This is a genomic window from Pseudomonas sp. H26/SER47-MNA-CIBAN-0231, assembly GCF_040310465.1.
GTDB classification, from domain to species: domain Bacteria; phylum Pseudomonadota; class Gammaproteobacteria; order Pseudomonadales; family Pseudomonadaceae; genus Aquipseudomonas; species Aquipseudomonas atacamensis.
On the sequence record NZ_JBEOPW010000001.1, the window covers coordinates 1 to 115343 of the forward strand.

A 115343-nucleotide genomic window follows, 5' to 3' on the forward strand; every position below is an offset into this window, starting at 1 on the left:
GGCGTAGCTCAGTTGGTAGAGCACGGGATTGTGACTCCCGTTGTCGTGGGTTCGATCCCCATCGTCCACCCCATATTTCGAAAGGCGCCAGATTTAACGGTCTGGCGCCTTTGCTTTAAAAGCTTCATCCGCGGATGTGGTGGAATTGGTAGACACACTGGATTTAGGTTCCAGCGCCGCGAGGCGTAAGAGTTCGAGTCTCTTCATCCGCACCAAATAAAGCTTCATCTGTGCCTTGGGCCTGATGCAGTTTCGACAAAGAAGTTGTTTGGCTTTTTTGTTACGCAATATGGTGGGCGTAGCTCAGTTGGTAGAGCACGGGATTGTGACTCCCGTTGTCGTGGGTTCGATCCCCATCGTCCACCCCATATTCCGAAAGGCGCCAGATTTAACAGTCTGGCGCCTTTTTTGTTTTAGCGGTTTCGAAATCCGGCCATGGCCGATTTCGAAGCGCAGGGCAGGGCACTTCATCGCTTTTAAAGGATCGGATGACGCTGAACTGCTCGTCGTTCCGGTTTTACCGGAACGCCTGTCGGGGCGGATTTGATAGTTGCTTCTATATATAGAAGCGTTGCTGCAGAGCCCTGACGTGATCGCTTGTATTCGCCAGTGGAGTGCACGGCATTCGTGCGGCGCTCCCTATAAATTGCCTGCTGTTTTTTTACCCGTTTCCAGTAGGGTGACTTCTTGAGTTTGACCCACTAGAATGCATGCCCTTGATTCTGGGGTCGGAAACGGCCGGCTAACGTCTGTGCAACGAGGAATATCCATGCAAGTTTCTGTTGAAAATACTACTGCTCTCGAGCGCCGCATGAGCGTCACCGTGCCGGCAGAGCGCATCGAGACTCAGGTCAACAAGCGTCTGCAGCAGACTGCCCAAAAGGCCAAAATTGCTGGCTTCCGTCCAGGCAAAGTGCCAATGAGCGAAATCAAGCGCCGTTTCGGTGCTGATGCGCGTCAGGAAGCGGTAGGCGACGTCATCCAGTCTTCCTTCTACGAAGCTGTGGTCGAGCAGAAGCTCAACCCTGCCGGTTCGCCTTCGATCGAGCCTAAGTCGCTCGAAGCGGGCAAGGATCTGGAATACGTTGCTGTATTCGAAGTCTTCCCTGAGTTCACCGTTGCTGGCTTCGAAGGCATCACCGTTGAGCGTCTGAGCGCTGAAGTGGCTGACGCTGACCTGGACAAGATGCTCGACATCCTGCGCAAGCAGAACACCCGTTTCGAAGTGGCCGACCGTGCTGCGCAGAACGAAGACCAGTTGAACATCGATTTCGTTGGCAAGGTTGACGGCGAAGTATTCGCTGGCGGCTCCGCCAAGGGCACTCAGCTGGTGCTGGGTTCCGGCCGCATGATCCCGGGCTTCGAAGAAGGCCTGGTTGGCGCTAAAGCCGGCGAAGAACGCGTTCTGAACCTGACCTTCCCTGAGGACTATCAGAACCTGGACCTGGCTGGCAAAACCGCCGAGTTCACCGTGACCGTCAACACTGTGTCCGAGCCTAAGCTGCCTGAGCTGAACGAAGAGTTCTTCGCTCAATTCGGCATCAAGGAAAGCGGCATCGACGGTTTCCGCACCGAGGTTCGCAAGAACATGGAGCGTGAACTGCGTCAGGCGATCAAATCCAAGGTCAAGAATCAGGTAATGGACGGTCTGCTGGCCACCAACCCGATCGAAGTGCCAAAGGCTCTGCTGTCCAACGAAGTTGACCGTCTGCGCGTGCAGGCTGTTCAGCAGTTCGGCGGCAACATCAAGCCAGACCAACTGCCGGCCGAGCTGTTCGAAGAGCAAGCCAAGCGCCGCGTCGTGCTGGGCCTGATCGTTGCTGAAGTGGTCAAGCAGTTCGACCTCAAGCCTGACGAAGCTCGCGTTCGCGAAATGATTCAGGAAATGGCTTCCGCTTACCAGGAGCCTGAGCAGGTCGTGTCGTGGTACTACAAAAACGAGCAGCAACTGAACGAAGTGCGTTCGGTTGTGCTGGAAGAACAAGTTGTGGATACTGTTCTGCAGAAAGCTAGTGTGACCGACAAATCGGTCTCCTACGAAGAAGCAGTCAAGCCGGTAGAAGCTCCAGCAGCCGACTGATTGATTTTGCGTTAGAAGTGCACACCATAAGCCAGCTCTCGAGCTGGCTTATGCGTATTCAAGACATAACTATTTGGGAGCGACTGCAGAGCATGTTCCGTAATTCTTATATTCAGCAGAACTCTGATATCCAGGCCGCCGGCGGCCTGGTCCCGATGGTTGTCGAGCAGTCCGCTCGTGGCGAACGCGCCTACGACATCTACTCGCGCCTGCTCAAGGAGCGAGTGATCTTTCTGGTGGGCCCGGTAGAGGACTACATGGCCAACCTGATCTGTGCGCAACTGCTGTTCCTTGAAGCGGAAAACCCGGACAAGGACATCCATCTGTACATCAACTCGCCGGGCGGTTCGGTGACTGCCGGCATGTCGATCTACGACACCATGCAGTTCATCAAGCCGAACGTATCGACCACCTGCATCGGTCAGGCCTGCAGCATGGGCGCATTCCTGCTCACCGCAGGTGCACCGGGCAAGCGTTTCTGCCTGCCGAACTCGCGCGTGATGATTCACCAGCCACTGGGCGGTTTCCAGGGCCAGGCGTCGGACATCGAAATCCACGCCAAGGAAATCCTCTTCATCCGCGAGCGTCTGAACATGCTGATGGCCAAGCACAGCGGCCGTACTCTGGAAGAAATCGAGCGCGATACCAATCGCGACAACTTCATGAGTGCCGAAGCTGCGAAGGAATACGGCCTGATCGACGAAGTGATCAACCAGCGTCCAGCTTAATATAAGCAGCGCAAAACAGGCCTGATCGGCATGTCCGATCAGCGGCGGGCTTGAAAAAGCCCGCAATAGCCTTCATCTTGTGTTGCAAGCCTATCGGATTTGGATCGAACGAATGACTGACACCCGCAACGGCGAGGACAACGGCAAGCTGCTCTATTGCTCCTTCTGTGGCAAAAGCCAGCATGAAGTGCGCAAATTGATTGCCGGCCCCTCGGTCTTTATCTGCGACGAGTGCGTCGACCTGTGCAATGACATCATCCGCGAGGAGGTGCAGGAAGCACAGGCCGAAAGCAGCGCGCATAAATTGCCTTCGCCTAAAGAAATCAGCGGCATCCTTGACCAGTACGTCATTGGTCAGGAGCGTGCGAAAAAGGTTTTGGCCGTAGCGGTGTACAACCACTACAAGCGCCTGAACCAGCGTGACAAAAAGGCTGACGACGTCGAACTCGGCAAGAGCAACATCCTGCTGATCGGCCCGACAGGCTCCGGTAAAACCCTGCTGGCCGAAACACTGGCCCGCTTGCTGAACGTTCCGTTCACCATCGCCGACGCAACCACCCTCACCGAGGCCGGTTACGTGGGTGAAGATGTCGAGAACATCATTCAGAAGCTGCTGCAGAAGTGCGATTACGACGTAGAGAAAGCCCAGATGGGCATTGTCTACATCGATGAAATCGACAAGATTTCCCGCAAGTCCGACAATCCGTCGATCACCCGTGATGTTTCCGGTGAAGGCGTGCAGCAGGCCTTGCTCAAGTTGATCGAAGGCACGGTCGCTTCGGTACCGCCGCAAGGTGGCCGCAAGCATCCGCAGCAGGAATTCCTGCAGGTCGACACCCGTAACATCCTGTTCATCTGCGGTGGTGCGTTCTCCGGCCTGGAAAAGGTCATTCAGAACCGTTCCACCAAAGGCGGCATTGGCTTCAACGCCGAAGTGCGCAGCAAGGAAGAGGGCAAGAAGGTTGGTGAATCCCTGCGTGAAGTCGAGCCTGACGATCTGGTCAAGTTCGGTCTGATCCCGGAATTCGTCGGTCGTCTGCCGGTCCTGGCGACACTGGACGAGCTCGACGAGGCTGCGCTGATGCAAATCCTCACAGAGCCGAAAAATGCTCTGACCAAACAGTATGCCAAGCTGTTCGAGATGGAAGGCGTGGATCTGGAATTCCGTTCCGACGCGCTGAAATCGGTCGCCAAGCGTGCTCTGGAACGTAAAACCGGTGCCCGTGGCCTGCGTTCGATTCTCGAAGGTGTATTGCTCGACACGATGTATGAGATCCCCTCGCAGTCCGAGGTGAGCAAAGTCGTGATCGATGAAAGCGTGATCGAAGGCAAGTCCAAGCCACTGTATATCTACGAAAACAGTGAGCCGACGGCCAAGGCAGCGCCGGACGCGTAAGCGTTCACAGCGCCGCAACAAAGAAGGGGCCTTCGGGCCTCTTTTTTTTTAAGTCGTTTTTTACCTCCGCTTTACGCTTGTTTTTTTTCGAGGCAGCCCCCATCTTGGTTTCAAGCTTAATTCCATCTGATTACGGCCATACGGCCGCCGTAGAGGCGAAATCATGAAGACAACCATCGAATTGCCTCTCCTGCCATTGCGTGATGTCGTGGTTTATCCGCACATGGTTATCCCGCTGTTCGTGGGGCGCGAGAAATCCATCGAAGCCCTCGAGGCCGCGATGACGGGTGACAAGCAGATTCTGCTGCTCGCCCAGAGAAACCCGGCTGACGATGATCCCGGTGAAGACGCTCTCTATCGCGTAGGTACGATTGCCACGGTTCTGCAACTGCTGAAGCTGCCTGACGGCACCGTCAAGGTTCTGGTCGAAGGCGAGCAGCGTGGTACTGTCGAGCGCTTCAGCGAAGTCGATGGCCACTGCCGCGCCGAAGTGTCTCTGATCGAAGAAGTCGACGCCGCCGAGCGCGAGTCGGAAGTCTTCGTGCGCACGCTGCTTTCGCAGTTCGAACAATACGTTCAGCTGGGCAAGAAGGTCCCGGCTGAAGTCCTGTCGTCGCTCAACAGCATCGATGAGCCCGGTCGTCTGGTCGACACCATGGCCGCGCACATGGCGCTGAAAATCGAGCAGAAGCAGGAAATCCTCGAGATCATCGATCTGTCGGCCCGTGTCGAGCACGTGCTGGCACTGCTGGATGCCGAAATCGACCTGCTGCAGGTTGAAAAACGCATTCGCGGTCGCGTCAAAAAGCAAATGGAGCGCAGCCAGCGCGAGTACTACCTGAATGAGCAGATGAAGGCCATTCAGAAAGAACTCGGTGACGGCGACGAAGGCCACAACGAAATCGAAGAGCTGAAAAAGCGCATCGATGCTGCCGGCCTGCCGAAAGACGCGCTGGCCAAGGCGACTGCCGAGCTGAACAAGCTCAAGCAGATGTCGCCGATGTCGGCTGAGGCCACCGTGGTGCGTTCCTACATCGACTGGCTGGTGCAGGTGCCGTGGAAGGCGCAGAGCAAAGTACGCCTCGACCTGGCCCGTGCAGAAGACATTCTCGACGCCGATCACTACGGCCTCGAAGAGGTCAAGGAGCGCATCCTTGAATACCTCGCCGTGCAGAAGCGCGTGAAGAAAATCCGTGGCCCGGTGTTGTGCCTGGTCGGTCCTCCAGGCGTGGGTAAAACCTCGCTGGCGGAATCGATTGCCCATGCCACCAACCGTAAATTCGTACGTATGGCCTTGGGCGGCGTGCGTGACGAAGCGGAAATTCGTGGTCACCGCCGGACTTACATCGGTTCGATGCCGGGTAGATTGATTCAAAAGATGACAAAAGTGGGCGTACGCAACCCGCTGTTCCTGCTCGATGAAATCGACAAGATGGGCAGCGACATGCGTGGCGACCCGGCGTCGGCGTTGCTGGAAGTGCTCGATCCCGAGCAAAACCACAACTTCAACGATCACTATCTGGAAGTCGATTACGACCTGTCCGATGTGATGTTCCTGTGCACCTCGAACTCGATGAACATCCCGCCAGCGCTGCTGGACCGGATGGAAGTCATCCGTCTGCCGGGTTACACCGAAGACGAGAAGATCAACATCGCCGTGAAATACCTCTCGCCGAAACAGATCGCCGCTAACGGTCTGAAGAAGGGCGAGCTGGAGTTCGACGAGGAAGCCATCCGCGACATCATCCGTTATTACACCCGTGAAGCGGGTGTGCGGGGCCTCGAGCGGCAGATCGCCAAGGTCTGCCGCAAGGCAGTGAAAGAGCATGCGCTGGAAAAACGCTTTTCGGTAAAAGTGACAGCGGACTTGCTCGAGCATTTCCTTGGTGTGCGCAAGTTCCGCTACGGCCTGGCCGAGCAACAGGATCAGGTGGGGCAGGTGACTGGCCTGGCGTGGACTCAGGTTGGCGGCGAGTTGCTGACCATCGAAGCCGCAGTGATTCCGGGTAAAGGGCAACTGATCAAGACCGGTTCGCTCGGTGATGTGATGGTCGAATCGATCACCGCCGCACAGACCGTTGTGCGCAGCCGGGCGAAAAGCCTGGGCATTCCGCTGGACTTCCACGAGAAGCGCGACACCCACATTCACATGCCGGAAGGTGCTACGCCGAAAGACGGCCCTAGCGCTGGCGTGGGCATGTGCACCGCGTTGGTCTCGGCATTGACCGGCATTCCGGTGCGCGCCGATGTCGCCATGACCGGTGAGATCACTCTGCGTGGGCAAGTGCTGGCAATTGGCGGTTTGAAAGAAAAACTGCTGGCGGCACATCGCGGCGGAATCAAGATTGTGATTATTCCGGAAGAAAACGTCCGCGATCTGAAGGAGATTCCTGACAATATCAAGCAGGATCTGCAGATCAAACCGGTTAAATGGATTGACGAGGTCCTGCAAATTGCGCTGCAATACGCGCCGGAGCCCTTGCCGGATGTGGCTCCGGAGATAGTTGCCAAGGACGAAAAACGCGAGTCTGATGCCAAGGAAAGAATTAGCACGCATTAATACGTTTTAGCCTGGGGGGCTTTCCTTGACAGCATTTTAGAGCCCTTGTTATAAAGCGGCTCTTAAGTGTCTGTAGGCCATTCAGCACTCGTTTTTGCTTTCACCAAAAAACTTAGAAACATCTCAAAATAGATATAAGGGGACTTAGAGTGAACAAGTCGGAACTGATTGATGCTATCGCTGCATCCGCTGATATCCCGAAAGCTGCTGCTGGCCGTGCGCTGGACGCTGTAATCGAATCCGTCACTGGCGCTCTGAAGGCTGGCGACTCCGTTGTTCTGGTTGGTTTCGGTACTTTCTCCGTGACTGACCGTCCGGCTCGTACCGGTCGCAACCCGCAAACCGGCAAGTCTCTGGAAATCCCGGCTGCCAAGAAGCCAGGTTTCAAAGCCGGTAAAGCGCTGAAAGAAGCTGTTAACTGAGTTTCCAGGTTTTTACCCATCCGGGTCGGGGTCAAGCCTGACTTGGCAGCGGAGCGGTAGAGCAGGTGGCTGAAAGAGCCACCTGTAACGCCGGGATCGAGGGTTCGAGCCCTGTCCGCTCCGCCAGTTACGAGAAGGCGCATCCTCGGATGCGCCTTTCTTCTATCCGGATTCTACCCACGCTCCACGGTTGCCTAAATTGAAGTTCAACCGTTTCTGGGGGACGCATGCTGCAGAATATCAGGGACAATTCACAAGGCTGGATTGCCAAGACCATTATCGGGGTCATCGTTGCACTGATGGCCCTGACCGGTTTCGATGCCATTTTCCAGGCCACGACTCACAAGAACGAGGCGGCCAAGGTCAACGGTGACGAAATCAGCCAGAACGAGCTGAGCCAGGCCGTTGATATGCAACGCCGTCAGCTGATGCAACAGCTGGGCAAGGACTTCGATGCTTCCTTGCTCGACGAAAAGATGCTGCGCGAATCGGCGCTCAAAGGCCTGATCGACCGCAAGTTGCTGCTGCAAGGCGCCGAACAGGCGAAGTTCTCATTCTCCGAAGCCGCGCTGGATCAAGTGATCCTGCAGACGCCTGAATTCCAGGTCGACGGCAAGTTCAGCTCGGAGCGTTTCGACCAGGTGATCCGTCAACTGGGCTACAGCCGCATGCAGTTCCGCCAGATGCTGGCTCAGGAAATGCTCATCGGCCAGTTGCGCGCAGGCGTTGCCGGCAGCGGTTTCGTCACCGACGCCGAAGTGCTGGCATTCGCCCGTCTCGAAAAACAGACCCGTGATTTCGCCACTCTGAACGTCAAGGCCAACCCGGCTGCGGTCAAGCTGACCGATGACGAGGTCAAGGCTTACTACGACGAGCACGCCAAGGAATTCATGACGCCGGACCAGGTGATCATCGATTACGTCGAGCTGAAGAAGTCGTCGTTCTTTGATCAGGTCGCAGTCAAGGATGAAGACCTTGAGGCGGCGTACCAGAAAGAGATCGCCAACCTGGCGGAACAGCGTCGTGCCGCGCACATCCTTATCGAAGTGAACGACAAGACTACCGAAGCGCAGGCCAAGGCGAAGATCGAAGAAGTTCAGGCGCGTCTGGCCAAGGGCGAGAAGTTCGAAGCGCTGGCCAAGGAGTTCTCGCAGGACCCGGGTTCCGCCAACAATGGCGGTGACCTCGGTTACGCGGGTCCTGGCGTTTACGATCCGGCCTTCGAAAAGGCTCTGTACTCGCTGTCGAAAGACCAGGTGTCCGAGCCGATTCGTACCGACTTCGGTTATCACCTGATCAAGCTGTTGGGCGTGGAAGCGCCTGAAGTGCCGACCCTGGCCAGCCTGAAAGACAAGCTGACCCGCGAGCTGAAAGCCGCTCAGGTCGAGCAGCGTTTTGTTGAGGCGACCAAGCAACTGGAAGACTCGGCGTTCGAAGCCTCTGACCTGGCGCAGCCAGCAGCGGATCTGAAACTGACCGTGCACACTTCCAAACCGTTCGGCCGTGAAGGTGGCGAAGGTGTTGCAGCCAACCGTGCCGTGGTCACTGCTGCGTTCAGCCCGGAAGTGATTGATGAAGGTGCCAACAGCACCGCCATCGAGCTGGACCCGGAAACCGTGATCGTGCTGCGTTCCAAGGAGCACCTGAAGCCTGCGCAACTGCCGCTGGAAAGTGTGAGCGCGGCGATCCGTACTCAACTGACCAAGGAGCACGCCAGTGCCGAGGCCAAGACCCGTGCCGAGAAGCTGATCGCTGATCTGCGCGACGGCAAGGCGCCGCTGGACAAGGCCATTGACGGTCAGAACTGGAAGATCACCGAAGCGGCCACCCGTGGTCAGGAAGGGGTTGATCCGGCTGTGCTGCAGGCACTGTTCCGGATGCCGAAGCCGGCTGCCAAGGACAAGCCGACGTTCTCCAGCGTTACCTTGCCGGATGGCAGCCTGATGGTTGTGCGACTCAACGGTGTTAACGAAGCTGCTGCACCGACTGATGAAGAGAAGGCGCAATATCGTCGCTTCCTGGCTTCCCGTGAAGGGCAGCAGGACTTTGCGGCGTATCGCAAGCAGTTGGAAGCTGAGGCGGAGATCGAGCGGTTCTGATCTTTTGACTGACGTTTGAAGGAGCCCCGGCCTGATGGTCGGGGCTTTTTTGTTTTTGGTGGCGTGGCGGCCTTTGGGCCGGCCATGCTCTGGGTGGTTTGGGTGAATATCCGTTTCTTCGGGTGCGGCAGCTGGCGGTTTCGCCCTTACGGCGAGGCACTTTTTCCAGACGCCGAAAAAGTACCCAAAAAGGCTTGCTCCTACGTTCGGCCCTCGCAGGCTCGGGTTCCTTCGCTGCGGGATCGATCCGGGCGCAGCGGCTCCGGTTTGCTTCGCTGCACCTCCTTGCGCTGTGTCTGGCTGCGCCAGACGGTCGCTACGCTCCCACACCCGATCGATCCCTCCACTCAGCCTTCCGACGTCGCCGGTGGATCAAGATCAAGAGCACTCGAGCTTGCGCTCATTGTGTAGGAGCTGCCGAAGGCTGCGATCTTTTGCTTTTGCCTTTCTGTGGGAGCGAGCCTGCTCGCGAAGGCGGCCTGACAGCCGACCTGATTCTTGGATGTACACTGTCCCTTGGCGTTTAGAACACGTCGGGCGGCTAGGGTGTTATGGCCGTCGAGCCGACAAGCCACGGCGAAATTGCGCGCGTTGATCGATCATTTGTCCACGCGGCTTTTTCCTGGCGGTCATGATAGGTAAAGTTGTAACCGATTCTTGACACTATTCCATGCGCCATGGGGCGGCGATCTGTTGCACAATACGCCCCGGACTGTTTTCCCTCAGGATGTTCAATGTTGATTTCCACTCCCATGCGTGTTGTCGGGCTGGCGCTTTTGTTGACTGCGGTGGCCGGTTGTTCGAAGGACAAGCCGATCTATGAGCATGAGAACTTCGATGACTCCGGCACCTTTTCGCGCAATTACCCGGTAACCGACACCGCCAGTTGCGAAGCGGCCCGGCGCGCGTTGCTCAGTCAGGGCTACATCATTACCAGCAGTGATCCGAAACTGGTCAGCGGGCACAAGAGCTTCCAGCAGACCGGCGAGACCCATCTCGAGATCAGCTTCAACGTGGTCTGTGCCGAAGACGGCAGCGCCGGGCATCATGCGACGGTGTTCGCCAACGCCCTGCAGGACCGTTATGCGTTGAAGAAGACCAACAATTCCGCCAGCCTCGGGGTTGGTGTATTGGGCTCGGTGTCGATGCCGATCGGCTCCTCGGACGACTCGATGGTCAAGGTCGCCAGTGAGACGGTCATTGCGCAGAAGTTCTACGAGCGTTTCTTCACACTGGTGGAGCAGTTCCTGCCCGCCGATGCGAAGAAAGCTGCACACATCGAAGAAAAGCCGAAAACCGATCTTGGTGTGCCAGAACCAAAAGCGGCACCTGCACCTGCGCCTCTGGCGCCGACACCTGCAGCGGAACCGGCCCCCGCGCCGGCTGCAGAACCTGCACCAGCCCCGGCTGAAACCGCACCAGTGAGCTCCGAGCCGGTAGTACCGCCAGCGGAATCGACGCCGATTACGCCTGCCCCAGCGCCCTTGGAAGAGCCCACGCCCGCCAGCGAAACCATCACGCCACCGACCAACCCGGATATCCCGCCACCGTCAGAGCCGATTCCGGCGATGCCTGCGTCGGGCCAATAAGAAACCAAGCGAAACCCTGTGGGAGCGAGCCTGCTCGCGAAGCGGTGTATCAGTCGACAGATGATTAGACTGTCACACCGCTATCGCGAGCAGGCTCGCTCCCACACTGTTTTCCAGGTTGGCTTAAGATCTGGTTACACACCTGCGACATCAGCGCCGCGATAAATCCCCAACCACCTGCTACGTTTTATTCATGAAGGCAGCGTTTCACTTTTCCTTCATACGGGCACTTTATGCTCGGGGCACAGGTCGATTGATCAGGCCATTTTCATAGCGAGCAGTTGGGGGATTTATACGATGGATGAGTATCAGGAAGAACTGCTCGAATACCAGGCATTTGAACTGGATCAACCAGAGCCGGCTGACGACGCCACGGAGCTCTGAGCTTCAGGCTCCCGAGCGGTAATTTCGTCGGGATTCGCCGGGCGTCTGCCCGCTCCAGCGTTTGAATGCACGCTGGAAGGCTTCAGCTGAGGCGAAGCCCAGCAGGTAGGCGATCTCGCCGAACGCCAGTTCGGTGTCGCGGATGTAGGTCATTGCCAGGTCGCGGCGTGTGTCATTGAGGATCGCGCGAAATTGCGTGCCTTCCTCTGCTAGTTTGCGCCGCAGGGTCCAGGTTGGCAGTTTCAGGCGTGCCGCGACTTCCTCGAGATCCGGCTCGCGGCCGCCATTGAGCAGCGGGCCGAGCAACTGAGTGATGCGCTCGCGCAGGCTGCGGGTGCGGGTCAGTTGTTCCAGCTCCCGCTCGCACAATTGCAGCAGATGTCGCCAGGTGCTCGGGCAATGTTCTGGGTTGCGCAGGGCAAGGCTGTTCAGGCTCAGGCGCAGCTGATTGCGTTCGGCGCTGAACTGGATCGGGCAGTCGCCAAGCATTGTGTAGGCGTCGCGGTAATCCGGCGCTTCGAATTCGATTTCGATTCTCTCGGCGCGCAACGTTTCGCCGCACAGGCTCGACAACTGATGCAGCCAGCCGGCGAGGATCGAGTCGACCACGAAGCGGTTATAGGCGTTGTACGGGCTGATCGAGTAGAAGCGCAGCCACGCACCGTTGGCGTCTTCGTGGAAACTGGACTGCCCGCGATAGTTGGAACCGTACAGCGGCTCGAAGCGCGTCAGGCAGCGGGCCGCTTCACGCACGGTGGGCGCTTGCGCCGCAGTGATGCCGGCCAGCCCAGCCTGATTCAAGCGGATCATTCGGCCCATGCGCAGGCCCAGGGCCGGGTCGCCGGTGAGTTGAATCGCCGCATGGCCCAGGCGCATGTATCGCGGGATCGACAAGCGCGCCCCGGCCTCGGCCAGTCGCGCGGCATCGAGGCCATATTGTTCAAGCAGAGGCAGCGGATCGGCGTCGTGGCTGCGCACGGCGTCGACCAGACTGTGGACGAAGCCCACCGACAGATCCCCGAGGCGCATCGGCTGCGGCTTCATGGTCTACAGCCAGACATTCAGCAAGCGCGCACCACGGGCCTCGCCATCGGCGAACTGCTGGCCGTTGCTGCTGAGGAAGCTTGTGCCGGTACTCGACTTGTCCCAGAACTGCCCGCGCATGAACACACTGACGCCGGCAATCGCGCGGCTGCTCGGTGGTTGTGCGGTGAGGGTCAGTCGGTGCCAGGCCTGACCTTCATTGAGGTCGCCGGGCTTGAGGCTGACCGAGCCCGGCGTGCTCGAACCCTTGTAGCCACGCCATGGCTTGTCCCAGGCGCCTTGGCCGATAACCTGCGCCGGCACCGCCACCAGTTGCGCGCCTTGTTCATCGAGGGTGCGGTAGTTGGCGGGGTACCAGCTGTCACTGCCGATAAGGATGCCCAAGCGTCCGGCCGGTGTGTCGACGACCTGTATGGCGTGTTTGTCTTCGGCCTGAATCACACCTTGCTGATCAAAGATCGGATGCATCTGCCGTTGCGGCTGGCCCAACGGTACGCCGTCGCGACCAAACACCACGCTGCTGTTGAACAGGGCGCCGCTGCCGGGCTTGAGCCGGCCGTCGCGGATGCTTGGCTCCGGCAGCACGATGGAGCCGGCCACCAGGGTGACCTGGAACTCCTTGGCCAGACCGCCGAACAGCGCCTGGTAATCCTTGGCCATGGACTTCGCTTTCATCCGCAGATAAGCATCGTTCAGCCGTTGCTCGCCCTTGGCCCGCAGCCACGCTCGGGCAAACAACAGCGGATTGCTCGCCGCCAGCCAGTTCATTGCCTCCGCCAGGGTCGGCGCCTGATACAACTCGTCTTTCTCGCCGCTGATCATCAGCCAGGTGCCGACGTGCTCGGGCAATACCACCACGGTTTTTTCGTTGAGCAAGCCTTGATCGCGGGCCTGCTGAAGGTACGCCGCAAGCTTGCGGTGCAGGCGTGCGGAGCTTTGGTAATCGGTGGGGAACAGTTCGGGCTGAATGCCGAGCAGATTGCCACGGTCGCCGGGCGTGCCCTGATTGACGGCGAGCTTGATGCGCAGGTCCGACAGGTAATGTCCCGCCGGCCGGTCTGCCGCCCACATGGCGTAGGTGGTCAGGGCGGCAACGAGGGCCATGGAGAAAAACAGATACAGAAGTTTGCGCATGAAAACCAACAACAGCCGGGTACAGGATGTGCCGACTAGGGTAGGGCCCATGGCTCGGGTTGCCAAGGGGCGCTGCGCATTTGGATCAATAACTTGTCAGTTACGGTCATTGAGTGACAGCGGTGCGACTCTTAGTCTGTCGAACATGACTGACGGGGGACGCAGAGCTCCCGCAACTTTCCGTGATCGCTCGTTGTGGAGTTACCGATGACCGCCGCTCATTACCCGCATTTGCTGGCCCCGCTGGACCTGGGATTCACCACGCTGCGCAACCGTACCCTGATGGGCTCGATGCACACCGGCCTGGAAGAAAAGCCCGGTGGCTTCGAGCGCATGGCGGCGTACTTCGCCGAACGTGCCCGTGGCGGTGTCGGCCTGATGGTCACCGGCGGCATCGGCCCGAATGATGAGGGCGGCGTGTATTCCGGCGCGGCCAAGCTCACTACCGAGGAAGAGGCGCTCAAGCACCGCATCGTCACTCGCGCGGTGCACGAGGCGGGCGGCAAGATCTGCATGCAGATTCTTCATGCCGGGCGTTACGCCTACAGCCCGAAACAAGTAGCACCGAGCGCGATTCAGGCGCCGATCAACCCGTTCAAGCCCAAAGAGCTGGACGAAGAGGGCATCGAAAAGCAGATCAGCGATTTCGTCACCTGCTCGGTATTGGCGCAAACCGCCGAATACGACGGCGTCGAAATCATGGGCTCGGAAGGTTACTTCATTAACCAGTTCCTCGCCGCGCACACCAACCACCGCACCGACCGCTGGGGTGGCAGCTACGAAAACCGCATGCGCCTGCCGGTAGAAATTGTCCGTCGTGTGCGCGAAGCGGTCGGGCCGAATTTCATCATCATCTTCCGCCTGTCGATGCTCGATCTGGTCGAAGGTGGCAGCACCTGGGATGAAATCGTCATGCTGGCCAAAGCCATCGAACAGGCCGGCGCGACTATCATCAACACCGGTATCGGCTGGCACGAAGCGCGGATTCCGACCATCGCCACCAAGGTTCCGCGTGCAGCGTTCAGCAAGGTCACGGCCAAGTTGCGCGGCTTGGTGAGCATTCCGCTGATCACCACCAACCGCATCAATACCCCGGAAATTGCCGAGCAGATTCTTGCTGAAGGCGATGCCGACATGGTCTCCATGGCCCGACCATTCCTCGCCGATCCGGACTTCGTCAACAAGGCCGCCGCAGGCCGTGCCGACGAAATCAACACCTGCATCGGCTGCAACCAGGCGTGCCTCGACCACACCTTTGGCGGCAAGCTCACCAGTTGCCTGGTCAACCCGCGTGCCTGCCACGAAACCGAACTCAATTACCTGCCGGTGCAGCAGATCAAGAAAATCGCCGTGGTCGGTGCCGGCCCTGCCGGTTTGTCCGCCGCCACCGTGGCCGCCGAGCGCGGTCATCAGGTGACGTTGTTCGATTCGGCCAGCGAGATCGGTGGCCAGTTCAACATCGCCAAGCGCGTACCGGGCAAGGAAGAGTTTTTCGAAACCCTGCGCTACTTCAACCGCAAGCTGCAAACGACGAATGTCGAGGTGTGCCTGAACACCCGCGTTGACGTGGCCAAGTTGGTTGACGGCGGTTACGACGAAATCATCCTCGCCACCGGTATCGCCCCGCGCGTGCCGGCGATTCCGGGCGTCGAGAATGCCAAGGTCCTGAGTTATCTGGACGTGATCCTCGAGCGCAAACCGGTCGGCAAGCGTGTCGCGGTGATCGGTGCGGGCGGGATCGGTTTCGATGTCTCGGAATTTCTCGTTCATCAAGGCGTGGCCACCAGTCTGGATCGCGCGGCGTTCTGGAAAGAGTGGGGCATCGACACGCAATTGGAGGCCCGTGGTGGTGTGGCGGGCATCAAAGCGGCACCGCATGCGCCGGCCCGTGAGGTGTTCCTGTTGCAGCGCAAGAAGACCAAGGTCGGCGACGGTCTTGGCAAAACCACCGGCTGGATTCATCGCACCGGTCTGAAGAACAAGCAGGTGCAGATGCTCAACAGCGTCGAATACCTGAGCATCGATGACCAAGGCTTGCACATTCGCATCGGCGAAAGCGGTGAGCCGCAACTGCTGGCGGTGGACAACATCGTGATCTGCGCGGGGCAGGATCCGTTGCGTGAATTGCACGATGGTCTGGTTGAAGCCGGGCAGAACGTGCACTTGATCGGCGGCGCGGATGTCGCGGCGGAGCTGGATGCCAAGCGCGCGATCAATCAGGGTTCGCGGCTGGCGGCTGAGTTGTAAGCACAACGCATCACCTGTGGGAGCGAGCCTGCTCGCGAAAGCGGAGCGTCAGCTACGAAGATTTCGCCTGACACGACGCCTTCGCGAGCAGGTTCGCTTGCAAACAGCAGGTTTTTTGCGACTGCTGTTAAGATGCCGGCTCTGCAAACAGAGCCGGCATTTATGCTTTTGCCTCCCCCCAACTGGCTAGCCCAAGCCCCCCTCGAACCGCTCCGTCTAGGCTGGCTGGCAGACGCCGGCATCGAGGTCGCGATCCTGCGCCTGGACCGCATCGACCCGCTGATCAGCGGCAATAAGTGGTTCAAACTCGTTGAACATCTTAAAGCCGCCGAGCGTGCCGGCGCCGAGGGCATCATCAGCCTTGGCGGTGCGCATTCCAATCACCTGCACGCGCTGGCGGCGGCGGGCAAGCGGCTGGGATTCAAAACCGTGGGGCTGCTGCGCGGGCACCCGCAGGACACGCCGACAGTGCGGGATCTGCAAACGTTCGGCATGCAGTTGCATTGGCTCGGTTACGCCGGCTACCGCGCGCGGCACGAAGCGGGATTCTGGGTGCCATGGCAAGCGCAATTTCCTACGCTGCATGCGGTGCCCGAGGGCGGTGGTGGACTGGCCGGCGCCTTGGGTTGCGCAGCGATCTGGCAGCAGGCCGAAGAGCAATTGGCCAAGCTGGGCTGGAATGATTTCGACGCCTGGTGGCTGGCCTGTGGCACCGGCACGACACTGGCCGGACTGGCGCTCGCCGAGCAAGGCAAGCGCGTGGTGTACGGTGCTCTGGCAGTGCCGGATGATCACGGCGTAGCGCCGAACATCGAGTCGATCCTCGCGCACACCACCGAGCCTGCGGCGGACTATCAACTGATCGATGCCAGCCGTGGTGGTTTCGCCAAAGTTGACCAGGCGTTGCTGACCTTCATCGATCAGACCGAGCAAACCAGCGGCATCCCTTTGGAACCGCTGTACACCGGTAAGGCCTTGCTGGCGCTCAAGCAGCATGTCGAGTCAGGCGAATTCGCGGTCGGCACGCGTCTGGTCTTTGCCCACACGGGTGGCCTGCAGGGACGGCGCGGATTTGCAGCGATGTAGCCGATGGTCGCGATCAATACATGCCAACCTGCGGCGTGATGATATTTGCAATCAATCGAAGTGCAAGTTTTACGGTTTATGACTTCTGTTTATTGAAAGTTATTGTTGTACGTTGGTCTGCGCAGCGTAACTCTATGTTGTTTATATCTTGTGGTTTCTTTTGGTTTGAATAGTTGGTTGTGCGTGATTATTGTCGGCTCGGCTCTTTAGTATGTTATTAAAGATCAAAACTATATTTATCAATTTGAGTGTGAATATGAAAAGTCCGATCTCGAAGCCTCGCCCTACTACCACGACGTCAAAGCCGGTAACACCAACAAAGCCAGTTGCGCCAACCAAGCCAGTTGTCCCAACCAGACCAGTTGCGCCAACCAAGCCAGTAATTCCAACCAAACCAGTGGCGCCGACCAAGCCGGTAGCGCCGACCAAGCCAGTGGCGCCGACCAAGCCAGTTGCGCCAACCAAGCCAGTGGCGCCGACCAAGCCGGTAGCGCCAACCAAGCCAGTGGCGCCGACCAAGCCAGTAGCGCCAACCAAGCCAGTAGCGCCAACCAAACCAGTGGCCCCGGTTGACACCAAGCGTCCGCCAATGCCATGGCCGACCCTTAACATCAACATCGATCCTGTGGCCTTGATAACGCTGATTCAAACAATTGGTGCGAAAGTCAATGTCGATGGCTCCACCACACTGCCTGACGGCAGCGTAGTCGCTGTAGATAAAACTTCGATCAAGCGTCCCGACGGCATCATTCAATATGAAGACGGCCGGGTAGAGTATCCGGACGGGCGAATCGTCTGGCCGGATAATACCGTTGAATATCCGGATGGCCGTATTGTCTGGGAAGATGGAACTGAACAATTGCCGGACGGAAGTGTTAAACATCCCGATGGTCTTGCGTACGATGCGCAAGGTAACCTTATTTCCGAATAAGTCATATCCAAGCGATGTCTTTACTCAAGACAGTGCAAAAAAAACACCGCTGATTGCAATCAGCGGTGTTTTAGTTTTCCAGCCTCAAGCGTTTTGCGGCATCTCCCCGTTGGCCAGACGCTTGTTGATGTCGGCGATCACTTCCGGCAGATCGCTGATGGTGTCGATCATGTAATGCGGCCGCGAACTTGCGAACAGCGCGTGGATGCGCTTGCGCTCGCTGGCCAGTTCATCGCTGCCCAACGCGCGGAAACCTTCATAGTCCAGACCCAGCGCGTTGCCCGAGCAAATCAGCGCAACCGTCCACATGCCGGCCCGGCGACCTTCGAGAATGCCCGGCACGGTGTCGTCGATCTTCACGCACGCTGCAACATCGTCGATGCCCAGAGCGATGACATTGGCCAACGCTTGCGCCGGCCATGGACGACCGTTTGGCACTTCGTCGGTGGCGACCACGTGGTCGGCGACGTAGCCGTTGCTGGCGGCGAGTTCGACGACTTTGTCCATGACCGCTTTCGGGTAACCGGAGCAGGAACCGATCTTGATCCCTTGCGCGCGCAGTTGGGCGATGGCGTCCAGCGCGCCGGGAATCAGTGCCGAGTGCTCGGCGATTTTCTCGATCTGCAACGGCATGAAGCGGTTGTAGATAGCGGTGACGTCATCGTCGGTCGGCGTGCGACCGAATACCTTGCGATAACGCTCGGCCACTTGCGGCTGATCACAGAGGGTGCGGATGTGGTCCCACTTGCCCATGCCCATCGGCCCACGGGCTTCTTCGATCGATACCTGGACATCGAACTCGGCGAAGGCTTCGACGAAGATCTGCGTCGGCGCGAACGAGCCGAAATCGACCACGGTACCGGCCCAGTCGAGGATCGCGGCTTGCAGCTTGCTTGGATTGGTGTAGTTCATGGCGTGAATTCCTGATTTGAATATGAGATCAAAATGTGGGAGCGAGCCTGCTCGCGAAAGCGGTCTGACATCAGCCTATGTGTCGCCTAAGACGACGCTTTCGCGAGCAGGCTCGCTCCCACAGGGGATTTATGGTGAGGCTCAGATATCGAGCACTTCCATCTCGCGCAGCACTTCACCCACTGCTGCCACGGCCTGGCGCATTTCGTCCGGGGTGACGTGGCCGATGCAGCCGACGCGGAAAGTTTCGACCTGGGTCAGCTTGCCGGGGTAGAGGATGTAACCCTTGGCCTTGACCCGCTCGTAGAACTCCTTGAACTGGTAGCGCGGATCCTGTGGGGCATGGAACGTGGCGATGATCGGCGCCTGAATCGCCGCCGGCAGGAAGCTGCGCAAGCCGAGCTTGTTCATCTCTTCCATCAGCGCCTGACAGTTGGCCGCATAACGCGCATGCCGCGCCGGCAGGCCGCCTTCTTCGCTGTATTGCAGTAGCGCTTCGTGCAGCGCCGCGACCACATGGGTGGGCGGGGTGAAGCGCCATTGCCCGGTTTTCATCATGTAGGCGTGCTGGTCGTACAGGTCCATCGCCAGCGAGTGCGAGTTACCGGCAGATGCGGCCAGTGATTCCTTGCGGGCGAAGACAAAACCCATCCCCGGTACGCCTTCCAGGCACTTGCCGGAGGCGGCGATCAGCGCGTCGAACGGTACGTTTTGCGCATCCACGGGCAATGCGCCGAATGAGCTCATGGCGTCGATGATCAGGCGTTTGCCGTGTTGCGCAACGACCTCGGCGATCTCGGCCAGCGGATTGAGAATGCCGGTGCTGGTTTCGCAGTGGATCAGCGCCACGTGGGTGATGTCAGCGTCGGCGCGGAGCAAGCGGTCGACGTCGGCGGCGGTGGTCGGTTCGTCTTCGGCGGTTTCGAAGGTGCTGAACGAGCGGCCGAGCACTTCGCAGATTTTCGCCAGGCGCTTGCCGTACGCGCCATTGATCAGCACGAGGATTTTGCCGTCGCGCGGCACCAGCGTGCCGATCGCCGCTTCGACGGCAAAGGTGCCGCTGCCCTGTAACGGTACGCAATGGTGGCTGGCGGCGCCGTTGAGGATGGCCAGCAATTGCTCGCACAGGCTGGCGGTCAGCTGGTTGAAGCGGTCATCCCACGAACCCCAATCGACCATCATGGCCTGACGGGTGCGGGCCGAAGTGGTCAACGGGCCGGGAGTGAGCAGAATCGGTGCGGCGGTACTCATTCGTGTGTCCTCGCGAAAACGCTGTGGGATGAAGCTACGGGGCCTACGTTGCAATTCGCCGTTGCATCAATCAAATTGTTTGTTGTTATGCCAGCCATCAGTGAGGGTTATCCATGAATCTGTTTCAGCTGCGCGCCTTCGATGCCGTGGCCCGCGAAGGCAGCTTCACCCGCGCGGCTGCGCGGTTGTTCATCAGCCAGCCGGCAGTCACCGGACACATCAAGGCACTGGAAGAGCATTACCAGATCACCTTGCTGCGGCGCACCGCGCGACGGGTGGAATTGACCGAGGAGGGCACCAAACTGGCAGCGATCACCCGCGCCATGTTCGGCCTGGCGGAAGAAGCGCAGATGCTGCTCGAGGCCAATCGGCAGTTACTGACCGGGCGTCTGGAGGTGGCGGCGGATGGGCCGCACATGGTCATGCCGATGCTGGCGAGCCTGCGCGCACGCTATCCGGGCATCACCGTGAATCTGCGTCTGGGCAACGCGCAGGAAACCCTGGCGGCGCTGTTGTCGGAACACGCCGATGTCGCGGTGCTGACCGAGGTCGAGCCGCGCAAGGGCCTGCATCTGCAAGCGCTGAGCGAATCGCGGATCTGCGCGCTGGTGCCGGCGGGGCATCGCTGGGCAAATCGCTCCGGGGAAATGACACTCAAGGAGCTGGACCAAGTGATCATGGTCCTGCGCGAGCCAAGTTCGATTACCCGGCGCACGTTTGACCAGGCGTGTGCACATGCGTCGATTCAGCCGCGGGTGTTGCTGGAGCTGGACAGTCGCGAGGCGGTGACCGAAGCGGTCGCGGCCGAGTTGGGGGTCGGTGTGGTGTCATCGGTGGAGGTCAGTCATGACCCGCGCGTGGTGGCGATCCCGATTGCCGGGGAAGGGCTGATGAACCGGCACATGATTGGCTGCATGGAGCGCCGGCGCGAGTTGCGCTTGATTCAGGCGTTTTTTGATCTGGCGCTAGCCGCACCGTGATCGTTCCCCACGCTCTGCGTGGGAACGCAGCCCGGGACGCTCTGCGTCCCATCCAATAGCCGAACGCGGAGCGTCCGTTGAGGCATTCCCACGCAGAGCGTGGGACCGATCAGGACAGGGAGTGAGTCAGGTCAGGCTCTCGCGAACCATATCGAGAAACGTCGCCACCACCCGCCGCGAACTCTGTTCGCGCAAGCACACCAGGGTTTCGGTCAGGCGCCTCGTGCAGTCGGTGATCGGCAACGCGCAGACCCGTGAGTCGGCGCCGAACTCCGCCGCTGAAACCACACCAACCCCGATCCCCACTACCACGGCTTCGCGCGCCGCTTCCCGACCTTCAACCTGAATTGCCGGGCGAATGCGCAAGCCCGCTCGAGCCATTTCCTCTTCCAGGGTCTGCCGGGTTACTGAGCCGATCTCACGCAGCACCAGTGGCGTGTCATCCAGATCGGCCAGACAGATCGATTCGCGCTCGGCCCACGGATGATTGCGCGAAACGAACGCCACCATCGGATCGTTGCGCAACGGCACGCACAGCAAGCGTTCATCGGTCACGTCGCGGCCGAGCAGCGCCAGATCGGCCTGATAGTTGAACAGGCGAAACAGCGATTCATCGGTATTGCCGGTTTCGATTTTCACGCTGATGCCCGGGTAGCGTTCGCAGAACCGCGCGATCTGCGGCAACACGTGCATCGGCGCGTCCACCGCGAGAATCAGGCTGCCGGTCTGCAGGGCCTGGGATTCCTGCAGCAATTCCTGCGCTTCGGCTTCGATCACGAACAGGCGCTGGGTGATCGCCAGCAGGCGCTCGCCAAGGTCGGTCAGGCGTACGGAACGTTTATTGCGGTGAAACAGCAGCACGCCGAAGCGTTCTTCGAGTTTGCGTACCTGGTCGGAAATCGCTGGTTGCGTCAGATAAAGCCGCTCGGCGGCGCGGGTGAAGCTGCCATGGACGGCCACCGCGTGGAACGCTTTGAGTTGGGCGTGAGAGACGGACATGGTGGCTCCAGTAACAAGCTCAGCTTATGTGTGAAATACGATAAATCGATTTTATTTATTAAACAGTAATTGCTTTGATCGGCTCACGCCATCGCTGGCTGCTCGGTCGAGCAGCGGCGCCGGCCCATGAGCCTGTGCGTGCAACAGCAGACTCATCTGACCGGTATCGCCGAAGGGAAGGGCGGTAACGCAGTGCTCAACAATAAAAAACACAGGCGTTTTTCTTAATCGATTCTGCCGGCACACTCACACCTTGAGGTCAGAACCACCATGAACAAGCACATCGGCACCCTGGCGCGTTGGCGCGTGCAGATCTTCGCTATTACCTGGCTCGCGTACGCCGCGTTCTACTTCACCCGCAAAGCATTTTCGGTAGCCAAACTGGGCATCGCCGAAGACCCTGATTTCACCCTCGACAAAATGGCCATGGCCAACCTCGACGCGATCTATCTGGCGGCGTATGCCCTCGGACAGTTCACCTGGGGCATGCTCGCCGATCGCTTTGGCCCGCGAGTGGTGGTGCTTGGCGGTTTGCTGATATCCGCCGCTGCGGCGCTGGTGATGGGCAGTTTCGCTACATTGCCGATCTTCGCCACGTGCATGTTGATTCAAGGTCTGGCGCAGTCCACTGGCTGGTCCGGGCTGTGTAAAAACCTTGGCAGCTTCTTCCCGTCAGAGCAGCGCGGGCGCGTGCTCGGCTTGTGGAGTTCCTGTTACGCGTTTGGTGGTCTGGTCGCCTCGCCGTTCGCCGGCTGGTGGGCCTACACGCTGGTCGGCACCTGGCACGCGGCATTCATTTCCAGCGCGGCGGTGGTCGCGGTGGTGGCCGTGCTGTTCTTTGTCTTCCAGCGCAACAAACCGGAAGACGTCGGCTTGCCGGCGGTGGAGCCCGAGCCGGAACTGACCGCCGAAGAAACCGCAGCCAACAGCAAACTCAGCGTGTGGGAGCCGTTGAAGGAAATCCTGCGCAACCGCACGGTGCTGGTGCTGGGCCTGGCGTATTTCCTGTTGAAACCGGCGCGCTACGCGATTCTGTTGTGGGGCCCGGTGATTGTTTTCGAGCAGATGCCCAGTGTCGGCAAGGTCGGCGCGGCGATCATTCCCACCGCGTTTGAACTGGCCGGATTGCTCGGGCCGATCATGATCGGCCTGGCCTCGGACAAACTCTTCGGCGCCCGACGCATGCCGGCCTGCGTGCTGAGTCTGCTGGCGCTGACCGTGACGCTGGCGTTGTTCATGGCCGCGCTGAACACCGGCAGCGTGTTGTTGGTCGTCGCGTTGCTGTTCGTCATGGGCCTGACGTTGTACGGCCCGGACTCGATGATCAGCGGTGCGGCGGCCATCGATTTCGGCAAGGCCAAGGCCGGTGCCACCGCCGCCGGTTTCGTCAACGGCTGCGGCTCCGTTGGCGCGGTGCTCGGCGGTTTGCTGCCGGGCTACTTCGACTCGGTGACGGTGTTTATCGTCTTCGCCGGATGCGCGCTGTTCTCGGCGCTGGTGCTGATTCCGCACTGGAACAGTCGGCCGGTCGGCGTGATGGAGCCGCGCGCGGCGATCCCCAACTGCCCGCTGAGCGTCAAACCGCTGCGTTCCTGAAACCCTTCGCCCCGTGGCCTGCTGCGCGGTGCGCGGCAGGCTGCGTCGTGGCTATCTGACTGGAGATTTCCCATGCGACCGTTCTGGCTCGAGCAAGCCTTGCAGGCCGACCCATCCGAGCAGTGTCTACCGCTGCAAGGCGAGGTGCGCACGGATGTGTGCATCGTTGGCGGCGGCTACACCGGATTGTGGACGGCGATCATGCTCAAGGAGCAAAACCCGGAGCTGGAGGTGCTGCTGATCGAAGCAGACATCTGCGGTGCCGGCGCCAGTGGCCGTAACGGTGGTTGCGCTCTGTCATGGTCGGCCAAGTATTTCACCCTGGAGCGCTTGTTCGGCGTCGAAGAAGCAGTGCGTCTGGTCAGGGAATCGGAGCGCAGCATCCATGCGATCGGCGAGTTCTGCGAGCAGTACGGCGTCGATGCCGACTACCGCCTCGACGGCACGCTGTACACCGCGACCAATCGCGCCCAGGTCGGCGCAACTGACGCGGTGATCGCGGCGCTGGAGCGTAACGGCATCAACTCGTTCAGCCAGCGCCCGCTCGCCGATGTGCAGCGCATGGCTGGCTCAGCAAAACATCTGGAGGGCTGGTTTTCCCCGGCGGCCGCCAGCGTGCAACCGGGCAAACTGGTGCGCGGTCTGCGCCGGGTGGCGCTGCAATTGGGCGTGAAGATACATGAAGGCACGGCGATGACCGGACTGGAAGAGGGCCGCCCGGCACGTATTCATACGCCCTGCGGCAAGGTCATCGCCGACCGTGTGGTGCTGGCGATGAACGCGTGGATGGCCCGCGCGTTTCCTCAATTCGAGCGCAGTGTGGCGATTGTTTCCAGTGACATGCTGATCACCGAACCGCGTCCGGAGCTGCTGCAGCAAATCGGTTTGACCAGCGGCGTCAGCGTCCTCGATTCGCGGATTTTCGTGCATTACTACCACAACACCCCGGACGGCCGGATCATGCTCGGCAAGGGCGGCAACACCTTCGCCTATGGCGGGCGGATGCTGCCGGTGTTCGATCAGCCGTCGCCTTATGCCGGATTGCTCAAGCGCAGTCTCGCGGATTTTTTCCCGGCGTTCGCCGAGGTCAAAATCGACGCGACGTGGAACGGCCCGTCGGATCGTTCGGTGACCGGTTTGCCGTTTTTCGGCCAGATGAGCTTGGCGGGCAATGTGTTTTACGGCTTCGGTTATTCCGGCAGCGGCGTCGGCCCGTGTCACATGGGCGGGCAGATTCTCGCCGCGCTGGTGCAGGGCCTGGATAACCCGTGGACCCGTTCGCCGCTGGTCAACGGGCCGCTGGGTTATTTCCCGCCGGAACCGATTCGCTACCTCGGCTCGCTGATGGTGCGCAACGCCATCCGCCGCAAGGAGCGCGCCGAAGATCACGGGCGCCGGCCTCGGCATCTGGACGTGCGCCTGGCGAAATTCGCGGCGGCGGCGGGCAAGGCGGACAAAGGCTGAAGCGCCAATCAATGCTCGGCGCGGTGGCTCAGCCAGTCGAGCAACAGGCTGTCGCGCGCGGGTTCTGATTCGCGCTCCGGCGGCTGGCGTGCGTGGCTGAGGCACAGGATCGGTCGGTCCGGATCGCTGTCGAGGAAACTCACCCACACTTCACTGCCGGCACGCGGTAATTGATCGACCGCGACGGGGCCGCTGAGCCGACTCATGGCGATCGGCAGCCACAGGGCGTCGCTGGCGGATTTATTCTCAGCCGGCCACAGGCTTACAGCGACGCAGCCGTTTTCGTCCACTTGCGCAGGTTGCCCAGGCGCACCCGCGACTTTTGCCAAGTGATAACCGGCAATATTCGGGCGAGCTTGTTTGAGTGGCGGACGGAAATCGGTCGACCAGGGCTGCGCAGTGAAGTCGTTGTGATAACGCTGAACGCTTGGCGTCGGATCAAGGATCGAAGGGTGCTGCCCTTGGTGGCGCACGGCGCATATGAGCCATTGTTCGTTGAAATGATGAATCGGGTGGTCGGCCACAAGCAGCAGTCGTCCACTGAGCAAATCGCTGCAATCACTGCGCCCGTGAATGGAGCGCAACTGGCAGCGCTGGCGTTGCAGATGGCGCCGGCTGCGCTGTTCGGCGTGCAGACGTTCCGGCGATCGCGCGGGCATCGGCAATTCGGTGGAGACTTCGTTGGCGGCTTCGGCGTTGCCGGTTGGCTGGCCACGATTGCGCACCGCATGCAGCACCGGCACCGGCGCCGCGCGATGTTGTTGATAGAGTGCGCTGACGCAGGGCGATGGTGGTTGCTCATCAGCATTGAAAGGGATTTCGACCGGTTCCTGCGGCAGGCTCAGGCTGTCGTCGGCGAACACCACGACGTGTCCGTCCGGCCCGTGTTCGAAGTGATAGTGGATGCCTTCTTCTTCGCATAGCCGCTGCAGCAGGGCCAGATCGCTTTCTTCGTACTGAATGCAAAACGCCCTTGCCGGGTAGTGACCGACGCTCATTTCAATGCGGTAGCTGTGCGCTGGCAGGGCATGTTCTTCGAGCAGTTGTTGAATGATCTGCGGCACACTCAGGTGAGTAAACACGCGGCGCTTGTGCGTATGCGCCAGTTGTTGCAGATGCGGCACCAGAATCAGTCGATAGCCGACCCGATGGGTTCCGCGATGTTCGCAGCTGGCGCTGGAAATGACGCCGTGGAACCCGTGCTGCTCACTGAGCCGCAGAAAGGCCGGCCGGTGCAGAAAGGATCCCGGGACGATGGCCGGGGCCAGGCCGAGCAGTTCGATGTCGAAACGGTAAGGCTGGTTCAGCGCTTCCTCGCCGCGAAAACGCACCACCGGCAGGCGCAATCCGCTGTCGGTCAGCGTAAGGGTGAAGGGACTTTCCTTGTCATTGAGCATTCGAGCAGGCCCTGTCAGGCGATACGGGGTCTCAAGGGTACGAAACCGTCGGCCTGAATGGTCATGTCAAAGGCGCTTTTCAGAATCCCCCTACATGCTTTGGTGAAGATGTCGATTCCGTCGGCTGTTTTTTTGGTCGATTGCCGACTTTAGGCCGTATAAACTTGCCGCCACGCGTCGGCCAATAGATGTCTCGGCGCCACAGATCAAGAGAGTGAGTAATGGGCGCACAGTGGAAGGTTAAACACAAAGAAGCGGCAGCCAACGCCAAAGGGAAGATCTTCGGCAAACTGGTGAAGGAAATCACCATTGCTGCACGCAACGGTGCCGATACCGCCACCAACGCACACCTGCGTCTGGTGGTCGAGCAGGCGAAGAAAGCCTCGATGCCAAAAGAAACCCTCGATCGCGCGATCAAGAAAGGCGCCGGTCTGCTGGGTGAAACCGTGCAATACCATCGCGTGACCTACGAAGGCTTCGCGCCGCATCAGGTGCCGCTGATCGTCGAATGCGTCACCGACAACATCAACCGCACCGTCGCGGAAATCCGCGTGGCGTTCCGCAAGGGCCAATTGGGCGCTTCCGGTTCGGTGGCGTGGATGTTCAACCACGTCGGCATGATCGAAGCCTCGCCGGACAGCCCGGATGCCGATCCGGAAATGGCTGCGATCGAAGCCGGTGCCCAGGATTTCGAGCCGGGTGAAGAGGGCGCGACGCTGTTCCTCACCGACCCGACCGACCTCGACGCCGTGCAGAAAGCCCTGCCCGAACAAGGTTTCACCGTGTTGTCGGCGAAACTCGGCTACCAGCCGAAGAACCCGGTCAGCGGCTTGAGCGACGAGCAGATGGCTGAAGTCGAAGCGTTCCTCGAAGGCCTCGACAACCATGATGACGTGCAGGACATGTTTGTTGGTCTGGCTGGCTGATCTGTCGCGCCAGTAATGACCTCTTCGCGAGCAGGCTCGCTCCCACACTGGATGTATTTCAACTGTGGGAGCGAGCCTGCTGGCGAATGACCGCCCAGCGGTCACAGATTCTCCAGCACCTCGATGACTTCACTGAACCCCGGCCGCCCCAGCACATCGGCCTGACAGCAACGTCGTTCCAGCGCCTCCAGGTGCGCGCGCCGCTCCGTACTCAATCCTGAGTCGACACGCTCCAGCAATTCCCCCAACAACACACCGAACGCACGGACTTCCAGGCGCTGCAATGCGCGCGTCTGCACATCATCGCCGGTGGCATGAAACGAGGCCGCGCCGAAATCCCCGAGCAGACAATCGCCGCGATCGTTCAGCAGAATGTTGTGGCCATACAGATCGCCGTGGGTGATGCCTTGGCGGTGCAGGTGCTCGGCCGCTGAGGCGATGCCTTTGGCGACGCGCAGGGCGACCTCGGTGGAGAAGCGGCAACCTTCGGCATAAACATCCCGCGAACACGAGTCCAGGCTGGGCAAACCGGCGAGATTGCCGAAGCTCGGATCAATCAGTTGCATCACCAGCCCCTGCTGTTGATCGGGATGGCCGCTGATGCGCCCTTCGACGCGGATCAGGTTCGGGTGCAGGCCTGCGGTGATGCAGGCGTTCATCTCATGCAGCGGCGAGCCGTCGCTGGTCATCTCGCCTTTGTACAGCTTCACCGCAACCGCCTGCGCCGTGCCATCGTCACGCTGCCAGACCGCCCGGGAAATCACCCCGGAAGCGCCTTCGCCCAGTTGCTGCTCCAGGCGCAGCGCCGACCAGTCGATCAGCGGCGTGGCCTCAAGGGCAGCGGCATCGGCTTCGGTCTCCAGCGGATTGCCGGCGTAGGCCAGCCAGGTCAGGCTCGGCAAGGTCAGCAACCACTGCGGCAGTTCGCTGAGTTGATTGGCAGCGATGCGCAGCAATTCCAGCCGATGGCAGTGACGCAGGGAGTCTGGCAGCGATTGCAGGCGATTGCCGGCGAGCATGAGCTTCTGCAAAGCGCGGCGTTCACCGAGTTCGCTGGGCAGGCTTTCGATGCGGTTATCGGTGAGGATCAGCCAGCGCAGCTGCGGCGGCAGGGCGGCACCGGGCACATTGACGATACGGTTGGCCTTGAAGCCGACCATGGTCAGCGCGGTGCACTGGCCGAGGCACGCCGGCAGTTCGCTGAACTGGTTGTCGGAGCAGAACAGCACACGCAGGCGGGTCAGGCGGTGCAGGTCAGCGGGCAGGCTGGATAACGCGTTGCCGCTGAGGTTAAGCACTTCCAGCGTCTCGGCCAGTTGGAAAATTTCGTTGGGGAATTCGGTCAGCCCGCAGGACAGGTCGAGGCGGGTGATGCCTGACAGTTCGCCGGCGCGCAGTTGAGCAAGGGTGTGCATGTCTGGTTTCGCTATTGATCGGTGGAGCGACGCGGGGGCGCTGGAATGGGCGACATGATAGCGGTAAAGCGGATGCTGAACGGATTTTGAGTTGTCCCGGGACCTGGTGGGAGTCAGTTGGGTTCGTGGATTGCCTGCAATTGCCCCAACCGGCTGCGCGTGCGCGCCAGGTCAATGGCGTGACCTTCCAGGCTCTGGCCCAGCGGCAACCGGCCGAGCAGGGTCAGGTGTTTGTCCTGATCGTAGAGCACGTCAATCAGATTGATGAAGCGCTGCTGCACGGCGATCGGACATTCGCCGAGCTGCGGCAGCTCATCGATGATCCACTGGTCGAAACGCTGGCACAGTTGCAGATAATCCATCACTGCCGTTGGCTGTTCACACAGATCGTTGAAGGTGAACGCGACTCGCCGGCCTTGGCAAAAACGGGCCTGAAGCTGGCGCTTGCCAACTTCGAGGGCCAGGGCAGGCGCGTCGGCCGGTGGCAGGTCCAGAGTCTGACGTTGAGCTGCCGTCGCCGGCCAAACGTAATGTCCTTGGGTAAACACTTGATGCGTGTGTTGGCGGTTGAGTGCGCGGTAGTCGTGGGCGCCACCGACTTCCATCACTCGCATGCGCGTGTTGATCAGCTCGATCACCGGTTTGAAGCGCGCGTGATACAGCGGATTAGGCAGCAGGCCCTCGGGTGCATAGTTGGAGGTCACCAGCAGCATGATCTGCCGTTTGAACAGGGCCTTGAACAGCCGCGTGATCAGCATCGCGTCGCCGATGTCATGCACGTGAAACTCGTCGAAACACAGCACCTGGCAATCTTCCAGCAACTCATCCAGGGTGATTTCCAGCGCGTCTTCCTCCTGGCGATGACGGAACATGCCGTCGTGCAACCGAGCGAAGAACTGATGGAAATGCAGGCGGCGTTTGCGCGTGATCGGCAGCGCCTGGAAAAAACCGTCGAGCAACCAGCTCTTACCGCGCCCGACGGCGCCGTACAGGTACAGACTCGGCGGGGCGTGGCCGCTGTCGCCGAGCAGCACGCTGGCTTGCTGCGCCATGCAGTCGATGACTTGCTGCTGACTGCGGCTGAGGGTGTAGCCCTGGCTTTTGGCCTTGTCACGGAAATAATCGCGGATGGTCGCAGCATGAGCATCGTGCCCGGCGCTGGCGGGCAGGCCTTTGCCGAACAGGCGGCGCAGCAACGGCCAGCGTTGGCTCAGTCGTGATCGTTTCGGCGTTCGGGCGGGCACGCGGGACAGGCTCCTGTTCGATTGGGCGGGCTCCACCGGGAGCGCGGTGGCCCAAGTGTAACCAGAGCCCGGGCGTCGGCTCCATGAAATATCACCATCAGAACGGTGGCGATTGCTTGAGCAACTCTGCCGCCGGCGAGTCGGTCGGGCTGACCACCGCATAGTTGTAGCCCGGCCCTGACCAGTAATCGGCCTGCAGATCGCCATCGCTGCGCGAGCCACGCGGCAGCAGGGTGTTTTTCGGCCCCGGTGGACGCAGGTAGAAACTGACCTTGTGACCGCTGCCATCCTCATACATCACCATCGCCGCCGCGCCTTCATCGGTGCTGAGCAAGCGCCCGCTGACCGGCTCGAATCCGGCAGCTTTCAAGTCCGGCAAGCGCCCGGCACCACTGAAGTAGCGGTCGAGCCAACGCTGCATGTCGCCGTCGCTGTCGACCTTGTAATCGGCGGGCAGTACGCCTTGCTGGGCGATCAGGCGATAGGCTTGCAATGCGTCAGTCATCGGCAATTGCGCAGGGCGCACCAAGGTCATTTCCCGTGCCTGCCAGCCACTGAAACCGCCGATGCTCACGGCAATCAGCAACACCGCCGCGCTGGCCAGGTGGCGACGGGACTGCTGGCGGCGGCGCTGGCGAATCATCATCGGGTCGAGCGCCGGATTGGCCGGTTGCTGCAAGGCGCCACTCAGCGCTGCGCGCAACTGCTGGGCGTCGCGTTGCCAGGCGCGCACCTGCGCTGCTTCTTCAGGGTGGCTGGCCAGCCAGGTCTCGAGCACGCGCCGATCGGCGTCGCTGAGCTGGTGGTCGACGTAGGCGTGCAAATCTCGTTCGCTGGGAGGCAGGCTGATCATTTGAGTATCCGCAAGGAAGGGCTGTAGATTTCGCCGTCGCTGAGTTGGCGCAAGGCCTGGCGGGCGCGGGACAGGCGCGACATCACGGTGCCGATCGGGGCGCCGAGGATCTCGGCGACCTCTTTATAGGACAGGCCTTCCACCGAGACCATCAGCAGCAAAGCGCGCTGTTCGGTGGGCAGGCGTTCGAAGGCTTGCAGGGTCGACTGAGCAATCACCGTGCGTTCCACCGACGGCTCGGCATCGTCGCGACCGGTGAAAAATTCCAGCATCCGCGCATAGCGCCGCGAACGACGGTGCGCATCGAGAAATTGCCGATAGAGGATCGCGAACAGCCAAGCGCGCAAGTCGCCGTCAGCGCGTTTTTCGCCCCAGGCCGACAGCGCCCGCTCGAGGCTGGCCTGGACCAGATCGTCAGCGCTGCTGCTGTTGCGCGTCAACGACACGGCGAAGCGGCGCAATCTGGGAATGATTTCTCTCAACTGTTCGTCGAATTCGCTCATGAATTTCTGCTGGTCGCTACGCTGTGGACTAGGAAGACGCCCGTCAGCGCAGGTTATTCCCCGTGCGCAAAAATAAATACCGCGCCGTGGAATAAACCCAGACGGGGTGCGTCTTGCTGACTCTTTCCACTTGTGGCCGATGGCCTGGAGATATTCATGGTTGATCGCTCGTCCCCCAACGCTGCACCGCCCGGCAGGCCGCCGCGCCAGCCACTGAGCGCCGCGAGCCTGGTTCTACGTCTGGGCGGCATTGCCGTGATAGTCGCCGCCGTGGCCGGGGCGTTTGCCTACGTGCATGGCAACTTTGACCCACAACGATTGACGCCAAAAGCGTTGGTCGATGTGCTGGAAAAGAACAACGGCGTGCATCCCGGCTTTCGTCGCAATCACGCCAAGGGCGTGTGCGTGATCGGCCATTTCGAAAGCAGTGGCGAGGCGCGGGCATTCTCTACAGCACAAGTGTTCAACCTGCCGCAGACACCGGTGGTGGGTCGTTTTGCCTTGCCGGCGGGCAATCCCTATGCGCCGGACAGCGCCGTACCGATCCGCAGTCTGGCGCTGCGCTTCACCCAGGCGAACGGTCAGCAATGGCGCACCGGCATGAACAGCATGCCGGTGTTTCCGGTGGGCACGCCTGAAGCGTTCTACCAATTGCAGCAGGCGCAGTCGCCGGATCCAGCCACTGGCAAGCCCGACCCGACGAAGGTGCCGGCGTTCTTCGCTGCACACCCGGAAGCCGTGCCGTTCTTGACGTGGGTGAAGACCGCCAAGCCTTCGGCCAGCTACGCCACCGAAACCTATAACAGCATCAATGCGTTCTATCTGGTCGATGGCAACGGTAAAAAACAGGCCGTACGCTGGAGCATGACCCCGTTGGCGCAGGACGCGGCAGGTGCCACGGCCCCTGAAGGCGCGGACTTTCTCGAGAAGGATCTGGTGCAACGCCTGGCCGCCGCACCCTTGCGCTTCCAGTTGAATATCACCCTGGCCAACGCCGACGACCCGGTCAACGATGCCAGCAAGACCTGGCCCGCAAATCGCAAAGTGCTGAATGCCGGGACTCTGGTGCTGGAGAAAACCCAGCCGCAGCTGAGTGGCGAATGCCGTGACATCAACTACGACCCGCTGGTGCTGCCGGCCGGGATTCAAGGCTCGGAAGATCCACTGCTGGCCGCGCGTTCTGCTGGCTACGCCGATTCCTACCTGCGTCGCACCAGTGAAGTCAGCCAGTTGCCCGCCGCCAAACAGGAGGCTCGTCCATGAGCAAGCAACCGACGCATTTCGTTTTGCTGGCGCGCCTGCTGCACTGGCTGATGGCGCTGATGATCATCGCCATGCTGTTTATCGGCGCGGGCATGGTCACTTCGGTGTCGTCTCGCCATGAATGGCTGATTCATTTGCACAAGCCGCTGGGCATCGCGATTCTGGCGCTGGTGATCGTGCGCCTGCTGGTGCGCTTCACCACACGACAACCGCCACTGCCGGATGATCTGCCGGGCTGGCAGGTGCTGGCAGCCAAGGCTTCCCACGTCTTGTTGTATGCGTTGATGCTGGTGTTGCCGTTGCTCGGCTGGGCGATGATCAGTGCCTCGGGCGAGCCGGTAATGCTCACGGCGTCGCTGCATCTGCCGTCGATTGTGCCGGCCGATGCGCAACTGTTTGCGGTGCTGCGCAAGTCGCACGGCTATTTGGCGTATCTGCTGTTTCTGACGGTGCTGCTGCACCTGGCGGCGGCGCTGTTCCATGGCTGGGTACGCCGTGACGAAGTGCTCGACAGCATGTTGCGCGGGCGTGATCGCGGCTGACCCTATAACGCAAAAGATCGCAGGCCGGCTGCGATCTTTTGTTGTTACAGAGGAGGGGATCAGCGCAGGGTGTCGACCATGTCGGCGAGGGTGGTCAGCACATCCTTGCCCAATTGCTTGGAACGTTTGCCCGACCAACCGGTGATCTTGTCCGGGTGGTCGTCGTGGTCCTTGAACGGCATCTCCAGGGTCAGCGACAGGCAATCGTACTTCTGCCCGACGCTGTTGCAGGCCAGGGTCATGTTGGCCTGTCCCGGTTCGTCGCGGGTGTAGCCGTAGGTGGTCTGGAAGTCTTTGGTGGTGTGCTTCAGATGGCTGCGGAAATGCTCTTCAAGCTTTTCGATGCGCGGTGTAAAGCCAGGATTGCCTTCACAGCCGGCGGTAAAGACGTGGGGGATTTCCTCGTCGCCGTGCACGTCGATAAACGCATCGACGCCATATTTTTCCATCTGCTGCTGGACGAAAAGCACTTCCGGACTGATGTCCTGGCTGGCGTTCTGCCAGGCCCGGTTCAAGTCCTGGCCCATGGCGTTGGTGCGCAGGTGGCCGTGGAAGGCGCCGTCCGGATTCATGTTCGGCACCAGATACAGATCGGCGCTGGCCAGCAGTTTGTTCAGAATTGGGTCGTCATGGCGTTCCAGACGCTCGATCACGCCTTCCATGAACCATTCCGCCATGTGCTCGCCCGGGTGCTGCTGGGCAATGATCCAGATCTTGCGCTGGCCTTCGGCGCCACTGCCTTTGCGCAGCAATTGAATGTCACGGCCTTCGACACTTTTGCCGGTCGCCAGCAATTCGGTGCCAGCCTTGCTCAGCGCCTGCTCGATGAGCCAGTCGTGACGGCCGCGGCTGTAGGGTTCGAAGTAGGCGAACCAGGCGTGAGTCTGTTCGGCTTCGAGGCAGAAGCGCAGGCTGTCGCCTTCGAAGCTGGTAGGGATACGGAACCAGTTGACGTGGTCGTAGGAAGCGACTGCCTGATAACCGGTCCAGGCTTTGTTGTAGGAGGACTGGCTGGCATTGACCAGGCGAAACCAGTGCTCCTGATGCACATGCAGGCCGCTGGCTTTGAAGTGGAACCACTGAAAATGAGCGCTGCGGGTGTCCGGACGGATGGCCAGAACCGGATTGAGCGGGTTGCTGATGTCGATGACTTGGATATTGCCGCTGTCGAAATTGGCGCTGATGTCGAACGAAGATTTGGCCACGGTCATAATCGCTTCCAGAACAGGATTTTTATGACCGGTACTTTACACGCAGGCAGGGCTGAAACCGAGGGGAATTGCGGGCGTAGCGGGGGGCGTCTTCCGTGACGCGCCAGCAGCTTAGAGGCTATGCGATTGATTCTCAAGTGCTGATTGCCATTAGTTTTGCCCAATGTCGCCGGGCTCGGCTTGCCAATCAATATTCTTTTGATATTATCCGCGCCATCGAATTTGCAGCACCTAAAGACTTCATTAGCCTGAAGACACAAGCCCGAAAAACGGGCAAAAAAAGACCCGGCAAAAAGCCGGGTCAAAAACCGTGATTAGCCTGATGAGGAGATAGTCCAGAAGACCGACCTAAGGTCTCTGGTCCATCGACTGATCTCGCGACCAGCTGCTTGCAATAATAATCATTATCATTTGCAAGTCAAATGTTTTTATCTGCGCGATGGGAAAATTCTTTCCTGTCCGCCCGGACCTTGTCCGCCGTTACTTCGTCGTTGTCGATCGAATGGTCGACCATCGCCCGCGCCATATCCACCATGTGCACCACCGAAAAGGCCAGATCGCGACTGGTGCCTTGCAGGTTTTCTGCGGCCTTGAACGCGGTGGCGGCTGCACATCGCAACAGATCCGAGGCATGCACCAGCGCTTCCTCGCCGCTGAGATGGCCTTTGACATTGAAAAAACGTTCGTCCGTCTCGGGTTCTGAAACAGCCGGTTTCAAGTAGTAGTCCAGCGCGCGCTGTGCGGCGGCATTGCCTTGAGGGGAGGTGAAGCTGGTGTCGATTTGCAAATCGGGCAGGTCTTTGCTGCTGATGTTCATCATGAAACGTCACTCCATGTTCGATTGAAAGTCCGTTTCCTTAGGATAGTACCGCCTGTATTTGTGACGAGAATTTAAATACTACAATATGTGTTTTGCCGGTCGAAGACGTCCGCGTAAGGTGCGGCACATGGATAAATGGATTGAGTTGGTCAAGGCCAAGATGAGTGAACTCAAAGTCACTCAAACAGAGCTCGGAGAGCGCGTCGGCATGTCCCAGGGCGGGATCGGTCATTGGCTGAACAAGCGTCGCGAACCCGGTGTTACCGAAATGAACCGCGTGCTCAAGGCGCTGGGAATGGACTTCCTCGAAGTCGTTCTGGTGATCCGCGAACCGCAGCCGACGCCGGAAGACGAGATGCCGCTGGCGCAGAAGTACAACCCGTACTTCCGTTATCCGGTCTGCGATTGGCGTGCACCGTGCGAAGTGCGTGACACTGCGGCGAGCTATCCCGGAGCATCAGCGAAGCAGCGCTTCGAACTGACGGATTACCACGCTCGCGGCGGTGCGGCGTTCTGGCTGACGGTGACGGGGGATTCGATGACCGCGCCGAGCGGCCAGAGCGTTGCCGAGGGCATGCTGATTCTGGTTGACCCAGAGTTGGAGGCAGTGCCTGGCAAACTGGTGATCGCCCAGTGGCCGGACAGCGAAGAAGCGATTTTCCGCAAACTCGACGAGCAGGCCGGCCAGCGTTACCTGGTGCCGCTCAATCCAACCTGGCCGAAAACCCTGCTAACCGATGAATGCCGGATTATCGGCGTGGTGGTTCAGGCGACGGCGCGTTACTGAACGGATCGATCCTCGCTCAAGGCCAGGATCGATCCTTTTATTTCATCCCTCTTTCAGTTCAACCAAAGCGCTGCCTTCGCTGACCATATCGCCTTCCTGGCAATACAGCGCTTTGATCACACCGGCGTGCGGCGCGCGGATGCTGTGTTCCATCTTCATGGCTTCAAGCACCACCAGTTGCGCCCCGGCCTCAACCGACTGTCCCGTTTCGACCAGCACGCGCACGATGCTGCCGTTCATTGGCGCGGTCAGACCGCCCTGATGGCTGTGGCTGGCTTCAACGGCACTGATCGGATCGAACGCTTCGATGCGCCGCAACTCGCCGTCCCATTGCAGATACAACGCGCCGCCCTGACGAATCGCCCGCAATGTGCGGCGCACGCCGTCATGCTCGATGGTCAGCGCCTCGCCCAGCAGTTCTGCATGGGCCGCAGTTCTCAAGGTCAACGCGCGATCCTGTCCCTCGCAACTCAAATGCACGGTGATTTGCGCCGGCAAACCTGCGCGCAAACCACTGCTGCAAGACCAGGGGGAGGCGGGATCATCCGCCCGCGCACGCTTCGGCAAACTCTGCGCAAACGCCTGCGCCGCCGCCTGCCAGAACTCATCGGTCAACGCGGCTGGTGCTGGCAGCAATTGCTCCTGATAGCGCGGGATAAACCCGGTATCCAGCTCTGCCGCCGCAAACGCCGGATGCGCGATGATCCGGCGCAGGAAATTGATGTTGGTCCTCAGCCCGCCAATCGCAAACTCGTCGAGCATGCTCAACAGACGCAAGCGTGCCTGCTCGCGATCTTCACCCCAAGCAATCAGCTTGCCGAGCATCGGATCGTAGAACGGCGAAATCTCGTCACCTTCCTCAACGCCGCTGTCTACCCGCCGCCCCGGTCCCTGCGCCGATTCGCGGTACAAGTCCAGACGCCCGGTGGCCGGCAGGAAATCATTCGCCGGATCTTCGGCATACAAACGCACTTCGATCGCGTGACCATTGAGTGGCACCTGCGCTTGGGTGATCGGCAGCGCTTCCCCACGGGCGACGCGAATCTGCCAGGCGACCAGATCGAGCCCGGTGATTGCTTCTGTTACCGGGTGCTCGACTTGCAGCCGCGTGTTCATCTCCATGAAGAAAAACTCGCCGCGCGCATCCAGCAAAAACTCCACGGTGCCGGCGCCGACATAACCGATCGCCTGCGCCGAACGCACAGCCGCCTCGCCCATTGCCCGGCGCAACTCGGGCGTCAGACCCGGCGCCGGGGCCTCTTCGACGACTTTCTGGTGCCGACGCTGGATCGAGCAGTCGCGCTCGTTGAGGTACAGGCAGTTGCCGTGCTGATCGGCGAACACCTGAATTTCCACATGACGTGGCTTGAGCAAATACTTTTCCACCAACATCCGCGAGTCGCCAAACGACGATTGCGCTTCGCGCTGCGCCGAGGCGAGGGCTTCAGCGAGTTGGCTGACATCCTCGACGACTTTCATGCCTTTGCCGCCACCACCCGCAGTGGCCTTGAGCAGCACCGGATAACCGATGCGTTCGCAGGCTTCGCGGAAGGTGTCGAGGTCCTGCGCTTCGCCGTGATAGCCCGGCACCAGTGGCACGCCGGCCTTTTCCATCAGCGCTTTGGCGGCGGATTTGCTGCCCATCGCATCGATGGCCGAGGCGGGCGGGCCGAGGAAGATCAGTCCGGCGGCTTCGATGGCGCGGGCGAATCCAGCGTTTTCCGAGAGAAAGCCATAGCCGGGATGAATCGCCTGGGCACCGCTGGCCTTGGCGGCGGCGATCAATTTATCGATTTGCAGATAACTCTCGGCAGCCTTGCTGCCGCCCAGATCCACACGGATATCGGCTTCACGGCTGTGCCGCGCATCGCGGTCGGTGGCGCTGTGCACGGCGACAGTGGTCAGGCCCAAAGCCTTGGCGGTGCGCATCACGCGGCAGGCAATTTCGCCGCGGTTGGCCACCAGCAGGGTGGTAATCACAGGTGCGCTCATCAACGCGACTCCTTGGTGGATGCGGCTTGCCAGTTCGGTGGGCGTTTTTGCAGGAAGGCGCGCAAGCCTTCCTGGCCTTCGGCGCTGACGCGAATCCGCGCGATGGCATTTTCGGTATAGCGCCGCAGGGCCGGGGTCAGCGCGCCGTTGCCGACTTCACGCAGCAAGTCCTTGCTGGCGCGCATGGCGGCCGGGCTGTTGAGCAACAGGTTGTCGATCCACTGTTCGACCTGTTGCTCCAGTTCAGCCGCAGGATAGCTTTCGGCGAGCAAGCCGATCTCCCGCGCCCGCTGCCCGCTGAAGCGCTCGGCCGTCAGCGCATAGCGCCGCGCCGCACGCTCACCGATCGCCTGCACCACGAACGGGCTGATCACGGCCGGTGCCAGGCCGATGCGCACTTCCGACAGGCAGAACTGCGCGTCATCGGCGCCGATCGCCATGTCACAGCAACTGATCAAGCCCAGCGCGCCACCGAACGCCGCGCCTTGCACCATGGCCAGCGTGGGGATTTTCAGTTTGGCGAGGTTGTACATCAGCTCGGCCAGTTCGCGGGCATCGTCAAGATTGGTGTGGTAATCGAGTTCCGCTGATTGCTGCATCCACGCCAGGTCGGCACCGGCACTGAAATGCTTGCCACGCCCGCGCAGCAGCAGGAAGCGCAGGCTCGAATCGCTGGCGACCTTGTCGAGGGCGAGGATCAGTTCGCGGATCATCTCGGCGTTGAAGGCGTTGTTTTTCTCGGCGCGATTAAGCCACAGCGTCGCGAAACCGCGTGGGTCGTTTTGCAGTTCGAGGGTATTGAAGTCGTTCATCAGATTCTCCCCATCACATCCGGAACACGCCGAAGCGGCTCGGTTCGATTGGCGCGTTCAGCGACGCGGACAAGGCCAGGGCCAGTACGTCGCGGGTCTGCGCCGGGTCGATGACGCCGTCGTCCCACAGCCGCGCGCTGGAGTAGTAGGGGTGACCCTGTTCTTCGTACTGATCGAGAATCGGCTGCTTGATCTCGGTCTCCTGCTCGGCGCTGAACGCCTGACCGCTGCGTTCGGCTTGTTCGCGTTTGACCTGCACCAGCACACCGGCAGCCTGTTCGGCGCCCATCACGCCAATCCGCGCGTTCGGCCACATCCACAAGAAACGCGGATCGTAAGCGCGACCGCACATGCCGTAGTTGCCGGCACCGAAGCTGCCGCCGATGATCACGGTGAATTTCGGCACCTTGGCGCAGGCCACTGCGGTCACCAGTTTGGCGCCGTGCTTGGCGATGCCGCCGGCTTCGTACTTCTGGCCGACCATGAAACCGGTGATGTTCTGCAGAAACAGCAGCGGGATGCCGCGCTGGCAGGCCAGTTCGATGAAGTGCGCGCCTTTCTGCGCGGCTTCGGCGAAGAGGATGCCGTTGTTCGCCAGAATCGCGATCGGGTAGCCGTGCAAGTGCGCGAAACCGCAGACCAGCGTGGTGCCGAACAGCGCTTTGAATTCATCGAACACCGAACCGTCGACCAGCCGCGCGATCACTTCGCGCACATCGAATGGCTGCTTGGCGTCAGCCGGAACCACGCCGTACAACTCGTCGCTGGCGTACAGCGGCGCAATCGGCGTGCGTTGCTGCACCTCGCCGAGCTTGCGCCAGTTGAGGTTGGCGACGCTGCGGCGGGCGAGGGCGAGGGCGTGTTCATCGTTCTCGGCGTAATGGTCGGCCACGCCGGAGGTCCTGCAGTGCACATCGGCGCCGCCCAGATCTTCGGCGCTGACCACTTCACCGGTCGCGGCTTTCACCAGCGGCGGGCCGGCGAGGAAAATCGTCGCCTGGTTGCGCACCATGATCGCTTCGTCCGCCATCGCCGGCACATACGCACCGCCTGCGGTGCACGAGCCCATGACCACGGCGATCTGGGGGATGCCCATGGCGCTCATGTTGGCCTGGTTGAAAAAGATCCGCCCGAAGTGCTCGCGGTCCGGAAACACTTCGTCCTGACGCGGCAGGTTGGCACCACCGGAATCCACCAGATAAATGCACGGCAGGCGATTCTGCTGGGCGATGGTCTGCGCACGCAGGTGCTTCTTCACGGTGAGCGGGTAATACGAGCCGCCTTTAACCGTCGCATCATTGGCGACGATCATGCATTCAACGCCTTCAACGCGACCGATGCCGGCGATCACCCCGGCAGCCGGCACGTCTTCGCCGTAAACCGCATGGGCGGCGAGTTGGCTGATTTCGAGAAACGGCGAGCCGGGGTCGAGCAAGCGATTGATGCGCTCGCGCGGCAGCAATTTACCCCGCGAAGTGTGGCGTTCCTGAGCTTTGACACCGCCGCCCTGCGCGACTTGAGCGAGCAAGGTGTGTAGCGCGTCGACCTGTTTGAGCATCGCCGCGCTGTTGGCGGCGAACTCCGCCGAGCGCGGGTTGAGCTGAGTGTGCAGAGTTGCCATGGTCAGCTCCGTTTAGCGGGTTTCGTTGAACAGTTCGCGGCCGATCAGCATGCGGCGGATCTCGCTGGTGCCGGCGCCGATTTCGTAGAGCTTGGCGTCGCGCAGCAGGCGGCCGGCGGGGAATTCGTTGATGTAGCCGTTGCCGCCGAGAATCTGGATTGCGTCGAGGGCCATTTGCGTGGCGCGTTCGGCGGTGTAGAGGATCACCCCGGCCGCGTCCTTGCGCGTGGTTTCGCCGCGCTCGCAGGCCTGGGCCACTGCGTACAGATAAGCGCGGCTGGCATTGAGCTGGGTATACATGTCGGCGACTTTGCCCTGGATCAGCTGGAATTCGCCGATGCTCTGGCCGAACTGCTTGCGGTCGTGGATGTACGGCACGATCAGGTCCATGCACGACTGCATGATCCCGGTCGGGCCACCGGAGAGCACCACGCGTTCGTAATCGAGGCCGCTCATCAGCACTTTCACGCCACCGTTGAGCACACCAAGGATGTTCTCTTCCGGTACTTCGACGTCATCGAAAAACAGCTCGCAGGTGTTGGAGCCGCGCATGCCGAGCTTGTCGAACTTGTTGCTGCGGCTGAAGCCTTTCCAGTCGCGTTCGACGATGAACGCGGTGATGCCGTGGGGGCCTTTTTCCAGGTCGGTCTTGGCGTAGATCACGTAGGTATTGGCGTCGGGGCCGTTGGTGATCCAGGTTTTGCTGCCGTTGAGGACGAAGCGGTCGCCACGTTTGTCGGCGCGCAGTTTCATCGATACCACGTCGGAACCGGCGTTGGGCTCGCTCATCGCCAGCGCGCCGACGTGCTCGCCGCTGATCAGTTTTGGCAGGTATTTGCTTTTCTGTTCGTGGTTGCCGTTGCGGTTGATCTGGTTGACGCAAAGGTTGGAGTGCGCGCCATAGGACAACGCCACCGACGCCGAGCCACGGCTGATTTCTTCCATCGCCACTACGTGCGCCAGATAACCCAGACCCGCGCCGCCGTACTCTTCCGGCACGGTGATGCCGAGCAGGCCCATGTCACCGAATTTGCGCCACATGTCGGCGGGGAACAGGTTGTCGTGATCGATCTGCGCGGCACGCGGGGCGATCTGATCGGCGACGAAGGACTGCACCTGATCGCGCAGCATGTCGATGGTTTCACCGAGGGCGAAATTCAGGGATGGATAGCTCATGTGGCACCTTTTGGCTTTTTTATCGGGTGGAGCGCACGACGAATCGGCGTTCAGCTTTACGTTAACGTAAAGCTTCCAGAGATCGACTGTCAATCGGCTTTACGTAAGCGTCAACTTGGGCGAGAGTAAGGGCAGTTCAGGATCAGATATCGGTTTGTTTCTGGTGGGAGCGAGCCTGCTCGCGAAAGCGCTGTATCAGTCGCCCTAAAGGGTGAATGACGCAGCGTATTCGCGCGCAGGCTCGCTCCCACAGGGATTCAAAACCGGGAAAACCCACTAATAAAGACAATAGGGGTCGTCATGGATCAACCCAGTGCAAACCCGCAGCGCAGCTACACCCGTGGCTCTCAGGACCATGCCCTGCTGGCGATGACCATCGGTCAGCGCTTCGATCAGACTGTCGCACAACATCCGGACGGTGAGGCTTTGGTGGTACGCCATCAGCAGTTGCGTTACTCCTGGCGGCAACTGGCCGACGCGGTGGATGAGCAGGCCAGGGCCTTGCTCGCACTGGGCTTGCAGACCGGCGATCGCCTCGGCATCTGGGCGCCGAATTGCGCGCAGTGGTGCATTACCCAGTTCGCCACGGCGAAGATCGGCGTGGTCCTGGTCAACATCAATCCGGCCTACCGCAGCTCCGAACTCGAGTACGTGCTCAAGCAATCCGGCTGTCAGTGGCTGGTCTGCGCCGGAGCGTTCAAAACCTCGAATTACCACGCAATGCTCCAGAGTCTGGCGCCAGAATTGGCCGAGCACGCCATCGGTCAGCTGCGCAGCGAACGCCTGCCGGAGCTGCGCGGCGTGATCAGCCTCGATGCCAATCCGACGCCCGGGTTTCTGCCGTGGTCGCAGCTCAGCGATCTGGCCGCCAGCGTCTCGTCCGAACAGCTGCGCGAACGCAGCGCCAGTCTGCATTTCGATCAACCGGTGAACATCCAGTACACCTCCGGCACCACCGGTTTCCCCAAGGGCGCGACCCTCAGTCACTACAACATTCTCAACAACGGCTACATGGTCGGCGAAAGCCTCGGCCTGACGACTGCCGATCGTCTGGTGATTCCGGTGCCGCTGTATCACTGCTTCGGCATGGTCATGGGCAACCTCGGTTGCGTCACCCATGGCAGCACGATGATCTACCCCAACGACGCTTTCGATCCGGCCCTGACCCTGCAAGCGGTGGCCGAAGAAAAAGCCACGGCGCTGTACGGTGTGCCGACCATGTTTATCGCCATGCTCGATCAGCCGCAGCGGCAGACCTTCGACCTGTCGAGCCTGCGCACCGGGATCATGGCCGGCGCGACTTGTCCGATCGAGGTCATGCGCCGGGTGATCAACGAAATGCACATGAGCGAAGTGCAGATCGCCTACGGCATGACCGAAACCAGTCCGGTGTCGCTGCAGACCGGGCCTGCTGATGAGCTGGAATTGCGTGTCACCACCGTCGGGCGCACCCAGCCGCAATTGGAAAGCAAGATCATCGACACCGCCGGCAACCTCGTGCCGCGCGGCACCATTGGCGAATTGTGCACGCGCGGTTACAGCGTGATGCTCGGTTACTGGAACAACCCGCAGGCCACCGCCGAAGCCATCGATGAGGCCGGCTGGATGCACACCGGCGACCTGGCGAGCATGAATGAGGAGGGTTACGTCAACATCGCCGGGCGTAACAAAGACATGATCATTCGTGGCGGCGAGAATGTTTATCCCCGTGAGCTGGAGGAATTCTTCTTCACCCATCCTGCGGTGGCGGACGTGCAGGTGATCGGTATTCCCTGCTCACGCTACGGTGAGGAAATCGTCGCCTGGATCAAATTCCACCCCGGCCACAGCGCCTCGGAGCTGGAGCTGCAAAACTGGTGCAAGGAACGCATCGCCCATTTCAAGACACCGCGTTACTTCAAATTCGTCGACGCGTTTCCGATGACGGTGACGGGGAAGATCCAGAAATTCAGGATGCGCGAGATCAGTATCGAGGAGCTGCGCATCAATAAGCCCTGACACAAATCCCTGTAGGAGTGAGCCTGCTCGCGATAGCTGTCTATCAGCCAATATTTGCATCGACTGACAAGACGCTATCGCGAGCAGGCTCACTCCTACAGGAGATTGGGGTGGTTTCAGGAATCACAGAAAGCACAAAGGGGAGCCGAAGCTCCCCTTTAATTTGTCGTTGCGTGCTCTTTTTATTATTGAGGGTCGGTCTGTTGTTGTTTTTGGCAACCGTTGCCCTGTACAGCTTTTTGGCGACCCCCATCCGGGGTCAAGAGCAAACGTATTTTTTTGAGCGCTGATCTGCTTTCTCGTTTAACGATCCAACCGATTCGGGAGCTACCTGAAGGTAGTTTTATTGTTCTCTGCCCGGTTGCGGGTCACTCCTGAGAGCACCCTGAAAAGCACACCTTCTCCAAAAAAATCTGTTAGCTGCGTCTCTGCCGTGTTGTTCTTGTTATGTCAGAGTCGTTTCGTCTTGTTTTTATTGGTTTGCGGCTTTTTATTCTTGTTATGCCATAGAGATAGCAGGTGTCGTGCCAACTTTTAAAAAACCTTACAAATCAGTGAGTTAGTTTTTTCTGGCTTTTTTGCCCCCGGGCAAAGCCAGACAATTTGTTTCCGTGTTACTCGCTTTTGCCCACAGCACTGACGCAGCGGTAACACCTCACTGCGCGCTGCGCGCCTTGGCCACCCGCGAACCGCTCGGGCGGCCGAGCACTGCGCTGATCTGCTGGCCCGCGGCAATCAAGGCGTCCAGGTCGATACCGGTCTCGATGCCCAGGCCATCGAGCAGGTACACCACGTCTTCGGTGGCAACGTTACCGCTCGCGCCTTTGGCGTACGGGCAGCCGCCGAGGCCGGCGATAGAGCTGTCGAACACCGCAATGCCTTCGAGCAGGCTGGCGTAGATGTTGGCCATGGCCTGGCCATAGGTGTCATGGAAATGCCCGGCGAGTCTGTCCCGTGGCACCTGCGCCGAAACCACCTCGAACAGACGCCGGGTCGCGCCCGCCGTGCCGGTGCCGATGGTGTCGCCCAGCGACACTTCATAGCAGCCCATCGCGTAGAGCTCACGGGCGACCATCGCTACTTGCTCCGGCGCAACCGTGCCTTCATACGGGCAGCCCAGCACACAGGAAACGTAACCGCGCACGGTAACGCCGTGTTGTTTGGCGGCCTCCATGATCGGCGCAAACCGCGCCAGGCTCTCGCTTATCGAGCAATTGATGTTGCGCTGCGAGAACGCCTCGGAGGCGGCGGCGAACACCGCGACTTCCTTGACCCCGGCGGCGAGCGCGTCTTCAAAGCCGCGCAAGTTCGGCGCCAGTGCGCCGTAGGTCACGCCGGGTTTGCGCTGGATCTGCGCGAACACTTCGGCGGATCCGGCCATTTGCGGCACCCACTTGGGCGAAACGAAACTGCCGACTTCGATATAGCCGAGCCCTGCGGCGCTCAGGGCGTCGACCAGTTGCACTTTGTCGGCGACGCTGATCGGTTGGGCTTCGTTCTGCAGGCCATCGCGCGGGCCGACTTCGATCAGGCGTACTTGGGAGGGGAGGGACATGGGCGGGACCTGCCTGTTTTTTTTGAGTTCACGAAGAACCCTGTGGGAGCGAGCTTGCTCGCGAAAGCGTAGGGTCAGTGACAGATATTCTGAATGTCAGACCGTACTCGCGAGCAAGCTCGCTCCCACAGGGGAAGTGGTGAATCTTTAGACCGCCTGCTGGCTCTTGAGCGTCTGCTCCAGCGCCTGCACACAGCGCTCTTCGGCTGTGTCCAGCTCGAGCTTCATCTGTTCGATATCGAGCAACTGCTGTTCGAGCTGTTCGCGGCGTTCGCTGATTTTCGCCAGCATGCTGTTGAGCTGTTTGGTGTTACCGCCGGACGGGTCGTAGAGCTCGATCAACTCGCGGCATTCGGCCAGGGAAAAACCGATGCGCTTGCCGCGCAGGATCAGCTTCAGAGTGACCTTGTCGCGCGGCGAATAGATACGTTCCTGGCCACGACGCTCGGGGCTGAGCAGGCCTTGCTCTTCATAAAAGCGGATCGCCCGGGTGGTGATGTCCAGCTCGCGGGCGAGGTCGGAAATGCTGTAGGTCTGACTGCTCATGAAAGCGCTCGGAAAAGGGGCATGGCGCTAAGCTAATCGGTGGTTTACGTTTACGTCAAGCGGGATGGTTTTGGGGTGTCTGTACAGGCCCCTTCGCGAGCAAGCTCGCTCCCACAGTGGATGTGTGTGAACACAGGATTTGTGTTCGACAGAAAACCCTGTGGGAGCGAGCTTGCTCGCGAAGAACGGTGACACGGTGTCGTGTCTTAAACCTTCTCCAGCTTCTTCTCCTGCGCCGTCACCTGCTGGCACAACTCGATCATCTGCTCGCGCATCCAGCGGTTGGCCGGGTCCTGGTCGGTGCTTTCGTGCCAGTACAAATGCGTTTCCACCGACGGCACATCATTCACCGGCAAATTGAACGACTGCAAATCATGGCGGCGGGCGAAGCGTTCCGGCACGGTCATGACCATGTCGGTCTGCTGCATCACTTGCGAAGCCATCAGATAGTGCTGCGAGCGCAGGGCGATCTTGCGCTGGATGCCCATTTTGCCCAGCGCCAGATCGACATAACCCAGCCCGCTGCGGCGGCTGGAAATATGGATGTGGGTCAGCGACAGGTAGTCATCGAGGCTGAGTTTTTCCTTGCCCGCCATTGGGTGGCCCTTGCGCATGGCGCAGACGTAACGGTCGTCCATCAGCTTGACGTGGCGCACCTGCGGGTCGGTATTGAGCGGAGCATCCACGGCGAAATCCAGACGCCCGGCCGCGAGTTCCTTGGTGGTTTCCCGGCGTTTCGACAGAAAGCTTTCGATGATCACCGTTGGCGCGAGGCGGCGCAGGCGCTGGAACAGTGGCGGCAGAATGATTGCTTCCGTCAGGTCGGTCATGCTGATGCGGTAGGTCTTGACCGCCTGCGCCGGGTTGAAGATGCGACTTTCCTGCACCGATACGCGCAGCAGCGACAGGGCGTTGCGCACCGGGCCGATGATGTTCTGCGCCATCGGCGTGGGCACCATGCCCTGAGCGGTACGCACGAAGAGCGGGTCGTTGAAGGTTTCGCGCAACCGCGCCAGCGCGTTGGACACCGCCGGCTGGGTGATCCCGACAATCTGCCCGGCGCGGGTCAGGTTGGCTTCGGTGTAGATCGCGTCGAAGACGATGAAAAGGTTCAGGTCGACCTTGCTCAGATTCATAACGCGGCTTCTCTTGTTATTAAGTGCAAGTGTTTTGGCGCTGACGATCAGCGGATCATATATTGGTGATGAATGTTTATACACGCCGAGAATAGGCTAGGTAAATGATCAGCGCTGTTCTAGCATCGATTGCATGACTTGAACAACCTCTGCCCGAGAAGGTAACTACCCATGGATTTCGCTTATTCGCCCAAGGTTCAGGAACTGCGTGAGCGCGTGACTGCGTTCATGGACACTTACGTTTACCCGGCCGAAGCGGTGTTCGAACGCCAGGTCGCCGAGGGCGATCGCTGGCAGCCGACCGCGATCATGGAAGAGCTCAAGGCCAAGGCCAAGGCTGAGGGTCTGTGGAATTTGTTTCTGCCTGAGTCCGAGCTGGGCGCCGGCCTGAGCAACCTCGAATATGCGCCATTGGCGGAAATCATGGGCCGTTCCCTGCTGGGGCCGGAGCCGTTCAACTGCTCGGCGCCGGACACCGGCAACATGGAAGTGTTGGTGCGCTACGCCAATGAAGAACAGAAACAGCGCTGGCTCGAGCCGCTGCTGCGCGGCGAGATCCGTTCGGCGTTCGCCATGACCGAACCTGACGTGGCGTCTTCCGACGCAACCAACATGGCCGCCCGAGCTGTGCGTGACGGCGATCAGTGGGTAATCAACGGCAAGAAATGGTGGACTTCCGGCGCTTGCGATCCGCGCTGCAAGATTCTGATCTTCATGGGCCTGAGCAACCCCGACGCGCCGCGTCACGCCCAGCACTCGATGATCCTCGTGCCGGTCGATACCCCCGGGGTGAAGATCGTCCGGCCGCTGCCGGTGTTCGGTTACGACGATGCACCGCACGGTCACGCCGAAGTGCTGTTCGATAACGTTAGGGTGCCGTACGAAAACGTCCTGCTCGGTGAAGGACGCGGCTTTGAAATCGCTCAGGGTCGCCTTGGCCCAGGGCGGATTCACCACTGCATGCGTTCGATCGGCATGGCCGAACGTGCGCTGGAACTGATGTGCAAACGCTCGGTGAGCCGCACCGCATTCGGCAAACCGCTGGCGCGTCTGGGCGGCAACATCGACAAGATCGCCGACTCGCGGATGGAGATCGACATGGCGCGTCTGCTGACGTTGAAAGCGGCATACATGATGGACACCGTCGGCAACAAAGTGGCGAAAAGCGAGATCGCGCAGATCAAAGTCGTCGCACCGAACGTGGCCTTGCAGGTGATCGACCGGGCGATCCAGATGCACGGTGGGGCAGGGGTGTCGAACGATTTCCCGCTGGCCTATATGTATGCGATGCAGCGCACCCTGCGCCTGGCCGACGGCCCGGACGAAGTGCACCGCGCGGCGATTGGCAAGTTCGAGATCGGCAAGTATGTGCCGAAGGAGATGCTGCGCAGCGGCCAGTAATACCGAGTAGCCTCATTCGCATTCCCCTCAGTCTGATCGTTCCCACGCTCTGCGTGGGAATGCCGCCATGGACGCTCTGCGTCCACTGTGACGCGGAGCGTCACGGGATGCGTTCCCACGCGGAGCGTGGGAACGATCAGGCGTCAGGATCAATACACCCAAACCTCAACCCGCCGGTTCTTGATCCGCCCCTCATCCGCACTGTTGGTCGCCACCGGCATCAGCGCACCAAAGCCGCGGACTTCGCGCATGACCACACCGTTCCTGACCAGCTCGCGGCGCACCGCCATCGCTCGCAGTTTCGACAGCAGATCAGCCCGCGCCGGGTCATCTTTCAAATCACCAAACCCCACCAGCGTCACCGCCCGTTCGGTCTTGCCATGGCGCTTTATATAGTCGAGCACCCGCGCCAGATCCTGCCGCGCCTTGTTGTCCAGACTGGCGCTGCCCTCGGCAAAACGGAAATTCACTGTCAGACGCTGGGCATGCCGGCTGAGAGATTGATAACCCTCGGGCATCAGCGCATTCGGCGCCACGCTCATGGCTTGTACGGTCTGGCTGACAAAACCGCTGGTCGCGACGATCGCCTGACCCTGTGGACTTTGCGCGAACGTTGCCAACGCCTGCGCCCACGGATTGCGGCTGTCCGGCGGTAGATAAAAGAACAAGCGCCGCGACAGCGGATAATCTTCGGTGGCGATCAGACTGTTCAGCGGCAGCATCGCTTGCGAGGCGCCATCGGCAATCGCCACGGCTTTGGCCTGACGCACGTAAGGCAAGCCGATGAAGCCGATACCTTGCGGATCGGCGCTGACCGCGTCGGACAACTGCTCGCTGGATTCGAAACGTTTCGCTGCGCTGCTGAGACTTTTCCCGCGCCGGCTCAGGACCAGTTCCTTGAACGTGTCGTACGTCCCGGACTGATCATCCCGCGCATATAAATGAATGGCGCCGCCACGGCTACCGAGCTCTTCCCAGGTTTTCACTTCGCCGGCAAAAATCCGCGCCAGTTGCTCGGTGTTCAACTGCTCAAGCGGGTTGGCCGGGTTGAGGATGATCGCCAGTCCGTCGATGGCAATGACTTGCTCGGCCGCCGGGCTTTTCAGATCGCCGAGGGCTTGCAGGGCAAGCAGTTCGCTGTCCTTGATCTCACGGGAAGAGGCGGCCAGATCGGCGCTGGCGTTTTTCAATGCAGTGAAGCCAGTGCTGGAACCGTGGGCGGCGACTTCGATGACCACGCGTTGCCCTTGTGCGGTCTCGCCGACGATGCGTTGTTCGTTGGCGGTGTCCGGGGTTTCGCGGTGGATTTTCAGCAGGCCTTGTTCCTGCAACAGGCCTTCGACCAGCGCCGGGCCGAGTTCGGCGCCGATGGTGTTGGAGCCCTGAATGCGCAATGCCGGGCCGTTTTCGGGGATCGGCAGGGCGGCGGCGGACACCGACAGCCAGCCACTCAACAGGAAAACGCAGAGAACACGCAGGGTCATGCCGGCACCGAATCAAGCCAAGGGGATTGCCGGGGAGATTAAGTCAGGCGCGTGACCGAAATATGACAGGGGTTGAAGGGTGTAAATATCAATTGTGGGAGCGAGCTTGCTCGCGAAGGCGGCGTATCAGCAACATATCTGATTACTGACACTCCGCCTTCGCGAGCAAGCTCGCTCCCACAGGGATCTCAGGCAACTCGCGAATCAGGCCAGCTCAAGCCAGATCGGCGCATGGTCCGATGGTTTTTCCATGCCGCGCAGTTCGTAGTCCACGCCGGCATCCTTGACCCGTGGCAGCAGGCCATGGGAAGCCAGAATCACATCGATGCGCAGGCCACGCTTCGGTTCATCTTCGAAACCACGGCTGCGATAGTCGAACCAACTGAACATGTCGCTCACGTCGGGGTTGAGGTGCCGATAGCTGTCGGTCAGGCCCCAGTTCTTCAGGCGCGCCATCCACTCGCGTTCTTCCGGCAGGAAGCTGCATTTGCCGGTTTTCAGCCAGCGCTTCATGTTGTCCGGGCCGATGCCGATGTCGCAGTCTTCCGGGGAAATGTTCACATCACCCATCACCACCAGTGGCTGTTCATTGTGGAACTGGCTTTCCAGCAGCGCTTGCAGGTCGCTGTAGAAACGCTCCTTGGCGGGGAATTTGGTTGGGTGGTCGCGGCTTTCACCTTGTGGGAAATAGCCGTTCATGATCGTCACCGGCACGCCGTTGGCATCGGCAAAAGTGCCCCAGATAAAGCGCCGTTGCGCGTCTTCTTCGTCAGTGGCAAAGCCTTTATGGATGGCGATCGGTTCGTTGCGCGAAAGGAGGGCGACACCGTAATGGCCCTTCTGGCCATGGAAGTGCACGTGGTAGCCGAGGGCGCGGATGTCTTCGTGGGGGAACTGGTCGTCGTGGACCTTGGTTTCCTGCAGGCCGATCACGTCGGGCTGATGTTTTTCGATCAGCGCTGCCAGCTGATGCGGACGGGCACGCAGTCCGTTGATGTTGAAGGAAACAATCTTCATGGTCGGCAGTCCTGGCAAAAGGGCGATGCTAGCTGACATGGGGGAGATGGGCCAGTGTGGGAGAAATCAATTTCACCTGTGGGATTTGTAGCGCTTGTCCCGGCCCCATCGCTGGCAAGCCAGCTCCCACAGGTTTCTGTGGTGTATGTAAATGTTGTGAACGACGCAGACACTGTGGGAGCTGGCTTGCCAGCGATGAGGCCCGCCCCAGTCGATGAAGATCCGAGGCTGGTCTAACCTGTCAGGGGAACCACCACATCCGCCCAAGGTTCGTACCAACAAGCGCGCCAGTCTCCGAGCGCGCCTCCGGGGAGAATCACTGCAATGCCTGAAACCCAGTCCGCCGTTGCCGACATCCACATGCTCGACCGCGGCTATTCACGCGAAGCCCGCTCGTTGCTGTATCAGGCCTATCGCCACGAGCCAACCTTCGGCTATCTGTTCGAAGCCGAGCGACCCGGCTACGAACAACGCGTGCGCGCGACGGTGCGCGAGCTGGTCAAACAGCATTTTCTGCAGGACCTGCCGGCAATCGGCCTGCTGGTCAACGACCGCTTGATCGGCATCGCCCTGATCGCACCGCCGCAACGGCGCCTGGGCGTTACCGAAAGCTGGGCGTGGCGCTTGCGCATGGTGCTCAGCACCGGTTTTCGCTGCACCCGGCGTTATCTGGAATACCACGACGCCGTCGCCGCATGCGTGCCGGGTGACTCGGTGCACATGCTGCCGCTGCTCGGCATTCACCCGCAGTTTCAGGGCAAGCACTACGGCGAACAGTTGCTCACCGCCGTGCACAACTGGTGCGCGGTCGATGAAACCTCGCAAGGGGTGGTGCTCGACACCGGCAACCCGCGCTACCTGGAATTCTATAAAAGGCAGGGTTATCAGGAGATCGGCGAGGTTGCCGTCGGGCCGGTGCGCGAACACGTATTTTTCCACGCCAATCCGCAGGTGTTACAAACAGCAACGGGATAATGATCGAACTTCTTCACAAATTACCTGTTCTATCAGGCTCCCGAGCCCGTGATAGCATCCGCGCCTATGAAGTTTCCACGAAGATTTACCAGCGGCGTGCTGATGCTGTTATCCAGCTGCGCGGCGCTGGCGCAAAGTGAATTGGATGTACGGATCAAGCCGTCCAACGATGAACTCAAGGCCAATATAGAAGGCTATATCGGCAGCCTCGGCGATCGCGACGAAGAAGCCTTGCTGCGTTTCAGTCGCGGCGCCGAAGAGCAGGCGCGCAAAGCGGCGCAGGCGTTGGGCTACTACCAGCCGCAGATCGACAGTGACGTCAAGGGCGGGGAAAAACCGCGTCTGGTGCTGAACATCGATCCCGGCGAGCCGATTCGCCTGCGCAACGTCACCGTGCGCGTCGACGGCCCGGCGGCCTCGCTGAAATCCTTTCGCGTACCGAAGAGCGACCTGCTCAAGTCCGGCTCCGTGCTCAACCATGGCCGTTACGAAGACGCCAAACGGGTGATCCAGAACCAGGCCTCGCGCTTTGGTTACTTCAGCGGTCATTTCACCAGCCAGAAACTCATGGTCGATCCCCGCGCGGGCGTGGCCGACATCGAATTGATCTACGACAGCGGCCCGCGTTATGCGCTGGGCAAAGTCAGCTTCGAGGGCGACACGCCGTTCGACGAAGACCTGCTGCAACGCATGGTGCCGTTCAAGGAAGGCGAGCCATACGACTCGGAACTGATCGCCGAACTCAACCGCGACCTGCAATCGAGCGGCTATTTCGAAGGCGTGCGCGTCGATGCAGCACCGACGGCAGCGCAGAACGATGTGATTCCGGTCGCCGTCAAACTCGACACGCGCAAGCCGCGCACCATGGGCCTGGGCCTCGGTTATTCGACCGACGTCGGCCCACGGATCAAGGCCAACTGGACGCGCCACTGGGTCAACCCGCAGGGCGACAGCTATGGCTGGGAGGCCGAACTCTCGGCGCCCCGGCAGAACGTCGGGCTGTTCTACGACATACCGCTCGACCCACCACTGACCGACAAATTGCGTTGGGCCGGCGGCTATCAGTTCGAAGACATCGAAGGCTCCGACACCCTCAGCAAGCTGCTGACCTTCGGCCCGGAATGGCACAGCAAGTTGCCCAGCGGCTGGCAGCGGGTGATCTCGTTGAAATGGCAACGTGAAGAATACGAACTCGGCGACGACTCCGGCCTGAGCACGTTGCTGATGCCCGGCATCAGTTATTCGTACCTCAAAAGCGACAACCGCATCGACCCGCGCAACGGCTATCGCCTGAGCTTCGAAAGCAAAGTGGCCAAGGAAGGCCTCGGTTCGGACAACAACCTTTTATATGGCACCGCGCTGGTCAAAGGCCTGACCACGGTGTTCGACAAGCACCGCTTGCTCGGCCGCGTGCAGGTCGGCGGCAGCGCCACCAACGGCTACAACTCGGTTCCGCCATCGCTGCGCTTTTTTGCCGGTGGCGATCAGAGCGTGCGCGGTTACGACTATCAGAGCCTGTCGCCGAAAAATTCCGATGGCAAACGTATTGGCGGTCGCTACATGGTGGCCGGCAGCGTCGAATATCAATACTCGATCGCCGAAAAATGGCGGGTCGCGACGTTCGTCGACCAAGGCAACTCTTTCAACAAACTCGAACTGCCCGACCTCAAGACCGGGGTCGGTGTGGGTGTGCGCTGGGTCTCGCCGGTCGGGCCGATCCGCCTTGACCTGGCCCATGCGCTGGACGACGACGGCGGCATCCGGCTGCACTTTTCCATGGGGCCTGAGCTGTGAAGCGTGGTGTGAAAATAACAGCGCTGACTTTGTTGGCGCTGGTCGTGTTGATCGTCTTGAGCCTGGCCGCACTGCTTGGCACGCAGGCCGGCAGTCGTTGGGTGCTGGGCCTGGTGCCGGGCCTGAGCGTGGAGAATTTCCACGGTCGCCTCGCTGGGCAGTGGAGCGCCGATCACCTGGTGTGGCAGCAGGACACCAGCCGTGTCGAGCTGAACAAGGCGATCTTCGCCTGGTCGCCGCTGTGCCTGACGCGCATGACCTTGTGCATCGATCAGCTCAAGGCCGATCAGGTAATCCTGCAATTCCCGCCGAGCGAAGAGACCACCGAGAGCGGCCCGATCACACTGCCGGACCTTCAATTGCCGTTGGCCATCGAATTGGGCGACGTCGAGGTGGGCAGCCTGTTGTTCAATGGCAGCGAACAACTCAAGGGCTTGCAACTGGCTGCGCACTGGACCGCTCAAGGCTTGCAGATCGACAGCGTGAAATTGCAGCGCGACGAGCTCAGCCTGAACCTGTCCGGCCTGCTGCAACCGAGCGGTAACTGGCCGCTGACGATTCAGGGCGATTTGACTTTGCCGTCTCCCGGCAGCGAGCCGTGGACCCTGGCGCTGAAAGTTGAAGGCGATCTGCTGAAAACCCTCAACCTGCACGCCGACAGCCGTGGCTACCTCGACGGCCAGTTGAACGGTGAACTGCAAGCGCTGGCGGAAAACCTGCCGGCCAAGGTGCGCATCACCAGCGACGCGTTCAAGCCGAGCGCCGATCTGCCGGACACCCTGCAATTCAATCAGCTTGTGCTCACGGGCGAAGGCGACCTGAAAAACGGTTACCAACTGCTCGGCAACGCCACGCTGCCCGCCGAAAAATCGCCAGTGGCGCTGCTGCTCAAGGGCAAGGTTGACGCCAATGGCGCGCAGATCGCCGGCCTCGACCTCAACGCCAACGACACGCAAAGCCTCAAGCTCACCGGCAACGTCGACTGGAGCAAGGGCCTCAGCGCTCAGGCCAATATCAACTGGCAAGACTTCCCGTGGCACCGGCTCTATCCGGAAATCGACGAGCCGCAAGTGACGTTGCGCACCTTTACCGGCGAAGTGTCCTACACCGACGGTCAGTACCTCGGCAATTTCGACGCGGCGCTGGATGGCCCGGCGGGGGCGTTCACCTTGAGCAGTCCGTTCAGCGGCAGCCTCGAACAGATCGCCTTGCCGCAACTGGTCATGCAGGCCGGGCAGGGCAAGGCCGAAGGGCACGTCAATGTGCGCTTCGCCGACGGCATCGCCTGGGATACCGCGCTGGATCTGTCGGCGCTCAACCCGGCGTACTGGGTCGCGGAGCTGCCGGGCACGCTGGCCGGGCCGTTGCAGAGCAAAGGCGAGATGAAGAATGATCAGCTCAGCCTCAGCGCCGACCTTGACCTCAAAGGCAAATTGCGCGGTCAGCCGGCAATTCTGCAAGCCAAGGCTGACGGCGCTGGCGAGCGGTGGAACCTCAACGCCCTGCAGATCCGCCTCGGCGATAACAGCATCAACGGCAAGGGCAGCCTGCAGGACAAACTCGGCGGGCAGATCGACATCAAGCTGCCGCGTCTGGCCCAGCTCTGGCCGCAATTGCGCGGGCAGGTCAACGGTCAGGTCAACGTCGGCGGTACGCTGAAGGCGCCGCAGGGCAAGCTTGATCTGCAAGGTTCGCAACTGGCCTTCCAGGACAATCGCCTGCAAAGCCTCAACCTCGATGCCACGCTCGACAGCGCGCAGCGGGCGAAGATCAATCTCAAGGGCAGCGGCATTCAGACTGGCGATACCTCGTTGGGCACCCTGACCGCCAGTGCTCAGGGCGATATCAAAAGCCAGAAACTCAACCTCGACCTGATCGGACCGAAGCTGAAACTGGCGCTGGGTCTGGACGGCAACTTCGACAAGGGCAACTGGCGCGGACGTCTGGCCAGTGGCGACATTCAGGCCGGTGGCCAGGACTGGAAGCTGCAAGGCCCCGCAAAACTGGAGCGCCTGGCGGACGGTCAGATCAGTTTCGGCGCGCATTGCTGGCTGTCCGGCAACGCCAGCCTGTGTGGCGAAGACCAACGCCTGATGCCCGAGCCGAAGCTGCGTTATCACCTCAAGCAATTCCCGATCGAAAGCCTTGCGCAATGGTTGCCCAAGGACTTCGCCTGGCAGGGTCGACTCAACGCCGATCTGCAACTGGACTTGCCGGCCAGCGGCCCGAACGGCGTGGTCAGTGTCGATGCCAGCGGCGGCACCCTGCGCGTGCGCGACAAGGATCAGTGGCTGGATTTCCCCTACCAGACCCTCAAACTCAGCAGCAAGCTCACGCCCAAGCGCGTCGACACCGAGCTCAATTTTGTCGGCGGCAAACTCGGCGAATTGCTGGTGCAGGCGCAGCTCAATCCGCTGCCGAAAAACAAACCGCTGAGCGGCTCGTTCCGCCTTTCCGGCCTCGATCTGTCGGTGGCGCGGCCGTTCGTGCCGATGGTGGAAAAACTCACCGGCCGGCTCAACGGCAGCGGCACTATTTCCGGTGGCCTGCTCGCACCGCTGGTCAATGGCACTGTGCAGCTCAGCGATGGCGAAGTGTCCGGCGCCGAACTGCCGATGGAGCTGCAGAATCTGCAACTGACTGCGGCGATCGCCGGCGAATCGATGCGCCTGGACGGTGGCTGGAACAGCGGCAAGACTGGCAAGGGCAGCCTCAACGGCAACGTCGTCTGGGGGCAGGCGCTGGTGGTCGATCTGGCGCTCAAGGGCACGCAATTGCCGGTCAGCGTCGAGCCCTACGCCAAACTGGAAATGGCCCCGGACCTGAAGATTTCCATGGCCGGCGATGAGCTGAAAGTTGCCGGCAAGGTGCTGGTGCCGAAAGGCGAAATCACCGTGCGTGAATTGCCGCCATCGACGGTAAAGGTCTCCGACGACACGATCATCGTCGGTGCGCAGACCGAGGAGGGCAAACCACCGATCGCGATGAAAATGGACATCGACGTAATCGTCGGTCAAGACAAGCTGAGCTTTGCCGGTTTCGGCCTGACCGCGAATCTGCAAGGTCAGGTGCACATCGGCGACAACATGGACACCCGTGGCGAACTGTGGCTCAACGACGGCCGCTATCGCGCCTACGGCCAGCGCCTGACGGTGCGTCGCGCGCGTCTGTTGTTCGCCGGCCCCATCGACCAGCCGTATCTGGACATCGAAGCGATCCGCCAGACCGACGACGTCATCGCCGGTATTCGCCTGAGCGGCAGCGCCGAACAACCGACCACGCAGATCTTCTCCGAACCGGCGATGAGTCAGGAACAGGCGCTGTCGTACCTGGTGCTGGGCCGTCCGCTGAGCACCAGCGGCGAAGATAACAACATGCTCGCGCAAGCCGCGCTGGGCCTGGGCCTGATGGGCAGTGCCGGGATCACCAGTGGTCTGGCCAAGGATCTGGGGATTCAGGACTTCCAACTCGACACCCAAGGCAGCGGCAACGACACCAGCGTCGTCGCCAGCGGCAACATCTCGGAAAAACTCAGCCTGCGCTACGGCGTCGGCGTCTTCGAACCGGCCAGCACCATCGCCTTGCGCTACAAGCTGAGCAAGAAGGTCTACGTCGAAGCGGCGAGCGGCGTGGCGAGTTCGCTGGATATTTTCTACAAGCGGGATTTCTAGAGCGCACCTGCTCATTTGAACCGAGTCGCACCCTTCGCGAGCAGGCTCGCTCCCACATTGGAACGCGTTTTCCCTGTGGGAGCGAGCCTGCTCGCGAGTGCGATCGCTCACGCGATAAAACCCAGCCCACTGGTCAACTAATTACCAAGCCCCCTAACTATTGCGTTGACATTCGCTGCCTAAGCAGTAACATCTCGACATACATTCACTGCCTAGGCAGTTATCAGGTCGAGCCATGAAGCATTTCACCCCGGAAGAATTCAAACATTGCCACCTCGGCCTGTTGCTCGGTCGTGCCGCACTGCTCAAGGACCGGATCATCGATACCCACATGGAACCCCACGGCATCACCGCCGCGCAGTTCAAGGTGTTGATCATCATGGCCCAGTTCGGTGTCGACACCCCGGCCGAGCTGTGCCGGCATCTGTCGCTGGACAGCGGGTCGATGACGCGCATGCTCGATCGTCTCGAGCAGAAGGCTTTTCTGCTTCGTCAGCGCAGCGAAGGCGACCGGCGTCAGGTGCAGTTGAAGCTGACCGAGCAGGGCCAGCAACTGGCTGATCGTCTGCCGCACATCGGTGCCGATGCGATGAATGAACTGGCCGGCGCGATCTCCCGCGACGAGCTGAAAACCCTCGAATACATCCTCAAGAAAATTCTGCTGGCCGCCGGTGACCCGATCACCATCCAGCGTCTAGGTGATCACAATGAGCGCTAACACTTTGCGCAGCAGTCTGACGTTGTTGCTGTCGGCGATGATCCTCGCCGGTTGCGCCAACTACAGCGGCCTCGACACTGAAGGCCAGCGCCTCGACGCGAAGAGCCTGAAGACAGCGCAGTCTCTCGAAGGCGTCACCCTGTCGCCAGCGGCGTGGCCGAAAAGCGATTGGTGGAGCAGCCTCGGCGATCCGCAGCTCGACGGCCTGATCCGCGAAGCGCTGCGCGACAGCCCGGACATGCAGATTGCCGCCGCCCGCGCCCATCAGGCCAGTGCCGCCGCCTATGCCGCCGATGCCGAGCGTTATCCGACCCTCGACGCCAGCGCCGGCATCAGCCGTTCGCGGCTGGCTCGTGATCAGGATCCGCTGGGGCAGGGCGGTGCCTATGCGACGGTGCGCAATGTCAGCGCCGGCTTCAATTACAACTTCGATTTGTGGGGCGGCCAGCGCGATGCCTGGGAAGCCGCACTCGGCGAGGCCCGCGCTGCCGAAGTCGACCGTCAGGCCGCGCAGCTGACACTTGCCGCTGACGTCGCCCGTGCCTATAGCGATCTCGGTCAGGCGCACATCGTTTACGACCTTGCCAGCGAAGACCTCAAGCGCACCCGGCAAATGCTCGACCTCAGTCAGCGCCGCTTGAGTTCGGGGATCGACAGCCAGTACCAGTTCCAGCAAACCCAGAGTCTGGAAGCCAGTTCTCAGGCCAGCCTGATCGACGCGGAAAAACGCTTGAACAGCGCGAAAATCGCCTTGGCCGTATTGCTCGGCAAAGGCCCGGATCGTGGCAACGAAATCGCTCGACCGAAAGTTCTCCAAGCCAGCGCCGTGGCGGTGCCGTCGGTGTTGCCGGCGGAACTGCTCGGACGCCGCCCGGATCTGGTCGCGGCACGCTGGCGTGTCGAAGCGGCGAGCAAAGACATCGATGCGGCGAAAACCCGTTTCTATCCCAACCTCAATCTGTCGGCCTCGGCCGGCGCCGAGTCGTTGCTGGGTGATGCGATGTTCGGTTCGGCCAGCCGCTTCTTCAACATCGCGCCGACCGTGTCGTTGCCGATTTTCGATGGCGGACGCTTGCGCGCCAACCTCGATGCCCGCGACGCCGATTACGATCTGGCGGTGGCGCAGTACAACAAGAGCCTGGTCAAAGCCCTGGGTGATGTCGGCGATACCATCAACCAGCTGCGCGATATCGGCCGGCAGATCGGCGCGCAGCAACACGCCACCGACATCGCTCAGGATTCTTACAACACCGTCGTCCAGCGTTACGGTTCCGGCATCGGCAACTACCTGGACGTGCTCAGCATCGAGCAGCAATTGCTCCAGGCCCAGCGTCAGCTGGCGACCCTCAATGCCGAGCAGATCGACCTGTCGATTCAACTGATGCAAGCGCTGGGCGGCGGCTTTCAGGATGAAAACCTGAACGCAGCCAACGCCAGCCCCGCGTCGTCGCACCCATAATTCAAGGTATTTGTCATGGCCACTGCCGAAAACACCCAAGCTCAAGACAACACCCCGGACACCGGCAACCCGCGCAAACGCAAGGTGATGCTGCTGGCCCTCGCTGTGGTGGTCCTGCTCGCCATTGCCGGCGTCTGGGCCTATCACGAGTTCATCGGGCGCTTTAACGAAAGCACCGACGATGCCTACGTCAACGGCAACGTCGTGGAGATCACGCCGCTGGTCACCGGCACCGTGGTCAGCATCGGTGCCGACGACGGGGATTTGGTCCAGGAAGGCCAGGTGCTGGTCAACTTCGACCCCAACGATGCCGAAGTCGGCCTGCAAAGTGCCAAGGCGAAACTGGCGCGCACCGTGCGTCAGGTGCGCGGCCTGTATAGCAACGTCGACGGCATGAAAGCCCAGGTCAACGCGCAGCAGGCCGAAGTGCAGAAGGCCCAGGACAACTACAACCGGCGGAAAAATCTCGCCCAGGGCGGGGCGATTTCCCAGGAAGAGCTGTCCCACGCCCGCGACGACCTGACCTCGGCGCAGAACGCTCTGGCCAACGCCAAACAGCAACTGAAGACCACCAGCGCACTGGTCGACGACACCGTGGTCTCGTCGCATCCAGACGTAATGTCGGCGGCTGCCGATCTGCGTCAGGCCTACCTGACCAATGCGCGCAGCACCTTGATTGCGCCGGTCACCGGTTACGTCGCCAAGCGCACCGTGCAACTGGGTCAGCGCGTACAGCCGGGCACTGCGTTGATGGCGGTGATTCCGCTGGATCAGCTGTGGATCGACGCCAACTTCAAGGAAACCCAACTGCGTGACATGCGCATCGGCCAGCCAGTGGATATCGAGGCCGATATTTACGGCAGCGATGTGAAATACAGCGGCACCGTCGACAGCCTCGGCGCCGGTACCGGCAGCGCATTTGCCTTGCTGCCGGCACAGAACGCCACCGGTAACTGGATCAAGATCGTCCAGCGCGTGCCAGTGCGTATCCACATCAATGCCGAACAGCTGGCCAAGCACCCGCTGCGTGTCGGTCTGTCGACCAATGTCGAGGTCAATCTGCACGACCAGAGCGGCCCGGTGCTGGCCCAGCAACCGCCGCAGAAAGCCTCGTTCAGCACCAACGTCTACGAGCGCCAACTGGCCGAAGCGGACGCGATGATTGCCCAGTTGATTCACGACAACAGCGCAGCAGCAGGCAAGACCGCACAGCGCTGAGAGCACACCGGATCAGAAGCAGGCTCTGTGGTGAGGGGTTATCTGTGGCGAGGGGATTTATCTGTGGCGAGGGGATTTATCTGTGGCGAGGGGATTTATCCCCGCTGGACTGCGCAGCAGGCCCGTTTTTTCTGAGCCCAAAGCGGGGCCGCTTCGCGACCCAGCGGGGATAAATCCCCTCGCCACAGATAATCCCCTAGCCACAAGGGCCTGCTACCACAGGGCCGCCTGTGTTCATCAGGCCGCAGCGACCATCAGGTTTCATAGGATTCACAATGAGCAATAACGCTTCTTTCACGCCGCCCAGCCTGTTGCTCAGCACCATCGGCCTGTCGCTGGCGACGTTCATGCAAGTGCTCGACACGACCATCGCCAACGTGGCGTTGCCGACGATTTCCGGCAACCTCGGGGTGAGTTCGGAGCAGGGCACCTGGGTTATTACTTCGTTCGCCGTGAGCAACGCGATTGCGCTGCCGCTGACCGGTTGGCTCAGCCGCCGCTTCGGCGAGGTGAAGCTGTTTCTGTGGGCGACGATGCTGTTCGTGCTGGCGTCGTTTCTCTGCGGTATCTCGACTTCGATGCCTGAGCTGATCGGCTTTCGCGTGCTGCAAGGCTTGGTCGCCGGGCCGCTGTACCCGATGACGCAGACGCTGTTGATCGCGGTGTATCCGCCGGCGAAACGCGGGATGGCCCTGGCGCTGCTGGCGATGGTCACGGTGGTCGCGCCCATTGCAGGGCCGATTCTCGGCGGCTGGATCACCGACAGTTACAGCTGGCCTTGGATCTTCTTTATCAACGTGCCGATCGGCATCTTTGCGGTGATGGTGGTGCGTTCGCAACTGGCGAAACGGCCGGTGGTGACCAGTCGCCAGCCAATGGATTACGTCGGTCTGATCACCCTGATCATCGGTGTCGGCGCGTTGCAGGTGATCCTCGACAAGGGCAATGACCTGGACTGGTTCGAGTCGAATTTCATCATCGTCGGCGCGGCGATTTCCGTGGTCGCCCTGGCGGTGTTCGTGATCTGGGAAATGACCGACCGCCATCCGGTGGTCAACCTGCGCTTGTTCGCCCATCGCAACTTCCGCATCGGCACGCTCGTGCTGGTTTTGGGTTACGCAGGCTTCTTCGGCATCAACCTGATCCTGCCGCAGTGGCTGCAAACGCAAATGGGCTACACCGCGACCTGGGCGGGACTTGCCGTGGCGCCGATCGGGATTCTGCCGGTGCTGCTGTCGCCGTTTGTCGGCAAATACGCGCACAAGTTCGACCTGCGTCTGCTCGCCGGCATTGCGTTTTTGGCGATTGGCCTGAGCTGCTTCATGCGTGCCGAGTTCACCAACGAAGTCGACTTCCAGCACATCGCTCTGGTGCAGTTGTTCATGGGCATCGGCGTGGCGCTGTTCTTCATGCCGACCCTGAGCATTCTGATGTCGGACTTGCCGCCAAGCCAGATCGCTGACGGCGCAGGCCTGGCGACTTTCCTGCGGACACTGGGCGGCAGCTTCGCGGCGTCGCTGACCACCTGGATCTGGATTCGCCGGGCCGATCAGCATCATGCGTATATGAGCGAAAGCATCAGCACGTTTGAGCCTGCCACCCGCGAGACCTTGAATCAGTTGGGTGGGGCGAGCCAGTCGGCGTATGCGCAGATGGACCAGATCCTCACGAGCCAGGCGTACATGCTCTCCACCGTGGATTACTTCACGTTGCTGGGCTGGGGGTTCATGGGGTTGATTCTGATTGTATGGCTGGCGAAACCGCCGTTTGCCGCCAAGGCCGGGCCGGCAGCTTCGGGGCACTAGAATCAAGAGCCCCTCACCCTAACCCTCTCCCGGAGGGAGAGGGGACTGACCGCGGTGCATGTTCGAGGTACATCGACTTGCGATACCGAGTCGAACTCAGGTTTTGAACTGCATGCGATCAGCTCCCTTTCCCCCTCGCCCCCCTGGGGGAGAGGGCTGGGGTGAGGGGGTAAAGCTCTTCAGCCGTGCGGCAATGCCAGCGGCGGGGCGAAATCGAACGGCGCCAAGGCATACCCGCTCTCATCCACCTGCAACGCCCAACCCTGACGATCCCAATCCCCCAGCACAATCCGCTTCGCCGCCTGCTCACCAAGCTGCAACTTGTGAATTGCCGGGCGGTGGGTGTGGCCGTGAATCAGGGTTTTCACGCCGAATGCCTGCATCACTCGCGGAATCTCTTCCGGGGTGACATCGACGATGTCATTGGCCTTCATCCGCGTCTGTGCACGGCTTTCGCTGCGTAGCTTGCGCGCCAGTTTGTGGCGGCTGCTCAGCGGCAGATGGCGGAGGATGAACAGGGTGATCGGGTTGCGCAGGTAGCGGCGCAGCTTCATGTAGCCAACGTCGCGGGTGCACAGGCTGTCGCCGTGCATCAGCAGCACTGGCTCGCCGTAGAACTGCACGACACTCGGATCCTTCAGCAAGGTGCAGCCGGCCTGTTTGCAGAAGGCCTTGCCGAGCATGAAATCGCGATTGCCGTGCATCAGGAATATGGCCGTGCCGCTGTCGCTCAAATCGCGCAGGGCCTGGCAGATGGAACGCTGAAAGGGCGTCATGGCGTCGTCGCCAATCCACGCCTCGAAGAAGTCGCCGAGGATGTACAACGCACTCGCCGAGCGCGCGCGTCCGGCGAGCAAATCCAGAAACGCCCGGGTAATGTCCGGGCGCTCCTCTTCCAGATGCAAGTCTGAAATCAGCAATATCACGCTTCGATGATCTCGGCTTTCTCGATGATCACGTCGTCTGCTGGTACGTCCTGGTGGCCGGCCTTGGAAGTGGTGGCAACGCCTTCGATCTTGTCGACTACTTCAGTGCCTGCAACGACTTTACCGAACACGGCATAACCCCAGCCCTGAGCGGTCTTGGCGGTGTGGTTGAGGAAGCTGTTGTTGGTGGCATTGATGAAGAACTGCGCCGATGCCGAATGCGGGTCCATGGTGCGAGCCATGGCCAGGGTGTACTTCTCGTTCTTCAGGCCGTTGTCGGCTTCGTTCTTGATGCTCGGGCGCTTGTCTTTCTTTTCCTGCATGCCAGGCTGGAAACCGCCGCCCTGGATCATGAAACCCTTGATCACACGGTGGAAAACCACGTTCTCGTAGTGACCGGCCTTAACGTATTCGAGAAAGTTGTCAACGGTGATCGGCGCCTTTTCAGCGTTCAGTTCGATGACGATGTCGCCATGGTTGGTGGTCAGTTTGACTTGAGTCATGATCGCTACTCTTCTGAGGAATTCGTGGTTCTGGGACATTGAGCCCCACAACCGGTTCAGCCTGCTTCGGCCAAGGTGCGCAGTTTAGCGTGACAGGCGCGAATTTCGAGGCGGTTTTTCATTTCCCGGCGATTAAATGCGTGCCTTTATAAGAGCTGCTCTGTCAGGCCCTTGACAGCATCGGCTATGATAGCGGCTTTGTTTTGTCTGGCCCCTCTTTGCGGCCGCGCACCTGTACGTCAAGGATCCTATGAGCAAGCCCACTGTCGACCCTACCTCGAATGCCAAGTCCGGCCCTGCCGTGCCGGTCAACTTCCTGCGGCCGATCATCCAGGCAGACCTGGACTCGGGCAAGCACACCCAGATCGTGACTCGCTTCCCGCCGGAGCCCAACGGCTACCTGCACATCGGCCACGCCAAGTCGATCTGCGTCAACTTCGGCCTGGCCCAGGAGTTCGGTGGCGTCACGCACCTGCGTTTCGACGACACCAACCCGGCCAAGGAAGATCAGGAATACATCGACGCCATCGAAAGCGACGTCAAATGGCTGGGCTTCGAATGGTCCGGTGAAGTGCGCTACGCCTCGCAGTATTTCGACCAGTTGCACGACTGGGCCGTCGAGCTGATCAAGGCCGGCAAGGCCTACGTCGACGACTTGACCCCGGAGCAGGCCAAGGAATACCGTGGCAGCCTGACCGAGCCGGGCAAGAACAGCCCGTTCCGTGACCGTTCGGTTGAGGAAAACCTCGACCTGTTCGCGCGCATGAAAGCCGGTGAATTCCCCGACGGCGCGCGCGTGCTGCGGGCGAAGATCGACATGGCTTCGCCGAACATGAACCTGCGCGACCCGATCATGTATCGCATCCGCCACGCGCATCACCACCAGACCGGTGACAAGTGGTGCATCTATCCGAACTACGACTTCACCCATGGGCAGTCGGACGCCATCGAAGGCATCACCCATTCGATCTGCACCCTCGAGTTCGAAAGCCACCGTCCGCTGTACGAATGGTTCCTGGAGAACCTGCCGGTGCCGGCGAACCCGCGCCAGTACGAGTTCAGCCGTCTGAACCTGAACTACACGATCACCAGCAAGCGCAAGCTCAAGCAACTGGTTGACGAGAAGCACGTCAACGGCTGGGACGATCCGCGCATGTCCACGCTGTCGGGCTTCCGCCGCCGTGGCTACACGCCGAAATCGATCCGCAACTTCTGCGAAATGATCGGCACCAACCGTTCCGACGGCGTGGTCGATTTCGGCATGCTCGAGTTCAGCATCCGTGACGACCTCGACCACAGCGCACCGCGTGCCATGTGCGTGCTGCGTCCGCTGAAAGTGGTCATCACCAACTACCCGGAAGGCCAGGTCGAAAACCTCGAACTGCCACGCCACCCGAAAGAAGACATGGGCGTGCGCGCGCTGCCGTTTGCCCGGGAAATCTACATCGACCGTGAAGACTTCATGGAAGAGCCGCCGAAGGGCTACAAGCGCCTGGAACCGGCCGGTGAAGTGCGTCTGCGCGGCAGCTACGTGATCCGCGCCGACGAAGCGATCAAGGACGCCGACGGCAACATCGTCGAACTGCGTTGCTCGTACGACCCGGACACCCTCGGCAAGAACCCGGAAGGGCGCAAGGTCAAAGGCGTGATCCACTGGGTGCCGGCTGCCGCCAGCGTCGAGTGCGAAGTGCGTCTGTACGATCGCCTGTTCCGTTCGCCGAACCCGGAAAAGGCCGAAGACAGCGCCAGCTTCCTCGACAACATCAACCCTGACTCGCTGCAAGTGCTAACCGGTTGTCGCGCTGAGCCATCGCTCGGCAACGCCCAGCCGGAAGACCGTTTCCAGTTCGAGCGCGAAGGCTACTTCGTTGCGGATCTGAAGGACTCGAAACCCGGTCAGCCGGTATTCAACCGTACCGTGACCCTGCGTGATTCGTGGGGCCAGTGAGTGAGTCAAGGAACTAACGTGCTAACGATCTACAACACGCTCACCAAGAGCAAAGAAGTCTTCAAGCCGCTGGATGGCAACAAGGTGCGCATGTACGTCTGCGGGATGACCGTTTACGACTACTGCCACCTCGGCCACGGCCGCAGCATGGTCGCGTTCGACCTGGTGACGCGCTGGCTGCGCTTCAGCGGTTATGACCTGACCTACGTGCGCAACATCACCGACATCGACGACAAGATCATCAATCGCGCGCGCGAGAACGGTGAGTCGTTCGAAGCGCTGACCGAGCGCATGATCGCCGCGATGCACGAAGACGAAGCGCGCCTGAACATCCAGAAGCCGGACATGGAACCGCGCGCCACCGATCACATCGCCGGCATGCACGCGATGATCCAGACCCTGATCGACAAGGGCTACGCCTACGCGCCGGGCAATGGCGACGTGTACTACCGCGTCGCCAAGTTCATGGGCTACGGCAAGCTGTCGCGCAAGAAGATCGAAGATTTGCGCATCGGTGCGCGCATCGAGGTCGACGAGTCGAAACAAGACCCGCTCGATTTCGTTTTGTGGAAAGCCGCCAAGCCGGGCGAGCCGAGCTGGGAATCGCCATGGGGCGCCGGACGTCCGGGCTGGCACATCGAGTGCTCGGTGATGTCCACCTGCTGCCTCGGTGAGACCTTCGACATTCATGGCGGCGGCAGCGACCTGGAGTTCCCGCACCACGAAAACGAAATCGCCCAGAGCGAAGCGGCCACCGGCAAGACCTACGCCAACGCGTGGATGCATTGCGGCATGATTCGCATCAATGGCGAGAAGATGTCCAAGTCCTTGAACAACTTCTTCACCATCCGCGACGTGCTCGACAAGTACCACCCGGAAGTGGTGCGTTACCTGCTGGTATCGAGCCACTACCGCAGCGCGATCAACTACTCGGAAGACAACCTCAAGGACGCCAAGGGCGCACTGGAGCGTTTCTACCATGCGCTGAAAGGCCTGCCGAGCGTGGCGCCGGCAGGCGGTGAAGCGTTTGTCGAGCGTTTCACCACGGTGATGAACGACGACTTCGGCACCCCTGAAGCCTGCGCCGTGCTGTTCGAGATGGTGCGCGAGATCAATCGTCTGCGTGAGAGCGATCTCGATGCAGCGGCGGGGCTGGCGGCACGTCTGAAAGAACTGGCGAGTGTGCTGGGTGTGTTGCAGCTTGAGGCCGATGACTTCCTGCAGGCGGGCGCTGAAGGGCGGGTCGATGCGGCTGAAGTCGATGCACTGATTGCGGCGCGCCTGGCAGCTCGGGCGGCGAAAGACTGGGCCGAGTCGGACCGGATTCGTGATCAGCTGACGGCGATGGGTGTCGTGCTGGAAGATGGCAAGGGTGGGACCACGTGGCGTCTGGCTGACTGAGGCCCAAAGCCCCTACCATGATCGTTCCCACGCTCTGCGTGGGAATGCCTCAACGGACGCTCCGCGTTCGGCTCTGTAGGGACGCGGAGCGTCCCGGGCTGCGTTCCCACGCGGAGCGTGGGAACGATCGATCCCCTGTGGGAGCGAGCCTGCTCGCGAAGAGGCCCGTCCAGACAACTTGTCATTCAGCCTGCCGCAACCTCTTGTACAGCGTATTCCGGCTAACCCCCAAGCGCCGCGCCAGATGCGAGATATTCCCCCCGGCCGCCTTCAACTCGCGATTCAACGCCTCAACATCATTCAAATCCAGCCCCAGCGGCGCCGCTGTTTCCACCGGTTCCATCTCCAGGTCGACAAAAAAATCATCCGGCAAATGCTCAGGCCGCACTGGTTGTTCCTCGGCCATGGCCAGTGCCACCTGCATCACGCTGCTGACCTGACGCAAATTCCCCGGCCACGGGTGCTTTTCAAACAGCTCCAACACCTCCGGGCTCAGCCCCGCCCATTGCGTCGGCTCGCGATGTTGCTCCCACAGCCGTTTGAACAGCGCCTGCTTGTCACTGCGTTCGCGTAAAGGCGGCAGCTCCAGAGTCAGGCCGCCGATGCGGTAGTACAAATCCTCGCGAAAGCGGCCCAGTTGTACCTGCTCGCGCAACGATCGGTTGGTCGCGGAAATGATCCGCAGATCTACCGGAAACAACTCGCTGCTGCCCACCGGCTGCACGCAGCGCTCCTGCAACACGCGCAACAAACGCGCCTGAGTTGGCAGCGGCATGTCACCGATCTCGTCGAGAAACAGCGTGCCTTTGTCGGCCTTGCGGATCAGGCCGATGCTGCCTTTCTGGTTGGCCCCGGTGAACGCGCCTTTCTCGTAACCGAACAACTCGGACTCGACCAGTTCAGCGGGGATCGCTGCGCAGTTCACTGCGATGAACGCCTGTTTTTGCCGGGAACTGGCCTGGTGCAAGGCTTTGACGAAGACTTCCTTGCCGACGCCGGTCTCACCGTGAATCAGTAATGGAATGTCTTTCTCCAGCAAGCGCTCGGCCTGGCGCACGGCTTTTTCCACACGGCTGTCGCCGAAATGCAGCGTATTGAGGCTGATCCCACTGGCTGGCGCAGGCTTGTCCTCGGCGACAAACACCCGCGCTTGCACCGGTGCCTGTTTCGGCCGTTTCAGCAAACACTGGAAACGGTTGCGTCCAGAGGTCTGCAAGGCAAACGGCAGACCCTCGGGCTGATTGATCAACTCCAGCAGCGACACCTTGAACAGGCTTTCGACACTCACCCGCGACAGACGCACACCGAGCAGATTGTCGGCGCGGCGATTGGCCGACAGCACCTGTCCGCTCTCATCGAAAATCAACAACCCGGCCCACTGGCTGTCGAGGTTGTTCAACCCGGTGTTGAAGGTCAGTTGAAAGTGCTGGCCATGGAACAGGTTGAGGATCAGCCGGTTCTCCACGGTCTGGCTCATCATCTTGACCATACCGAGGGTGTGCGAGGGCGGCAGATAGCTGTCGCTGGAGACATCGAGCACGGCGATGACTTTGCGCTCGGCGTCGAAAATCGGCGCGGCAGAGCCGGTCATGAAGCGGTTGGCCTTGAGGAAATGTTCGTCGTGTTCGATGTGCACCGCCTGCTCACAGGCCAGTGCGGTGCCGATCGCGTTGGTACCGCTGCTGCGCTCCATCCAGCTCGCCCCGGCCTGAAAGCCCCGGGCCAGATTCGGTTCGATAAAGCGCTGTGTGCCCCATGAGGTCAGCACCTGGCCCTGATTGTCGGCGAGCATGATCAGGCAGTTGGAATTGCTGAGGATGTTTTCGTAGTAGGGCAGGACTTCCTGATGCGTGGTCTGCACCAGCGAGTGATGGCTGTCGAGCAACCGCGCAATGCCGGCGGCGGGCAATTGATCGAAGGCCGGGGCGCTCTGGTGGTCGAGGCCGAACGCGCGGCAACGTTGCCAGGAGGTCTGGACGATCGCGTCGTGGGACAGCGGCGAAGCAGGTGCGGCCATGGGGGCGAGCCTCTGAGTGCAGCGATTTTATTATTGTTATGAACCCGATCTTCAAAACTACACAAATCCCCCTGTGGGAGCGAGCCTGCTCGCGAAAGCGTCGGTTCAGTCAATGCATTCATTGAATGACACACCGCTTTCGCGAGCAGGCTCGCTCCCACAGGGGATCCAATTTGCATTCAGGATTGGGCAAAAGCGTGCATAGAGTGTTGTTCACTATTGTTCATTGTCAATCACTCCGACTGTTCAAAAGTGTTCAGCTGTGAACGCTGCTTGCCCCCGTAAACACTGCTTCTCAAGACAAATCAAGCACTTGCCATTTCTGGCACGAATGTCGCTCTGTTGCTCCGGTCGCTTGACTCCAAAAATAACAAAGGCCGAGCCATGTCACTCACCCTGGAGCACGTCAGCCGTACCGTCGAGGGCCAGATCTGGATCGACGATGCGTGCCTGAAATTCGAACCCGGATCCTTCAACGTTCTGCTCGGGCGCACCCTGTCCGGCAAGACCAGCCTCATGCGCCTGATGGCCGGCCTCGACAAGCCCGACAGCGGCCGAGTGCTGATGAACGGCGTCGACGTTACCCAGCGCCCGGTGCGGCTGCGCAACGTGTCGATGGTCTATCAGCAGTTCATCAATTACCCGACCATGACCGTGTTCGAGAACATCGCCTCGCCACTGCGTCAGGCCGGCATCTCGAAAGAGATCATCCACAGCAAGGTGCAGGAAACCGCACGCATGCTGCGCATCGAGAAGTTCTTGCAGCGCTATCCGCTGGAGCTGTCCGGTGGGCAGCAACAGCGCACGGCCATGGCCCGCGCGCTGGTCAAGGATGCTGAACTGATCCTCTTCGACGAGCCGCTGGTCAACCTCGACTACAAGCTGCGCGAAGAGCTGCGTCAGGAAATGCGCGAGCTGTTCAAGGCCCGCCACACCATCGCCATCTACGCCACCACCGAACCCAACGAAGCGCTGGCGCTCGGCGGCACCACGACCATTCTTCACGAAGGCCGGGTGATTCAGAGCGGGCCGTCGACCGAGGTCTATCACCAACCGCAATCGGTGCTCGCCGCTGAATTGTTCTCCGAGCCGCCGATCAACCTCATGCCGGGACGCATTGCCGGCAACGAAGTCAGCTTCGCCAACTTCGTACACTTCCCGCTGAACGTCGATCTGCGCCCGGTGGGCGAGGGCGAGTTCCGCTTCGGTGTACGCCCGAGCCATATCTCGCTGGTGCCGAGCAACGATGACGACCTCGAACTGGCGGTGACCGTCGAGGTCGCCGAAATCAGCGGCTCGGAAACCTTCCTGCATGTGCGCAACGAGCACTTTCTGTTGGTGCTGCACTTGCCCGGGGTTCACGAATACGACGTCGATGCGCCGATCCGCATCTATATCCCGACCCACAAACTGTTCGTTTTCGATGCGCAGGGCCGTCTGGTGCAAGCACCGGGCCGGCGTGTCGCGAGGGTTGCCTGATGGCCGAAATCCGTTTGCAGCACCTCGCCCACAGCTACAGCAAAACCCCGAGCGGCGCGGAGGATTACGCGATCCGCGAGATGGATCACGTCTGGGAGCAGGGTGGCGCCTACGCCTTGCTCGGCCCGTCCGGTTGCGGCAAGTCGACCTTGCTCAACATCATTTCCGGCCTGCTCAGCCCGTCCCAGGGCCACGTGTTGTTTGACGGCAAAGCGGTCAACGACCTCACGCCGGAGAAGCGCAACATCGCCCAGGTTTTCCAGTTTCCGGTGGTCTACGACACCATGACCGTGTTCGACAACCTCGCTTTCCCGCTGCGTAATCAGGGCATGGCCGAGGCGAAAGTGCACAGCAAGGTGCAGGAAATTGCCGAAGTGCTCGATCTGCAGAATCTGCTGAGCAAGAAAGCGCGCAATCTCACCGCCGACGAAAAGCAGAAAGTCTCCATGGGCCGTGGCCTGGTGCGCGATGACGTCTCGGCAATCCTCTTCGATGAGCCGCTGACGGTGATCGACCCGCACTTGAAGTGGAAACTGCGGCGCAAGCTCAAGCAGATCCACGAGCAGTTCAACATCACCATGGTCTACGTCACCCACGATCAGCTCGAAGCCTCGACCTTCGCCGACAAGATTGCGGTGATGTACGGCGGCCAGATCGTCCAGTTCGGCACGCCACGGGAATTGTTCGAGCGGCCGAGCCACACCTTTGTCGGCTATTTCATCGGCAGCCCGGGGATGAATCTGATCGAGGTGCAGCCGCAGCCCGGTGGTGTCGGTTTCGCCTCGACGCACCTGCCGCTGTCCGACGCCTTGCAGCGCCATATCGAGCACGGCCAGTGGAAAAATCTCAAGGTCGGCATCCGCCCCGAATTCATTCATGTGTGGGACGAGCCGTTTGACGACGCGATGCAGGCCGAAGTCGTACACGTCGAAGACCTCGGCACCTACAAGATCATGACCCTCAACCTCGACGGCGCACCGTTGAAGGTGCGTCTGGCTGAAGACAAACCGGTGCCTCAGGGCACGGCTTACATCAGCTTCCCGGCGCAATGGCTGATGGTCTATGCCGACGAATTTCTCCTGGAAGTCAGCGACGAGGAGGCGCAGCCATGAACAAAGTGCAGAACAACAAGGCCTGGTGGCTGGTGTTGCCGGTGTTCCTGCTGGTGGCGTTCAGTGCGGTGATCCCGATGATGACCGTGGTCAACTATTCGGTGCAGGACATCTTCGACCAGTCCAGCCGCTACTTCGTCGGCGCTGACTGGTACAAGCAAGTGCTGCTTGATCCGCGTCTGCACGACTCGCTGCTGCGCCAGTTCATCTATTCAGCCTGCGTGCTGCTGATTGAAATCCCGCTGGGTATCGCCGTCGCGCTGACCATGCCGACCAAGGGCCGCTGGTCCTCGGTGGTGCTGATCATTCTGGCGATACCGCTGCTGATTCCGTGGAACGTGGTCGGCACCATCTGGCAGATCTTCGGCCGCGCCGACATCGGCCTGCTCGGTTCCAGCCTCAACGCGATGGGCATCAGCTACAACTACGCGGCCAACACCATGGACGCCTGGGTGACGGTGCTGGTGATGGACGTCTGGCACTGGACTTCGCTCGTCGCGCTGCTGTGTTTCTCCGGCCTGCGGGCGATTCCCGACGTCTATTACCAGGCCGCGCGGATCGATCGCGCCTCGGCCTGGGCGGTGTTCCGCCACATTCAGTTGCCCAAGCTGAAAAGCGTGCTGCTGATCGCGGTGATGCTGCGCTTCATGGACAGTTTCATGATCTACACCGAGCCGTTCGTGCTCACCGGCGGCGGGCCGGGCAATGCCACGACCTTCTTGAGTCAGACGTTGACGCAGATGGCCGTAGGGCAATTCGACCTCGGTCCGGCAGCGGCGTTTTCGCTGGTGTACTTCCTGATCATCCTGTTGGTGTCGTGGCTGTTCTATACCGCCATGACGCACTCCGACGCCAACCGCTGAGGCCCGGCCATGAGCAAGAAAAAGCTTATTCCGTTGCTGGTCTACATCCTGTTCCTGCTGGTGCCGATCTACTGGCTGCTGAACATGTCGTTCAAGAGCAACACCGAAATCCTCGGCGGGCTGACGCTTTTCCCACAGGACTTCACGCTGGCGAACTACAAGGTGATCTTCACTGATCCGAGCTGGTACACCGGCTACTTGAACTCGCTGTATTACGTCAGCCTCAACACGGTGATTTCCCTGAGCGTGGCGTTACCGGCGGCTTACGCGTTTTCACGCTATCGTTTCCTCGGCGACAAGCACCTGTTCTTCTGGTTGCTGACCAACCGCATGGCGCCGCCGGCGGTGTTCTTGCTGCCGTTCTTTCAGTTGTATTCGTCGATCGGCTTGTTCGACACGCATATCGCCGTGGCTTTGGCGCACTGCCTGTTCAACGTGCCGCTGGCGGTGTGGATTCTCGAAGGTTTCATGTCTGGCGTGCCCAAGGAGATCGACGAAACGGCCTATATCGACGGCTACAGTTTCCCCAAGTTTTTCGTGAAGATTTTCATCCCGTTGATCGGTTCCGGTATCGGCGTCACGGCGTTTTTCTGCTTCATGTTTTCCTGGGTCGAGCTGCTGCTGGCGCGCACGCTGACCTCGGTCAACGCCAAACCGATTGCGGCGGTGATGACGCGCACCGTGTCGGCGTCGGGGATCGATTGGGGCGTGCTGGCAGCGGCGGGGGTGTTGACCATCCTGCCGGGCATGCTGGTGATCTGGTTTGTACGCAACCACGTGGCCAAGGGCTTTGCCCTCGGTCGGGTATGAGGAGCTGATGATGGAATGGATGAGCTGGACGACACCGACCGCCGCGTTCTTCATCGGCATCGGTCTGATTCTGGTGGGCATGACCACCTGGGAATTGCGCTCGCCGAGCATTCTGCGGCGCGGGTTTCTGCCGATTGCCACCACCCGTGGCGATCGCTTGTTTATCGGTCTTCTCGGCAGCGCCTACCTGCATTTGCTGGTAATCGGCGTCACCGACTGGAGCATCTGGGTGGCGTCCGCGTTGTCCCTGGTGTGGCTGTTGGCTGTGATGCGTTGGGGCTAGTCGAATCGTTCGGCAACGCGGCTCCACAACTTAAACAGGAGGTCTCTATGTTCGATAAAAACAATAAGCTGCGACATAGCATTTCATTGGCAGCCATGCTGGCACTCAGCGGTTTGAGCGCATCTGCCTGGGCCGACGCCTACGAAGATGCTGCAAAAAAATGGATCGGCAGCGAGTTCAAGCCCTCGACCCTGACGGCCGAACAGCAGCTTGAAGAACTGAAGTGGTTCATCAAGGCCGCCGAGCCGTTTCGCGGCATGGACATCAAGGTGGTTTCGGAAACCCTGACCACCCACGAATACGAGTCCAAAGTGCTGGCCAAGGCCTTCAGCGAAATCACCGGGATCAAACTTACCCACGACCTGCTGCAGGAAGGCGACGTGGTCGAGAAAATGCAGACGGTGATGCAGTCGGACAAGAACATCTACGACGGCTGGGTCAACGACTCTGACCTGATCGGCACGCACTTTCGCTACGGCAAGACCGAATCGATCACCGACCTGATGGCCAACGAGGGCAAGAACTTCACCTCGCCAACCCTCGACATCAAGGACTTCATCGGCATTTCTTTCACTACTGCGCCGGACGGCAAGATCTATCAGCTGCCCGACCAGCAATTCGCCAACCTGTACTGGTTCCGTGCCGACTGGTTCGAACGCGCCGATCTGAAAGCCAAGTTCAAGGAGAAGTACGGTTACGAGTTGGGCGTGCCAGTGAACTGGTCGGCCTATGAAGACATCGCCAAATTCTTCAGCGAAGACGTCAAGGAAATCGACGGCAAACGCGTCTACGGCCACATGGATTACGGCAAAAAAGACCCGTCGCTGGGCTGGCGCTTCACCGACGCCTGGTTCTCCATGGCCGGTGGCGGTGACAAGGGACTGCCCAACGGTTTGCCGGTGGACGAGTGGGGCATCCGCGTCGAGGACTGTCATCCCGTCGGTTCAAGCGTGACCCGCGGCGGCGACACCAACGGCCCGGCGGCCGTGTTTGCCACCACCAAATACGTCGACTGGCTGAAGAAATACGCGCCACCGGAAGCGGCCGGCATGACTTTCTCCGAGTCCGGCCCGGTGCCGTCGCAGGGCAACATTGCCCAGCAGATCTTCTGGTACACCGCGTTCACCGCCGACATGACCAAACCCGGCCTGCCGGTGGTCAACGCCGACGGCACGCCGAAATGGCGCATGGCGCCGTCGCCTAAAGGCCCGTATTGGGAAGAAGGCATGAAGCTCGGCTATCAGGATGTGGGGTCGTGGACGTTCATGAAATCCACGCCTGAGAAACAGAAACTCGCGGCGTGGCTGTACGCGCAGTTCGTCACGTCGAAAACTGTTTCGCTGAAGAAAACCATCGTCGGTCTGACACCTATTCGCGAGTCGGACATCAACTCGCAGGCCATGACCGATCTGGCGCCGAAACTCGGTGGTCTGGTCGAGTTCTATCGCAGCCCGGCCCGTGTGCAATGGTCGCCGACCGGCACCAACGTGCCCGACTATCCACGTCTCGCTCAGCTGTGGTGGAGCCATATCGCCGAAGCCGCCAGCGGCGAGAAAACACCGCAACAAGCGCTCGATGGCCTGGCCAAGGATCAGGACCGCATCATGGAACGCCTCGAACGCTCCAAGGCCCAGGCCACTTGCGCACCAAAAATGAACCCGGAACGCGATGCGCAATACTGGTTCGATCAACCGGGCGCACCGAAGCCGAAACTGGCCAACGAGAAGCCGAAGGGCGAAACCGTGAGCTATAGCGAACTGCTGAAATCCTGGGCGGATGCGCGCAAGTGATGTTGGAAATGTGAGAAGCGAACGGCACCGGAAGGTGCCGTTTTCTTTGCTGCCTGATCTGCGGCTTTCGCGAGCAGGCTCGCTCTCACAGGACCTAAGGTGTCATCGGATGTTTTGAGCAGACCTATCCATTGTGTGAGCGAGCCTGCTCGCGAAAGCGATGTGCAAAACACAATGATGTCGACTGACTTGCCACCGCTGGGTCAGACCAGAACGGCCAGATCGGTGTACTGAGCCACCAAAGGATCAGCCGTGAGCAGCTTCATCGGCTCGGTCATTGCTGTGGCCACAATAATGCGGTCAAACGGATCCCGGTGATGGTGTTCAAGATCTTTCACCGCAATCGCGTGTTCTGCGCTCACTGGCAATTCAATAAACCCGCTATCAATGCAATATTGACGGATTTCTTCTAGGTCGACATTCAGCTTTCCAAGTCCGACCTTGATCGCCATTTCCCAGAATGTTGCCGCGCTCACGTAGATATCAGCTGCATTTTCAATGATTTTTCTGGCTTTGGTGGTCAGTCTGGCATCATCACTTAGCGTCCAGAGCAGAATATGCGTGTCAAGCAGAAGCCTCATGCCTGCGTGCCTTCAAATGCATCCAATATTTCGTCGGAAAGAGGTGAGTCGAAATCTTGGGGCAATACGAGTTTGCCCTTCATCGCGCCAATGCGCTGTGCGCTGGATCTCCCTATCGGAACAAGACGAGCCATCGCCCGCCCATGCTTGGCAATCGTGATGACTTGGCCAGCAGCGGCATCATCGACGAGTTTCGATAAATTGTTTTTGGCCTCAGCCAGCGGAACGATGATCATCAGCTCACCTCTGTATTCTGGATAAATATAGCCAGAATATTTCAGCGCTGCAAAGTCGCGCCAATGCTCCGTGCAGCCAAGCGTCCTATCCGTCGACCTGCGCTGATAGTGCAGTTGCGCAACATTGCATTGTCGCTGGGCAGCCAAAGCATCGACACCCTCCATCAACTCACAAAAGATATCTCGTTTCATTACCCGCCTCGATTCAATATCTACCTGCCAGGGCAGCTACCTTAGAACTGTTCTCCGGGGTTGGCTGTAGGACGAAACGGAGCTTAAGGAGAGAGCTTTCGGAGTTTGTATAAGGATGCAAGTGGGCCGGTAAAATATCGTACAAAACGCTTTCATGCTGTATCCAGAACCCAGGCAGTACACGAGACTGCAGGAGCGATGCACCCTGATGCTATGAGCCACACACACACACCTGTGGGAGCGGGCTTGCCCGCGATGACGCTTGCACAAACGCAGGCGATATCGACTTCTGCTACAAACAAAAAACGGCACGCGAAGGTGCCGTTTTCATTTCCAGCCAGATCAGCCGAGCAATCAGCCCGCCAGACCCGCCTGTTGTACCAGCACCAGCAATGGCTGCGGGTATACGCCCAGGAAGAATGCGACCAGGGCGATGGCCAGCAGCATCACGCCGCCTGCCTTCTGTTCCCAGTGCAGCTGGGCGTCGTGGCGACGCAGGTTTGGCTCGATCAGGTACAGGGTGACCATCACGCGCAGGTAGTAGAAAACGCCGACGGCGCTGCCCAGTACCAGTGCGCCGACCAGCCACCACTGACGCGTTTCGACGCCGCTGGCGATGATGTAGAACTTGCCGATGAAGCCGGCGGTCAGCGGGATGCCGGCCAGGGACAGCATCATCACGGTCAGCACGGCGGTCAGGTACGGACGGCGCCAGAACAGGCCGCGGTACTCGTACAGCGCGTCAGCGTCGCGGCCGTTGTACGGCGACGACATCAGGGTGATCACGCCGAACGCGCCGAGGCTGGTGATGACATAAGTCACCAGATAGACGCCGATGGCTTCCACCGCCAGACCCTTGCTCGCCACCAGCGCGATCAGCAGATAGCCGAAGTGCGCAATCGACGAGTAACCGAGCAGACGCTTGAGGTTGCTCTGGGTCAGGGCCAGCAGGTTACCGAACAGGATCGAGGCGACCGCGATAACGCTGAGCACGTCGCTCAGCACACCACTGCTGGCAGCAGGGGAGAGCTGGAACAGACGCACCATCACCGCAAACACTGCGACCTTCGAAGCGGTAGCGAGGAACGCCGCCACCGGTGCCGGTGCACCTTCGTAGACGTCCGGCGTCCACAGGTGGAACGGTACCAGCGACAGCTTGAACGCCAGACCGATGAGCATCATGCCCAGGCCCAGTTGCGCCAGCGGGCTTGGCAGGCCAGTCGCGGCCAGGGCCTGACCGATGCCGACGAAGCTCAGCGAACCGGCGTCGGCGTAGAGCAGCGCCATACCGAACAGCAGGAACGCGGAACCGGCGGCCGACAGCACCATGTACTTGATACCGGCTTCCAGCGAACGCTTGTTGAAGAAGGCGTAAGCCACCAGACCGTAGACCGGTACCGAGAGCAGTTCCAGACCGATAAACAACCCGGCCAGGTGCTGCGCGCTGACCAGAACCAGACCACCGGCGGCGGCCATCAGGATCAGCAGATACAGTTCTTCGCGATTGCCTGGGTAACCCGAACCGCCATCACCGAGATAGGCGTGGGCGAGGGTGACGCAGGCGAGGGTGGCGACCAGGATCATCGCCATGTACAGGCAGGCGAAGGCATCGATCTGCAGCAACGGAGTTACGGCCAGAGGCGCAACTTTCAGAGCCGGCAGGATCGACAGCAGGGCCAGGTTCAGACCCGCCACCGAAATCAGGAAGGTCTGCGAGTGGTTGCGGCGCCAGGCGATTGCCAGCATCACCACGATAATGGTGAGGCTGGTGATCAACAGTGGCGCAAGCGCAATAAAGTGTTGAATCGTGAATTCCATAGCGCTCTTACCGGGCCGAAGCGAGTTGAGAGAAGGCGGTGCCGAGCCACTGCTGCACGCCATGCATGGTGGCGGCAGAGGTGTCGAGGAACGGTTGCGGGTAGACGCCGAGGTAAATCAGCAATACCGCCAGACCGAGCACCATGATCAGTTCGCGCGCGTCCATGCCGTGCAGCACCGCGTCGGATTTCGACGGGCCGAAGTAGGCACGGTGGATCATGATCAGCGAGTAGACCGAACCGAACACCAGACCGGAAGTGGCAATCGCCGTCACCCATGGAGCGCTGGCGAAGGAGCCGATCAGGATCAGGAATTCGCCGACAAAGTTACCGGTGCCCGGCAAGCCCAGCGACGCCGCCGCGAAGAACAGGCTGATGGCCGGCAGGTAAGCGATACGCGACCACAGACCGCCCATCTCACGCATGTCACGAGTGTGCAGACGCTCGTACAACTGACCGCTGAGGATAAACAGCGCCGCTGCCGACAGACCGTGCGCCAGCATCTGGATCACTGCACCTTGCAGCGCCAGTTGGCTGCCGGAGTAGATGCCGATCAACACGAAGCCCATGTGGGAAACGGAAGAGAAGGCAATCAGACGCTTGATGTCGGTTTGTGCGAACGCCAGGAACGCGCCGTAGAAGATCCCGATCAGACCGAGGGTCATGGCGATCGGCGCGAACTCCGCCGAAGCGTTCGGGAACAGCGGCAGGGCGAAACGCAGCAGACCGTAGGCCGCGGTTTTCAGCAGGATACCGGCGAGGTCGACGGAACCGGCAGTCGGTGCCTGGGCGTGAGCATCAGGCAGCCAGGAGTGGAACGGTACGACGGGCAGCTTGACCGCGAAAGCGATGAAGAAGCCGAGCATCAGAATGTACTCGGTGGTCATCGACATCTTGGTTTTCAACAGGTCGGCGTAGTTGAAGGTGATCACGCCGGTGTTGTTGAAGTTGACCAGCACCAGACCGAGGATCGCCACCAGCATGATCAGGCCGGACGCCTGAGTGAAGATGAAGAACTTGGTCGCTGCGTAGATCCGGGTTTTCTTGCCGTCCGAAGAACTGTGACCCCAGAGCGCGATGAGGAAGTACATCGGCACCAGCATCATTTCCCAGAAGAAGAAGAACATGAACAGGTCGAGGGCGAGGAACACGCCGACCACACCGCCCAGGATCCACATCAGGTTCAGATGGAAGAAGCCAACGTGACGTTGGATTTCTTTCCACGAGCAGAGTACCGAGAGGATACCCAGCAGGCCGGTCAGCAGGATCATCAACAGCGACAGGCCGTCGAGGGCCAGGTGCACGTTGATGCCGAAACGCTGGATCCAGACATGCTTGAACTCAAGCGCCCAGGTCGGATCGGCGCCCGGCGCCGGTGCGAATGAATAGTCACCGTGGGCCCACAGCCAGAGGCCGAGCGCGAGTTCCAGGGTCATGGTCAACAGCGCAATCCAGCGCGGGAGGGTAGCGCCGAAGCGCTCACCCATCCAGCACAGCAGGCCGCCGATGAAGGGGATCAGGATTAGCCAAGGCAGAATCATGACGGGCTCGTTTCCTTTCGCAAATTCGCAAGGTTCATATCAGACCGCTACCAGCACGATGGCGCCGATCACCAGCACGGCACCAGCAGCCATCGAGGCGGCGTACCAACGCAGTTGACCGGTCTCGGTGCGGCTCAGGGCAGTGTGACCACCCTTGGCCATACGCGGGATCAGACCGATGGTCTGGTCGAGCGGGTCTTTGCGCAGTACATGGCTGATCGCAAGGTACGGCTTGACGAACAGTTTGTCGTAGATCCAGTCGAAGCCCCAGGCAGCGAACCACCAGGCCGAAAGGAAACGGCCGATGCCGCTGTTGGCGATCGCCGTGACGAAGCGACGCTTGCCGAGGAACAGCAGCGCTGCCAGCAGGATACCGGCCAGGGCGATGGCGCCCGAGGCGATTTCCAGACTGTGTTTGGCTTCGCCACCGGCATGGCCAACGCTTTGCGGCAGTACGCCGTGCAGCGGTGGCACGATCATCGCGCCGACGAAAGTCGACAGCACGATCAGTACCGACAGAGGCAGCCAGTGGGCAATGCCGTGGCCGGCGTGGGCTTCGGTCTTGGCTTCACCGTGGAACGCGATGAAGATCAGGCGGAAGGTATACAGCGAAGTCATGAACGCACCGACCAGACCTGCGTAAAGCAGACCCTGGTTGCCGCTGGCGAACGCTTCCCAGAGGATTTCGTCCTTGGAGTAGAAGCCTGCGGTAACCAGTGGCAGAGCGGCCAGCGCGGCACCACCGACGATGAAGCTGGCGTAGGCCAGTGGCAGTTTCTTCCACAGACCGCCCATCTTGAAGATGTTCTGCTCGTGGTGGCAGGCAACGATCACCGCACCGGAAGCAAGGAACAGCAGGGCCTTGAAGAAGGCGTGGGTCATCAGGTGGAAGATCGCGCCTTCCCAGGCGCCAACGCCCAGCGCCAGGAACATGTAGCCGATCTGGCTCATGGTCGAGTAGGCGAGGATACGTTTGATGTCGGTCTGCACCAGCGCGGCGAAACCGGCCAGCACCAGGGTCACGCCACCGACGATGCCGACGAGGTGCAGGATGTCCGGCGCCAAGGCGAACAGACCATGGGTACGGGCGATCAGGTAGACACCGGCGGTGACCATGGTTGCGGCGTGGATCAGTGCCGAAACCGGAGTTGGGCCGGCCATCGCATCCGCGAGCCAGGTTTGCAGTGGCAGTTGCGCCGATTTACCGACAGCACCACCGAGCAGCATCAGGGTTGCCAGAACGATCCAGAAATCGCCGACCTTGAAGTGCTCAGGCGCACGCACCAGCAGTTCCTGGACGTTCAACGTGCCCAGTTGCTGGAACAGGATGAACAGGCCGATGGCCATGAACACGTCGCCGATGCGGGTGACGATGAACGCCTTGAGTGCCGCGTTACCGTTGTTGCGGTTGCTGTAGTAGAAACCGATCAACAGGTACGAGCACAGGCCCACGCCTTCCCAGCCGAAGTAGATGAACAGCAGGTTATCGCCGAGGATCAGGAACAGCATGCTGGCGATGAACAGGTTGGTGTACGAGAAGAAGCGCGAGTAACCGTCTTCGCCACGCATGTACCAGGACGCGAACAGGTGGATCAGGAAGCCGACGCCGACGACCACACCGAGCATGGTCACCGACAGGCCATCCAGGTACAGCGCGAAGTTCGGCTGGAAACCTTCCACCGACATCCAGCGCCACAGCACCTGGGTGTACACGCCACCCTCCGGCGGTGCGACGTTGAATTGCCAGATCACGTAAGCGGTGACGATGGCCGACAGGCCGATCGAACCGACACCGATCAGCGCCGAGAGGTTTTCCGAGAAGCGGCCGCGCGAGAACGACAGCAACAGGAACCCGATCAGAGGGAATACGAAAGTCAGAAAGAGTAGGTTCATCCGCGCATCTCACTGGCAGCGTCGATATCGAGCGTGTGGAAGCGGCGATACAGTTGCAGCAGGATCGCCAGACCAATACTGGCCTCGGCTGCGGCAAGGCTGATCACCAGGATGAACATGATCTGTCCATCCGGCTGCGCCCAGCGGGCGCCCGCGACGATGAAGGCCAGGGCAGAGGCGTTCATCATCACTTCCAGACTCATCAACACGAACAAAATGTTGCGGCGGACCATCAGGCCGACCAGACCAAGGCAGAACAGGATGCCGGCAACGGCTAAACCATGTTCGAGAGGGATAGCAGGCATGTCTTACTCCTTCGCCTCGTTACGGCCCAAATGGAACGCCGTGACGGCTGCGGCGAGCAGCAGCATCGAGGCGAGTTCGACCACCAGCAGGTACGGGCCGAACAGGCTGATGCCCACGGCTTTCGCGTCTACGGTGGTGTGGCCGATGGCCTGGCCGCTCTGGTGAGCGAACAGCACATACAGCAGTTCGGCCAGCAGCAGCGCGGCAAGAATCACCGGTCCTGCCCAGATGCCGGGCTTGAGCCAGGTGCGTTCCTGCTGCACTGAGGCGGGACCCAGGTTGAGCATCATCACCACGAACACGAACAGCACCATGATGGCGCCGGCGTAGGCGATCACTTCCAGCACACCGGCAAACGGCGCGCCGAGGGCGAAGAAGGTCATGGCCACGGCGATCAACGAGATGATCAGGTAGAGCAGGGCGTGCACAGGGTTGGTGTTGGTGACCACACGCAGCGTGGACACCACAGCAATACCCGATGCGAAATAGAAAGCGAATTCCATCGTTCTTCCTTAAGGCAGCAAGCTCTTCACGTTGATCGGTTCGGCTTCGTTCTGCGCAGCGCCTTTCGGCTTGCCAGCGATTGCCATACCTGCAACACGATAGAAGTTGTAATCAGGGTTTTTGCCGGGGCCGGAGATCAAAAGATCTTCTTTCTCGTACACCAGGTCCTGACGTTTGAACTCGGCCATCTCGAAATCCGGGGTCAGCTGGATCGCGGTGGTCGGGCAGGCTTCCTCGCAGAGACCGCAGAAAATGCAGCGCGAGAAGTTGATCCGGAAGAAGTCCGGGTACCAGCGACCGTCTTCGGTTTCAGCTTTCTGCAGCGAGATGCAACCCACCGGGCAGGCCACGGCGCACAGGTTGCAGGCTACGCAGCGTTCTTCGCCATCGGGGTCGCGGGTCAGGACGATGCGGCCACGGTAACGCGGCGGCAGGTAGACCTGCTCCTCGGGGTATTGCAGGGTGTCGCGCTTGCGAAAGCCATGGCCGAAGACCATGACCAGGCTGCGCAACTGGGTACCGGTACCCTTAACGATGTCGCCAATATATTTGAACATGGGTCAAATCCTCACTGAACCGCAACCGCAGGCGTGTTCATCAACACAACCGCAGCGGTCACCAGCAAATTGATCAGGGTCAGTGGCAGGCAGAATTTCCAGCTGAAATCCATCACCTGGTCATAACGCGGACGCGGGATGGAAGCGCGCAGCAGGATGAACAGCATGATGAAGAACGCGGTCTTCAGTGCGAACCAGACGAAGGACAGTTGCGGCAGGATGCCGAACGGACCATGCCAGCCACCGAAGAACAGGGTGACCAGCAGCGCCGAGATCAGGATGATGCCGATGTATTCACCGACGAAGAACATGCCCCATTTCATACCGGCGTATTCAATGTGGTAACCGTCGGCCAGTTCCTGTTCCGCTTCCGGCTGGTCGAACGGGTGACGGTGAGTCACGGCGACGCCAGCGATGAAGAAGGTACAGAAACCGAAGAACTGCGGAATGATGAACCACAGGTTCTGAGCCTGGTACTCGACGATGTCGCGCATGTTGAACGAGCCGACCTGGACCACGATGCCCATCAGGGCCAGGCCCATGAACACTTCGTAGGACACGGTCTGCGCCGAGGCACGCAAGCTGCCGAGCAGGGCGAACTTGTTGTTGCTCGACCAGCCGGCGAACAGCACCGCGTAGACCGACAGACCGGCCATGGCGAAGAAGAACAGCAGGCCGATGTTCAGATCCGCCACGCCCCAGGTCGGGGTGATCGGGATGATCGCGAAGGCGATCAGCAGGGCGGACATGGCCACCACCGGCGCCAGGGTGAAGATCACCTTGTCGGCAAACGGCGGGGTCCAGTCTTCCTTGAAGAACATCTTCAGCATGTCGGCGGCGATCTGGAACATGCCGAACGGGCCAACGCGGTTCGGACCGTAACGGTCCTGCCACCAGCCCAGCAGGCGACGTTCGACAAAGCTGAGCAAGGCGCCTGCGACCACCACGGCCAGCAGGATCACGATGGCTTTGATGACCGTCAGGATCACATCGATCACTTCAGGGGTGAACCAGGTCATTGCGCTGCCTCCTGCAGACCGTCGACGGACACGCCGGCGAATGCCGGTGGAATGCCGGCGATGCCCGCAGGCAATGCCACCAGACCGGCGCCCAGTTCTTCATTGATGCGCAGCGGCAGACGCAATGTCTGACCGGCCACGTTCAGGCTCAGCAGGGCACCGTCGTTGACGCCGAGGCGATCCGCTTCGGATTTCGCCAGCGCGACGTAAGGTGCCGGGATGCGTTCCTGTACCGGGGCGGCTTTCGAAGAGTTTTCTTCGCTGCCGAACAGGTGGAAGAACGGCACGGCTTGCCAGGTACCCGGCGCCGGGTTGAACGCACGCGGCGCAGCGGCGAACCAGTTCAGCGAATCACCGGTGCTTTCGATCAGGCGTGTGCCCGGGTCGCCAGCACGCAGATGACCACCGACTTCGTCCTGGAACTTGTTCCACGCTTGTGGCGAGTTCCAGCCCGGCGACCATGCGAATGGCACCTGCTGACGCGGTTCGGCGGAGCCCGAGTAACCTTCCATGGAGAAGGCGAACGCGGTGTCCTGGTCTTGCGGGGTGCGTGGTTCGTGAACGCTGATGTCGGCGCGCATGGCGGTGCGGCCGGAATAACGCAGCGGCTCACGGGCCAGTTTCAGACCCTTGATGCGGAAAGCAGCCGACGGTGCAGCATCGACGATACGTGCCAGTTGCGCGGTGCTCGAGGCAACGGCAGCGGTGACGTGGTCGAGTTGCGTCCAGTCGATCGGCTGGTTCAGCAGGGTCGCGCGCAGGGCGTGCAGCCAGCGCCAGCCTTCGTGCACCAGAATGCTCGCGTCCAGGTATTGCGGATCGAAAACCTGGAAGAAGCGCTGAGCGCGGCCTTCCTGGCTGACCAGCGTACCGTCGCCCTCGGCGAAGCTCGCCGCTGGCAGAACCAGGTGCGCGCGATCAGTGGTGGCGGTTTTCTGATGGTCAGCGACGATCACCACTTTCGCGGCGTTCAGTGCGGCATCGACCTTGGTTTTGGCGGTGCGGGTGTACAGATCGTTTTCCAGCACGACGATAGCGTCGGCCTTGCCATCGATGACCGCTTGCAGCGCGGCGTCGACCGATTCGCCACCGAGCATGGCCAGACCGAGGCTGTTGGCTTCCGGCACGATCAGGCTGATCGAACCGTTCTTCTCGCGCAGCTTCAGGGCTTTGGCGATGTTCGCGGCAGCTTCGATCAGGGCTTTGGAGCCCAGCGAAGTACCGGCGATGATCAGCGGGCGCTTGGCGGCGAGCAGGGCATCGGCGATGCGCTGCGCCAGTTCCAGGGCTTCGGTGTCCAGACCTTCAACGGCCGGGGCACTGGCGTCCAGCGCGTGAGCCACGGCGAAACCGATGCGCGCCAGATCGTCGGGAGCTGCGTGTACGCATTCTTCAGCGACGTCGTCGAGCTTGGTTTCGGCGAGGCTGGCGATGAACAGCGGGTTCAGCGCGTGCTGACCGATGTTCTTCACCGCCGCGTCGAGCCACGGCTGTACGCGCATGGCTTCGGCCATGTCTTCAGCCTTGCCCTTGACCGACTGACGCAGAGCCAGCGCCATGCGCGCGGCGGTCTGGGTCAGGTCTTCGCCGAGGACGAAGATCGCATCGTGATCTTCGATGTCGCGCATGTTCGGCACTGGCAGCGGGCTGTCGTTCAGCACCTGCAGGACCAGACGAATGCGCTCCAGTTCGGAGGCTTCGATACCCGAATAGAAGTGCTCGGCACCGACCAGTTCGCGCAACGCGTAGTTGCTTTCAAGACTGGCGCGCGGCGAACCGATGCCGACGATGTTGCGTCCGCGCAGCAGGTCGGCGGCTTTGTCCAGCGCAGCGTCGAGGCTGAGCTTGGTGCCATCGGCCAGCAGCGGCTGACGTGGGCGGTCGGTGCGGTTGACGTAGCCATAACCGAAACGGCCACGGTCGCAGAGGAAATACTGGTTCACCGAACCGTTGAAACGGTTTTCGATGCGACGCAGCTCACCGTAACGCTCGCCCGGAGAAATGTTGCAACCGCTCGAGCAGCCATGGCAGATGCTCGGGGCGAACTGCATGTCCCACTTGCGGTTGTAGCGCTCGGAGTGAGTCTTGTCGGTGAACACACCGGTCGGGCAGACCTCGGTGAGGTTGCCGGAAAACTCGCTTTCGAGGGTGCCGTCTTCAACGCGACCGAAGTACACGTTGTCGTGGGCGCCAAACACACCGAGGTCGGTGCCGCCGGCGTAGTCCTTGTAGAAACGCACGCAGCGGTAGCAAGCGATGCAGCGGTTCATTTCGTGGGAAATGAACGGGCCGAGTTGCTGGTTCTGGTGGGTGCGTTTGCTGAAGCGATAGCGGCGCTCGTTGTGGCCGGTCATCACTGTCATGTCTTGCAGGTGGCAGTGACCGCCTTCCTCGCACACCGGGCAGTCGTGCGGGTGGTTGGTCATCAGCCATTCGACAACACTGGCGCGGAACGCCTTGGATTCTTCATCGTCGATGGAGATCCAGGTGTTGTCGGTGGCCGGGGTCATGCAGGACATGACGATGCGACCACGGGTGTCGTTCTCGTCGGTGTACTGTTTGACCGCGCACTGGCGGCAGGCCCCGACGCTACCAAGCGCGGGGTGCCAGCAGAAATATGGAATGTCGAGGCCCAGCGACAGACATGCCTGTAACAGGTTGTCTGCCCCGTCGACTTCGAGCGCTTTGCCGTCTACGTGGATAGTGGCCATGGTTCAAAGGTCTTCGTTGGCCCGGTGTCAGCGGGCGTGGCTAATGGAATCTTGTTATGCGTCCGAATCCAAACAGCCCCGAAGGGCGTCATCGGACGAAAGGCGAAGGGCACGGACCCTTCGCCTTTTTAAGCGTTTACGCGCCGACTACGATCGGCCTTGCCAGAGGCGGGACGGCGGCGCTGACAGGCGCAATACCGGCTTCGAACTCTGGACGGAAGTATTTGATGGCGCTGCCCAGCGGCTCCACGGCACCCGGTGCATGAGCACAGAAGGTCTTGCCCGGGCCGAGGAAACCGACCAGACCCAGCAGGGTCTCGATGTCGCCTGGCTGGCCCTTGCCCTGTTCGATGGCCATCAGGAGCTTGACGCTCCACGGCAAACCATCGCGGCACGGGGTGCAGAAACCGCAGGATTCGCGAGCGAAGAACTGCTCCATGTTGCGCAGCAGCGAGACCATGTTGACGCTGTCGTCCACCGCCATCGCCAGACCGGTACCCATCCGGGTCCCGACCTTGGCGATACCGCCGGCATACATTTGTGCGTCGAGGTGCTCAGGCAGAAGGAAACCGGTACCGGCACCCCCTGGTTGCCAGGCTTTGAGCTTGAAGCCGTCGCGCATGCCGCCGGCGTAATCTTCGAACAGTTCACGACCGGTGACGCCGAATGGCAGTTCCCACAGGCCCGGGTTCTTGACCTTGCCGGAGAAGCCCATGAGCTTGGTGCCCATGTCTTCGGAGCCTTCGCGGGCCAACGATTTGTACCAGTCGACGCCGTCGGCAATGATCGCCGGCACGTTGCACAGGGTTTCGACGTTGTTCACGCAGGTCGGCTTGCCCCACACGCCGACGGCGGCAGGGAAGGGCGGCTTGGAGCGCGGGTTGGCGCGGCGGCCTTCGAGGGAGTTGATCAGTGCGGTTTCTTCACCGCAGATGTAACGCCCGGCGCCGGTATGGACGAACAGCTCGAAATCGAAACCCGAACCGAGAATGTTCTTGCCCAGCAGGCCGGCCGCCTTGGCTTCTTCCACGGCACGGTTGAGGTGCTTGGCGGCGGTGGTGTATTCGCCGCGCAGGAAGATGTAGCCACGGTAGGTTTTCAGCGCGCGGGCACTGATCAGCATGCCTTCGATCAGCAGATGGGGCAGTTGCTCCATCAGCATGCGGTCTTTCCAGGTGTTCGGCTCCATTTCATCCGCGTTGCACAGCAGGTAGCGGATGTTGATGGATTCGTCCTTGGGCATCAGGCCCCACTTCACGCCAGTGGGGAAGCCGGCACCGCCGCGACCTTTGAGGCCAGCGTCTTTGACGGTCTGGACGATGGCGTCCTGATCCATCTCGGCGAAGGCTTTGCGCGCAGCGGCGTAACCGTTCTTGGCCTGGTACTCGTCGAGCCACACGGCTTCGCCGTCATCGCGCAGACGCCAGGTCAGCGGGTGCGTCTCGGCTGAGCGCTGGATGCGGTTGGCTGGACCAAAAGATGTCAGGGTCATACGTAGCCCTCGAGCAGTTTGGCCACGCCAGCAGGCTGCACGTCGCCAAAGGTGTCGTCGTCGATCATCAGCGCCGGTGCCTTGTCGCAGTTGCCGAGGCAGCAGACAGGCAGCAGGGTGAAACGACCGTCGGCGGTGGTCTGACCCAGGCCGATGCCCAGATTGTTCTGGATTTCGCTGACCACCGACTCGTGGCCGCCGATGTAGCAGACCATGCTGTCGCAGACGCGAATGATGTGGCGGCCGACCGGCTGACGGAAGATCTGGCTGTAGAACGTCGCCACGCCTTCAACGTCGCTGGCCGGGATGCCGAGGATCTCGCCGATCGCGTAGAGGGCGCCATCCGGCACCCAACCGCGTTCCTTCTGAACGATCTTCAGGGCTTCGATCGACGCCGCGCGCGGGTCTTCGTAGTGATGCAGCTCGTGCTCGATGGCCGAGCGCTCGGTTTCACTCAAGGTGAAACGGTCTGTCTGGATAAGCGTGCTGTTCATGCTTAGCGGTCCACGTCGGCCATAACGAAGTCGATACTACCCAGGTACGCAATCAAGTCCGCGACCATGCTGCCTTTGATCACCGAAGGGATCTGTTGCAGATGCGGGAAGCTCGGAGTACGGATCCGGGTACGGTAGCTCATGGTGCCGCCGTCGCTCGTCAGGTAATAACTGTTGATGCCCTTGGTCGCTTCGATCATCTGGAAGGATTCGTTGGCCGGCATGACCGGGCCCCACGAAACCTGCAGGAAGTGCGTGATCAGGGTTTCGATGTGCTGCAGCGTGCGCTCTTTCGGCGGCGGCGTGGTCAGCGGGTGATCCGCCTTGTACGGGCCTTCCGGCATGTTGCGCATGCATTGATCGATGATCTTGATGCTCTGGCGCATCTCTTCGACGCGGACCATGCAGCGGTCATAGGCATCGCCGTTGACGGCCAGCGGTACTTCGAATTCGAAGTTCTCGTAGCCCGAGTACGGACGCGCTTTACGCAGGTCGAAATCGCAACCGGTCGAACGCAGGCCGGCACCGGTGACGCCCCATTCCAGGGCCTCTTTGGTGTTGTAGGCAGCGACGCCGACGGTACGACCCTTGAGGATGCTGTTCTGCAGGGCGGCCTTGGTGTATTCGTCCAGACGCTTGGGCATCCACTCGACGAAATCCTTGACCAGTTTTTCCCAGCCGCGCGGCAGGTCGTGGGCAACGCCGCCGATGCGGTACCAGGCCGGGTGCAGACGGAAACCGGTGATGGCTTCGATCACCGTGTACGCCTTCTGGCGGTCGGTGAAGGTGAAGAACACCGGGGTCATGGCGCCGACGTCCTGGATGTAGGTACCGAGGAACAGCAGGTGGCTGGTGATCCGGAAGAACTCGGCCATCATGATGCGGATGACATCGACCTTCTGCGGCACCTTGATGCCGGCGAGCTTCTCGACCGAGAGCACGTACGGCAGGTTGTTCATCACGCCGCCGAGGTAGTCGATACGGTCGGTGTACGGAATGTAGCTGTGCCAGGACTGGCGCTCGCCCATCTTCTCGGCGCCACGGTGGTGGTAACCGATGTCCGGGACGCAATCGACGATCTCTTCGCCGTCCAGCTGCAGGATGATGCGGAACGCACCGTGCGCCGAAGGGTGGTTCGGGCCGAGGTTGAGGAACATGTAGTCCTCGTTGGCACCGGAACGCTTCATGCCCCAGTCTTCCGGACGGAAGCGCGCGGCTTCCTCTTCCAGTTGCTGCTTGGCGAGGTTGAGGCTGTACGGATCGAATTCGGTGGCGCGCGCCGGGAAGTCCTTGCGCAGCGGGTGACCTTCCCAGGTCGGCGGCATCATGATGCGCGACAGGTGCGGGTGGCCTTTGAAGTCGATGCCGAACATGTCCCAGACTTCGCGCTCGTACCAGTTGGCGTTGGGCCATATGCTGGTGACGGAAGGCATGCTGAGGTCGCCTTCGGACAAGGCCACCTTGATCATCACGTCACTATTACGCTCCAGCGACATGAGGTGATAGAACACGGTGAAATCGGCGCCGGTCGGCAGCCCTTGACGCTTGGTGCGCAGACGCTCGTCCACGCCGTGCAGGTCATAGAGCATGACGTACGGCTTGGGCAGGTTGCGCAGGAAAGTCAGGACTTCAACCAGTCTGGCACGGGCCACCCACAGCACCGGCATGCCGGTGCGGGTTGCCTGCGCGGTGAACGCTTCGGCGCCAAAACGGTTGTTCAGTTCGACGACCACATCCTGGTCGTCTGCCTTGTAAGGCGGGATGTACAGAGCACTGCCTGTAGTCATGGTTATTTTTCGCTTTCGGTCAACGTAAAGAATGAAGCCAGCTTCTCGTTACTTGGAACAGAACTGGATCAGACTTCGTCAGGGCTGCGCAGATTGGTGACTGCGATTCGCTGTTCGCGGCGCTGTTCCTTCTGCGATGGCATGTCGGCGCGATACACGCCTTGATCACCAACGACCCAGGAAAGCGGACGACGCTCCTGTCCAATCGATTCCTGCAACAGCATCAAGCCTTGCAGAAATGCTTCCGGACGGGGCGGGCAGCCAGGTACGTAGACGTCCACGGGCAGGAACTTGTCCACCCCTTGAACCACGGAGTAGATGTCGTACATGCCGCCGGAGTTGGCGCACGAACCCATGGAGATAACCCATTTAGGCTCGAGCATTTGCTCGTAGAGACGCTGAATGATCGGCGCCATCTTGATGAAGCAGGTACCGGCGATAACCATGAAGTCGGCCTGACGCGGCGAGGCCCGGATCACTTCGGCGCCAAAGCGCGCGATGTCGTGGGGCGCCGTGAAGGCGGTGGTCATTTCCACGTAGCAGCATGACAGGCCGAAGTTGTACGGCCACAGGGAGTTCTTACGTCCCCAGTTGACCGCGCCACTCAGCACGTCTTCCAGCTTGCCCATGAAAATGTTTTTGTGGACTTGATCTTCTAACGGATCGGCAACGGTTTCCCGCTGGCCAATCGGATACTGCTCGTTAGGAGCATCGGGGTCGATCCTGGTGAGATTGTATTGCATTGCCAAAGCCTCATTGTTTCAGCTTCGCCTGCCGCTTGCGACGAGCTTCCGGAGCCCAGTCAAGGGCGCCCACTCGGAACAGGTAGACAAGACCTGCCAACAGAATTGCTATGAAAACGAGAGCTTCGACGAATCCGGTCCAGCCGCTTTCGCGGACGGACACAGACCATGCAAAGAGAAAGAGGGCTTCGATATCGAAGATCACGAAGAGCATCGCGACCAGATAGAATTTGGCTGAGAGCCGCAAGCGGGCGCCACCGGTAGGTAGCATGCCCGACTCGAACGGTTCGTTTTTGCTGCGACCCCAGGCTTTTGACCCGAGGAGGCTGGAGACGCCAAGCATGAAGGCACACAGGCCGACGACACCCAGAAGGAAAATGGCAAAGCCCCAGTTGTGGGCCATGAGTCCTGTCGCTTCGGGCATGCTGGTAATCCTTAACAGAGAGCAAAGGTCTCTGAGCTTGATAAAGAAATAAGGCAGTGACGATATGTCGCAGCAATCAATCGGGCTGATTTTATGGCTAAACACCCGGCAAGTAAAATTCCAAAGGCGAAATTATTTACCGGATTAAGGACATAGCGCCTCCTGAAGGCGCTGCGGCCCATGCGTTGCGGGCATTAGCCGGGTTTCCATCAATTATGTTTTGTAGAGTTTGTAACGAACATAGTTGCTGCTAAATGATAATTGATATCGTTTGGCGTGGTTTTGTAACTGTTTAACGAGTGAGTGGCTGGGAAGTTGTCTTACTTGCGCGTTACTGCAAGTAGCGAAGCCTACCGTTTTAGCGGAAATTTCTGACGCTTGTAGCGCTTCAGATCAATGTTTCGTCTCGCGGCTGACGGTAGCCCTGTGGGAGCGAGCCTGCTCGCGAAAGCGGTGGATCAGCCTCCAGATGTGCAAGCTGACTTATCGCCTTCGCGAGCAGGCTCGCTCCCACCGGGGATTTATGGGGGCTTTGAGATTCCAGCAGGCAAAAAAAACGCCCCGATCCAGTCGGGGCGTCAGTTTTGCGGCTCTGCGGTTAGCTTTTTATCCGACCCGCAAAGGCCGTTTGCTCATGTGTAGCCGAATCAGTGGAACTGTTCTTCTTCGGTCGAACCGGTCAGCGCGGTCACCGACGACGAGCCACCCTGGATCACGGTGGTCATGTCGTCGAAGTAGCCGGTGCCCACTTCCTGCTGGTGAGCCACGAAGGTGTAACCCTTGGCGGCGTCAGCGAACTCCTGCTCTTGCAGTTTCACGTAGGCAGTCATGTCGTTGCGGGCGTAGTCGTGCGCCAGGTTGAACATGCTGTGCCACATGTTGTGAATGCCGGCCAGGGTGATGAACTGGTGCTTGTAACCCATGGCAGACAGTTCGCGCTGGAACTTGGCGATGGTCGCGTCGTCCAGGTTCTTCTTCCAGTTGAAGGAAGGCGAGCAGTTGTACGACAGCAGCTGGTCCGGGTATTCCTTCTTGATCGCTTCAGCGAAGCGACGGGCTTCTTCCAGATCCGGCTTGGCGGTTTCGCACCAGATCAGGTCGGCGTACGGAGCGTAAGCCAGGCCACGGGCGATCGCTTGATCCAGGCCGGCACGTACCTTGTAGAAACCTTCCTGAGTGCGCTCGCCGGTCACGAATGGCTGATCGTACGGGTCGCAGTCGGAAGTCAGCAGGTCGGCCGCGTTGGCGTCGGTGCGGGCCAGAATGATGGTCGGCGTGCCGGCAACGTCAGCGGCCAGACGGGCAGCGGTCAGCTTCTGTACGGCTTCCTGGGTTGGCACCAGAACCTTGCCGCCCATGTGGCCGCACTTCTTCACCGAAGCCAGTTGGTCTTCGAAGTGAACGCCAGCGGCGCCTGCTTCGATCATGCTTTTCATCAGCTCGTAGGCGTTGAGTACACCGCCGAAACCGGCTTCAGCGTCGGCCACGATTGGTGCGAAGTAGTCGATGTAGCCGTCATCGCCCGGGTTCTTGCCGGCTTTCCACTGGATCTGGTCAGCACGACGGAACGAGTTGTTGATGCGCTTGACCACGGTTGGCACCGAGTCCACCGGGTACAGCGACTGATCCGGGTACATCGATTCTGCGGAGTTGTTGTCCGCAGCCACCTGCCAGCCGGACAGGTAGATCGCCTGGATACCGGCCTTGACCTGCTGAACAGCCTGGCCGCCGGTCAGGGCGCCCATGCAGTTGACGAAATCTTTCTCTGGACGGAAGGACGGCTTGGCACCCTGGGTGACCAGGTTCCACAGCTTCTCGGCGCCCATCTTCGCGAAGGTGTGCTCAGGCTGAACCGAGCCACGCAGGCGGACCACGTCGGCAGCGGAGTAAGTGCGAGTCACGCCTTTCCAGCGCGGGTTCTCGGCCCAGTCTTTTTCGAGGGCTGCAATTTGCTGTTCGCGTGTCAGTGCCATGGAGATAAACCTCGTCGCGTCTTTTATGAAAAGTTGTTCTGCGGTGGAAAATTCCTGCGCTCGCTGACCAGAAGCTTAGGTGGTCAAGTCGGATTCGGCGGGGTAGGCGACGGGATGAACGATGGGCTCGAGGGGAAGTGAGCAGGTAGTGGCGGACTGCGGGGCGCATGCGGGCGTCGTGGGCCTTTATACGGTCTGCAGCGTGAAGCCGGGTTACCTAAATACGCTTCCGTCCCTCGGGACAACTTCGTTCCAGTCGGCAACCTCGTCAAACACACCTTGTGGGCGGTACAGACACGAAACGGCTCGCGGGGTAGGTGCGAGCGGCGCTTCGAAGGCCCTTGCCAGGGCCTCTGATTAGCGGGAGCGAGGCCATCATGCCTTCGCTTTTTTTTCGCGTCAAACGTTTTGTAGTGCTTTTTTTCAAGCACTACATCTTTCGTCTAATACGACTAATCAGTCAGTTTTCGGTGCTTTAGTCCAGCGTGTCGACTTTCACCCGCAAGGTCATGTCATCCCGGCCTTGAGTAGAGTAGCTGCGGGTCAGGCCCTGTTTATCGGCCTGAGTCTGGCTGTTGACGCCCGCCAGAGTGATCCATTCACCGAGGCGTCCGGTGACGGTTGTGTCGGTGCTTTGCACGTTCACTACATCGGGACGTTCCTGGCTCATGCGGTCACGGTTGGTACTGATCGCCAGATGAACGGTCTCGCCGCTGACGCTGGCGGTGACGTAGAAACCCTGGGTGACGTTGCGGTATTGGGTCTCGCTGCTGTAACCGCCGTAGGAATCGCTCTGGGTGTTGGTGATCGGCACGCTTTGGCCAACCTGAATCAGCGCCGGAGTGCCTTCACTGGTCTGCACTTGCTGAACGCCGCCGTTGCGGCTGGTGGTGCTGCGGCTGATGATCCGGGTCTGGTTCGGCTGCGCGCCGTTGACCGAATAGCCTTCGTCGCCGCGGCCATTGTTTTCGTTGGTGTCGACAGTGATCAGCAAGCGCTTCGGCGCGGTATCGAGTTGCGCCAGCAGATCCTTCAACTCCTGAATCTTGCCCGGCTCGGCTTTGACGATCAGCTGATTGCCGTAAGCGCTGACCTGACCGTCCTGGCCGATGAAATCCTGCGCCACTGGCAACATGTCAGCGCTGGTGTGGTATTTGAGGGGGACGATTTCTGTGGCTGCCAGCACCGAAAAACTGCAGCCGAGCAGCAGGGTGGTGAGCAGGGTGCGTAGGGACATGTCCGTTATCTCCGCGTTCGAAAGGCTTGATATTGCCAGTTTGTCGGCCCGGGGTGGGGCAAGTTGAATCGTAGACAGCAAAACGCCCCGGCATCTGAAAATGGCGGGGCGTTTTGTGGTGTTCTTGCGGCCTTTTGTGGTGAGGGGATTTATCCCCGCTCGGCTGCGCAGCAGTCGCCGACCCAGCGCGCTCGATTTAACTGACTCACCGAGTTTGCTGGATTTGGGGCTGCTTCGCAGCCCAGCGGGGATTTATCCCCTCGCCACAGGGATCTACAGAGGTCTCGGAATCGCTGTCAATCAGGCCGAATGCCGAACCATATCGACATGCGGAATCCCGGCCTCGAGAAACTCCTCGCTGACCAGGCTGAAACCCAGGCGCTCATAGAACGCCGTGGCCTGCACCTGAGCGCTGAGCTTCTGTTGCTTCAAACCGCGTGCTTCGGCTTCGGCGATGACCGCTTGCATCAGCGCGTCACCGACCTTCATTCCGCGCCAGTCTTTGAGTACCGAAACCCGACCGATATGTCCATCGGGCAACAGCCGCGCCGTGCCGATCGGGAAGTCGCCTTCGAACGCCAGAAAATGCACGGCGGTCGCGTCATCGGCGTCCCACTCAAGCTCGGGTGGCACCGATTGTTCGGCGATGAACACCGTTTCACGAATGCGCCGGATCTCGGCGATATCCTTCTGCCAGTCTGCGACACGAACGCGAATTTTATTCATCGGCGAACCCCAGGCTCCCTTGCTTGACCAGTTCGCAGAGCAGGCTGCGGCCGTCTTCGTCGCTCAGCCACTCGCCGAGGTTATCGGCGTGCAGAGCGTCAGCGGCGCAGATCAGCTTCAACAGTTCGCGCAGCTTGCCCGGCAGGTAGCGGCTCTGGCCACTGGCGAACAGCAGCAGATCGTCATCGACTTCCGACCAGGCCAGGCGCGCGCTCGGGTTGCGGATCAGCACGGCGCCGTCCTGCAGGGCGGCGAGGAAGTCTTCTTCTTCGACGTCTTCCGGGCCGACCACCAGTTCCGGGTAGCGCGGCTCGGTCATGTACTGGCCGAACCAGGTCAGCAGCAGACGCTCGTCGCTCATGTGCTCGGCGAGCAGGCTTTTCAGGCGATCCAGCGCATCGTGTTGAATCTGGTGCGGATCGACCGCCGGCTTGGCGTCGGCATCGGTGTAGCGCTCTTCGTCGGTCAGGAACTGGCTGAGGAAGTCGGTGAAGTGGGTCAGCACTTCAGCGGCGCTTGGCGCGCGGAAGCCGACCGAGTAGGTCATGCAGTTGTCGACCGCGACACCGCAATGAGCCAGACGCGGCGGCAGGTAGAGCATGTCGCCCGGTTCCAGCACCCATTCTTCGGTCTCGTGGAATTCAGCGAGGATGCGCAGGTCGGCGTGTTGCAGCAGCGGGCTCTCGGAATCGCACATCTGGCCGATTTTCCAGTTGCGCTTGCCATGGCCCTGCAGCAGGAACACATCGTAGTTGTCGAAATGCGGGCCGACGCTGCCACCCGGGGCGGCGAAGCTGATCATCACGTCGTCGACGCGCCAGCTCGGCAGGAAGCGGAAGTTTTCCAGCAGTTCGCTGACTTCCGGCACGAACTGGTCAACCGCCTGCACCAGCAGCGTCCACTCTTTTTCTGGCAATTTGCTGAACTCGTCTTCGGCGAACGGGCCGCGACGCAGTTCCCATGGACGCTCGCCATGTTCGATCACCAGGCGCGATTCGACTTCTTCTTCCAGGGCCAGGCCGGCCAGTTCGTCGGCGTCGATCGGGCTTTCGAAGTCAGGAATCGCCTGACGGATCAGCAGCGGTTTTTTCTGCCAGTAGTCACGCAGGAATTCGCGTGCTGTGAGGCCGCCCAGAAGTTGAAGAGGAATATCGGAATTCATATGTAACCTATTGAAAAAAAGCACTTTTCAGACGGGAATAAAAACGCCCGGCGCGGCCGGGCGTCTCAAACGGGGCAAACGGTCGATCAGATGCGTTTGGCTTGTGCCACAGCGTTGCCGATGTAGTTGGCCGGCGTCAGTTGCTTGAGCTCGGCTTTGGCTTCGGCTGGCATGTCCAGGCCATCGATGAAAGTCTGCAACGCTTCAGGGCTGATACCCTTGCCACGGGTCAGTTCTTTCAGCTTTTCGTACGGGTTTTCGATGTTGTAGCGACGCATCACGGTCTGGATCGGCTCGGCCAGGACTTCCCAGCAAGCGTCGAGGTCAGCGGCAATCTTCTGCTCGTTGAGCTCCAGTTTGCTGATGCCTTTGAGGCTGGCTTCGTATGCGATCACGCTGTGGGCGAAGCCGACACCGAGGTTGCGCAGGACGGTGGAGTCGGTCAGGTCACGCTGCCAGCGGGAAATCGGCAGCTTGCTCGCCAGGTGCTGGAACAGTGCGTTGGCGATACCCAGGTTGCCTTCGGAGTTTTCGAAGTCGATCGGGTTGACCTTGTGCGGCATGGTCGAGGAACCGATTTCGCCAGCGATGGTGCGCTGCTTGAAATAACCCAGGGAAATGTAGCCCCAGATATCGCGGTCGAAGTCGATCAGGATGGTGTTGAAGCGCGCAATGGCGTCGAACAGCTCGGCGATGTAGTCGTGCGGTTCGATCTGCGTGGTGTACGGGTTGAAGCCCAGACCCAGCTCGTCTTCGATGAAGGCGCGGGCATTGGCTTCCCAGTCGATCTGCGGGTAGGCCGACAGGTGCGCGTTGTAGTTGCCGACGGCGCCGTTGATCTTGCCCAACAGCGGCACGGCAGCGACCTGAGCGATCTGACGCTCGAGACGGTAAACCACGTTCGCCAGTTCTTTACCCAGAGTGGTCGGCGAAGCCGGCTGGCCGTGGGTGCGCGACAGCATCGGCACGTCGGCGAAACGGATCGCCAGTTCGCGGATGGCGTTGGCAGTCTGGCGCATCAGCGGCAGCATCACGTCGTCACGGCCTTCACGCAGCATCAAGGCGTGGGACAGGTTGTTGATGTCTTCGCTGGTGCAGGCAAAGTGGATGAATTCGCTGACCTTGGCCAGCTCCGGCAGCTTGGCCGCCTGCTCTTTGAGCAGGTATTCGATCGCTTTGACGTCGTGGTTGGTGGTGCGCTCGATCTCTTTGACGCGCTCGGCGTGCTCCAGCGAGAAGTTTTCAGCCAGTTCGTTGAGAACGGCGTTGGCCTCGGCGGAGAAGGCTGGCACTTCAGGGATGCCAGCGTGGGCGGCCAGGCGCTGGAGCCAGCGCACTTCAACCAGAACGCGGGCACGGATCAGGCCGTACTCGCTGAAAATCGGGCGCAGGGCCTGGGTTTTGCCGGCGTAGCGGCCGTCAACAGGGGAAACCGCAGTGAGCGAAGAGAGCTGCATGGGGTGTTCTCGGACAGTCGGGCAACGAAATGGGGCGCGTATCATACATGAAAAAATCCGCCGGTCCGTCGCCAACTGACCGGCGTATTACGCGTTACAGACTACAAAGCCTTCATGACGCGGCGTTTACTCGCTGCGCATCAATGGATAAAGCTCTTTGAGCAGCTTGCGGCGGCTGATCACCAACTGCCAGCGATGGCCGCCGAGCTGACGCCACAGGCGCGCCGAGCGGATGCCCGCGAGGAGCAGGGCGCGGATCTTCGAGGCGTTGCTCGGCTGCTGCAGGTTGCGCATGTCGCCGTGCACCTGAATACGCTGGCGCAGGGTGCTCAACGTGTCCTGGTACAACGCACCGCAAGCGGCGACGACGTTTTCGTGGGCCGGGCCAAAGTGCTCCACCTGCGCCTGAATCTGCGGCAGGCGTTTGGCAATCGTCTCAAGCATGTCGTCACGCTTGGCCAGTTGCCGCTCCAGACCGAGCATCGACAGGGCGTAGCGCAACGGCTCGCGCTGCAAGGTGCTCGGATCGCGCTCCAGCGCGCCGATCAATGCGCGGTAACCCTCGCGCAGATTGATGTCGTCGCCGCCGTAGACGTCCAGCGTATCTTTTGGGTCGCGGACCAGCAGGCTGCCGAGCATGCAACTCAGGCCGGCTTCGTTGGTCTGGCCAGTCTTGGCGATGCGATCGACCAGCACGGCGGCGAGAAACACGCCGCCCAGCGCCGTCAGTTGCTCCTGAGTCGGGCTCATGCCTGGTCGCTCCACGGCTCGGCCACTTCGATCACGCCGCCGCCGAGGCAGATTTCACCGTCATAGAAAACCACCGACTGGCCCGGCGTCACCGCACGTTGCGGTTCGTCGAACACGGCGCGATAGCCGCTGGCGGTTTTTTCCAGGGTGCAGGCCTGATCGCTCTGGCGATAGCGCACTTTCGCCGTCAGGCGCAGCGGCTGGCTCAGATCGATCGGATTGACCCAGTAGATTTCCGAAGCGAGCAGGGCGCTGGAGAACAGCCATGGATGGTTGTTGCCCTGACCGACGATCAGCTCGTTGGTCTGCAGATCCTTGCGCAGCACGTACCACGGCTCATCGCCAGCATCCTTCAAGCCGCCGATGCCGAGGCCCTGACGCTGGCCGATGGTGTGGTACATCAAGCCGTGGTGACGGCCGATGACTTCGCCTTCGGTGGTCTTGATCTCACCCGGTTGTGCCGGCAGGTACTGCTTGAGGAAATCGCTGAAACGGCGCTCGCCGATGAAGCAGATCCCGGTGGAATCCTTCTTCTTGGCGGTGGCCAGTTCGTATTTCTCGGCAATCGCGCGGACTTCAGGCTTTTCCAGTTCGCCGACCGGGAACAGGGTCTTGGCGATTTGTTCGCCGCCGACGGCGTGCAGGAAGTAGCTCTGATCCTTGTTCGGATCGAGGCCCTTGAGCAGTTCGGTGCGATCATCGATATCACGGCGGCGCACGTAGTGGCCGGTGGCGATCAGGTCGGCGCCGAGCATCATCGCGTAGTCGAGGAACGCTTTGAACTTGATCTCGCGGTTGCACAGGATGTCCGGGTTCGGCGTGCGCCCGGCCTTGTATTCGGCGAGGAAGTGCTCGAATACGTTGTCCCAGTACTCGGCGGCGAAGTTGGCGGTGTGCAGCTTGATGCCGATCTTGTCGCAGACAGCCTGAGCATCCGCCAGGTCGTCCATGGCGGTGCAGTATTCCGTTCCGTCGTCTTCTTCCCAGTTCTTCATGAACAGGCCTTCCACTTCGTAACCCTGCTCGATCAGCAGAAGGGCAGAAACGGAAGAGTCCACGCCGCCGGACATGCCGACAATGACGCGCTTCTTGGATGTGTCAGAAGGGGCTGGATCACGCATAGGGATTCAATGAGTGTCTTGGAAAAGGGCGCGATTCTATCAGGCTCGCGGCCGCAAGGCTAAAGAGAAGGGCGGATCAGTTCGAGGCTGAAGTGATGACCGGCCAGATAATCGTCGATGCAGCGGATGATCAGCTCGCTGCGCCAGTTGTCACGCTGGGCGATTAATTCGTCGCGGGTCAGCCACTTGGCGCCGACGATGCCGTCGTCAAGCCGGTAATCCGGGTGATGCTGCACGGCTTTGGCGCTGAAGCATATGCGCTGGTAAGTCACGCCGTTGCTCGGTGCGGTGTACAGATAAATGCCGATCACGCCTGTCGGTTCGACGTCCCAGCCGGTTTCTTCGAGGGTTTCGCGAATGGCCGCATCGATCAGGGTTTCATCCGGATCGAGATGGCCGGCGGGCTGGTTGAGCACATTGCGCCCACCTTTGTGCTCTTCGACCATCAGGAAACGGCCGTTGTCCTCGACGATGGTGGCGACGGTGATGTGGGGGAGCCATTCCATAAAACCTTCCTCAATCTATTGGTTGAAACCCAATCCCTGTGGGAGCTGGCTTGCCAGCGATAGCGGTGGTTGAGTCACCATCCATGCTGGATGATAAACCGCCATCGCTGGCAAGCCAGCTCCCACAAAGTTTTGTGGTGATCACAAAACCCGGAAACACAAACCCCGGCACAAGGCCGGGGTCTGTTCACCGCATTACAACCTTAAACCAGCGCAGCAATCGCCGCGTTGAAGGTTGCGCTTGGGCGCATGGCCTTGCTGATCAGCTCGGCGTCGGCGTGGTAGTAACCGCCGATGTCGACTGGCTTGCCCTGCACGGCGTTGAGCTCGGCGACGATGGTTGCCTCTTTCTCGGTCAGGGTTTTGGCCAGAGTCGCGAACTGCGCTTGCAGTGCAGCGTCTTCGGTCTGGGCAGCCAGGGCCTGAGCCCAGTACATCGCCAGGTAGAAGTGGCTGCCGCGGTTGTCGATGTTGCCGACTTTGCGCGATGGCGACTTGTTGTTGTCGAGGAACTGGCCGGTGGCCTGGTCCAGGGTTTTCGACAGCACCAGTGCTTTCGGGTTGTTGTAGTTCACGCCCAGGTGCTCAAGGGAGGCGGCCAGGGCGAGGAACTCACCCAGCGAATCCCAGCGCAGGAAGTTCTCTTCAACCAGTTGCTGCACGTGCTTCGGCGCCGAACCGCCGGCGCCGGTTTCGAACAGACCACCGCCGTTCATCAGCGGCACGATCGACAGCATCTTGGCGCTGGTGCCCAGTTCCATGATCGGGAACAGGTCGGTCAGGTAGTCGCGCAATACGTTGCCGGTCACCGAAATGGTGTCCTTGCCTTCGCGGGTGCGCTGCAGGGTGTATTTCATTGCATCGACCGGCGCCATGATCTGGATGTCCAGACCGCTGGTGTCGTGATCCTTCAGGTAAGCCTGAACCTTCTCGATCACTACGCCATCGTGAGCGCGCATCGGGTCGAGCCAGAAGATCGCCGGCGTGCTGCTCGCGCGGGCACGGTTGACGGCCAGTTTGACCCAGTCCTGGATCGGCGCGTCTTTGGTCTGGCACATGCGGAAGATGTCGCCGGCTTCGACAGCCTGTTCCATCAGCAGCTTGCCTTTGCTGTCGGTGACGCGAACAACGCCGTCAGCCTTGATCTGGAAGGTCTTGTCGTGGGAGCCGTACTCTTCGGCTTTCTTCGCCATCAGGCCGACGTTCGGCACGCTGCCCATGGTGGTCGGATCGAAAGCGCCGTTGGCTTTGCAATCTTCGATCACCGCCTGGTAGATGGTCGCGTAGCAACGATCCGGGATCACAGCCTTGGTGTCGTGCAGCTGACCGTCGGTGCCCCACATCTTGCCGGAGTCACGGATCATCGCTGGCATCGAGGCGTCAACGATGACGTCGCTCGGCACGTGCAGGTTGGTGATGCCTTTGTCGGAGTTGACCATCGCCAGCGACGGACGAACGGCGTAGACCGCTGCGATATCGGCTTCGATCTGCGCTTGCTGCTCGGCCGGCAGGGCCTTGATGCGTGCGTACAGATCGCCGATGCCATTGTTCAGGTTGAAGCCGATCTGGTTCAGCACGTCAGCGTGCTTGGTCAGTGCGTCTTTATAGAACTCGGCAACGATCTGGCCGAACATGATCGGGTCCGAGACCTTCATCATGGTCGCTTTCAGGTGAACCGAGAGCAGCACGCCCTGGGTCTTGGCGCTTTCGATCTCGGCAGCGATGAACGCACGCAAGGCGTTTTTGCTCATCACGGCGCAGTCGAGGATCTCGCCAGCCTGAACGGTGGTTTTTTCTTTCAGAACGGTGGCAGCACCGTCCTTGGCGATCAGTTCGATCTTCACAGCGTCAGCGGCGTCGATCAGGACAGCTTTTTCGCTGCCGTAGAAATCGCCGGTGCTCATGTGCGCGACGTGAGACTTGGAGTCCTTGGCCCAGGCGCCCATTTTGTGCGGGTGCTTGCGCGCGTAGTTCTTCACCGACAGTGGAGCGCGACGGTCGGAGTTGCCTTCACGCAGAACCGGGTTCACGGCGCTGCCCTTGACCTTGTCGTAACGCGCCTTGGCGTCTTTGTCGGCGTCGCTGGTCACGGTTTCCGGGTAGTCCGGCAGGTTGTAGCCCTGCGCCTGCAGCTCTTTGATCGCGGCTTGCAGCTGTGGCACCGAAGCACTGATGTTCGGCAGCTTGATGATGTTGGCTTCAGGCGTAACGGCCAGGTCGCCCAGTTCGGCGAGGTGGTCGGCTACGGCTTTGTCGCCCAGTTGCTCGGGGAAGCTTGCCAGGATGCGCGCTGCAAGAGAGATATCGCGGGTTTCCACGGCGATATCGGCCGAGGCGGTGTAAGCCTCGATGATCGGCAGCAGGGAATAGGTGGCGAGGGCAGGAGCTTCGTCGGTGAAGGTATAGATGATCTTCGAGCGGGTGGGCATATTCGGATTAACTCTCTCTTCTTTGCTAAAGCGTGCGCAGAAACTCGAGGGGCGCCGGGTAAGCGCGTTCGTTCAAAGTCATCCATGAACCGAATGTCGAGATTCTTCGCGGTGATGTTGGGTGCATCAGTAGAGCGTCAAGCAGTCAGGCTGCGGTAACAACCTGACCAATCAGGCGGAAAGTCTCGTGCTAGAGAGGCCAGCCGTCGTGACCCTGTGGTCAGCGGGCGGCATTATACATAGGTAGCTGGCAATCTGCCGATGGTTCATATGCAACGATTCTCGTCCATTGGTCTAAAGGTCGCAGGGCGCGACCGGGCAAAGACTCGTTACGAATGCTGGAGTTTGGCGCTTTTCCCTTTGCTTTCAGGCTTGTAGGAAACGAGATGTGCGCGGCGCAGGAACATAGGGTTTGCGTGTTGATTCAACTGGGTTACGCTCGAAGCAAGCCAGGTGTTCAATCCAAACAATGGAGTTCAGCATGGGTTACAAGAAGATTCAGGTTCCAGCCGTCGGTGACAAAATCACTGTCAATGCAGACCATTCTCTCAATGTTCCTGATAACCCGATCATCCCCTTCATCGAAGGTGACGGTATTGGTGTCGACATCAGTCCGGTGATGATCAAGGTTGTCGATGCTGCTGTTGAAAAGGCCTACGGCGGCAAGCGCAAGATTTCCTGGATGGAAGTCTACGCCGGCGAAAAGGCCACTCAGGTTTATGACCAGGACACCTGGCTGCCGCAGGAAACCCTCGACGCGGTCAAGGATTACGTGGTCTCCATCAAAGGCCCGCTGACCACTCCGGTCGGTGGCGGCATCCGCTCGCTGAACGTGGCCCTGCGTCAGCAGCTCGACCTGTACGTCTGCCTGCGCCCGGTGCGCTGGTTCGAGGGTGTGCCAAGCCCGGTGAAAAAGCCCGGCGATGTCGACATGACCATCTTCCGCGAAAACTCCGAAGATATTTACGCCGGTATCGAATGGAAGGCTGGTTCGCCGGAAGCCACCAAGGTCATCAAATTCCTTAAAGAAGAAATGGGCGTCACCAAGATCCGTTTCGACGAAAACTGCGGCATCGGCGTCAAGCCGGTCTCCCGCGAAGGCACCAAGCGTCTGGCGCGCAAGGCTCTGCAATACGTGGTCGACAATGACCGCGACTCGCTGACCATCGTGCACAAAGGCAACATCATGAAGTTCACCGAAGGTGCCTTCAAGGAGTGGGCCTACGAAGTGGCGGCCGAAGAATTCGGCGCGACGCTGCTCGATGGCGGTCCGTGGATGCAGTTCAAGAACCCGAAAACCGGCAAGAATGTTGTGGTCAAGGACGCCATCGCCGATGCCATGCTCCAGCAGATCCTGCTGCGCCCGGCCGAATACGATGTGATCGCTACTCTCAACCTCAATGGTGACTACCTGTCGGACGCGCTGGCGGCGGAAGTGGGTGGTATCGGTATTGCGCCGGGCGCCAACCTGTCCGACACCGTAGCGATGTTCGAGGCGACCCACGGTACCGCACCGAAATATGCCGGCAAGGATCAGGTCAACCCTGGCTCGCTGATTCTCTCGGCCGAGATGATGTTGCGTCATATGGGCTGGACCGAAGCGGCGGACCTGATCATCAAGGGCACCAACGGTGCGATCGGCGCCAAGACTGTTACTTATGATTTCGAGCGCTTGATGGATGGCGCGAAGCTGGTGTCGTCTTCCGGGTTCGGGGATGCGTTGATTTCGCATATGTAAAAGTTGCAGGTACGCAAAAACCGCCTGACTCGATGGGTTGAGTCAGGCGGTTTTTTTTGGATGGGTGTCTTGGGTGAGGTTGCTCAGCTCACGACAACAGCGTTACTGATGGCGCCCGTCGCGGCGGCAGCGGCTTCTGCCGCACCTCCAGCTTCATCCACTGTTTTTTTGTCCCGGATCGCGATTGCGTGCAGGCCTATTGGGCCTTGAAGGAGTTCGAAGTACACCTCCTGGCCGGCCTTTAGAGTTTTATAGCCATCCATCTGGATGGCCGAGTAGTGGGCAAACAGGTCTTCTGTCTGGCCGTTCTCGATAATGAATCCAAAACCCTTGGCATTGTTGAACCATTTCACCTTGCCGACAGCCATGCTCAAATCCCTCTGCAACAGACTCCATCGCTGGAGTATCATCCACGACATCCGCAATCGAATTCGATAAAAGAATTGACTCCGCGGATCTTTTTTACCCACTGTGGGCTCTATTGGTTGTAACACCGTTTTCCCGATAGTCAAGGTGACCGGGCAGTCGTAGTTGAAAACGTGTGCAACCGCCCCCACCACTGTATTCGCACAACTGACGAACCTTTTTTTCCATGCATGCAATCAGCCAGATTCGACTAACATTCAATCAGGATCGCCCGCTTCTCCAAAAGGATCTTCCACAGGAGCACGACGACGATTCGGCAGGCGTTGCTGTTCAGGAAGCAAAGCCCGCGTTACAGGCGCCGCCGATGTACAAGGTGGTTTTGTTCAACGATGACTACACACCGATGGATTTCGTCGTCGAAGTGCTCGAGGTGTTTTTTAACCTGAATCGCGAGCTGGCGACCAAGGTCATGCTGGCCGTCCATACAGAAGGACGGGCAGTATGTGGAGTGTTTACCCGCGACATCGCCGAGACAAAGGCCATGCAGGTCAACCAGTACGCCAGGGAAAGCCAGCATCCGCTACTCTGTGAAATCGAGAAGGACGGTTAATCGCCGACCACTTGGGTATGAGGTGAAGCTATGTTAAACCGCGAGCTCGAAGTCACCCTCAATCTTGCCTTCAAGGAGGCTCGTTCGAAGCGTCATGAGTTCATGACCGTCGAACATCTCCTGCTGGCCCTATTGGATAATGAGGCTGCCGCCACCGTTTTGCGTGCCTGCGGCGCAAACCTCGACAAACTCAAGCATGATCTGCAGGAGTTCATCGACTCCACCACGCCATTGATCCCCGTCCATGACGAGGATCGCGAGACCCAGCCAACCCTGGGTTTCCAGCGTGTCCTGCAGCGTGCTGTTTTTCACGTACAGAGCTCGGGCAAACGCGAAGTGACCGGCGCCAACGTGCTGGTCGCCATCTTCAGTGAGCAAGAGAGTCAGGCAGTGTTCCTGCTGAAACAGCAGAGCGTTGCGCGCATCGATGTCGTCAACTACATCGCCCACGGCATTTCGAAAGTACCGGGGCACGGCGATCACTCTGAAGGTGAACAAGATATGCAGGACGACGAGGGCGGTGAGTCTTCTTCTTCAGGCAATCCTCTGGATGCTTATGCCAGCAACCTCAACGAACTCGCACGCCAGGGTCGCATCGATCCGCTGGTCGGTCGGGAATCGGAGGTCGAGCGTGTCGCGCAGATCCTCGCGCGCCGGCGCAAGAACAACCCGCTGCTGGTGGGTGAGGCAGGCGTGGGTAAAACCGCGATTGCCGAAGGCCTGGCCAAGCGCATCGTCGACAATCAGGTGCCGGATCTTCTGGCCAATGCGGTTGTTTATTCGCTCGACCTCGGCGCTCTGCTCGCGGGTACCAAGTATCGCGGTGATTTCGAGAAACGCTTCAAGGCGCTGCTCAATGAACTGAAGAAACGTCCGCAGGCGATTCTGTTCATCGACGAGATCCACACCATCATCGGTGCGGGTGCTGCGTCCGGTGGCGTGATGGATGCGTCCAACCTGCTCAAGCCGCTGCTGTCGTCTGGCGACATTCGCTGCATCGGTTCGACCACATTCCAGGAATTTCGCGGCATCTTCGAGAAGGATCGTGCCTTGGCGCGTCGCTTCCAGAAGGTCGATGTCGTCGAGCCATCGGTGGAAGACACCATTGGCATCCTGCGTGGCCTGAAAGGACGTTTCGAGCAGCATCACAATATCGAATACAGCGATGAGTCGTTGCGTGCCGCTGCCGAACTGGCGTCGCGCTACATCAATGACCGGCACATGCCGGACAAGGCCATCGACGTGATCGACGAGGCGGGGGCCTACCAGCGTCTGCAACCGGTGGAGATGCGCGTCAAGCGTATCGAAGTGCCGCAGGTCGAGGACATCGTCGCGAAGATCGCACGGATTCCGCCAAAGCACGTCACCAGTTCCGACAAAGAGTTGCTGCGTAACCTGGAGCGTGACCTGAAGCTGACGGTGTTTGGTCAGGACGCGGCGATCGATTCGCTGTCGACTGCGATCAAACTGTCCCGCGCCGGGCTCAAATCGCCGGACAAGCCGGTCGGTTCGTTCCTGTTTGCCGGGCCTACCGGTGTCGGTAAAACCGAGGCCGCGCGACAACTGGCCAAGGCCCTGGGCATTGAACTGGTGCGTTTCGACATGTCCGAGTACATGGAGCGGCACACCGTATCGCGTCTGATCGGTGCGCCTCCTGGCTATGTCGGTTTCGATCAGGGCGGTCTTTTGACCGAAGCCATTACCAAGCAGCCACATTGCGTATTGCTCCTTGATGAAATCGAGAAGGCGCATCCGGAAGTCTTCAACCTGCTGTTGCAGGTCATGGACCACGGCACGCTGACCGACAACAACGGGCGCAAGGCGGATTTCCGCAACGTGATCGTGATCATGACTACCAACGCCGGTGCCGAAACGGCCGCGCGGGCTTCGATCGGTTTCACTCATCAGGACCACTCGTCTGATGCGATGGAAGTGATCAAGAAGAGCTTCACGCCGGAATTCCGTAACCGTCTGGACACCATTATCCAGTTTGGTCGCCTCAGCCATGAGGTCATTAAAAGTGTGGTGGACAAGTTCCTCACCGAGCTTCAGGCGCAGCTGGAAGACAAGCGTGTGTTGCTTGAGGTTACTGATACTGCGCGTAGTTGGCTGGCGGCGGGTGGTTATGACTCGGCAATGGGCGCACGTCCGATGGCGCGTCTGATCCAGGACAAAATCAAGCGTCCGCTGGCGGAGGAGATTCTGTTTGGCGAACTGGCCGAGCATGGCGGTGTGGTGCACATCGACATCAAGGACGGGGAGTTGACGTTCGACTTCGAGACCACTGCAGAAATGGCCTGACGGCTGTGGATCAAGAGGGCGCCTTCGGGCGCCTTTTTGTTGCTCGTTGTTTGATGGTTTTGGGTGTATATCCGTTGCTGCGGTTACGGCTGCTTAGGGTTTCGCCCTTACGGCGACTCACTTTTTTTACAAACGCCTAAAAAAGTAAGCAAAAAAACGCTTGCTCCTACGTTCGGCCCTCGCAGGCTCGGGTTCCTTCGCTGCGGGACTGATCCGGGCGCAGCGGCTACGGTTTGCTTCGCTGCACCTCCTTCCGCTGTGTCTGGCTGCGCCAGACGGTCGCTGCGCTCCCACGCCCGGATCAATCCCTCCACTCAGCCTTCCGACGTCGCCGGTGGATCAAGATCAAGAGCACTCGAGCTTGCGCTCATTGTGTAGGAGCTGCCGAAGGCTGCGATCTTTTGCTTTTGCCTTTCTGTGGGAGCGAGCCTGCTCGCGAAGGCGGCCCGCAGGTCAACCCGTTTCTGTCTAATACGCGCGATCCAAGCGCAGGAGCTGCCGGAGGCTGCGATCTTTTGATTTGCATGCTGTAAGCGCGAAACCGCCAGCCCCAAAACCTCAAAACGCAGATACAAAAACGCCCGGCATTACCCGGGCGTTCTGTATTGACTTGATTAACGAGCGCGGTAAGTGATCCGCCCTTTGCTCAAGTCATAGGGCGTCAGCTCGACGCGCACTTTGTCACCGGTAAGAATACGAATGTAGTTCTTGCGCATCTTGCCGGAAATATGCGCGGTTACGACGTGCCCATTTTCCAACTCCACACGAAACATGGTGTTGGGCAGGGTGTCGACGACAGTGCCTTCCATTTCGAAGCTGTCTTCTTTCGACATGCAGTAAAGCCCTCGGTATCCAATGAATGGCCCGGTGCAACTGCGCCAGGCAAAAGCGGCGTGCATTGTGCCCGAAAAATGGTGTTTACGCCAAGGGGTTTAGGCCGCAGGTTCAGTTCAGGATGACCCAGCGCTGATTGATCAGCAATTCGATGGGTCGATATTGCGTCTTGTAATTCATCTTTTTGCAGTTCTTGATCCAGTAACCCAGGTACACGGCCTCAAGGCCCAGACGCTGGCTCTCGGCGATTTGCCAGAGGATTGCGTAACGGCCGAGGCTGCGGCGTTCTTCGTTCGGTTCGTAGAAGGTGTACACCGCCGACAAACCGTTAGGCAGCAGATCGGTGACTGCTACTGCGAGCAACCGTCCGTCGAGTCGAAATTCGTAGAAGCGCGAGAAGGGCAGGTCACGCACCAGGAACGTCGAGAACTGATCGCGGCTTGGCGGGTACATGTCGCCGTCAGCATGGCGCTGTTCTATGTAGCGCTGGTACAGGTCGAAATATTCTTCGCTGAAGTGCGGTTTGACCGGCTGCACCTGCAAATCCGCGTTGCGTTTGTAGATGCGCTTTTGCTGGCGATTGGTGATGAATTGTGCGGAGGGAATGCGCGCAGGCACGCACGCATTGCAATTCTGGCAATGCGGCCGGTACAGATGATCGCCGCTGCGACGAAAGCCCATTTCCGACAGGTCTGCGTAGACGTGCACATCCATGGGCTGACTCGGGTCGAGAAACAGCGTCGTGGCCTGCTCCTCGGGCAGATAACTGCAAGAGTGGGGCTGAGTGGCATAAAACTTCAAACGCGCCAACTCGGTCATGAATCAACCCTCGGGATAAGCTGGTGGATTAAGTGTAAGCCACCTGCGCAAAAGTCGCTCAGCAAACCCAGGTCGCCGAATTCGGTTGGTCGAGATGGCGCTGCAGATAGTCGGCGAATTCGCCCCGCGGAATGGATCGCGCACCGAGGCTGTGGAGGTGATCGGTCGGCATCTGGCAATCGATCAGCACAAACCCGGCGGCTTTCAAATGCTTCACCAGCGTGGCAAAGCCGTATTTGGACGCGTTGTCGGCACGGCTGAACATCGACTCGCCAAAAAACAGTTGGCCCATCGCCAGGCCGTACAGGCCGCCGACCAGCTGTCCCTCGTCCCAGATCTCAACCGAATGAGCGAAACCGCGCCGATGCAATTCTACGTAAGCATCCTGCATGGCCTCGGTGATCCAGGTGCCGTCGGCGTAGTCACGCGGGGCAGCGCAGGCGTGGATGACGGCGTCGAAATCCTGATCGAAGGTCACTTGATAGCGTTGCTTGCGCAGCAGCTTGCCGAGGCTGCGCGAGACGTGCAGTTCGTCGGGAAACAGCACGGTGCGAGGGTCTGGCGACCACCAGAGAATGGGTTGGCCTTCGGAGAACCAGGGAAAGCAGCCATGGCGATAGGCCTGGATCAGGCGGTCGGCGGACAGATCGCCGCCGGCGGCGAGCAATCCGTTCGGCTCGCGCATGGCTTTTTCCAGTGGCGGAAAGGTCAGGGAATTACGTTGTAACCAAGTCAGCATGGCATCCAGGCTTGCAGAAGGGGAGGGCGGTCAGGGGGCGTGCAGGCCCCGCGAAAGAGTTTGCCGCGAAACGGCGCCGCTGTCCTGCACAGTTGTCTGGTGCAGCGAGCATTGAGCTGCAACTTGATGTGTCGCCCGTGGTCGTAAGCGTCGCCGTGTCGATGCTGTCGAGCATTCCTGTGAGCCCGATCCGGCCAGGTTCGCTACGTTCATCAAATACAGCTCATAAGCCTTTGTCACAAAAGGCAATGCATGCTCCAATTGCAAGGCACTGCGTGTGCGATTGGCTATGCTCAAGGCTGGGGTCTGAAACATGGCATCGGGCGCACAAACCCGTACAATGCCGGGTTGTGACGGGCTTTTCGCTGCGCACAGTGTTTATGGCTGTGTTTATAAAATCAGTGGCACAGTGTTAAAAGTAGTCCCAGTTGAGCTTTTCACCTTTTCTACCTGCCTGGATTGGGCAGTTTTTTATCGTCATTCAATAGATGGACGCGCCTCGGGCGCAGGAAAAGAAGCGTTTTGAAGAAGACCACCGAAGCACCCAAAACAGTCGTTCCGCTCTGGCGCCAGCAACTGCACTACCGGCTCAAGGAAGGTGCATTGATCGCCATCGGCGCCTTGTGCCTGTTCCTGATGATGGCTTTGCTGACTTACGGCAAGGACGACCCGGGCTGGAGCCATAACAGCAAGATCGACGATGTGCAGAACTTCGGCGGCCCGGCCGGCTCGTACAGCGCCGATATCCTGTTCATGGTGCTCGGTTACTTCGCCTATATTTTTCCGTTGCTGCTGGCGGTCAAGGCGTACCAGATCTTCCGTCAACGTCACGAGCCATGGCAGTGGAGCGGCTGGCTGTTTTCCTGGCGCCTGATCGGTCTGGTGTTCCTCGTGCTCTCCGGTGCTGCGCTGGCGCACATTCATTTCCATGCCGCGACCGGTCTGCCGGCCGGCGCTGGCGGTGCCCTGGGCGAAAGCCTTGGCGATCTGGCGAAGAATGCGCTGAACATTCAAGGCAGCACGCTGCTGTTCATCGCGCTGTTCCTGTTCGGCCTGACCGTATTCACCGACCTGTCGTGGTTCAAGGTGATGGACGTCACCGGCAAGATCACCCTCGATCTGTTCGAACTGTTCCAGGGCGCGCTCAACCGCTGGTGGTCGGCGCGCACCGAGCGCAAGCAACTGGTTGCGCAACTGCGTGAGGTCGATGACCGCGTCCACGATGTGGTCGCACCGACTGTCACCGACAAGCGTGAACAGGCCAAGGTCAAGGAACGCCTGATCGAGCGTGAGCAAGCGCTGAGCAAGCACATGTCCGACCGCGAGAAGCAGGTGCCACCGGTGATCGCGCCGGCACCGGCCAAGGCCCCAGAGCCGAGCAAGCGGGTACAGAAAGAGAAGCAGGCGCCGTTGTTCGTCGACAGCGCGGTCGAAGGCACCTTGCCGCCGATCTCCATTCTTGATCCTGCGGAAAAGAAACAGCTCAACTATTCGCCTGAATCCTTGGCAGCGGTCGGCCACTTGCTGGAAATCAAGCTCAAGGAGTTCGGCGTCGAAGTCACTGTTGACTCGATCCACCCGGGCCCGGTGATTACCCGTTACGAAATCCAGCCTGCCGCCGGGGTAAAAGTCAGCCGTATCGCCAACCTGGCGAAAGACCTGGCGCGTTCGCTGGCGGTGACCAGTGTGCGGGTGGTCGAGGTGATTCCGGGCAAGACCACCGTCGGTATCGAGATTCCCAACGAAGACCGCCAGATCGTGCGTTTCTCCGAGGTGCTGTCGACCCCCGAGTACGACAACTTCAAATCCCCGGTCACCCTGGCGCTCGGTCATGACATCGGCGGCAAGCCGGTCATCACCGACCTGGCGAAGATGCCGCACTTGCTGGTGGCCGGTACCACCGGTTCCGGTAAGTCCGTGGGCGTGAACGCGATGATCCTGTCGATCCTGTTCAAGTCCGGCCCGGACGACGCCAAGCTGATCATGATCGACCCGAAAATGCTTGAGCTGTCGATCTACGAAGGCATTCCGCACCTGCTCTGCCCGGTTGTGACCGACATGAAGGACGCCGCCAACGCCTTGCGCTGGAGCGTTGCCGAGATGGAGCGTCGCTACAAGCTGATGGCGAAAATGGGCGTGCGTAACCTCTCCGGCTTCAACGCCAAGGTCAAGGAAGCCCAGGATGCCGGCGAGCCGTTGAGCGATCCGCTGTACAAGCGCGAAAGCATTCACGACGAAGCGCCGCTGCTGCAGAAACTGCCGACCATCGTCGTAGTGGTGGACGAATTCGCCGACATGATGATGATCGTCGGCAAGAAGGTTGAAGAACTGATCGCCCGTATTGCGCAAAAGGCGCGTGCGGCGGGGATTCACTTGATTCTTGCGACCCAGCGCCCGTCGGTGGACGTGATCACCGGTCTGATCAAGGCCAACATCCCGACCCGTATGGCGTTCCAGGTATCGAGCAAGATCGACTCGCGGACCATCATCGACCAGGGTGGCGCCGAGCAACTGCTCGGTCACGGTGACATGCTCTACATGCCGCCGGGCACCAGTCTGCCGATCCGCGTCCACGGCGCATTCGTCTCCGACGATGAGGTTCACCGCGTGGTCGAAGCGTGGAAGCTGCGCGGCGCGCCGGAATACAACGACGATATCCTCAACGGTGTCGAAGAGGCAGGCAGCGGCTTTGAAGGCAGTAGCGGTGGTGGTGACGGTGATGATCCGGAAGCCGACGCGCTGTATGACGAAGCGGTGCAGTTCGTCCTCGAAAGCCGTCGCGCGTCGATTTCCGCTGTGCAGCGCAAGCTGAAGATCGGCTACAACCGCGCCGCGCGGATGATCGAGGCGATGGAGATGGCCGGCGTTGTTACCTCAATGAACACCAACGGTTCGCGTGAAGTCCTGGCCCCGGGCCCGGTACGCGACTGAAACGCAACGACGCGGGTGGCGCAATGACGCACCACCCGCTCTCCCACGATTATTCAAGAGGACTCTCATGCGCCTTATCCGCATGCTGTTGCCAGTACTGGCGCTGACCACACTCACGGCCCACGCCGATGAAAAGGACGTGGCGCGTCTGACCCAATTGCTCGAAACATCGAAAACCCTTTCGGCGAACTTTTCGCAGTTGACCCTCGACGGCAGCGGCACCCAGTTGCAGGAAACCACCGGCAACATGACCCTGCAGCGTCCGGGCCTGTTCTACTGGCACACCAACGCGCCGGCCGAGCAGACCATGGTCTCCGATGGCAAGAAAGTCACCCTGTGGGACCCGGACCTGGAACAGGCGACCATCAAGAAGCTCGACGAGCGTCTGACCCAGACGCCGGCGCTGCTGCTGTCCGGTGATGTCTCGAAGATCAGCCAGAGCTTCGATATCAGCGCGAAAGAGGCGGGCGGCGTGATCGACTTCACTCTCAAGCCGAAAACCAAGGACACCCTGTTCGACAACCTGCGCCTGTCGTTCCGCAACGGCCTGCTCAATGACATGCAACTGATTGACAGCGTCGGCCAGCGCACCAATATCCTGTTTACCATGGTCAAGGCCAACGAAGCGGTGCCTGCGTCCAAGTTCAAATTCGACATTCCCAAGGGTGCCGACGTTATCCAGGAATAAACACCGGCCCTTTGTGTCAGGGCCTTTGTGGTGAGGGCCTGCTATTGAGGGGCTATTGTGGCGAGGGGATTTATCCCCGTCCGGCTGCGCAGCAGTCGTCGCTTTTGGGGGCGCTTCGCAGCCCAACGGAGATAAATCCCCTCACCACAGGTTCTTCAGCAGATTTCATAAAATCAGAGGTTTCAACGCTACGTGATGGATCTGTTTCGCAGTGCACCGATTGCCCAACCCTTGGCCGCCCGTCTGCGTGCGGCCAATCTGGATGAGTACGTCGGTCAGGAACACGTGCTCGCTCGCGGCAAGCCTCTGCGTGAGGCGCTGGAGCAGGGCGCGCTGCATTCGATGATCTTCTGGGGGCCGCCGGGCGTGGGCAAGACCACCCTGGCGCGCTTGCTCGCAGAAGTCTCCGATGCGCACTTCGAAACGGTCTCGGCGGTGCTCGCCGGGGTCAAGGAAATCCGCCAGGCCGTTGAAATCGCCAAGCAGCAGGCCGGCCAGTACGGCAAGCGCACGATCCTGTTTGTCGATGAAGTGCACCGCTTCAACAAGTCGCAGCAGGACGCGTTTCTGCCCTACGTTGAAGACGGCACGCTGATCTTCATCGGCGCCACCACCGAAAACCCTTCGTTCGAACTGAACAACGCTTTGTTATCGCGTGCCCGCGTCTACGTGCTGAAAAGCCTCGACGAAGCGGCGCTGCGCAAACTGGTGCATCGGGCTTTGACCGAAGAGCGCGGGCTGGGCAAGCGCAACCTGACACTGAGCGATGAAGGCTTCCAGATGCTGCTGTCGGCCGCCGATGGCGATGGCCGGCGTCTGCTCAATCTGCTGGAAAACGCCTCCGATCTGGCCGAAGACAACAGCGAAATCGGCACCGAGCTGCTGCAAAGTTTGCTCGGCGATACGCGCCGGCGGTTCGACAAGGGCGGTGAAGCGTTCTACGACCAGATCTCGGCGCTGCACAAATCCGTGCGCGGCTCCAACCCTGACGGCGCGTTGTACTGGTTTGCGCGGATGATCGACGGCGGCTGCGATCCGCTGTACCTGGCGCGGCGCGTGGTGCGCATGGCCAGCGAAGACATCGGCAACGCCGACCCGCGTGCGCTGAGCCTGTGCCTGGCGGCGTGGGAAGTGCAGGAGCGTCTCGGCAGCCCCGAGGGCGAATTGGCAGTCGCCCAGGCCATTACTTATCTGGCCTGCGCACCGAAAAGCAATGCGGTGTACATGGGCTTCAAAACTGCACTGCGCGCTGCGGCTGAGAACGGCTCGCTGGAAGTGCCGCTGCA

At 60.2% G+C, this 115343-nt stretch carries 93 protein-coding genes and 2 tRNA genes (1 of these 95 running past the window's edge); 43 read left to right on the top strand and 52 right to left on the bottom strand.

Annotated elements, in window-relative coordinates:
- The first annotated feature begins 130 nt into the window (after nt 1–130).
- The 9 genes from AAEZ10_RS00005 to AAEZ10_RS00050 all read left to right on the top strand — a co-directional run bounded on the left by AAEZ10_RS00005 (nt 131) and on the right by AAEZ10_RS00050 (nt 10874).
- Nucleotides 131–215: transfer RNA gene (locus tag AAEZ10_RS00005), tRNA-Leu, on the top strand.
- 77 nt (nt 216–292) lie between these two features.
- Nucleotides 293–368 (top strand) — tRNA-His (locus AAEZ10_RS00010).
- A 401-nt stretch (nt 369–769) separates the two neighbouring features.
- Nucleotides 770–2080, top strand: a complete 1311-nt coding sequence (gene tig / locus AAEZ10_RS00015) for a trigger factor (protein WP_016775337.1) — start codon at nt 770–772, stop codon at nt 2078–2080.
- Nucleotides 2081–2172: 92 nt separating this feature from the next.
- On the top strand, nt 2173–2808 hold the full coding sequence (gene clpP, locus AAEZ10_RS00020; protein ID WP_016775336.1) for an ATP-dependent Clp endopeptidase proteolytic subunit ClpP: 636 nt from the start codon (nt 2173–2175) through the stop codon (nt 2806–2808).
- 112 nt (nt 2809–2920) lie between these two features.
- A complete protein-coding gene (gene clpX / locus AAEZ10_RS00025; protein ID WP_016775335.1) occupies nt 2921–4204 on the top strand; it encodes an ATP-dependent Clp protease ATP-binding subunit ClpX in 1284 nt (427 codons plus the stop codon).
- A gap of 163 nt (nt 4205–4367) precedes the next feature.
- Nucleotides 4368–6764: an endopeptidase La gene (gene lon, locus AAEZ10_RS00030; RefSeq protein ID WP_016775334.1), complete on the top strand. Its 2397-nt coding sequence runs from the start codon at nt 4368–4370 to the stop codon at nt 6762–6764.
- A 149-nt stretch (nt 6765–6913) separates the two neighbouring features.
- Nucleotides 6914–7186, top strand: a complete 273-nt coding sequence (locus tag AAEZ10_RS00035) for an HU family DNA-binding protein (protein ID WP_016775333.1) — start codon at nt 6914–6916, stop codon at nt 7184–7186.
- 227 nt (nt 7187–7413) lie between these two features.
- Nucleotides 7414–9285, top strand: a complete 1872-nt coding sequence (locus AAEZ10_RS00040; protein WP_323168530.1) for a SurA N-terminal domain-containing protein — start codon at nt 7414–7416, stop codon at nt 9283–9285.
- A gap of 734 nt (nt 9286–10019) precedes the next feature.
- Entirely contained in the window at nt 10020–10874 is an 855-nt protein-coding gene (locus tag AAEZ10_RS00050; RefSeq protein ID WP_073471339.1) for a DUF2242 domain-containing protein, read from the top strand.
- Between the two features lie 387 nt (nt 10875–11261).
- Here the strand turns inward: AAEZ10_RS00050 and AAEZ10_RS00055 are convergent, their stop codons facing one another.
- Nucleotides 11262–12302: an AraC family transcriptional regulator gene (locus tag AAEZ10_RS00055; RefSeq protein WP_350566809.1), complete on the bottom strand. Its 1041-nt coding sequence runs from the start codon at nt 12300–12302 to the stop codon at nt 11262–11264.
- A gap of 3 nt (nt 12303–12305) precedes the next feature.
- Entirely contained in the window at nt 12306–13436 is a 1131-nt protein-coding gene (locus AAEZ10_RS00060) for a nitrilase-related carbon-nitrogen hydrolase (protein ID WP_151552373.1), read from the bottom strand.
- Nucleotides 13437–13643: 207 nt separating this feature from the next.
- On the opposite strand from AAEZ10_RS00060, the gene AAEZ10_RS00065 reads away from it, so the two are divergent.
- The 3 genes from AAEZ10_RS00065 to AAEZ10_RS00075 all read left to right on the top strand — a co-directional run bounded on the left by AAEZ10_RS00065 (nt 13644) and on the right by AAEZ10_RS00075 (nt 17700).
- Complete coding sequence (locus tag AAEZ10_RS00065; protein WP_350566813.1) at nt 13644–15683, top strand: oxidoreductase; 2040 nt, start codon at nt 13644–13646, stop codon at nt 15681–15683.
- 162 nt (nt 15684–15845) lie between these two features.
- On the top strand, nt 15846–16769 hold the full coding sequence (locus AAEZ10_RS00070; protein WP_122703716.1) for a 1-aminocyclopropane-1-carboxylate deaminase/D-cysteine desulfhydrase: 924 nt from the start codon (nt 15846–15848) through the stop codon (nt 16767–16769).
- Between the two features lie 211 nt (nt 16770–16980).
- Nucleotides 16981–17700, top strand: a complete 720-nt coding sequence (locus AAEZ10_RS00075) for a hypothetical protein (RefSeq protein WP_350566816.1) — start codon at nt 16981–16983, stop codon at nt 17698–17700.
- Nucleotides 17701–17784: 84 nt separating this feature from the next.
- Here the strand turns inward: AAEZ10_RS00075 and phnX are convergent, their stop codons facing one another.
- Nucleotides 17785–18612 carry a phosphonoacetaldehyde hydrolase gene (gene phnX, locus AAEZ10_RS00080; protein WP_122703718.1) on the bottom strand — a complete coding sequence of 276 codons (828 nt, stop codon included), beginning with the start codon at nt 18610–18612 and terminating at the stop codon, nt 17785–17787.
- Between the two features lie 141 nt (nt 18613–18753).
- Nucleotides 18754–19863, bottom strand: a complete 1110-nt coding sequence (locus tag AAEZ10_RS00085) for a 2-aminoethylphosphonate--pyruvate transaminase (protein ID WP_350566819.1) — start codon at nt 19861–19863, stop codon at nt 18754–18756.
- A gap of 113 nt (nt 19864–19976) precedes the next feature.
- Between AAEZ10_RS00085 and AAEZ10_RS00090 the strand changes: the two genes are divergently transcribed.
- Entirely contained in the window at nt 19977–20843 is an 867-nt protein-coding gene (locus AAEZ10_RS00090; protein ID WP_350566822.1) for a LysR substrate-binding domain-containing protein, read from the top strand.
- Nucleotides 20844–20969: 126 nt separating this feature from the next.
- Here the strand turns inward: AAEZ10_RS00090 and AAEZ10_RS00095 are convergent, their stop codons facing one another.
- A complete protein-coding gene (locus AAEZ10_RS00095; RefSeq protein ID WP_350566825.1) occupies nt 20970–21842 on the bottom strand; it encodes a LysR family transcriptional regulator in 873 nt (290 codons plus the stop codon).
- A gap of 270 nt (nt 21843–22112) precedes the next feature.
- Between AAEZ10_RS00095 and AAEZ10_RS00100 the strand changes: the two genes are divergently transcribed.
- Both AAEZ10_RS00100 and AAEZ10_RS00105 read left to right on the top strand, forming a co-directional pair.
- Nucleotides 22113–23438, top strand: coding sequence for an MFS transporter (locus AAEZ10_RS00100; RefSeq protein WP_073471333.1), 1326 nt, complete (start codon nt 22113–22115; stop codon nt 23436–23438).
- Nucleotides 23439–23510: 72 nt separating this feature from the next.
- Nucleotides 23511–24902 (top strand): FAD-dependent oxidoreductase, encoded by a 1392-nt coding sequence (locus AAEZ10_RS00105; protein ID WP_350566828.1) that lies wholly within the window; start codon nt 23511–23513, stop codon nt 24900–24902.
- Nucleotides 24903–24910: 8 nt separating this feature from the next.
- Here the strand turns inward: AAEZ10_RS00105 and AAEZ10_RS00110 are convergent, their stop codons facing one another.
- On the bottom strand, nt 24911–26299 hold the full coding sequence (locus AAEZ10_RS00110; protein ID WP_350566831.1) for a type VI secretion system Vgr family protein: 1389 nt from the start codon (nt 26297–26299) through the stop codon (nt 24911–24913).
- Between the two features lie 221 nt (nt 26300–26520).
- Between AAEZ10_RS00110 and AAEZ10_RS00115 the strand changes: the two genes are divergently transcribed.
- A complete protein-coding gene (locus AAEZ10_RS00115; RefSeq protein ID WP_073471330.1) occupies nt 26521–27225 on the top strand; it encodes a YebC/PmpR family DNA-binding transcriptional regulator in 705 nt (234 codons plus the stop codon).
- Nucleotides 27226–27326: 101 nt separating this feature from the next.
- Here the strand turns inward: AAEZ10_RS00115 and AAEZ10_RS00120 are convergent, their stop codons facing one another.
- From AAEZ10_RS00120 to AAEZ10_RS00135, 4 genes are all read right to left on the bottom strand, one after another.
- Nucleotides 27327–28640 (bottom strand): protein kinase, encoded by a 1314-nt coding sequence (locus AAEZ10_RS00120; protein ID WP_350566834.1) that lies wholly within the window; start codon nt 28638–28640, stop codon nt 27327–27329.
- Nucleotides 28641–28753: 113 nt separating this feature from the next.
- Nucleotides 28754–29884: a cell division protein ZapE gene (gene zapE / locus AAEZ10_RS00125; protein WP_350566837.1), complete on the bottom strand. Its 1131-nt coding sequence runs from the start codon at nt 29882–29884 to the stop codon at nt 28754–28756.
- 97 nt (nt 29885–29981) lie between these two features.
- A complete protein-coding gene (locus AAEZ10_RS00130; protein WP_122703728.1) occupies nt 29982–30737 on the bottom strand; it encodes an anti-sigma factor family protein in 756 nt (251 codons plus the stop codon).
- Nucleotides 30734–31240, bottom strand: coding sequence for a sigma-70 family RNA polymerase sigma factor (locus tag AAEZ10_RS00135; protein WP_122750580.1), 507 nt, complete (start codon nt 31238–31240; stop codon nt 30734–30736). The genes AAEZ10_RS00130 and AAEZ10_RS00135 overlap by 4 nt, the downstream gene beginning before the upstream one ends.
- 156 nt (nt 31241–31396) lie before the next feature.
- On the opposite strand from AAEZ10_RS00135, the gene AAEZ10_RS00140 reads away from it, so the two are divergent.
- Together AAEZ10_RS00140 and AAEZ10_RS00145 are read left to right on the top strand one after the other, a co-directional pair.
- Nucleotides 31397–32503 carry a catalase family peroxidase gene (locus AAEZ10_RS00140; RefSeq protein ID WP_350566841.1) on the top strand — a complete coding sequence of 369 codons (1107 nt, stop codon included), beginning with the start codon at nt 31397–31399 and terminating at the stop codon, nt 32501–32503.
- Nucleotides 32500–33045 carry a cytochrome b gene (locus AAEZ10_RS00145; protein ID WP_024013443.1) on the top strand — a complete coding sequence of 182 codons (546 nt, stop codon included), beginning with the start codon at nt 32500–32502 and terminating at the stop codon, nt 33043–33045. Before AAEZ10_RS00140 ends, AAEZ10_RS00145 begins: the two co-directional genes overlap by 4 nt.
- Nucleotides 33046–33104: 59 nt before the next feature.
- Here the strand turns inward: AAEZ10_RS00145 and AAEZ10_RS00150 are convergent, their stop codons facing one another.
- On the bottom strand, nt 33105–34256 hold the full coding sequence (locus AAEZ10_RS00150; protein ID WP_350566844.1) for a M14 family metallopeptidase: 1152 nt from the start codon (nt 34254–34256) through the stop codon (nt 33105–33107).
- A gap of 95 nt (nt 34257–34351) precedes the next feature.
- Here AAEZ10_RS00150 and AAEZ10_RS00155 point away from each other — a divergent pair, with 95 nt between their 5' ends.
- Nucleotides 34352–34570, top strand: coding sequence for a hypothetical protein (locus AAEZ10_RS00155; RefSeq protein ID WP_073471324.1), 219 nt, complete (start codon nt 34352–34354; stop codon nt 34568–34570).
- Nucleotides 34571–34674: 104 nt separating this feature from the next.
- On the opposite strand, the gene AAEZ10_RS00160 is transcribed toward AAEZ10_RS00155, so the two are convergent.
- Complete coding sequence (locus AAEZ10_RS00160) at nt 34675–35073, bottom strand: DUF6124 family protein (protein ID WP_038862224.1); 399 nt, start codon at nt 35071–35073, stop codon at nt 34675–34677.
- Between the two features lie 130 nt (nt 35074–35203).
- Here AAEZ10_RS00160 and AAEZ10_RS00165 point away from each other — a divergent pair, with 130 nt between their 5' ends.
- Nucleotides 35204–35863, top strand: a complete 660-nt coding sequence (locus AAEZ10_RS00165; protein WP_071172928.1) for a LexA family protein — start codon at nt 35204–35206, stop codon at nt 35861–35863.
- A 42-nt stretch (nt 35864–35905) separates the two neighbouring features.
- Here AAEZ10_RS00165 and AAEZ10_RS00170 read toward each other — a convergent pair whose 3' ends face one another.
- The 4 genes from AAEZ10_RS00170 to AAEZ10_RS00185 are packed head-to-tail and all read right to left on the bottom strand — an operon-like array spanning nt 35906 to nt 41464.
- Complete coding sequence (locus AAEZ10_RS00170) at nt 35906–37855, bottom strand: acetyl-CoA carboxylase biotin carboxylase subunit (protein WP_350566848.1); 1950 nt, start codon at nt 37853–37855, stop codon at nt 35906–35908.
- On the bottom strand, nt 37855–38667 hold the full coding sequence (locus tag AAEZ10_RS00175; RefSeq protein WP_350566851.1) for a gamma-carboxygeranoyl-CoA hydratase: 813 nt from the start codon (nt 38665–38667) through the stop codon (nt 37855–37857). Before AAEZ10_RS00175 ends, AAEZ10_RS00170 begins: the two co-directional genes overlap by 1 nt.
- Nucleotides 38668–38680: 13 nt before the next feature.
- On the bottom strand, nt 38681–40288 hold the full coding sequence (locus AAEZ10_RS00180) for a carboxyl transferase domain-containing protein (RefSeq protein WP_350566854.1): 1608 nt from the start codon (nt 40286–40288) through the stop codon (nt 38681–38683).
- 12 nt (nt 40289–40300) lie between these two features.
- Entirely contained in the window at nt 40301–41464 is a 1164-nt protein-coding gene (locus AAEZ10_RS00185) for an isovaleryl-CoA dehydrogenase (protein WP_041068789.1), read from the bottom strand.
- Nucleotides 41465–41764: 300 nt separating this feature from the next.
- On the opposite strand from AAEZ10_RS00185, the gene AAEZ10_RS00190 reads away from it, so the two are divergent.
- Nucleotides 41765–43462, top strand: a complete 1698-nt coding sequence (locus tag AAEZ10_RS00190) for an AMP-binding protein (RefSeq protein ID WP_350566857.1) — start codon at nt 41765–41767, stop codon at nt 43460–43462.
- A gap of 655 nt (nt 43463–44117) precedes the next feature.
- Here AAEZ10_RS00190 and AAEZ10_RS00195 read toward each other — a convergent pair.
- The 3 genes from AAEZ10_RS00195 to AAEZ10_RS00205 form a co-directional block, all read right to left on the bottom strand.
- Nucleotides 44118–45017 carry a hydroxymethylglutaryl-CoA lyase gene (locus AAEZ10_RS00195; protein WP_122691939.1) on the bottom strand — a complete coding sequence of 300 codons (900 nt, stop codon included), beginning with the start codon at nt 45015–45017 and terminating at the stop codon, nt 44118–44120.
- A gap of 147 nt (nt 45018–45164) precedes the next feature.
- Nucleotides 45165–45563, bottom strand: coding sequence for a MerR family transcriptional regulator (locus AAEZ10_RS00200; RefSeq protein ID WP_039763349.1), 399 nt, complete (start codon nt 45561–45563; stop codon nt 45165–45167).
- Nucleotides 45564–45769: 206 nt separating this feature from the next.
- Entirely contained in the window at nt 45770–46699 is a 930-nt protein-coding gene (locus AAEZ10_RS00205; protein WP_016775308.1) for a LysR family transcriptional regulator, read from the bottom strand.
- Nucleotides 46700–46870: 171 nt separating this feature from the next.
- Between AAEZ10_RS00205 and AAEZ10_RS00210 the strand changes: the two genes are divergently transcribed.
- Nucleotides 46871–48100, top strand: a complete 1230-nt coding sequence (locus AAEZ10_RS00210) for an acyl-CoA dehydrogenase (protein WP_073471318.1) — start codon at nt 46871–46873, stop codon at nt 48098–48100.
- A 149-nt stretch (nt 48101–48249) separates the two neighbouring features.
- On the opposite strand, the gene AAEZ10_RS00215 is transcribed toward AAEZ10_RS00210, so the two are convergent.
- Both AAEZ10_RS00215 and xthA read right to left on the bottom strand, forming a co-directional pair.
- Nucleotides 48250–49584, bottom strand: a complete 1335-nt coding sequence (locus tag AAEZ10_RS00215; protein ID WP_073471317.1) for a substrate-binding domain-containing protein — start codon at nt 49582–49584, stop codon at nt 48250–48252.
- Nucleotides 49585–49788: 204 nt separating this feature from the next.
- The gene (gene xthA / locus AAEZ10_RS00220) at nt 49789–50601 is read right to left on the bottom strand and encodes an exodeoxyribonuclease III (protein WP_073471316.1); all 813 of its coding nucleotides are present in this window, start codon (nt 50599–50601) and stop codon (nt 49789–49791) included.
- 324 nt (nt 50602–50925) lie between these two features.
- On the opposite strand from xthA, the gene AAEZ10_RS00225 reads away from it, so the two are divergent.
- The 7 genes from AAEZ10_RS00225 to AAEZ10_RS00255 all read left to right on the top strand — a co-directional run bounded on the left by AAEZ10_RS00225 (nt 50926) and on the right by AAEZ10_RS00255 (nt 62241).
- A complete protein-coding gene (locus AAEZ10_RS00225; RefSeq protein ID WP_350566863.1) occupies nt 50926–51576 on the top strand; it encodes a GNAT family N-acetyltransferase in 651 nt (216 codons plus the stop codon).
- A 66-nt stretch (nt 51577–51642) separates the two neighbouring features.
- Nucleotides 51643–53370 carry an autotransporter assembly complex protein TamA gene (locus AAEZ10_RS00230; protein ID WP_350566866.1) on the top strand — a complete coding sequence of 576 codons (1728 nt, stop codon included), beginning with the start codon at nt 51643–51645 and terminating at the stop codon, nt 53368–53370.
- On the top strand, nt 53367–57041 hold the full coding sequence (locus tag AAEZ10_RS00235) for a translocation/assembly module TamB domain-containing protein (protein ID WP_350566869.1): 3675 nt from the start codon (nt 53367–53369) through the stop codon (nt 57039–57041). The genes AAEZ10_RS00230 and AAEZ10_RS00235 overlap by 4 nt, the downstream gene beginning before the upstream one ends.
- A 235-nt stretch (nt 57042–57276) precedes the next feature.
- On the top strand, nt 57277–57759 hold the full coding sequence (locus AAEZ10_RS00240) for a MarR family winged helix-turn-helix transcriptional regulator (RefSeq protein ID WP_110645491.1): 483 nt from the start codon (nt 57277–57279) through the stop codon (nt 57757–57759).
- Nucleotides 57749–59218 (top strand): efflux transporter outer membrane subunit, encoded by a 1470-nt coding sequence (locus tag AAEZ10_RS00245; protein WP_350566872.1) that lies wholly within the window; start codon nt 57749–57751, stop codon nt 59216–59218. The genes AAEZ10_RS00240 and AAEZ10_RS00245 overlap by 11 nt, the downstream gene beginning before the upstream one ends.
- Nucleotides 59219–59233: 15 nt before the next feature.
- Nucleotides 59234–60436 carry an HlyD family secretion protein gene (locus AAEZ10_RS00250; protein ID WP_071172914.1) on the top strand — a complete coding sequence of 401 codons (1203 nt, stop codon included), beginning with the start codon at nt 59234–59236 and terminating at the stop codon, nt 60434–60436.
- A 275-nt stretch (nt 60437–60711) separates the two neighbouring features.
- Nucleotides 60712–62241 carry a DHA2 family efflux MFS transporter permease subunit gene (locus AAEZ10_RS00255; protein ID WP_024013426.1) on the top strand — a complete coding sequence of 510 codons (1530 nt, stop codon included), beginning with the start codon at nt 60712–60714 and terminating at the stop codon, nt 62239–62241.
- 179 nt (nt 62242–62420) lie between these two features.
- Here the strand turns inward: AAEZ10_RS00255 and lpxH are convergent, their stop codons facing one another.
- Together lpxH and AAEZ10_RS00265 are read right to left on the bottom strand one after the other, a co-directional pair.
- Complete coding sequence (lpxH, locus tag AAEZ10_RS00260; protein ID WP_016775296.1) at nt 62421–63167, bottom strand: UDP-2,3-diacylglucosamine diphosphatase; 747 nt, start codon at nt 63165–63167, stop codon at nt 62421–62423.
- Nucleotides 63164–63670: a peptidylprolyl isomerase gene (locus AAEZ10_RS00265; protein ID WP_073471311.1), complete on the bottom strand. Its 507-nt coding sequence runs from the start codon at nt 63668–63670 to the stop codon at nt 63164–63166. Before AAEZ10_RS00265 ends, lpxH begins: the two co-directional genes overlap by 4 nt.
- Nucleotides 63671–63920: 250 nt before the next feature.
- On the opposite strand from AAEZ10_RS00265, the gene AAEZ10_RS00270 reads away from it, so the two are divergent.
- Entirely contained in the window at nt 63921–65618 is a 1698-nt protein-coding gene (locus AAEZ10_RS00270) for a glutamine--tRNA ligase/YqeY domain fusion protein (protein ID WP_024013424.1), read from the top strand.
- A gap of 18 nt (nt 65619–65636) precedes the next feature.
- The gene (gene cysS / locus AAEZ10_RS00275; RefSeq protein WP_073471310.1) at nt 65637–67019 is read left to right on the top strand and encodes a cysteine--tRNA ligase; all 1383 of its coding nucleotides are present in this window, start codon (nt 65637–65639) and stop codon (nt 67017–67019) included.
- Nucleotides 67020–67200: 181 nt separating this feature from the next.
- Here the strand turns inward: cysS and AAEZ10_RS00280 are convergent, their stop codons facing one another.
- On the bottom strand, nt 67201–69036 hold the full coding sequence (locus tag AAEZ10_RS00280; protein ID WP_073471309.1) for a sigma-54-dependent Fis family transcriptional regulator: 1836 nt from the start codon (nt 69034–69036) through the stop codon (nt 67201–67203).
- Nucleotides 69037–69420: 384 nt separating this feature from the next.
- On the opposite strand from AAEZ10_RS00280, the gene AAEZ10_RS00285 reads away from it, so the two are divergent.
- From AAEZ10_RS00285 to AAEZ10_RS00310, 6 genes are read left to right on the top strand one after another with little or no spacing between them, the layout of a single operon-like run.
- Nucleotides 69421–70515, top strand: a complete 1095-nt coding sequence (locus AAEZ10_RS00285; RefSeq protein WP_016775291.1) for an ABC transporter ATP-binding protein — start codon at nt 69421–69423, stop codon at nt 70513–70515.
- The gene (locus tag AAEZ10_RS00290; protein ID WP_073471307.1) at nt 70515–71627 is read left to right on the top strand and encodes an ABC transporter ATP-binding protein; all 1113 of its coding nucleotides are present in this window, start codon (nt 70515–70517) and stop codon (nt 71625–71627) included. Before AAEZ10_RS00285 ends, AAEZ10_RS00290 begins: the two co-directional genes overlap by 1 nt.
- Complete coding sequence (locus AAEZ10_RS00295) at nt 71624–72490, top strand: carbohydrate ABC transporter permease (RefSeq protein ID WP_007912484.1); 867 nt, start codon at nt 71624–71626, stop codon at nt 72488–72490. The genes AAEZ10_RS00290 and AAEZ10_RS00295 overlap by 4 nt, the downstream gene beginning before the upstream one ends.
- Nucleotides 72491–72499: 9 nt before the next feature.
- The gene (locus tag AAEZ10_RS00300; RefSeq protein WP_024013421.1) at nt 72500–73300 is read left to right on the top strand and encodes a carbohydrate ABC transporter permease; all 801 of its coding nucleotides are present in this window, start codon (nt 72500–72502) and stop codon (nt 73298–73300) included.
- A gap of 10 nt (nt 73301–73310) precedes the next feature.
- Complete coding sequence (locus AAEZ10_RS00305) at nt 73311–73583, top strand: DUF2160 domain-containing protein (protein ID WP_038861868.1); 273 nt, start codon at nt 73311–73313, stop codon at nt 73581–73583.
- Nucleotides 73584–73630: 47 nt separating this feature from the next.
- Nucleotides 73631–75373: an ABC transporter substrate-binding protein gene (locus AAEZ10_RS00310; RefSeq protein ID WP_016775286.1), complete on the top strand. Its 1743-nt coding sequence runs from the start codon at nt 73631–73633 to the stop codon at nt 75371–75373.
- 203 nt (nt 75374–75576) lie between these two features.
- On the opposite strand, the gene AAEZ10_RS00315 is transcribed toward AAEZ10_RS00310, so the two are convergent.
- The 24 genes from AAEZ10_RS00315 to AAEZ10_RS00430 all read right to left on the bottom strand — a co-directional run bounded on the left by AAEZ10_RS00315 (nt 75577) and on the right by AAEZ10_RS00430 (nt 103031).
- Nucleotides 75577–75954, bottom strand: a complete 378-nt coding sequence (locus tag AAEZ10_RS00315) for a type II toxin-antitoxin system VapC family toxin (RefSeq protein ID WP_110645494.1) — start codon at nt 75952–75954, stop codon at nt 75577–75579.
- On the bottom strand, nt 75951–76382 hold the full coding sequence (locus AAEZ10_RS00320; protein ID WP_163032913.1) for a type II toxin-antitoxin system Phd/YefM family antitoxin: 432 nt from the start codon (nt 76380–76382) through the stop codon (nt 75951–75953). Before AAEZ10_RS00320 ends, AAEZ10_RS00315 begins: the two co-directional genes overlap by 4 nt.
- A gap of 354 nt (nt 76383–76736) precedes the next feature.
- On the bottom strand, nt 76737–78200 hold the full coding sequence (gene nuoN / locus AAEZ10_RS00325; protein ID WP_350566885.1) for an NADH-quinone oxidoreductase subunit NuoN: 1464 nt from the start codon (nt 78198–78200) through the stop codon (nt 76737–76739).
- Nucleotides 78201–78207: 7 nt separating this feature from the next.
- A complete protein-coding gene (nuoM, locus tag AAEZ10_RS00330; protein WP_016775285.1) occupies nt 78208–79740 on the bottom strand; it encodes an NADH-quinone oxidoreductase subunit M in 1533 nt (510 codons plus the stop codon).
- Nucleotides 79741–79779: 39 nt separating this feature from the next.
- Nucleotides 79780–81633, bottom strand: coding sequence for an NADH-quinone oxidoreductase subunit L (gene nuoL, locus AAEZ10_RS00335; RefSeq protein ID WP_024013419.1), 1854 nt, complete (start codon nt 81631–81633; stop codon nt 79780–79782).
- Entirely contained in the window at nt 81630–81938 is a 309-nt protein-coding gene (gene nuoK, locus AAEZ10_RS00340) for an NADH-quinone oxidoreductase subunit NuoK (RefSeq protein ID WP_003180046.1), read from the bottom strand. Before nuoK ends, nuoL begins: the two co-directional genes overlap by 4 nt.
- Before the next feature lie 3 nt (nt 81939–81941).
- The gene (gene nuoJ, locus AAEZ10_RS00345) at nt 81942–82442 is read right to left on the bottom strand and encodes an NADH-quinone oxidoreductase subunit J (RefSeq protein WP_007951462.1); all 501 of its coding nucleotides are present in this window, start codon (nt 82440–82442) and stop codon (nt 81942–81944) included.
- Between the two features lie 9 nt (nt 82443–82451).
- A complete protein-coding gene (gene nuoI / locus AAEZ10_RS00350; protein WP_016775283.1) occupies nt 82452–83000 on the bottom strand; it encodes an NADH-quinone oxidoreductase subunit NuoI in 549 nt (182 codons plus the stop codon).
- 11 nt (nt 83001–83011) lie between these two features.
- Nucleotides 83012–84019 carry an NADH-quinone oxidoreductase subunit NuoH gene (nuoH, locus tag AAEZ10_RS00355; protein ID WP_016775282.1) on the bottom strand — a complete coding sequence of 336 codons (1008 nt, stop codon included), beginning with the start codon at nt 84017–84019 and terminating at the stop codon, nt 83012–83014.
- Nucleotides 84016–86730 carry an NADH-quinone oxidoreductase subunit NuoG gene (gene nuoG, locus AAEZ10_RS00360; protein ID WP_350566891.1) on the bottom strand — a complete coding sequence of 905 codons (2715 nt, stop codon included), beginning with the start codon at nt 86728–86730 and terminating at the stop codon, nt 84016–84018. The genes nuoH and nuoG overlap by 4 nt, the downstream gene beginning before the upstream one ends.
- A gap of 136 nt (nt 86731–86866) precedes the next feature.
- On the bottom strand, nt 86867–88222 hold the full coding sequence (gene nuoF / locus AAEZ10_RS00365; RefSeq protein ID WP_024013417.1) for an NADH-quinone oxidoreductase subunit NuoF: 1356 nt from the start codon (nt 88220–88222) through the stop codon (nt 86867–86869).
- Nucleotides 88219–88716, bottom strand: a complete 498-nt coding sequence (nuoE, locus tag AAEZ10_RS00370; RefSeq protein ID WP_003223804.1) for an NADH-quinone oxidoreductase subunit NuoE — start codon at nt 88714–88716, stop codon at nt 88219–88221. Before nuoE ends, nuoF begins: the two co-directional genes overlap by 4 nt.
- A gap of 2 nt (nt 88717–88718) precedes the next feature.
- Nucleotides 88719–90503 carry an NADH-quinone oxidoreductase subunit C/D gene (gene nuoC, locus AAEZ10_RS00375; RefSeq protein ID WP_042609213.1) on the bottom strand — a complete coding sequence of 595 codons (1785 nt, stop codon included), beginning with the start codon at nt 90501–90503 and terminating at the stop codon, nt 88719–88721.
- Nucleotides 90504–90571: 68 nt separating this feature from the next.
- The gene (locus AAEZ10_RS00380; RefSeq protein ID WP_016775278.1) at nt 90572–91246 is read right to left on the bottom strand and encodes a NuoB/complex I 20 kDa subunit family protein; all 675 of its coding nucleotides are present in this window, start codon (nt 91244–91246) and stop codon (nt 90572–90574) included.
- Nucleotides 91247–91256: 10 nt separating this feature from the next.
- A complete protein-coding gene (locus AAEZ10_RS00385) occupies nt 91257–91670 on the bottom strand; it encodes an NADH-quinone oxidoreductase subunit A (RefSeq protein ID WP_003223812.1) in 414 nt (137 codons plus the stop codon).
- A gap of 647 nt (nt 91671–92317) precedes the next feature.
- Nucleotides 92318–93643 carry an isocitrate lyase gene (aceA, locus tag AAEZ10_RS00390; protein WP_016775277.1) on the bottom strand — a complete coding sequence of 442 codons (1326 nt, stop codon included), beginning with the start codon at nt 93641–93643 and terminating at the stop codon, nt 92318–92320.
- A 475-nt stretch (nt 93644–94118) separates the two neighbouring features.
- Nucleotides 94119–94880, bottom strand: a complete 762-nt coding sequence (locus AAEZ10_RS00395) for a secretin N-terminal domain-containing protein (RefSeq protein WP_071172902.1) — start codon at nt 94878–94880, stop codon at nt 94119–94121.
- A 300-nt stretch (nt 94881–95180) separates the two neighbouring features.
- Nucleotides 95181–95606 (bottom strand): GNAT family N-acetyltransferase, encoded by a 426-nt coding sequence (locus tag AAEZ10_RS00400; RefSeq protein WP_016775275.1) that lies wholly within the window; start codon nt 95604–95606, stop codon nt 95181–95183.
- Nucleotides 95599–96768: a ribosomal protein uL16 3-hydroxylase gene (locus tag AAEZ10_RS00405; RefSeq protein WP_016775274.1), complete on the bottom strand. Its 1170-nt coding sequence runs from the start codon at nt 96766–96768 to the stop codon at nt 95599–95601. Before AAEZ10_RS00405 ends, AAEZ10_RS00400 begins: the two co-directional genes overlap by 8 nt.
- Before the next feature lie 86 nt (nt 96769–96854).
- A complete protein-coding gene (gene purB / locus AAEZ10_RS00410) occupies nt 96855–98225 on the bottom strand; it encodes an adenylosuccinate lyase (protein WP_003223822.1) in 1371 nt (456 codons plus the stop codon).
- Between the two features lie 126 nt (nt 98226–98351).
- Nucleotides 98352–98975 carry a high frequency lysogenization protein HflD gene (hflD, locus tag AAEZ10_RS00415; protein ID WP_016775273.1) on the bottom strand — a complete coding sequence of 208 codons (624 nt, stop codon included), beginning with the start codon at nt 98973–98975 and terminating at the stop codon, nt 98352–98354.
- A complete protein-coding gene (mnmA, locus tag AAEZ10_RS00420; RefSeq protein WP_350566901.1) occupies nt 98972–100096 on the bottom strand; it encodes a tRNA 2-thiouridine(34) synthase MnmA in 1125 nt (374 codons plus the stop codon). The genes hflD and mnmA overlap by 4 nt, the downstream gene beginning before the upstream one ends.
- A gap of 59 nt (nt 100097–100155) precedes the next feature.
- On the bottom strand, nt 100156–100602 hold the full coding sequence (locus tag AAEZ10_RS00425; RefSeq protein WP_041477075.1) for an NUDIX hydrolase: 447 nt from the start codon (nt 100600–100602) through the stop codon (nt 100156–100158).
- A gap of 203 nt (nt 100603–100805) precedes the next feature.
- Nucleotides 100806–103031, bottom strand: coding sequence for an NADP-dependent isocitrate dehydrogenase (locus AAEZ10_RS00430; protein ID WP_350566905.1), 2226 nt, complete (start codon nt 103029–103031; stop codon nt 100806–100808).
- 481 nt (nt 103032–103512) lie between these two features.
- Between AAEZ10_RS00430 and icd the strand changes: the two genes are divergently transcribed.
- Nucleotides 103513–104769: an NADP-dependent isocitrate dehydrogenase gene (icd, locus tag AAEZ10_RS00435; protein ID WP_024013414.1), complete on the top strand. Its 1257-nt coding sequence runs from the start codon at nt 103513–103515 to the stop codon at nt 104767–104769.
- Between the two features lie 83 nt (nt 104770–104852).
- On the opposite strand, the gene cspD is transcribed toward icd, so the two are convergent.
- The gene (gene cspD, locus AAEZ10_RS00440) at nt 104853–105137 is read right to left on the bottom strand and encodes a cold shock domain-containing protein CspD (RefSeq protein ID WP_350566908.1); all 285 of its coding nucleotides are present in this window, start codon (nt 105135–105137) and stop codon (nt 104853–104855) included.
- 224 nt (nt 105138–105361) lie between these two features.
- On the opposite strand from cspD, the gene clpS reads away from it, so the two are divergent.
- Together clpS and clpA are read left to right on the top strand one after the other, a co-directional pair.
- Nucleotides 105362–105745, top strand: coding sequence for an ATP-dependent Clp protease adapter ClpS (gene clpS / locus AAEZ10_RS00445; protein WP_011334948.1), 384 nt, complete (start codon nt 105362–105364; stop codon nt 105743–105745).
- Nucleotides 105746–105775: 30 nt separating this feature from the next.
- Nucleotides 105776–108046 carry an ATP-dependent Clp protease ATP-binding subunit ClpA gene (clpA, locus tag AAEZ10_RS00450; RefSeq protein ID WP_282385153.1) on the top strand — a complete coding sequence of 757 codons (2271 nt, stop codon included), beginning with the start codon at nt 105776–105778 and terminating at the stop codon, nt 108044–108046.
- A 614-nt stretch (nt 108047–108660) separates the two neighbouring features.
- Here clpA and infA read toward each other — a convergent pair.
- From infA to aat, 3 genes are all read right to left on the bottom strand, one after another.
- Nucleotides 108661–108879, bottom strand: a complete 219-nt coding sequence (gene infA / locus AAEZ10_RS00455; protein ID WP_002553999.1) for a translation initiation factor IF-1 — start codon at nt 108877–108879, stop codon at nt 108661–108663.
- Nucleotides 108880–108991: 112 nt separating this feature from the next.
- Complete coding sequence (locus AAEZ10_RS00460) at nt 108992–109699, bottom strand: arginyltransferase (RefSeq protein WP_041477071.1); 708 nt, start codon at nt 109697–109699, stop codon at nt 108992–108994.
- Nucleotides 109700–109757: 58 nt separating this feature from the next.
- Nucleotides 109758–110438 (bottom strand): leucyl/phenylalanyl-tRNA--protein transferase, encoded by a 681-nt coding sequence (gene aat, locus AAEZ10_RS00465; protein WP_350566918.1) that lies wholly within the window; start codon nt 110436–110438, stop codon nt 109758–109760.
- 522 nt (nt 110439–110960) lie between these two features.
- Here aat and ftsK point away from each other — a divergent pair.
- From ftsK to AAEZ10_RS00480, 3 genes are all read left to right on the top strand, one after another.
- The gene (gene ftsK / locus AAEZ10_RS00470) at nt 110961–113369 is read left to right on the top strand and encodes a DNA translocase FtsK (protein WP_041477069.1); all 2409 of its coding nucleotides are present in this window, start codon (nt 110961–110963) and stop codon (nt 113367–113369) included.
- A gap of 67 nt (nt 113370–113436) precedes the next feature.
- Nucleotides 113437–114057: an outer membrane lipoprotein periplasmic chaperone LolA gene (lolA, locus tag AAEZ10_RS00475; RefSeq protein ID WP_110645498.1), complete on the top strand. Its 621-nt coding sequence runs from the start codon at nt 113437–113439 to the stop codon at nt 114055–114057.
- Nucleotides 114058–114252: 195 nt separating this feature from the next.
- Nucleotides 114253–115343 carry the 5' portion of a replication-associated recombination protein A gene (locus AAEZ10_RS00480; RefSeq protein ID WP_042609225.1) on the top strand. 232 nt of this gene lie beyond the right edge of the window, so the window shows 1091 of its 1323 coding nt (coding positions 1–1091); it begins with the start codon at nt 114253–114255; the stop codon falls past the right edge of the window.

Coding starts and splice junctions, on each gene's coding strand:
- tig (WP_016775337.1), top strand. CDS start 770: ATGCAAGTTTCTGTTGAAAATACTACTGCTCTCGAGCGCCGCATGAGC.
- clpP (WP_016775336.1), top strand. CDS start 2,173: ATGTTCCGTAATTCTTATATTCAGCAGAACTCTGATATCCAGGCCGCC.
- clpX (WP_016775335.1), top strand. CDS start 2,921: ATGACTGACACCCGCAACGGCGAGGACAACGGCAAGCTGCTCTATTGC.
- lon (WP_016775334.1), top strand. CDS start 4,368: ATGAAGACAACCATCGAATTGCCTCTCCTGCCATTGCGTGATGTCGTG.
- AAEZ10_RS00040 (WP_323168530.1), top strand. CDS start 7,414: ATGCTGCAGAATATCAGGGACAATTCACAAGGCTGGATTGCCAAGACC.
- AAEZ10_RS00050 (WP_073471339.1), top strand. CDS start 10,020: ATGTTGATTTCCACTCCCATGCGTGTTGTCGGGCTGGCGCTTTTGTTG.
- AAEZ10_RS00055 (WP_350566809.1), bottom strand. CDS start 12,302: ATGAAGCCGCAGCCGATGCGCCTCGGGGATCTGTCGGTGGGCTTCGTC.
- AAEZ10_RS00060 (WP_151552373.1), bottom strand. CDS start 13,436: ATGCGCAAACTTCTGTATCTGTTTTTCTCCATGGCCCTCGTTGCCGCC.
- AAEZ10_RS00065 (WP_350566813.1), top strand. CDS start 13,644: ATGACCGCCGCTCATTACCCGCATTTGCTGGCCCCGCTGGACCTGGGA.
- AAEZ10_RS00070 (WP_122703716.1), top strand. CDS start 15,846: ATGCTTTTGCCTCCCCCCAACTGGCTAGCCCAAGCCCCCCTCGAACCG.
- AAEZ10_RS00075 (WP_350566816.1), top strand. CDS start 16,981: ATGTTATTAAAGATCAAAACTATATTTATCAATTTGAGTGTGAATATG.
- phnX (WP_122703718.1), bottom strand. CDS start 18,612: ATGAACTACACCAATCCAAGCAAGCTGCAAGCCGCGATCCTCGACTGG.
- AAEZ10_RS00085 (WP_350566819.1), bottom strand. CDS start 19,863: ATGAGTACCGCCGCACCGATTCTGCTCACTCCCGGCCCGTTGACCACT.
- AAEZ10_RS00090 (WP_350566822.1), top strand. CDS start 19,977: ATGAATCTGTTTCAGCTGCGCGCCTTCGATGCCGTGGCCCGCGAAGGC.
- AAEZ10_RS00095 (WP_350566825.1), bottom strand. CDS start 21,842: ATGTCCGTCTCTCACGCCCAACTCAAAGCGTTCCACGCGGTGGCCGTC.
- AAEZ10_RS00100 (WP_073471333.1), top strand. CDS start 22,113: ATGAACAAGCACATCGGCACCCTGGCGCGTTGGCGCGTGCAGATCTTC.
- AAEZ10_RS00105 (WP_350566828.1), top strand. CDS start 23,511: ATGCGACCGTTCTGGCTCGAGCAAGCCTTGCAGGCCGACCCATCCGAG.
- AAEZ10_RS00110 (WP_350566831.1), bottom strand. CDS start 26,299: ATGCTCAATGACAAGGAAAGTCCCTTCACCCTTACGCTGACCGACAGC.
- AAEZ10_RS00115 (WP_073471330.1), top strand. CDS start 26,521: ATGGGCGCACAGTGGAAGGTTAAACACAAAGAAGCGGCAGCCAACGCC.
- AAEZ10_RS00120 (WP_350566834.1), bottom strand. CDS start 28,640: ATGCACACCCTTGCTCAACTGCGCGCCGGCGAACTGTCAGGCATCACC.
- AAEZ10_RS00130 (WP_122703728.1), bottom strand. CDS start 30,737: ATGATCAGCCTGCCTCCCAGCGAACGAGATTTGCACGCCTACGTCGAC.
- AAEZ10_RS00135 (WP_122750580.1), bottom strand. CDS start 31,240: ATGAGCGAATTCGACGAACAGTTGAGAGAAATCATTCCCAGATTGCGC.
- AAEZ10_RS00140 (WP_350566841.1), top strand. CDS start 31,397: ATGGTTGATCGCTCGTCCCCCAACGCTGCACCGCCCGGCAGGCCGCCG.
- AAEZ10_RS00145 (WP_024013443.1), top strand. CDS start 32,500: ATGAGCAAGCAACCGACGCATTTCGTTTTGCTGGCGCGCCTGCTGCAC.
- AAEZ10_RS00150 (WP_350566844.1), bottom strand. CDS start 34,256: ATGACCGTGGCCAAATCTTCGTTCGACATCAGCGCCAATTTCGACAGC.
- AAEZ10_RS00160 (WP_038862224.1), bottom strand. CDS start 35,073: ATGAACATCAGCAGCAAAGACCTGCCCGATTTGCAAATCGACACCAGC.
- AAEZ10_RS00165 (WP_071172928.1), top strand. CDS start 35,204: ATGGATAAATGGATTGAGTTGGTCAAGGCCAAGATGAGTGAACTCAAA.
- AAEZ10_RS00170 (WP_350566848.1), bottom strand. CDS start 37,855: ATGAGCGCACCTGTGATTACCACCCTGCTGGTGGCCAACCGCGGCGAA.
- AAEZ10_RS00175 (WP_350566851.1), bottom strand. CDS start 38,667: ATGAACGACTTCAATACCCTCGAACTGCAAAACGACCCACGCGGTTTC.
- AAEZ10_RS00180 (WP_350566854.1), bottom strand. CDS start 40,288: ATGGCAACTCTGCACACTCAGCTCAACCCGCGCTCGGCGGAGTTCGCC.
- AAEZ10_RS00185 (WP_041068789.1), bottom strand. CDS start 41,464: ATGAGCTATCCATCCCTGAATTTCGCCCTCGGTGAAACCATCGACATG.
- AAEZ10_RS00190 (WP_350566857.1), top strand. CDS start 41,765: ATGGATCAACCCAGTGCAAACCCGCAGCGCAGCTACACCCGTGGCTCT.
- AAEZ10_RS00195 (WP_122691939.1), bottom strand. CDS start 45,017: ATGTCCCTCCCCTCCCAAGTACGCCTGATCGAAGTCGGCCCGCGCGAT.
- AAEZ10_RS00200 (WP_039763349.1), bottom strand. CDS start 45,563: ATGAGCAGTCAGACCTACAGCATTTCCGACCTCGCCCGCGAGCTGGAC.
- AAEZ10_RS00205 (WP_016775308.1), bottom strand. CDS start 46,699: ATGAATCTGAGCAAGGTCGACCTGAACCTTTTCATCGTCTTCGACGCG.
- AAEZ10_RS00210 (WP_073471318.1), top strand. CDS start 46,871: ATGGATTTCGCTTATTCGCCCAAGGTTCAGGAACTGCGTGAGCGCGTG.
- AAEZ10_RS00215 (WP_073471317.1), bottom strand. CDS start 49,584: ATGACCCTGCGTGTTCTCTGCGTTTTCCTGTTGAGTGGCTGGCTGTCG.
- xthA (WP_073471316.1), bottom strand. CDS start 50,601: ATGAAGATTGTTTCCTTCAACATCAACGGACTGCGTGCCCGTCCGCAT.
- AAEZ10_RS00225 (WP_350566863.1), top strand. CDS start 50,926: ATGCCTGAAACCCAGTCCGCCGTTGCCGACATCCACATGCTCGACCGC.
- AAEZ10_RS00230 (WP_350566866.1), top strand. CDS start 51,643: ATGAAGTTTCCACGAAGATTTACCAGCGGCGTGCTGATGCTGTTATCC.
- AAEZ10_RS00240 (WP_110645491.1), top strand. CDS start 57,277: ATGAAGCATTTCACCCCGGAAGAATTCAAACATTGCCACCTCGGCCTG.
- AAEZ10_RS00245 (WP_350566872.1), top strand. CDS start 57,749: ATGAGCGCTAACACTTTGCGCAGCAGTCTGACGTTGTTGCTGTCGGCG.
- AAEZ10_RS00250 (WP_071172914.1), top strand. CDS start 59,234: ATGGCCACTGCCGAAAACACCCAAGCTCAAGACAACACCCCGGACACC.
- AAEZ10_RS00255 (WP_024013426.1), top strand. CDS start 60,712: ATGAGCAATAACGCTTCTTTCACGCCGCCCAGCCTGTTGCTCAGCACC.
- AAEZ10_RS00265 (WP_073471311.1), bottom strand. CDS start 63,670: ATGACTCAAGTCAAACTGACCACCAACCATGGCGACATCGTCATCGAA.
- AAEZ10_RS00270 (WP_024013424.1), top strand. CDS start 63,921: ATGAGCAAGCCCACTGTCGACCCTACCTCGAATGCCAAGTCCGGCCCT.
- AAEZ10_RS00280 (WP_073471309.1), bottom strand. CDS start 69,036: ATGGCCGCACCTGCTTCGCCGCTGTCCCACGACGCGATCGTCCAGACC.
- AAEZ10_RS00285 (WP_016775291.1), top strand. CDS start 69,421: ATGTCACTCACCCTGGAGCACGTCAGCCGTACCGTCGAGGGCCAGATC.
- AAEZ10_RS00290 (WP_073471307.1), top strand. CDS start 70,515: ATGGCCGAAATCCGTTTGCAGCACCTCGCCCACAGCTACAGCAAAACC.
- AAEZ10_RS00295 (WP_007912484.1), top strand. CDS start 71,624: ATGAACAAAGTGCAGAACAACAAGGCCTGGTGGCTGGTGTTGCCGGTG.
- AAEZ10_RS00300 (WP_024013421.1), top strand. CDS start 72,500: ATGAGCAAGAAAAAGCTTATTCCGTTGCTGGTCTACATCCTGTTCCTG.
- AAEZ10_RS00305 (WP_038861868.1), top strand. CDS start 73,311: ATGGAATGGATGAGCTGGACGACACCGACCGCCGCGTTCTTCATCGGC.
- AAEZ10_RS00310 (WP_016775286.1), top strand. CDS start 73,631: ATGTTCGATAAAAACAATAAGCTGCGACATAGCATTTCATTGGCAGCC.
- AAEZ10_RS00315 (WP_110645494.1), bottom strand. CDS start 75,954: ATGAGGCTTCTGCTTGACACGCATATTCTGCTCTGGACGCTAAGTGAT.
- AAEZ10_RS00320 (WP_163032913.1), bottom strand. CDS start 76,382: ATGAAACGAGATATCTTTTGTGAGTTGATGGAGGGTGTCGATGCTTTG.
- nuoN (WP_350566885.1), bottom strand. CDS start 78,200: ATGGAATTCACGATTCAACACTTTATTGCGCTTGCGCCACTGTTGATC.
- nuoM (WP_016775285.1), bottom strand. CDS start 79,740: ATGATTCTGCCTTGGCTAATCCTGATCCCCTTCATCGGCGGCCTGCTG.
- nuoL (WP_024013419.1), bottom strand. CDS start 81,633: ATGAACCTACTCTTTCTGACTTTCGTATTCCCTCTGATCGGGTTCCTG.
- nuoK (WP_003180046.1), bottom strand. CDS start 81,938: ATGCCTGCTATCCCTCTCGAACATGGTTTAGCCGTTGCCGGCATCCTG.
- nuoJ (WP_007951462.1), bottom strand. CDS start 82,442: ATGGAATTCGCTTTCTATTTCGCATCGGGTATTGCTGTGGTGTCCACG.
- nuoI (WP_016775283.1), bottom strand. CDS start 83,000: ATGTTCAAATATATTGGCGACATCGTTAAGGGTACCGGTACCCAGTTG.
- nuoH (WP_016775282.1), bottom strand. CDS start 84,019: ATGACCTGGTTCACCCCTGAAGTGATCGATGTGATCCTGACGGTCATC.
- nuoG (WP_350566891.1), bottom strand. CDS start 86,730: ATGGCCACTATCCACGTAGACGGCAAAGCGCTCGAAGTCGACGGGGCA.
- nuoF (WP_024013417.1), bottom strand. CDS start 88,222: ATGACCCTGACATCTTTTGGTCCAGCCAACCGCATCCAGCGCTCAGCC.
- nuoE (WP_003223804.1), bottom strand. CDS start 88,716: ATGAACAGCACGCTTATCCAGACAGACCGTTTCACCTTGAGTGAAACC.
- nuoC (WP_042609213.1), bottom strand. CDS start 90,503: ATGACTACAGGCAGTGCTCTGTACATCCCGCCTTACAAGGCAGACGAC.
- AAEZ10_RS00380 (WP_016775278.1), bottom strand. CDS start 91,246: ATGCAATACAATCTCACCAGGATCGACCCCGATGCTCCTAACGAGCAG.
- AAEZ10_RS00385 (WP_003223812.1), bottom strand. CDS start 91,670: ATGCCCGAAGCGACAGGACTCATGGCCCACAACTGGGGCTTTGCCATT.
- aceA (WP_016775277.1), bottom strand. CDS start 93,643: ATGGCACTGACACGCGAACAGCAAATTGCAGCCCTCGAAAAAGACTGG.
- AAEZ10_RS00395 (WP_071172902.1), bottom strand. CDS start 94,880: ATGTCCCTACGCACCCTGCTCACCACCCTGCTGCTCGGCTGCAGTTTT.
- AAEZ10_RS00400 (WP_016775275.1), bottom strand. CDS start 95,606: ATGAATAAAATTCGCGTTCGTGTCGCAGACTGGCAGAAGGATATCGCC.
- AAEZ10_RS00405 (WP_016775274.1), bottom strand. CDS start 96,768: ATGAATTCCGATATTCCTCTTCAACTTCTGGGCGGCCTCACAGCACGC.
- purB (WP_003223822.1), bottom strand. CDS start 98,225: ATGCAGCTCTCTTCGCTCACTGCGGTTTCCCCTGTTGACGGCCGCTAC.
- hflD (WP_016775273.1), bottom strand. CDS start 98,975: ATGAGCCCGACTCAGGAGCAACTGACGGCGCTGGGCGGCGTGTTTCTC.
- mnmA (WP_350566901.1), bottom strand. CDS start 100,096: ATGCGTGATCCAGCCCCTTCTGACACATCCAAGAAGCGCGTCATTGTC.
- AAEZ10_RS00425 (WP_041477075.1), bottom strand. CDS start 100,602: ATGGAATGGCTCCCCCACATCACCGTCGCCACCATCGTCGAGGACAAC.
- AAEZ10_RS00430 (WP_350566905.1), bottom strand. CDS start 103,031: ATGCCCACCCGCTCGAAGATCATCTATACCTTCACCGACGAAGCTCCT.
- icd (WP_024013414.1), top strand. CDS start 103,513: ATGGGTTACAAGAAGATTCAGGTTCCAGCCGTCGGTGACAAAATCACT.
- cspD (WP_350566908.1), bottom strand. CDS start 105,137: ATGGCTGTCGGCAAGGTGAAATGGTTCAACAATGCCAAGGGTTTTGGA.
- clpS (WP_011334948.1), top strand. CDS start 105,362: ATGCATGCAATCAGCCAGATTCGACTAACATTCAATCAGGATCGCCCG.
- clpA (WP_282385153.1), top strand. CDS start 105,776: ATGTTAAACCGCGAGCTCGAAGTCACCCTCAATCTTGCCTTCAAGGAG.
- infA (WP_002553999.1), bottom strand. CDS start 108,879: ATGTCGAAAGAAGACAGCTTCGAAATGGAAGGCACTGTCGTCGACACC.
- AAEZ10_RS00460 (WP_041477071.1), bottom strand. CDS start 109,699: ATGACCGAGTTGGCGCGTTTGAAGTTTTATGCCACTCAGCCCCACTCT.
- aat (WP_350566918.1), bottom strand. CDS start 110,438: ATGCTGACTTGGTTACAACGTAATTCCCTGACCTTTCCGCCACTGGAA.
- lolA (WP_110645498.1), top strand. CDS start 113,437: ATGCGCCTTATCCGCATGCTGTTGCCAGTACTGGCGCTGACCACACTC.